The organism is Endozoicomonas numazuensis, from assembly GCF_000722635.1.
GTDB lineage: Bacteria > Pseudomonadota > Gammaproteobacteria > Pseudomonadales > Endozoicomonadaceae > Endozoicomonas_A > Endozoicomonas_A numazuensis.
Genome location: NZ_JOKH01000001.1, coordinates 1,131,544 through 1,246,886, shown reverse-complemented (window position 1 = coordinate 1,246,886; position 115,343 = coordinate 1,131,544). Strand labels below are relative to the sequence as shown.

90 protein-coding genes and 3 pseudogenes (2 of these 93 only partly in view) are annotated in these 115,343 nt (G+C 47.0%); 49 read left to right on the top strand and 44 right to left on the bottom strand.

The genetic code is table 11. The annotated features are described in order from the left end of the window. From GZ78_RS05475 to GZ78_RS05460, 4 genes are all read left to right on the top strand, one after another. Positions 1-429, top strand: the 3' portion of a protein-coding gene (locus tag GZ78_RS05475; RefSeq protein WP_034833354.1) for a cupin domain-containing protein. 222 nt of this gene lie to the left of the window's left edge; only the last 429 of its 651 coding nucleotides appear in the window; its start codon lies off the left edge, out of view; the stop codon is at positions 427-429. Between the two features lie 26 nt (positions 430-455). Then, positions 456-905 (top strand): DUF1249 domain-containing protein, encoded by a 450-nt coding sequence (locus GZ78_RS05470; RefSeq protein ID WP_034834250.1) that lies wholly within the window; start codon positions 456-458, stop codon positions 903-905. Between the two features lie 85 nt (positions 906-990). Further along, positions 991-1,785: a 3',5'-cyclic-AMP phosphodiesterase gene (gene cpdA / locus GZ78_RS05465; RefSeq protein WP_034833352.1), complete on the top strand. Its 795-nt coding sequence runs from the start codon at positions 991-993 to the stop codon at positions 1,783-1,785. A gap of 108 nt (positions 1,786-1,893) precedes the next feature. After that, a complete protein-coding gene (locus GZ78_RS05460; protein ID WP_034833350.1) occupies positions 1,894-2,130 on the top strand; it encodes a hypothetical protein in 237 nt (78 codons plus the stop codon). A 47-nt stretch (positions 2,131-2,177) separates the two neighbouring features. Here the strand turns inward: GZ78_RS05460 and GZ78_RS05455 are convergent, their stop codons facing one another. After that, positions 2,178-2,945, bottom strand: coding sequence for an alpha/beta fold hydrolase (locus GZ78_RS05455; protein ID WP_034834249.1), 768 nt, complete (start codon positions 2,943-2,945; stop codon positions 2,178-2,180). Between the two features lie 295 nt (positions 2,946-3,240). Here GZ78_RS05455 and GZ78_RS05450 point away from each other — a divergent pair, with 295 nt between their 5' ends. From GZ78_RS05450 to GZ78_RS29315, 3 genes are all read left to right on the top strand, one after another. After that, entirely contained in the window at positions 3,241-4,383 is a 1,143-nt protein-coding gene (locus tag GZ78_RS05450) for a M20 family metallopeptidase (RefSeq protein WP_034834247.1), read from the top strand. Positions 4,384-4,506: 123 nt separating this feature from the next. Beyond that, a complete protein-coding gene (locus GZ78_RS05445) occupies positions 4,507-5,397 on the top strand; it encodes a hypothetical protein (protein ID WP_034833349.1) in 891 nt (296 codons plus the stop codon). Between the two features lie 139 nt (positions 5,398-5,536). After that, on the top strand, positions 5,537-5,710 hold the full coding sequence (locus GZ78_RS29315) for a hypothetical protein (RefSeq protein WP_161787313.1): 174 nt from the start codon (positions 5,537-5,539) through the stop codon (positions 5,708-5,710). A gap of 76 nt (positions 5,711-5,786) precedes the next feature. Here GZ78_RS29315 and GZ78_RS05440 read toward each other — a convergent pair whose 3' ends face one another. From GZ78_RS05440 to GZ78_RS05430, 3 genes are all read right to left on the bottom strand, one after another. Next, entirely contained in the window at positions 5,787-6,620 is an 834-nt protein-coding gene (locus GZ78_RS05440) for a thymidylate synthase (protein WP_034833347.1), read from the bottom strand. Continuing rightward, positions 6,617-7,507, bottom strand: coding sequence for a prolipoprotein diacylglyceryl transferase (gene lgt / locus GZ78_RS05435; protein ID WP_081869684.1), 891 nt, complete (start codon positions 7,505-7,507; stop codon positions 6,617-6,619). The genes GZ78_RS05440 and lgt overlap by 4 nt, the downstream gene beginning before the upstream one ends. 154 nt (positions 7,508-7,661) lie before the next feature. Next, the gene (locus GZ78_RS05430) at positions 7,662-8,450 is read right to left on the bottom strand and encodes a sulfite exporter TauE/SafE family protein (protein ID WP_034833345.1); all 789 of its coding nucleotides are present in this window, start codon (positions 8,448-8,450) and stop codon (positions 7,662-7,664) included. Between the two features lie 370 nt (positions 8,451-8,820). On the opposite strand from GZ78_RS05430, the gene GZ78_RS27175 reads away from it, so the two are divergent. Beyond that, complete coding sequence (locus tag GZ78_RS27175; protein WP_051785843.1) at positions 8,821-9,705, top strand: lysophospholipid acyltransferase family protein; 885 nt, start codon at positions 8,821-8,823, stop codon at positions 9,703-9,705. A gap of 183 nt (positions 9,706-9,888) precedes the next feature. Here the strand turns inward: GZ78_RS27175 and GZ78_RS05420 are convergent, their stop codons facing one another. Beyond that, positions 9,889-10,200: a protein kinase family protein gene (locus GZ78_RS05420; protein ID WP_034833344.1), complete on the bottom strand. Its 312-nt coding sequence runs from the start codon at positions 10,198-10,200 to the stop codon at positions 9,889-9,891. Positions 10,201-10,408: 208 nt separating this feature from the next. Here GZ78_RS05420 and GZ78_RS05415 point away from each other — a divergent pair, with 208 nt between their 5' ends. The 5 genes from GZ78_RS05415 (at position 10,409) to GZ78_RS05395 (ending at position 16,718) form a co-directional block, all read left to right on the top strand. Continuing rightward, a complete protein-coding gene (locus tag GZ78_RS05415; protein WP_236631479.1) occupies positions 10,409-10,735 on the top strand; it encodes a type II toxin-antitoxin system HicA family toxin in 327 nt (108 codons plus the stop codon). Then, positions 10,732-11,064, top strand: coding sequence for a type II toxin-antitoxin system HicB family antitoxin (locus tag GZ78_RS05410; RefSeq protein ID WP_034833342.1), 333 nt, complete (start codon positions 10,732-10,734; stop codon positions 11,062-11,064). The genes GZ78_RS05415 and GZ78_RS05410 overlap by 4 nt, the downstream gene beginning before the upstream one ends. Positions 11,065-11,618: 554 nt before the next feature. After that, positions 11,619-13,541 carry a PrkA family serine protein kinase gene (locus GZ78_RS05405; protein ID WP_034833340.1) on the top strand — a complete coding sequence of 641 codons (1,923 nt, stop codon included), beginning with the start codon at positions 11,619-11,621 and terminating at the stop codon, positions 13,539-13,541. 278 nt (positions 13,542-13,819) lie between these two features. Beyond that, positions 13,820-15,103 carry a YeaH/YhbH family protein gene (locus GZ78_RS05400; protein WP_034833338.1) on the top strand — a complete coding sequence of 428 codons (1,284 nt, stop codon included), beginning with the start codon at positions 13,820-13,822 and terminating at the stop codon, positions 15,101-15,103. 76 nt (positions 15,104-15,179) lie between these two features. Further along, positions 15,180-16,718, top strand: coding sequence for a SpoVR family protein (locus GZ78_RS05395; protein ID WP_034834242.1), 1,539 nt, complete (start codon positions 15,180-15,182; stop codon positions 16,716-16,718). Positions 16,719-16,752: 34 nt separating this feature from the next. Here the strand turns inward: GZ78_RS05395 and GZ78_RS05390 are convergent, their stop codons facing one another. Further along, on the bottom strand, positions 16,753-18,069 hold the full coding sequence (locus tag GZ78_RS05390; protein WP_161787312.1) for an amino acid permease: 1,317 nt from the start codon (positions 18,067-18,069) through the stop codon (positions 16,753-16,755). A gap of 504 nt (positions 18,070-18,573) precedes the next feature. Here GZ78_RS05390 and GZ78_RS05385 point away from each other — a divergent pair. The 3 genes from GZ78_RS05385 to GZ78_RS05375 all read left to right on the top strand — a co-directional run bounded on the left by GZ78_RS05385 (position 18,574) and on the right by GZ78_RS05375 (position 21,243). Next, a complete protein-coding gene (locus GZ78_RS05385) occupies positions 18,574-19,719 on the top strand; it encodes an FAD-dependent oxidoreductase (RefSeq protein WP_034833335.1) in 1,146 nt (381 codons plus the stop codon). After that, positions 19,629-20,669 (top strand): sulfurtransferase, encoded by a 1,041-nt coding sequence (locus GZ78_RS05380; protein ID WP_081869682.1) that lies wholly within the window; start codon positions 19,629-19,631, stop codon positions 20,667-20,669. The genes GZ78_RS05385 and GZ78_RS05380 overlap by 91 nt, the downstream gene beginning before the upstream one ends. A gap of 277 nt (positions 20,670-20,946) precedes the next feature. After that, positions 20,947-21,243: a cold shock domain-containing protein gene (locus tag GZ78_RS05375; RefSeq protein WP_330217598.1), complete on the top strand. Its 297-nt coding sequence runs from the start codon at positions 20,947-20,949 to the stop codon at positions 21,241-21,243. 437 nt (positions 21,244-21,680) lie between these two features. Here GZ78_RS05375 and GZ78_RS05370 read toward each other — a convergent pair whose 3' ends face one another. From GZ78_RS05370 to GZ78_RS05335, 8 genes are all read right to left on the bottom strand, one after another. Then, positions 21,681-23,336: a GMC family oxidoreductase gene (locus GZ78_RS05370; RefSeq protein ID WP_034833334.1), complete on the bottom strand. Its 1,656-nt coding sequence runs from the start codon at positions 23,334-23,336 to the stop codon at positions 21,681-21,683. Positions 23,337-23,384: 48 nt separating this feature from the next. Then, positions 23,385-25,259 carry a PQQ-binding-like beta-propeller repeat protein gene (locus tag GZ78_RS05365; protein ID WP_051785841.1) on the bottom strand — a complete coding sequence of 625 codons (1,875 nt, stop codon included), beginning with the start codon at positions 25,257-25,259 and terminating at the stop codon, positions 23,385-23,387. A 62-nt stretch (positions 25,260-25,321) separates the two neighbouring features. After that, on the bottom strand, positions 25,322-26,680 hold the full coding sequence (locus GZ78_RS05360) for a DUF1329 domain-containing protein (RefSeq protein WP_034833332.1): 1,359 nt from the start codon (positions 26,678-26,680) through the stop codon (positions 25,322-25,324). A gap of 159 nt (positions 26,681-26,839) precedes the next feature. Then, on the bottom strand, positions 26,840-28,729 hold the full coding sequence (locus GZ78_RS05355; protein ID WP_161787310.1) for a DUF1302 domain-containing protein: 1,890 nt from the start codon (positions 28,727-28,729) through the stop codon (positions 26,840-26,842). 113 nt (positions 28,730-28,842) lie between these two features. Further along, positions 28,843-30,312 carry an alkyl sulfatase dimerization domain-containing protein gene (locus GZ78_RS05350; protein WP_081869680.1) on the bottom strand — a complete coding sequence of 490 codons (1,470 nt, stop codon included), beginning with the start codon at positions 30,310-30,312 and terminating at the stop codon, positions 28,843-28,845. A 33-nt stretch (positions 30,313-30,345) separates the two neighbouring features. Continuing rightward, positions 30,346-31,671, bottom strand: coding sequence for a group II intron reverse transcriptase/maturase (ltrA, locus tag GZ78_RS05345; RefSeq protein ID WP_201772652.1), 1,326 nt, complete (start codon positions 31,669-31,671; stop codon positions 30,346-30,348). 320 nt (positions 31,672-31,991) lie between these two features. Continuing rightward, complete coding sequence (tnpA, locus tag GZ78_RS05340; RefSeq protein WP_034834234.1) at positions 31,992-32,426, bottom strand: IS200/IS605 family transposase; 435 nt, start codon at positions 32,424-32,426, stop codon at positions 31,992-31,994. 61 nt (positions 32,427-32,487) lie between these two features. Further along, positions 32,488-32,883 carry an MBL fold metallo-hydrolase gene (locus GZ78_RS05335; RefSeq protein WP_152558560.1) on the bottom strand — a complete coding sequence of 132 codons (396 nt, stop codon included), beginning with the start codon at positions 32,881-32,883 and terminating at the stop codon, positions 32,488-32,490. Positions 32,884-32,988: 105 nt separating this feature from the next. Here GZ78_RS05335 and GZ78_RS05330 point away from each other — a divergent pair, with 105 nt between their 5' ends. The 3 genes from GZ78_RS05330 to GZ78_RS05320 all read left to right on the top strand — a co-directional run bounded on the left by GZ78_RS05330 (position 32,989) and on the right by GZ78_RS05320 (position 35,540). Next, positions 32,989-34,026: an AraC family transcriptional regulator gene (locus GZ78_RS05330; RefSeq protein ID WP_034833328.1), complete on the top strand. Its 1,038-nt coding sequence runs from the start codon at positions 32,989-32,991 to the stop codon at positions 34,024-34,026. Between the two features lie 222 nt (positions 34,027-34,248). Continuing rightward, positions 34,249-34,728: an amino acid permease gene (locus GZ78_RS05325; protein ID WP_034833327.1), complete on the top strand. Its 480-nt coding sequence runs from the start codon at positions 34,249-34,251 to the stop codon at positions 34,726-34,728. 179 nt (positions 34,729-34,907) lie between these two features. Beyond that, positions 34,908-35,540, top strand: a complete 633-nt coding sequence (locus GZ78_RS05320; RefSeq protein ID WP_034833326.1) for a DUF2726 domain-containing protein — start codon at positions 34,908-34,910, stop codon at positions 35,538-35,540. Positions 35,541-35,560: 20 nt separating this feature from the next. On the opposite strand, the gene glgB (GZ78_RS05315) is transcribed toward GZ78_RS05320, so the two are convergent. After that, positions 35,561-37,777 (bottom strand): 1,4-alpha-glucan branching protein GlgB, encoded by a 2,217-nt coding sequence (glgB, locus tag GZ78_RS05315; protein ID WP_051785838.1) that lies wholly within the window; start codon positions 37,775-37,777, stop codon positions 35,561-35,563. Positions 37,778-37,869: 92 nt separating this feature from the next. Continuing rightward, the gene (pgm, locus tag GZ78_RS05310; RefSeq protein WP_034833325.1) at positions 37,870-39,507 is read right to left on the bottom strand and encodes a phosphoglucomutase (alpha-D-glucose-1,6-bisphosphate-dependent); all 1,638 of its coding nucleotides are present in this window, start codon (positions 39,505-39,507) and stop codon (positions 37,870-37,872) included. A 177-nt stretch (positions 39,508-39,684) separates the two neighbouring features. On the opposite strand from pgm, the gene GZ78_RS30605 reads away from it, so the two are divergent. Then, positions 39,685-39,807, top strand: coding sequence for a hypothetical protein (locus GZ78_RS30605; protein ID WP_269078735.1), 123 nt, complete (start codon positions 39,685-39,687; stop codon positions 39,805-39,807). A gap of 767 nt (positions 39,808-40,574) precedes the next feature. Here GZ78_RS30605 and GZ78_RS05295 read toward each other — a convergent pair. Continuing rightward, a complete protein-coding gene (locus GZ78_RS05295; protein WP_152558559.1) occupies positions 40,575-41,009 on the bottom strand; it encodes a hypothetical protein in 435 nt (144 codons plus the stop codon). 130 nt (positions 41,010-41,139) lie between these two features. Here GZ78_RS05295 and GZ78_RS05290 point away from each other — a divergent pair, with 130 nt between their 5' ends. Next, entirely contained in the window at positions 41,140-42,429 is a 1,290-nt protein-coding gene (locus GZ78_RS05290; protein ID WP_034833319.1) for an MFS transporter, read from the top strand. Positions 42,430-42,439: 10 nt separating this feature from the next. Beyond that, positions 42,440-42,928: a hypothetical protein gene (locus GZ78_RS05285; protein WP_152558558.1), complete on the top strand. Its 489-nt coding sequence runs from the start codon at positions 42,440-42,442 to the stop codon at positions 42,926-42,928. Positions 42,929-43,340: 412 nt separating this feature from the next. Here the strand turns inward: GZ78_RS05285 and GZ78_RS05280 are convergent, their stop codons facing one another. The 5 genes from GZ78_RS05280 to GZ78_RS05260 form a co-directional block, all read right to left on the bottom strand. Then, complete coding sequence (locus tag GZ78_RS05280) at positions 43,341-44,648, bottom strand: DUF4785 domain-containing protein (protein ID WP_034833315.1); 1,308 nt, start codon at positions 44,646-44,648, stop codon at positions 43,341-43,343. Positions 44,649-44,652: 4 nt separating this feature from the next. After that, a complete protein-coding gene (locus GZ78_RS05275) occupies positions 44,653-45,519 on the bottom strand; it encodes a hypothetical protein (RefSeq protein ID WP_034833314.1) in 867 nt (288 codons plus the stop codon). Positions 45,520-45,760: 241 nt separating this feature from the next. After that, positions 45,761-47,935 (bottom strand): glycogen debranching protein GlgX, encoded by a 2,175-nt coding sequence (glgX, locus tag GZ78_RS05270; protein ID WP_051785837.1) that lies wholly within the window; start codon positions 47,933-47,935, stop codon positions 45,761-45,763. Between the two features lie 44 nt (positions 47,936-47,979). Continuing rightward, positions 47,980-50,187: a 1,4-alpha-glucan branching protein GlgB gene (gene glgB / locus GZ78_RS05265; protein ID WP_034833312.1), complete on the bottom strand. Its 2,208-nt coding sequence runs from the start codon at positions 50,185-50,187 to the stop codon at positions 47,980-47,982. Between the two features lie 141 nt (positions 50,188-50,328). After that, positions 50,329-52,791: a glycogen/starch/alpha-glucan phosphorylase gene (locus GZ78_RS05260; protein WP_034833310.1), complete on the bottom strand. Its 2,463-nt coding sequence runs from the start codon at positions 52,789-52,791 to the stop codon at positions 50,329-50,331. Positions 52,792-53,663: 872 nt separating this feature from the next. Here GZ78_RS05260 and GZ78_RS05255 point away from each other — a divergent pair. Beyond that, positions 53,664-54,563, top strand: coding sequence for an ROK family protein (locus GZ78_RS05255; protein WP_034833308.1), 900 nt, complete (start codon positions 53,664-53,666; stop codon positions 54,561-54,563). A 56-nt stretch (positions 54,564-54,619) separates the two neighbouring features. Here the strand turns inward: GZ78_RS05255 and GZ78_RS05250 are convergent, their stop codons facing one another. Then, positions 54,620-56,254: an IS1634 family transposase gene (locus GZ78_RS05250; protein ID WP_034833306.1), complete on the bottom strand. Its 1,635-nt coding sequence runs from the start codon at positions 56,252-56,254 to the stop codon at positions 54,620-54,622. Positions 56,255-56,331: 77 nt separating this feature from the next. On the opposite strand from GZ78_RS05250, the gene GZ78_RS05245 reads away from it, so the two are divergent. Next, positions 56,332-56,646 carry an NGG1p interacting factor 3 protein, NIF3 gene (locus GZ78_RS05245; RefSeq protein ID WP_034833304.1) on the top strand — a complete coding sequence of 105 codons (315 nt, stop codon included), beginning with the start codon at positions 56,332-56,334 and terminating at the stop codon, positions 56,644-56,646. A 546-nt stretch (positions 56,647-57,192) separates the two neighbouring features. Here the strand turns inward: GZ78_RS05245 and GZ78_RS05240 are convergent. Next, positions 57,193-60,516 (bottom strand): U-box domain-containing protein, encoded by a 3,324-nt coding sequence (locus tag GZ78_RS05240; protein ID WP_034833302.1) that lies wholly within the window; start codon positions 60,514-60,516, stop codon positions 57,193-57,195. 28 nt (positions 60,517-60,544) lie between these two features. Beyond that, positions 60,545-62,101: pseudogene (locus GZ78_RS31115) on the bottom strand (IS1634 family transposase). Between the two features lie 79 nt (positions 62,102-62,180). Between GZ78_RS31115 and tnpA (GZ78_RS05220) the strand changes: the two are divergent. Next, positions 62,181-62,402 (top strand): annotated as a pseudogene (tnpA, locus tag GZ78_RS05220) (IS200/IS605 family transposase); the annotation flags it as partial. Between the two features lie 51 nt (positions 62,403-62,453). Here the strand turns inward: tnpA (GZ78_RS05220) and GZ78_RS05215 are convergent. After that, a pseudogene (locus GZ78_RS05215) lies at positions 62,454-63,125 on the bottom strand (carbohydrate porin); the annotation flags it as partial. A 77-nt stretch (positions 63,126-63,202) separates the two neighbouring features. Between GZ78_RS05215 and GZ78_RS28130 the strand changes: the two are divergent. Beyond that, positions 63,203-63,484 carry a hypothetical protein gene (locus GZ78_RS28130; protein ID WP_201772651.1) on the top strand — a complete coding sequence of 94 codons (282 nt, stop codon included), beginning with the start codon at positions 63,203-63,205 and terminating at the stop codon, positions 63,482-63,484. Positions 63,485-63,490: 6 nt separating this feature from the next. On the opposite strand, the gene cfa is transcribed toward GZ78_RS28130, so the two are convergent. Continuing rightward, a complete protein-coding gene (cfa, locus tag GZ78_RS05210; protein ID WP_051785923.1) occupies positions 63,491-64,684 on the bottom strand; it encodes a cyclopropane fatty acyl phospholipid synthase in 1,194 nt (397 codons plus the stop codon). 214 nt (positions 64,685-64,898) lie between these two features. Between cfa and GZ78_RS28125 the strand changes: the two genes are divergently transcribed. The 6 genes from GZ78_RS28125 (at position 64,899) to malQ (ending at position 73,207) form a co-directional block, all read left to right on the top strand. After that, entirely contained in the window at positions 64,899-65,096 is a 198-nt protein-coding gene (locus GZ78_RS28125; RefSeq protein WP_081869677.1) for a transposase, read from the top strand. Between the two features lie 791 nt (positions 65,097-65,887). After that, a complete protein-coding gene (gene malE / locus GZ78_RS05205) occupies positions 65,888-67,111 on the top strand; it encodes a maltose/maltodextrin ABC transporter substrate-binding protein MalE (protein ID WP_034833296.1) in 1,224 nt (407 codons plus the stop codon). A gap of 232 nt (positions 67,112-67,343) precedes the next feature. Beyond that, positions 67,344-68,894: a maltose ABC transporter permease MalF gene (gene malF / locus GZ78_RS05200; protein WP_034833295.1), complete on the top strand. Its 1,551-nt coding sequence runs from the start codon at positions 67,344-67,346 to the stop codon at positions 68,892-68,894. Positions 68,895-68,900: 6 nt separating this feature from the next. Continuing rightward, on the top strand, positions 68,901-69,788 hold the full coding sequence (gene malG / locus GZ78_RS05195) for a maltose ABC transporter permease MalG (RefSeq protein WP_034833293.1): 888 nt from the start codon (positions 68,901-68,903) through the stop codon (positions 69,786-69,788). A 78-nt stretch (positions 69,789-69,866) separates the two neighbouring features. Beyond that, positions 69,867-71,003, top strand: coding sequence for a sn-glycerol-3-phosphate ABC transporter ATP-binding protein UgpC (ugpC, locus tag GZ78_RS05190; protein ID WP_034833291.1), 1,137 nt, complete (start codon positions 69,867-69,869; stop codon positions 71,001-71,003). A gap of 11 nt (positions 71,004-71,014) precedes the next feature. Next, positions 71,015-73,207, top strand: coding sequence for a 4-alpha-glucanotransferase (gene malQ / locus GZ78_RS05185; protein ID WP_051785834.1), 2,193 nt, complete (start codon positions 71,015-71,017; stop codon positions 73,205-73,207). A gap of 182 nt (positions 73,208-73,389) precedes the next feature. Here the strand turns inward: malQ and GZ78_RS05180 are convergent, their stop codons facing one another. Then, positions 73,390-74,550: a MalM family protein gene (locus tag GZ78_RS05180; RefSeq protein WP_236631478.1), complete on the bottom strand. Its 1,161-nt coding sequence runs from the start codon at positions 74,548-74,550 to the stop codon at positions 73,390-73,392. Between the two features lie 397 nt (positions 74,551-74,947). Here GZ78_RS05180 and GZ78_RS05175 point away from each other — a divergent pair, with 397 nt between their 5' ends. Continuing rightward, positions 74,948-76,378: a maltoporin gene (locus GZ78_RS05175; RefSeq protein ID WP_034833289.1), complete on the top strand. Its 1,431-nt coding sequence runs from the start codon at positions 74,948-74,950 to the stop codon at positions 76,376-76,378. A gap of 179 nt (positions 76,379-76,557) precedes the next feature. On the opposite strand, the gene glk is transcribed toward GZ78_RS05175, so the two are convergent. Further along, positions 76,558-77,532, bottom strand: coding sequence for a glucokinase (glk, locus tag GZ78_RS05170; protein ID WP_051785833.1), 975 nt, complete (start codon positions 77,530-77,532; stop codon positions 76,558-76,560). Positions 77,533-77,766: 234 nt separating this feature from the next. On the opposite strand from glk, the gene tcdA reads away from it, so the two are divergent. Beyond that, entirely contained in the window at positions 77,767-78,591 is an 825-nt protein-coding gene (tcdA, locus tag GZ78_RS05165; protein ID WP_034833287.1) for a tRNA cyclic N6-threonylcarbamoyladenosine(37) synthase TcdA, read from the top strand. A 109-nt stretch (positions 78,592-78,700) separates the two neighbouring features. Beyond that, positions 78,701-79,627, top strand: coding sequence for a bile acid:sodium symporter family protein (locus GZ78_RS05160; protein ID WP_201772650.1), 927 nt, complete (start codon positions 78,701-78,703; stop codon positions 79,625-79,627). A 41-nt stretch (positions 79,628-79,668) separates the two neighbouring features. Here the strand turns inward: GZ78_RS05160 and GZ78_RS05155 are convergent, their stop codons facing one another. Continuing rightward, positions 79,669-81,357, bottom strand: coding sequence for a SufS family cysteine desulfurase (locus GZ78_RS05155; RefSeq protein WP_034833285.1), 1,689 nt, complete (start codon positions 81,355-81,357; stop codon positions 79,669-79,671). Between the two features lie 149 nt (positions 81,358-81,506). Further along, entirely contained in the window at positions 81,507-81,854 is a 348-nt protein-coding gene (locus tag GZ78_RS28120) for a four helix bundle protein (protein WP_081869719.1), read from the bottom strand. Positions 81,855-82,083: 229 nt separating this feature from the next. On the opposite strand from GZ78_RS28120, the gene GZ78_RS05145 reads away from it, so the two are divergent. Further along, complete coding sequence (locus GZ78_RS05145) at positions 82,084-83,472, top strand: BamA/TamA family outer membrane protein (RefSeq protein WP_051785832.1); 1,389 nt, start codon at positions 82,084-82,086, stop codon at positions 83,470-83,472. A 52-nt stretch (positions 83,473-83,524) separates the two neighbouring features. On the opposite strand, the gene GZ78_RS05140 is transcribed toward GZ78_RS05145, so the two are convergent. Further along, positions 83,525-84,886 (bottom strand): Fic family protein, encoded by a 1,362-nt coding sequence (locus GZ78_RS05140; protein ID WP_201772649.1) that lies wholly within the window; start codon positions 84,884-84,886, stop codon positions 83,525-83,527. Between the two features lie 399 nt (positions 84,887-85,285). Between GZ78_RS05140 and GZ78_RS05135 the strand changes: the two genes are divergently transcribed. From GZ78_RS05135 to ilvM, 3 genes are read left to right on the top strand one after another with little or no spacing between them, the layout of a single operon-like run. After that, positions 85,286-85,498: a hypothetical protein gene (locus GZ78_RS05135; protein WP_034833280.1), complete on the top strand. Its 213-nt coding sequence runs from the start codon at positions 85,286-85,288 to the stop codon at positions 85,496-85,498. Further along, complete coding sequence (gene ilvG, locus GZ78_RS05130) at positions 85,485-87,131, top strand: acetolactate synthase 2 catalytic subunit (protein ID WP_034833277.1); 1,647 nt, start codon at positions 85,485-85,487, stop codon at positions 87,129-87,131. Before GZ78_RS05135 ends, ilvG begins: the two co-directional genes overlap by 14 nt. After that, positions 87,128-87,418 carry an acetolactate synthase 2 small subunit gene (gene ilvM / locus GZ78_RS05125; RefSeq protein WP_034833276.1) on the top strand — a complete coding sequence of 97 codons (291 nt, stop codon included), beginning with the start codon at positions 87,128-87,130 and terminating at the stop codon, positions 87,416-87,418. Before ilvG ends, ilvM begins: the two co-directional genes overlap by 4 nt. On the opposite strand, the gene GZ78_RS27165 is transcribed toward ilvM, so the two are convergent. Next, positions 87,415-88,392 carry a LysR family transcriptional regulator gene (locus GZ78_RS27165; RefSeq protein ID WP_051785831.1) on the bottom strand — a complete coding sequence of 326 codons (978 nt, stop codon included), beginning with the start codon at positions 88,390-88,392 and terminating at the stop codon, positions 87,415-87,417. The genes ilvM and GZ78_RS27165 overlap by 4 nt on opposite strands. A gap of 491 nt (positions 88,393-88,883) precedes the next feature. Between GZ78_RS27165 and GZ78_RS05115 the strand changes: the two genes are divergently transcribed. Further along, on the top strand, positions 88,884-89,342 hold the full coding sequence (locus GZ78_RS05115; protein WP_034833273.1) for a hypothetical protein: 459 nt from the start codon (positions 88,884-88,886) through the stop codon (positions 89,340-89,342). Positions 89,343-89,469: 127 nt separating this feature from the next. On the opposite strand, the gene GZ78_RS27160 is transcribed toward GZ78_RS05115, so the two are convergent. The 3 genes from GZ78_RS27160 to GZ78_RS05100 all read right to left on the bottom strand — a co-directional run bounded on the left by GZ78_RS27160 (position 89,470) and on the right by GZ78_RS05100 (position 94,273). After that, positions 89,470-90,282 carry a PTS sugar transporter subunit IIA gene (locus tag GZ78_RS27160; protein ID WP_051785830.1) on the bottom strand — a complete coding sequence of 271 codons (813 nt, stop codon included), beginning with the start codon at positions 90,280-90,282 and terminating at the stop codon, positions 89,470-89,472. A 560-nt stretch (positions 90,283-90,842) separates the two neighbouring features. Next, the gene (locus tag GZ78_RS05105; protein WP_034833271.1) at positions 90,843-93,974 is read right to left on the bottom strand and encodes a hypothetical protein; all 3,132 of its coding nucleotides are present in this window, start codon (positions 93,972-93,974) and stop codon (positions 90,843-90,845) included. Between the two features lie 50 nt (positions 93,975-94,024). Beyond that, positions 94,025-94,273, bottom strand: a complete 249-nt coding sequence (locus tag GZ78_RS05100) for a hypothetical protein (protein ID WP_152558557.1) — start codon at positions 94,271-94,273, stop codon at positions 94,025-94,027. Between the two features lie 311 nt (positions 94,274-94,584). On the opposite strand from GZ78_RS05100, the gene GZ78_RS05095 reads away from it, so the two are divergent. Then, the gene (locus GZ78_RS05095; RefSeq protein ID WP_034833266.1) at positions 94,585-95,574 is read left to right on the top strand and encodes a hypothetical protein; all 990 of its coding nucleotides are present in this window, start codon (positions 94,585-94,587) and stop codon (positions 95,572-95,574) included. A 483-nt stretch (positions 95,575-96,057) separates the two neighbouring features. After that, positions 96,058-97,986, top strand: coding sequence for a DUF1302 domain-containing protein (locus tag GZ78_RS05090; RefSeq protein WP_034833264.1), 1,929 nt, complete (start codon positions 96,058-96,060; stop codon positions 97,984-97,986). Positions 97,987-98,046: 60 nt separating this feature from the next. Here the strand turns inward: GZ78_RS05090 and GZ78_RS05085 are convergent, their stop codons facing one another. Further along, a complete protein-coding gene (locus GZ78_RS05085; RefSeq protein ID WP_034833261.1) occupies positions 98,047-98,286 on the bottom strand; it encodes a hypothetical protein in 240 nt (79 codons plus the stop codon). A 107-nt stretch (positions 98,287-98,393) separates the two neighbouring features. After that, positions 98,394-98,945, bottom strand: coding sequence for a hypothetical protein (locus GZ78_RS05080; RefSeq protein ID WP_034833257.1), 552 nt, complete (start codon positions 98,943-98,945; stop codon positions 98,394-98,396). Positions 98,946-99,570: 625 nt separating this feature from the next. On the opposite strand from GZ78_RS05080, the gene GZ78_RS05075 reads away from it, so the two are divergent. Then, positions 99,571-100,914 carry a WD40 repeat domain-containing protein gene (locus tag GZ78_RS05075; protein WP_034833254.1) on the top strand — a complete coding sequence of 448 codons (1,344 nt, stop codon included), beginning with the start codon at positions 99,571-99,573 and terminating at the stop codon, positions 100,912-100,914. 803 nt (positions 100,915-101,717) lie between these two features. Here GZ78_RS05075 and GZ78_RS30600 read toward each other — a convergent pair. Further along, the gene (locus tag GZ78_RS30600) at positions 101,718-102,440 is read right to left on the bottom strand and encodes an acyltransferase (RefSeq protein ID WP_034833249.1); all 723 of its coding nucleotides are present in this window, start codon (positions 102,438-102,440) and stop codon (positions 101,718-101,720) included. A gap of 103 nt (positions 102,441-102,543) precedes the next feature. On the opposite strand from GZ78_RS30600, the gene GZ78_RS05060 reads away from it, so the two are divergent. Beyond that, the gene (locus GZ78_RS05060) at positions 102,544-103,161 is read left to right on the top strand and encodes a class I SAM-dependent methyltransferase (RefSeq protein ID WP_034833246.1); all 618 of its coding nucleotides are present in this window, start codon (positions 102,544-102,546) and stop codon (positions 103,159-103,161) included. Here GZ78_RS05060 and GZ78_RS05055 read toward each other — a convergent pair. Genes GZ78_RS05055 through GZ78_RS05045 form a run of 3 tightly spaced genes read right to left on the bottom strand, consistent with a single transcriptional unit; the run spans position 103,158 to position 106,478 of the window. Further along, positions 103,158-104,249, bottom strand: coding sequence for a prenyltransferase/squalene oxidase repeat-containing protein (locus tag GZ78_RS05055; protein WP_034833243.1), 1,092 nt, complete (start codon positions 104,247-104,249; stop codon positions 103,158-103,160). The genes GZ78_RS05060 and GZ78_RS05055 overlap by 4 nt on opposite strands. Beyond that, on the bottom strand, positions 104,242-105,000 hold the full coding sequence (locus GZ78_RS05050) for a class I SAM-dependent methyltransferase (protein ID WP_034833240.1): 759 nt from the start codon (positions 104,998-105,000) through the stop codon (positions 104,242-104,244). The genes GZ78_RS05055 and GZ78_RS05050 overlap by 8 nt, the downstream gene beginning before the upstream one ends. 23 nt (positions 105,001-105,023) lie before the next feature. After that, positions 105,024-106,478, bottom strand: coding sequence for a glycosyltransferase family 4 protein (locus GZ78_RS05045; protein WP_081869718.1), 1,455 nt, complete (start codon positions 106,476-106,478; stop codon positions 105,024-105,026). A gap of 530 nt (positions 106,479-107,008) precedes the next feature. On the opposite strand from GZ78_RS05045, the gene GZ78_RS05040 reads away from it, so the two are divergent. Next, positions 107,009-107,677, top strand: a complete 669-nt coding sequence (locus tag GZ78_RS05040) for an NUDIX hydrolase (RefSeq protein WP_034833234.1) — start codon at positions 107,009-107,011, stop codon at positions 107,675-107,677. 370 nt (positions 107,678-108,047) lie between these two features. On the opposite strand, the gene GZ78_RS05035 is transcribed toward GZ78_RS05040, so the two are convergent. Beyond that, a complete protein-coding gene (locus GZ78_RS05035) occupies positions 108,048-109,136 on the bottom strand; it encodes a WYL domain-containing protein (RefSeq protein WP_236631476.1) in 1,089 nt (362 codons plus the stop codon). A 176-nt stretch (positions 109,137-109,312) separates the two neighbouring features. On the opposite strand from GZ78_RS05035, the gene GZ78_RS05030 reads away from it, so the two are divergent. From GZ78_RS05030 to GZ78_RS05015, 4 genes are all read left to right on the top strand, one after another. Beyond that, positions 109,313-110,119 (top strand): Wadjet anti-phage system protein JetD domain-containing protein, encoded by an 807-nt coding sequence (locus tag GZ78_RS05030; RefSeq protein WP_034833231.1) that lies wholly within the window; start codon positions 109,313-109,315, stop codon positions 110,117-110,119. Continuing rightward, positions 110,106-113,084, top strand: a complete 2,979-nt coding sequence (locus tag GZ78_RS05025; protein WP_034833229.1) for a coiled-coil domain-containing protein — start codon at positions 110,106-110,108, stop codon at positions 113,082-113,084. The genes GZ78_RS05030 and GZ78_RS05025 overlap by 14 nt, the downstream gene beginning before the upstream one ends. Positions 113,085-113,236: 152 nt before the next feature. Next, on the top strand, positions 113,237-114,526 hold the full coding sequence (locus tag GZ78_RS05020) for a hypothetical protein (RefSeq protein ID WP_152558556.1): 1,290 nt from the start codon (positions 113,237-113,239) through the stop codon (positions 114,524-114,526). Next, positions 114,527-115,075 (top strand): condensin complex protein MksE, encoded by a 549-nt coding sequence (locus GZ78_RS05015; protein ID WP_034833224.1) that lies wholly within the window; start codon positions 114,527-114,529, stop codon positions 115,073-115,075. A 215-nt stretch (positions 115,076-115,290) separates the two neighbouring features. Here GZ78_RS05015 and GZ78_RS05010 read toward each other — a convergent pair whose 3' ends face one another. After that, positions 115,291-115,343, bottom strand: the final stretch of a protein-coding gene (locus tag GZ78_RS05010; protein WP_034833223.1) for an ATP-binding protein. It continues 1,672 nt past the right edge of the window; only the last 53 of its 1,725 coding nucleotides appear in the window; the start codon falls outside the window, past its right edge — the gene reads right to left on this strand; its stop codon occupies positions 115,291-115,293.

The window sequence follows — 115,343 nt, the reverse complement described above, 5'->3', positions numbered from 1 at the left end:
GAAACGGGAGACTTTGGCTCGGGCACCTACATCAGAAACCCTCCAGGGAGTCATCATGCTCCGTTCAGCAAGGATGGTTGCATTATTTTTGTAAAGCTCTGTCAGTTTGATCCTGCAGACAGGCAAACCGTTCGAATCAATATTTTCGAATCTCTTGAAAAAGAAGCCTCAGATAAAATAACAGAAGTCTCTCTCCATCAATTTGAGAGTAAGAGAACCTCTCTTCTGAGCATTCCTGCGGGCGAAACTCCTTATCTTCGAAACAAACCAGGAGGTGTAGAACTCCTTATTGTTTCAGGAAAACTTTCAACCCATTCCGAAGATTGGCCTGTCAATACATGGATACGCACCCCCCACTGCGATTATGATCTGCAGCCAGTAAATGACGACACCATTCTTTTAATAAAGTCTGGCCATCTTCCTCTATGACAAGGCCATGCACTATGATTGAGATTATGGACTCTAAGACTGACAAGGCTCGCTATAAAGCCAACCTGATCAAACAACAGAGCTTGTGTGAAAGGAATTTTCACAAACTCATGCATCTGCTTCCCGATCTGGAGAGCAACGACAATGTTGCTCTATCATTTTATTTCGCTGGCCAGGAGGGTCGTGCATTGTTTCAGGTATTGGAACGTGCGCCTTTTACAACGGTTCTGCAAGTCGATCTGGATGCAGCCTGGGGTGAATGGCTGAAACTCCCCGAGTTCAGAATTCGGATCTATCTGGATGTTAGAATGGCTGAGATCATTAGCGTCAATCAAGACCGGCACTTCAAGGCTATCTACCCCTACCCTAATGAAAAAATGCTACTACCTGATGAAAAAGAGCAACTGAATCAGCTTTTCAGTGAATGGTTAAACTTTTGTCTCAGTCATGGTTTTAATCAAAACATCCAAGTATGAACCGGAAAACGTGCGAAGTTTCACTGTTTTATTCCCATCTCCCTGATAAAATCATGGAAAGCCTTCGCTGCATCAGTAACGAATTATGAGCCAGCTTATGACCGGAACACGTATCATCCAGTTAACAGATACTCATCTGTTCGGCTCTCGTGATGGCAGACTGATGGGAGCAGACACCAACCAGAGCCTTCAGGCTGTCTGGGAGCAGATTCAGTCTTCATCCTTTAACCCGGACGCTATCCTGGTTACCGGTGACCTTACCCAAGACGACAGCCTGGAATCCTATCAGAGCTTGAAAACACTTCTGGATACCAGTGATAAACCTTATCTCTGGACCTGTGGAAACCATGACGTTCTGACCCTGATGCATCAAGTCAGCCCTGAGGCCATGAACCCCTATCTGGATCTGGGCTCCTGGCAAATTATTATGATGAACTCCCAGATTCCAGGGCAGATCCCGGGTTTTTTGTCGAGCAAAGAGCTCCAGCTCTTGTCTCAGCATCTTTCCCAAAACCCTGACAAGCATACTCTGGTCGCCTTCCACCACCCAGCCTACTCTATTGAGAGCCAGTGGCTGGACAATATCAGCCTGAAGAATGCCGAACAGTTTATGAACGTGATCAAGCCATACCCTAATGTCCGAGTGGTACTGAATGGTCATATCCATCAGGAACGAGATCAATTCATTCAAAATGTCCGGTTTCTCTCAACCCCTTCCACCTGTGTTCAGTTCAAGCCTAAATGCGACAATTTCATGCTGGATGACCGCCGGCCTGGCTACAGAGAGCTTGAACTTATGCCTGACGGCAGTGTCAACACCCGGGTGATTCGTCTGGAAGGCTACTCCCTGGAACTGGACCTCGCCGCAAACGGCTATTGATACCCTCGTTCATATGAATATTTCTTATTAAAACCTTGGCTACTTTTTCCTAGATTGAGAGATAGGAGCAGTAAAAAAGGAAGTAAGGATATGTCCAGGGTAAGGTCAATGCAGTACGATGACCAGGATGAGTCTTTCTGGGATTCAGGCCAGGAATACAGGAAGAGACAAACCGCTAAGGAACGCTGCAAGGAAAGAAAAAACAAATCAATACGCCAGGGTATCAATGATTATTGGGATAAAAGATCCCTGCGCCATAATCTCGCCGGTTCCTATGATGACTTTGATGATGACGATGACACGGGTCAATTGGATGACGTTGAGAGTCAACAACCTCGACATTGAAATTAATGTGAAAGCCGCCCACTCAAGGCGGCTTTTTTCATTGAATCTCAGGACTCCAGAAAACGCATCAGAGTACGGGCAACCAGCTCTGGCTTTTCAGCATGCAGCCAATGACCGGTATCCGCTATTTCTCTCATAGACGCATTGGGAAAATGTTTAAGCACCTCTTCCCTGTGTTCTGCCAGAATGTAATCTGAGTGACCTCCTTTCAGGAACAGCACATCTCCCTCAAAAGAGCCTTTTGCAGAGGGCCCGGCAAGAATATTCAGATAATGATGATGAATAGCATCCAGATTCATTCGCCAGCTGTAGCTGCCCGCCTCATTTCGATAAAGGTTTTTTAGCAGAAATGATCGAACTGCCAGCTCCTCTACATGTTGGCGCAGAGCCTGGTCAGCGTCTCCTCTTTTTTGCATATTCTCCAGGTCCACCGCAAACAAACCGGAAAACACATCATCGTGGCGTCGTACTTTGTAATGAACCGGCGCTATATCCATGACCGCCAATCTCTCCACTCGATCGGGATACGCCAGCGCCACCTCCATCACTACTTTTCCGCCCATGGAATGCCCAAGCAAATGCGCTTTTTCAATCTGCTGTTCATCAAGGTACTCGACGATATCCTCCGCCATAACGGAATAGTCCATTGCAGCATCATGAGGAGAACGGCCATGATTTCGAACATCCAGACCATGAACCCTGAACTTCTCTGCCAATTGACGATTGATAGCGCCCAGATTCTCCTGCGATCCGAATAGTCCGTGCACACTGATCAGGTGCTCACCTTCCCCCTGCTGTCTGGCATACAACTTCATGAGTTCTTCTATCTCTCCTATTAACGTGCTCCGGTTCTGATATTGGCCGGCCCACATTATTAACATGTGAGTAATTTTACTGATTCGGCCTGTAATTATCAGGATATTTTTGCACGGCTGCAAAACATACTATTAAGAAGTTAAATAAATGCAATACCGAAGCACACTGTCGCTTTACCTTGCCAACCTGCTGACATCAGGTTCCTAGAACAGCCATAAGCGAAAAAATCATTTCTTGCCCTGTAGGAATGAAATGATTTTCAAAAACTCGTTTCTGCCTATGAGGCCAAAAGCCATGTCTAAAGAAACTTTCAGCCTTGATTCCTATCTGGAAGAATTGCAAGCACTGATCAATATTGACTGTGGAACCAACACGCCCTCTGGCGTCGCTGCCATCGCCGACATAATGACCGGCAAGTACGAAGCCATCGGCTGGCATGTTGCCAGACAATCCTTCGGTGAATCAGTAGGACCCGGACTTCAGGTAACCAATAAGCCAGATGCCCAGGAATACGACATCATGCTGGTTGGCCATATGGACACAGTATTTCCACAGGGTACTGTATCAGAATGGTCTTTCACCCGGGATACGGAAAAAGCCTATGGACCTGGTGTAGCCGATATGAAATCCGGCCTGCTGAACATTTTTCTAACCCTGAAAAACCTGCCTGAAGATATTCTGGACCGCCTGAGTATTTGTGTCTGCATGAACCCGGATGAAGAAACCGGCTCCACCTATTCTGCGGACTGGATCAAGAGTGTAGCCTTGAAAAGTCGCTGCGTTCTGGTTGCCGAAGCGGCTCGTGTAGATGGCTCTCTGGTAAAAGCCAGAAAAGGTCTGGCCGTTTATGACATTGAATTCCACGGTAAAGCGGCCCATGCTGGCAATGAACCTCAGAAAGGCATATCAGCCATTACCGAGTTTGCTCAATGGGTGAATCGTCTGAATCAGGAAACCAATTTTGAAACCGGCACAACCCTGAATTTCGGCACTATAGAAGGAGGCACCACCAGCAACGTAGTGCCAGACTTTGCCAAAGCTGTTCTGGATATCCGCTTCTGGAACAACGACGATTATGACGGTATTGAACAGCTGATCAATGAAATGGCTGAAAGGCCCTTTCTGGAAGGTATGAGGATTAAGCTCAATCGCATTGCCCACAAACCTGCTTTTACTCCCAACGAGAAAAGTGAAAAATTGATGGCTGTGATCGAAGAGAGCGGTGAACAAATGGGCCTGCCTGTTACCTGGATGGCTGTTGGCGGAGGCTCAGATGCCAACTACACAGGCGCACTGGGCATACCGACTGTTGATGGCCTTGGACCAATTGGTGCAGGTATGCACAGCCGAAACGAATTCCTTCAACTGGATTCTATTGAGCCTCGCCTGCAACTTCTACGCAACGTCATTATCAACCTGGCAGAAAAACCTATTTGATCATCTCCTGTCAGGAAAGCATTATGCTTTCCTGACTTGCTATCATTTCTACACCGCTGACGCTTCTCCAGACATACTGCTAATCTGAATCGTATAACTTCACTCTTTGGTAAGGACACCATTATGAAAGGGCCTCAATGGATCTTCGGCCTGCTGATCTCTGTTTTCTGTATATCTGTCTGGTCTGAGCCCGTTCCTCCTCTGCAACCTGAACTACCCTCTGCACAGGTACAATCTGACGAAGAAGGTTGGTGGGGCACCGGCTTTATGGTGGGAACCGTTTCTTCAAAAGGTTGGGAAAGCGGCTTTATCTGGGAATCGGGAGAGCTCGAAGTCCAACTTGGAGAGGGTGCCTACACTGCGAAAAGCTATCCTGCTGAAGCCTATGATGTTTCAGTTCAACCTGAATACCGCTACCTCTGGGACAAACTGAGGGTTTCAAGCACTCCTGTCGTCATCAAGTACAAATACCCTTTCTGGTATAACTCCATGGCTACTAATAGTCGCTACCGTGTTATTGAGGCCAGACCCGTTGAAAGCAGTTTTTCAAAAACCCCTTCATTCACTCAATTCCCAAATGGCATTGATTCAAATCCAGCCATAGAGAACTCAAAAATTTTTGGCCAATGGCAAACATTTGGATTAATTCTTCATGTGGCTCGCTGGGGACAAGTGATCCTTGATCACAAATGTACCGTCTACCTCCATCTTGGGGGCATGGCCCGAATTCAGAAACAAAGGCAAGTCTACAAACCCGCTCTGGAATACAATGTTTATCAGAATGATTATGAAGTCAAAACCGTTCTGACTTATGAAACTTACGAGGTAGAAGCTCCAAATGTTGTACAACTGTTCACGTACAATGAAGCCATCTGCCGCTATGCCGAAGATGCAGCGATATCACAATCAGAAGTTTATGTTGAATACACAGGTCTGAGAACCCAGGCAGATACTGAAACATACTCTATTCTGCATTCAATTCAGGTTGAATCTCCCTATGACGATGGAGAGTAACTTTCTGTCGTAGGCAGCAAAATTCAGAGCTATTCTGATTTTGTCCACACTTTTGAAAACACTCAGCTCTATCCCAATCATCTGTAGCAGGCAGAATAAAAGCTTAGGATTTGTCTTGAAATAACTTCCCGATTAAAACATGAACTCCGTTTACCCTGAGCCTGCCGAAGGGTGGTGGTCAAATAAGGAAGTTATTTACGGACTATTCCTTAGTCGTAAGCCGTTTCCATCAATTGTAGGTGTGACCGCATCAACAATTACTGTTGTAGCCATTATTGGTATTGTTGTATGTATCTACAAAAAACTGCCATGATCATGGCGAATTCCAATGAATTACTGAAGTTACGCAGCTGAGAACAAACAAAGATGCGTAACTTCAATAAACGGCCTTAAACAGAAACAGCCGCCTTGATATGAGGATGAGCCTGATAATCCACCAGCTCAAAATCATCAATGGTAAATTCAAACAAATCTTTGATCGCAGTATTCAGCTTCATGGTGGGTGAAGGGAACGGCTTTCGAGTCAATTGTTCTTCGGCCTGTTCCAGATGATTGGAGTAAAGATGCGCGTCACCAAAGGTGTGAACAAAATCTCCCAACTCCAGATCACACACCTGGGCAATCATCATGGTTAACAGTGCATAAGAAGCAATGTTAAAAGGCACACCCAGGAAAATATCCGCACTGCGCTGGTAAAGCTGGCAGGAAAGCTTGCCATCCAGAACATAGAACTGGAAAAGACAATGGCAGGGAGGCAAAGCCTGCTTACCCATAGCGGCATTCTCTTTAGGACTGAACTTCACATCGGGCAGCACACTCGGATTCCAGGCACTGATCACCAGTCTTCTGGAGTCGGGATTGGTTTTGATTTCATCCAGTAACCACTGAATCTGATCAAACGTTTCACCGTTCGCACCTTCCCAGCTACGCCACTGCTTACCGTAAACAGGACCCAGATCACCTTCGTCCGTTGCCCATTCGTCCCAGATTCTGACACCGTTTTCTTTCAGGTAGTCAATATTAGTGTCGCCCTTCAGGAACCAGAGTAGCTCGTGAATAATTGAGCGCAGGTGACACTTTTTAGTGGTCACCAATGGGAAACCTTCCGATAGATCAAAGCGCATCTGATAACCAAACACACTGTATGTACCAGTGCCTGTGCGATCAGATTTGAAAGTGCCCTGTTCTTTCACATGACGCAGGAGATCCAGATACTGTTTCATGACTTTGATCCTTTTTTGTTGCTGCTCATGGCGGTTTTCTTGCCAGGCTTGGGGGCATGCTTTTTCAGCCAGGACAGGTCATCCTGATTTAGTCCATTCACCAATGGACACTTTTTATAGGCTACCATCATAAGACCCAAACCCAGAAGAATCATGGGTACCGTCAATAACTGCCCCATTGTCAGCCAGTCAAAAGCAATAAAGCCCAGCTGTTCGTCAGGCTGCCTGACAAACTCCACACAGAACCGACCCACACCATAAATCAACAGGAATAATCCGGACACCGCCATACGGGGACGAGGCTTAGCTGAGAACCACCAAAGCACTCCAAACAGAATAATCCCCTCAATAACAAACTGGTAAAGCTGTGATGGATGCCTTGGCATTTGCGAGGGGTCGGTGGGGAAAACCATAGCCCATGGGACATCCGATACCCGTCCCCACAACTCGCCACCAATAAAGTTACCCAAACGCCCCATACCCAACCCCAGTGGTACAACCGGAGCGATAAAGTCCGTCATTTGGAAGAAATTCTTGTCGATCTTGCGGCCATAGAGGAAAACAGCCAGCAGCACTCCCAGCAGCCCACCATGAAAAGACATGCCTCCTTCCCAAATGCTGAACAGCCAGAGCGGATTTTGCAGGAAGTAGTCAAAGTTATAGAACAGCACATAGCCCATGCGCCCACCGACTATGACCCCGACAGCCACGTAGAACAAGAGGTCTCCGATCTGCTCGGGGTTCCACAAGCCATTGGATTTTTTAGCTCTCTGGACGGCCAGCCACCAGCCACCGGCAAAACCCACCAGATACATAAGACCGTACCAATGAACTTTGAGAGGACCAAGACTGATCGCAACGGGATCAATTAGAGGATATGGGATCACAGGAGGATTCCAGATTTTTCTCGAGGTTAACTAACACACACTGTTCTCATTGGTTACAAGAAAGTGCTCATGAATATTTGATAGATCAGTGTATCAGCAGGATACAGGAATGAGCCAGCTTCAATCAGAAGCTGGCTGGATTCTTTGCATTGCATTACATAGAAAAGAGAAACTCACAGCCTACAACCAAAAGCAGTAAGGCAAACAGTTTCTGCAGCTTCTCGGAGGAAAGTTTATGGGCCAGCTGCGCGCCAAAACGGGCAAATAACATACTGGTCAAGACAATGCCCAGAAAGGCAGGCCAGTAAACATAACCGGTACTCATTGCCGGCAACAGTTCATTCTCTCTGCCCAAAAACATATTGGCTGCAGCGCCCATAACCGCAATAGGCAAGCCACATGCGGCTGAAGTAGCCACAGCCTGACCCATTGAGAGGTTACATTTACGTAAAAAAGGAACCGACAGCGTTCCGCCGCCTATACCAAAAATACTGGAAGCCCAGCCTATCACTCCACCCGCCGCTATCAGCACGGGTCGGCCAGGTACCTTACTGCTCTCAGAAGGTTTGAAGCCAAACCACATTTTCGCAGCAACCGCCAGGGCAAAAATACCGATCGCTTTCTGCAACATTGGTCCAGACATTTGTATTGCCGTGTAAACCCCTAGCCAGGAGCCCAGCAAAATACCTACCGTCAAAACACTGAATACAGGCCACTGAACCGCCCCCTTGGAATGATGGGCACGAATGGAACTGAGTGAGGTAATAACAATAGTGGCAAGAGAGGTACCCACAGCCAGATGGGTCAGAATTTCAGGGGACAACCCCTGCAATTTAAAACTGAAAACCAGTACAGGGACAATGACCAGACCGCCACCAATCCCGAATAGACCAGCCAGTGTACCGGCAAGAGCACCGAGCAAAAGATAAGAAAGAAAAATCATTAAACAGCAATCCAGCTAAGCAGCCACAGACCGGAAATCCTGTCATGATTCTCCGTGCCTGAGTCCATCATATATAATCAGGGCAACACCTCCTGAAGAGATGAACACCAATCCTTATTTTAAATGAAATCAACAAGTTAATTGACCAAAAAATGCCTATTAAGTTCATCTCTTTCAGAAAACCCCTCTATCTGCCCTATCCTGGACTACTTTGAAGACCACATCGCAGCATCTTCCCTGAATCCAGATCGTTACACAATATCAAAAACTGAATACGAATATTGACCAATGGGTCTGCCAGTAGCCATTCCTTCTCCTATTCTTATCCTTTACAATTTTTTATATAACAATAATTAAAATGGCTATGATCATGAAGCTCAGCTGGAAGGACTCAGCCACAAACCTTTTAATCGGGCTGTTCACTCGACTACCCTTGGCTGTCTATTCAGCTATTGGCTTGATACTTTCTTATGGCTTGCGAGTCAAAAAAAGTCATATAGCCAGAGCATCACTGCAGCAAGCTATTCATCCTGTATCCGAAAAAAGACTGCAAGAGATCTTACGCCAGTCTGCCCGCCATACTGTTAATTATGTACTCACTCTCCCGGTACTGAATAAAGTGGCCTACCAGCTGCATCATCAGAATGTTCTTGATCAGGCTTTTTCTGAAGACAAGGGTATTGTCATCATATCACTCCATATGGGACCACCCGACCTGGGAACGATGGCACTCTCACAGCTCGGTTTGCCCGCCACCACCCTGATTGGTTCAGGAAAACATTCCCCCCTGGTTCACAGCCTTGGTAAAGGGCTCCTTCAACAGGCCGGCATTGACCCCATCGTAAAAGGAGATCCTACTGCCGTCCTTCAGGCACTGAAGCAAAAGAAAGCCGTATTCTTATACAGCGACCTCCGCTCAAGAGAAATGCCAGTGACATTTTTTGGCCAGGAAACCCGAGCACCTGCCAGTGGCATCATGACGGCCCATTTATTGAAAGCACCGGTCCTCTTTCACTATTGCACTCTGGAAGATAACCAATGGCAATTGCATTTTGAGCCAGTACCACTGACCCACTCAGGGAATAAGAAACAAGATGCCCAGCACGACCTGCAACAGCTGATGCATAGAATGGAGCAGGTAATCAGGGAAAATCCGGAGCTGTGGATCTGGCATTACGATCGGTTCAAGTTGAAAAACCAAGTGTCCCGAAGCAAGGGCTTCTCGCTGTTCCAATCAAAACCCGATGTGTCATAAAAGCGTCCGGGGCAGGTAAAGATTAATTAAGACTAGGCTACTGAACGACAGTGTTCACTCTCTGTTCAGGTTCTGCAAACTAGACTGCATGCGAGTCAGTTAACTTCTGATTCGGCGAGCATAACCATTACGGCGGCCCCCCCTATAGTCCGCCATTTTTTTATCTTTGATAAACGTTCTTATTCATTCTATTGATGGACTTTGTCGAACAGACCTCAATCTCTCGACCACCTTCGAAGCTTCTGGCCTTTTGCCTGGATCAGGATGCGTACAGTCATTAATAATCTCAACAATTGACTTAAGCATGACGCTTTCAGATTGAGAGTGCTGTACTGATTGATAAGCAGGAGCATCGGCTTTTAAATGCCTGAAATAGCGTGACAGTGGCACCTGATCCCACTGTTTATCTTTCTCCGCAATCTCTCCAAGTGGTATAGAACGATCCCATTCAAAGAACGTCCATAAAGGTTGCCCCACCCGACTGCTCAAAACCATTTCGTGGCCTTCAGGAGTGAGATAAAACGCTTCAGCCAGCAGCAGCCAACCACTCAGTGAGGTACGCCCCCTCCTTTTTTAGCGCCACTACTCCTTCTTGCCTTTGTTGAGGACTCTATATCATTGATAAGCGCTCTGTAAAACTTCTGCATAGAGCAACAACTCGCACAGTATCATCAAATCTAAATACATGCTTTCAGGCTCACTTTTGCGTGATTATCCCAATAAAGCAGTCTTTGGAGTGATACCAACATATGATATCATCTATTACAATATCATATATGAACGCAAAACACCGGAAAACGCTTGTAGCAATATTCAACGATCAGTTCCAAAACAGCTGGAATGGAAGGCTATAGAAGCACTTTTGACCGCTGTAGGAGCTGAAATTATAGAGGGACGAGGTTCTCGTGTCAGGTTTCACAAACATGGGGGAATTGGCACTTTCCACAGACCCCATCCCAAAAAAGAGGCAAAGCCGTATCAGGTGAAAGATGCAAGAGACTTTCTGATAAGGATTGGAGTTAAACCATGAATACGATGATTTATAAAGGCTACGCAGCCAGCATTGAGTACAGTGATGATGACGAATGCTTCATCGGACATATCGCCGGTATAAAAGACCGAATTGGCTTTCATGGTGAGTCTGTTGCCGATTTAAAAAATGCTTTTCATGAAGCAGTAGATGACTACCTCGAAACCTGTTCAGCTATCGGAAAAGAGCCTCAGAAGCCTTACTCTGGCAAGTTGATGCTACGCATCCCACCCGAGCTGCATGCTTCAATCGCAATTGCTGCTCAGGTTAGTGGACAAAGTATTAATCAGTGGATTTCAAAAGCTTTATCACAGGCATCAAGAATTTAGGTTGGTTTTCGAGATACATGTAAGTAAAAGTCAATTACTGTATTTCTACTCTGAATAATTTTTCAGTTTATAAAGAAATAATCCAATAGCTAATAGGACAGATATCACCTGAACTACTGGATATATATCAAACCTCCCACATATTAATTTAATACCACCCGAGCAAATTAAAGCAATAGAATTAAAAATATAACTTAATACCCCCAGTATCAGAGAAGAAAGCAACTCTCATGTCTAGCTAAGTCAACGTTCAAAATTTTTCACTGGTGACTGTCTTAAAACCTCTTTAAGATGGGTAGATTAACCTTTCCAAAAATATCATTTTTTCCTTTTATATCAATAAGTTAATCATACCTTCCTATTTAATAAAAAGTCCTGAAAGCTGTAGACATTTATACGGATAATCTCTATAACGTTAATTGTGACGAACACAAACAGAGCACCTGTACACTAACAGTGTCGTGTTATTCGCAGCTACAACAATACAGTGCCCAGATAAACAAAAATATTAGTACGCCAATGATCATGGAGGTCATGGCGAGGGGGAGCCTGATATGTCTATTTTTTCTCATTACCAGGAAAGGTACGAATCGACTCAACAAGAGGAGATGAGCCTGCAGGAGTACCTGGATCTTTGCAAAACCGACCCTGGTGCCTATGCCAATGCGGCAGAGAGAATGCTGTCAGCCATTGGCGAACCAGAAATTATTGATACGTCCCGTGATCCACGACAGAGCCGTATCTTTTCCAATAAGCTGATCAAGCGTTATCCTGCATTTGAAGAATTCTATGGCATGGAAGAAGCGATCGAACAGATTGTTTCTTACTTCAAGCATGCTGCCCAGGGTCTGGAAGAAAAGAAACAGATCTTGTATCTGCTGGGTCCGGTAGGTGGCGGTAAGTCATCTCTGGCTGAGCGCCTGAAAGCCCTGATGGAAGTTAAACCTTTTTACGCTATCAAGGGATCACCGGTCTTTGAATCTCCACTGGGATTATTTAACCCAGAAGAAGATGGAAAAATCCTGACTGAGGAATACAAAATTCCCGGTCGTTATCTGAAATACATCATGTCACCCTGGGCAGTTAAACGCCTGCATGAATTCGGTGGTGATATTTCGAAATTCCGTGTTGTTAAAGTCTACCCAAGTCGTTTAAATCAGGTGGCAATTGCCAAGACTGAGCCGGGTGATGAAAACAACCAGGATATTTCCAGCCTGGTAGGCAAGGTCGACATTCGTCAGCTGGAAGAGTTCTCCCAGGATGATCCGGATGCTTACAGCTTCTCCGGTGCTCTGTGCCGCGCCAACCAAGGTGTGATGGAGTTTGTAGAGATGTTCAAAGCCCCTGTGAAGGTGCTGCACCCTCTGCTGACAGCCACACAGGAAGGTAATTACAACTCTACTGAAGGTATGGGTGCCATTCCTTTTGAGGGCATCCTGCTCGCTCACTCCAACGAATCCGAGTGGCAGACCTTCCGTAACAACAAAACCAACGAAGCGTTCATTGACCGTGTCAACATCGTTAAGGTGCCTTACTGCACACGTATCAATGAAGAAGTAGGGATCTACGAAAAACTGCTGGAACACAGTTCTTTGAAAAATGCGCCTTGCGCACCAGACACCCTGAAAATGCTGGCCCAGTTCTCCGTTCTGTCCCGCATCAAAGAGCCAGATAACTCTTCTGTTTTCTCCAAAATGCGTGTCTACAACGGTGAAAACCTGAAAGATACCGATCCCAATGCCAAGCCTTTGCAGGAATATAAAGATGCTGCAGGCGTTGATGAAGGCATGGACGGTCTTTCTACCCGTTTCGCATTCAAGATTCTGTCCAAGGTCTTCAACTTCGATTCTACCGAAGTTGCCGCTAACCCAGTTCACCTGATGTACGTACTGGAACAACAGATTGAACAGCAGCAGTTCCCGGATGAAGTGACCGACCGCTACATGCGCTTCATCAAGGAATACCTGACACCTAAATATGTTGAGTTCCTGGGCAAGGAAATTCAGACCGCGTACCTTGAGTCTTACTCCGATTACGGTCAGAACATCTTTGACCGTTACATCACTTACGCAGATTTCTGGATTCAGGATCAGGAGTTCCGTGATCCTGACACAGGTCACATTCTGGATCGGGGCGCCCTGAATGATGAGCTGGAGAAAATCGAAAAGCCTGCTGGCATCGCTAACCCGAAAGACTTCCGTAACGAAGTGGTTAACTTTGTATTGCGTGCCCGTGCTAACCACGAAGGTAAAAACCCAAGCTGGTTGAGCTATGAGAAAATGCGTGCAGTGATCGAGAAGAAGATGTTCTCGAACACCGAAGACCTGCTGCCAGTGATCTCCTTCAACGCAAAAGGTTCGAACGAAGATCAACGCAAGCATGCTGACTTTGTTAAGCGCATGGTTGAGTACGGATACACCGAAAAACAGGTTCGTCTGCTTTCCGAATGGTACATCCGGGTTCGTAAGTCTCAGTAAAGCCTTTAGCTGCTTATAAAGACACTGATGAGAAACGTCGCCAACTCTTACAGTTTGGCGGCGATTTATGATCAACCACCACGGCGCCTTTGCGGGCGCTTCTGCATCTTGTTTTATCTGACAAGCCACCATTGTAGAAGTATGTCGTTTATTAGAAAAAATATTTATTTTCAAACAAACGACATTGCCATGGCAGTAGCAAAACAACCCTGAGCTAATAGTAGTCCTGGATATAACAATCACCAGGCCTATGGAACAGTACCCAAGGAGAGCGTCCTATGAGCATAATAATTGACCGACGCCTCAACGCGAAAAAGAAAAGCACGGTCAACCGTCAGCGTTTCCTGAGGCGCTATAAAGGTCTGGTAAAAGAGGCAGTACAGGATGCTGTTGATCAACGTTCCATTACCGACGTTGATAGTGGCAGTGATATCAGCATTCCCAAGAAAGATTTGTCAGAGCCGGTTTTTCACCACGGTCAGGGTGGCCGGGTAGAACAGGTTCATCCGGGCAATAAAGAATTCACTACCGGTGACCGTTTCCAGCGTCCGGAAGGTGGCGGTGGTCAGGGTAGCGGTGAAGGCGAAGCCAGTAACAGTGGTTCTGGTGAAGATGATTTCATTTTCTCCATCAATCGCGAAGAGTTTCTGGAATACCTTTTTGAAGATCTGGAACTACCCAACCTGCTTCGCAAAGAGCTAAAGGATTCTACCGACTTTAAACTGAAAAGAGCCGGTTACACGACTGCAGGCTCTCCTGACAGGCTGAACGTAGTTCGCTCTTTGAAAGCCGCCCATGCCCGTCGGATTGCTCTTTCTGGCAAGGAAAGAAAAGAGATTCGCGCATTAAAGCGACAGCTGCGTGAAATGGAAGTGAGCCCCGAAACCAACGATGAAACGTTAAGACAAGCACTCAAGGATCAGATTGCGACACTGAACAAAAAACTCAAGCGACTGCCGTTTATTGACGAATTTGATCTTAAATTCAATAACATGGTAAAAGTGCCGCAGCCTTCCAGCAAGGCCGTCATGTTCTGTGTCATGGATGTTTCGGGTTCCATGACCCGGGAAATCAAGGACATTGCCAAACGCTTTTTCCTGTTGCTTTATCTGTTTCTGGAGCGCAACTACGAAAAGATCGAAGTCGTATTCATTCGTCATCACAGTGAAGCCCGTGAGTGCAACGAACACGACTTTTTCTATGCCAGAGAAACCGGCGGCACCGTTGTATCATCTGCTCTGACACTGACTGATGACATCATTACAGAAAGGTATTCACCAAACGAGTGGAACATCTATGTAGCCCAGGCATCCGATGGTGATAACTGGGAAGCAGACTCCACCAAATGTCGCAATATTATTATCGACAAACTGCTGCCGCTGACTCAGTACTACTCCTATGTAGAAATCACTGATCGTCACCATCAGAACCTGTGGCATGAATACAAAATGATCGAAAAGAATCACGCTGGTCACTTTGCTATGCAGCAGATTCGAAATGCGGGAGAGATCTTCCCGGTCTTCCGCAAACTGTTCGAAAAGAAGGAGGGTCAAAATGCCTGATATGGAACGCCATGAACAGGAAGCCCATCAGCATAAAGCAGGGCCTTCTCCCGAATCACAGATCCACACCGACGAGATGGAAAAACCTTCCAGCCGTCGTGCAGAGCCTATATCCAAAGGCTCCGAGTGGACCTTTGAACTTCTTCAGGAATACGACAGAGAACTGGCAAAGCTGGCAGATCGCTACAAGCTGGACACTTATCCTAACCAGATAGAGGTTATCAGTTCTGAACAAATGCTGGATGCCTATGCTTCAGTCGGCATGCCTCTGATGTACAACCACTGGAGCTTCGGTAAACAGTTTCTGAGTAATCAGAAAAGTTATCAGCGCGGTCAGATGGGTCTTGCCTATGAGATAGTGATTAATTCCAATCCCTGTATTGCTTATCTGATGGAAGAAAACACCATGCCTATGCAGGCACTGGTTATTGCTCACGCTTGCTACGGCCACAACTCTTTCTTCAAAGGTAACTACCTGTTCAAGCAGTGGACTGATGCAGATTCCATTATCGATTATCTGTTATTCGCCAAGAACTACATTGCTCAGTGCGAAGAAAAGTACGGTGTTGATGCCGTTGAAGAGCTGCTGGACGCGGCCCATGCCCTGATGAATCAGGGAGTGAATCGCTATGAGCGACCTCGCCCTATTTCTCCGGAAGAGGAACAAGCCCGGGCCAAGGAGCGCGAAGAGTACATCCAACGCAATTTGAACGACTTGTGGCGGACCATTCCTCTTCGTGAAGAGAGTGAGGTCAAACAGACTGAACGCTACCCAAGAGATCCAGAAGAAAATATTCTCTACTTCATAGAGAAAAACGCGCCTCTGCTGGATACCTGGCAGCGCGAACTGATTCGGATCGTTCGCAAAGTGGCCCAGTATTTCTATCCACAGCGTCAAACCCAGGTCATGAACGAAGGTTGGGCTACCTTCTGGCACTACCACCTGATGCACGAGATGTACAACGAAGGTCATATTACTGAAGGCTTCATCATGGAGTTCTTGCACTCACACTCCAATGTGGTATTCCAGCCCGATTTTGATGATCCCCGATACAGCGGCATAAACCCATACGCTCTGGGCTTTGCCATGTTCCAGGATATTCGTCGCATTTGTGAAAACCCAACGGAAGAAGATCACCGCTGGTTTCCGGATCTGGCCGGCTCAGACTGGTTGGAAGCCGTGCATTTTGCTATGCAGAACTTCAAAGATGAAAGTTTCATCATGCAATATCTTTCACCCAAGGTGATGAGAGACCTGAAACTGTTCTGCATCGACGATAATCAAAACAACCCTTTCCTGGAAGTAAGTGCTATCCATGATGACACAGGATACCGAAAGGTCAGAGAATCGTTAGCCGCTCAATACAACCTGGGCAATCGTGAGCCTAATATTCAGGTTTACAGTGTGAACACCCGAGGTGATCGCTCCATTACGTTGCGTCATTTCATGCACCAGGATCGCCCACTGGAATCTGACAGTACTCGTGAAATCATCAAACATATCCACAGATTGTGGGGTTTTGATGTCCATATGGAGTCTGTTGATCAGTGGGGTGGAGTCAAAACTATTTACGGTTTACCCAAGCAGGAAACAGAAGAGACGGAAGCCGCTTGATAAGCATAATGCAGTGAGCTTCCGACTATCGTTTTTAACCATGAGCCGGGTCCTTCAGGGGATCCGGCTTTTTATTGCCCCGATGCTGGTACCAGTAGATTGAGCTCCCAAGAATGAGCAGCACAGTACCATAGAAGAACACCGTATATCCCGCACCATTAATACCCAGAAGACAATAACAGGCCGATACCAGAATAACCATGAACCAGCCTGCCGAAAGCCCCCCGGGTTTTCTTCGCTGAATCTGAAAACAAGACAAACAGGCGCAAAAATAGGCCAACAACATAATATAAACAGCAATGAATACAATAAACTCAAAATGCTTTTGTATTGTGGGTTCGACTGTAAGCAAAATTAATGCTGACATTAAAATGCCTGTAATCAACAGTCCTTTCCAGGGTGAGCCATAACGATTCAAGACCCCGAAAGCTCTGGGTAATAATCCGTCTGAAGACGCCGCCCGAGCGACCTGAGAATGCATGAGAATCCAGCCATTCAAACTGCCGAAACAGGCAATGACGGCCATGACACTGACCATTTCACCAGCCCAGTCCCCCAGAAGATAACGGGCAGTTACAGAGAAAGGAGCAGCGCTGCTTTGCAAGACTTCATTAGGTACGACACCCATCATAGCGGTCGTACTGAGTATGTAGAAAAGTGCAGCGAGTAATGTCCCTAACAACGTGGCACAGGGCACATCCCATCTTGGATTTCTGGCATGTCCGGCAAGGTTACAGGCCGACTCCAAACCAATGAAGGACCACAAAGTTAATGTGACTGATTCAGACAGCACATGACGACTTGGCTGCCCGGTAACATTAAAAGCACGGGTGATATTATCAGCCTCAAACTGACTCCAGCCCAAAGTACTAACTATGACAACGGGAACCAGCATGCAACAAGTCGTCACGATCTGGAGCCGACCAATAAGACGGATATCCGTTAGATTAATAAGACTGAGGATCCAGATCACACCAATGGCAGCAAATGTAGTTTCCCAGGGACCATTGAGTACCGGAAAAAAATAGCTGAGGTACCCCACCCCACTGAGTGCTACTGCGATGTTGCCAATCCAGGTAGCGGCCCAGTAACCATAAACAACCTGCGAACCTACATAACGTCCCAGTCCCGCTTGAGTAAATGCATAGAGACCAGCCCCCTGCTTGCAGTCAGCTCCCAGACGAACAAAAACCAGGGATAAAAACACAGAGCCGATAACCGTAACAATCCAGCCCAGAAGAGTGATCGAACCATAACTGGCCAGAGATGATGGCAACAGAAAGATACCGGCACCCATCATATTTCCAGTTACCAGCATGGTCAGCGGTAACAGGGATAACTTTCCAGACACCAAAGGCACACCCTCTGTCATAACAGCTATGAGCTAAGAAAATATTTTGCATCAACCTCTACTATGAACATGAGCAAAGCTAAAAATTTTTCCATAGTAGAGAGTCATGCCAATGAAAAGTTTTTTGTTTTTATCTCGAAACAGCACTGTTATTCCTTCGATTAGCTGGGTATCTATTCCTTAATATTGCAAATTTAACCGTGCTCTAAAGTTATGACAGTTTAGACTATGACATCTTCCTAAAGATTTTACGGATGTTAATAAATGTCCGTATTTTTAAAGCTCCGTCGGAGTAGCTAACGATAAAATAAATTATTGATTGCTAACCTGAATACAGGAGAATAAACAGATCAAACGTTTGTTCTTTTTTAAAGAGTTAGAATGATCCGCATGTATGCGCAAACTCATCGAATATAACAATGGCATAAGCTTAGAATTTTTTACGGTTTAATATTTCAAGATCTGATGGTTTTAAAACGGTAACCCCATGATTGAGACACTGTTATGAGCAACAAGATTCAGCCCACGGTCGTATTAGCGGGAGGTGGTCACACTCATGCACTGTTTTTGAAAAAACTTCAGCAGGCAAAAGTACCTCCCGCTCATTTCATATTGGTTTCGGCCAGTCGTTACACACCTTATTCAGGCATGCTTCCAGGTGTTATTTCGGGTCAATATACGGCCGAGCAATCTCATATTGATCTGGAGTCCCTGGCAAAACAATCAAAATGCACATTCATTAAAGCAACTCTGTCCAATGTGGATACGGATGCGAATGAGCTGGTGTTTGAGAATGGCGACCGGCTCCATTATGACATTCTCTCTATTAATACGGGTTCAACCCAGTCACGGGTGATTGAGGCAACAGACTGTATCAGTATAAAACCTATCCGACCTTTTCTATCCTGGTTGAATCAACCATTGCCTGAGCAGATAAAAAGGAACGATCGTTTCAATCTATTCATTATTGGCGCCGGAGCAGCAGGTGTTGAAGTTGCCATGGCTCTCCATCACCGTTTTCGGTGCTTTCCCCAACTGAAAGTACATATTGTCACTGCTCGCGGCATTCTGGCTGGCCACCCTGTCGAAGTTCAGAAAATGGCGGCAGAGGAAATTGAACGAAAAAAAATAGCCATCCACAATAATTTTCGGGTTAACGCCGTTAAAGATAACACCCTATTCAGCGACCAGAACGAAAGCCTGCACTATGATGCCCTGATACTTGCCACACCGGCCACTCCAGCCACCTGGCCCTCTGAAAGCCAACTGGCCACCAGTCCACAGGGCTTTATCCAGGTAAATCCAATGCTGCAATCTATCAGCCATGACAATGTTTTCGCCTGTGGAGATATCGCCGAGCTCACTCACTCCAGGCTGGCTAAATCCGGAGTGTATGCGGTACGACAGGCTCCAGCCCTGTTTAGAAATATCAATCTCATGCTGGAAGAAAAACCGTTAGAACCCTTCTGCCCCCAAAGCAGATTTCTTTCTCTGCTAAGCTGTGCGGGTGATCAGGCAATTGCATCAAGAGGCTGGTTCAGAGCCAGGGGACGTTTGGTATGGCTGTGGAAAGACTGGATCGATCGACGCTTTATGGCACAGTTTCCTCTGCCAGAACCGGGTTCTATAAAACTCAATGGAACCGACTAAAACCGTACTTTTTCGGGATGTGTTCAGCTCAGAAGAAAGCACTGTCTCTTTTACTTATACTGTTGTCTGTTTTAATGTCAGGCTCAGTACACTCCAGTGCTCTGGTCAGCATTAATGACCTTGAAAACAGAATCCGGCACCCTGCCAACCTGCTAATTCTGGATGTACGTCCCAGGGTTAGTTATATGCTGGGGCACGTACCGGGTGCTCATAACGTCTGGCGCCCTGCTTTTCAGGCCGATGAAAATGATTACCCATACTCTGGAATGAGAGCCAGCGAACAGAAGCTGTCTCGACTATTAAGCCGACTGGGCGCTACCTCGACAACTGAGATAATCCTTTATGATGACCAACAGGGTATGGATGCAGCCCGTCTCTGGTGGTTACTCAAGCTCTATGGTCATGATCAGGTCTCTATCCTGAATGGTGGTTTGACGGCCTGGGAAAAGCAGAAGAAAAAACTTAACTTTAAATCCCCCAACCCCCCCAAACGTTCTAATTACCAGTTTACCGGTGAACCCCATCCACAATGGCTTGCTGAGCTGGAGCAGGTCAAGTCCATACAGAAAAAAGAAAATGCCATTCTTGTCGATGTCAGAGACCTGAATGAATACTCCGGACTCACCAGAAAATCAGGAGCTCATCGTCGTGGACGAATACCCGGCAGTCTCTGGTTTGAATACAAACTGACCGTTAATGCCAATGGATTTCTCGACAGAGAGCAATTAAGTCGTTTGTTTCACACAGCGGGTATCACTCCTGATAAAGAAATTATTCTGTATTGTCAGTCAGGCGTCCGTTCAGCCCACACCTTATTTGTTCTTACAGAAATACTTGGATACAAAAAGATAAGAAATTACGACGGTTCCTGGATTGAATGGTCCTGGATCAAAGAGTTACCCACTATAAAAGGCCCTCCTGAAAAACCCAATAAACCCCAGAAATCGTGAGCAATAAAATTAATTCACAAAAATAGTGTGGTAACTATTCCCGAAAATAAAAATAGGCTGTTATCTCGCGGCAAGATGGTCTTATAATAGGTTTAGCTCTATATGGAAATGTAGGCTGTACTATTGGCATGAGAACTTTCAAGCCGAGAAGACATCACCAAGAAAGAGCTCTGTGACACGGACGACACAGAATAAAAAATGTGACTAAAAATAAAACAACAAGGGTTGCAGTTTCCCGGCAGTTCCTTCAATGTAAACAATGTAGGAATCGCGCTGTATGGAAGCGACCAAGAAGGAAATGGAAGCTATGCTGGAAGGTACAGTGAAGTGGTTTAACAATCCCAAGGGATATGGGTTCATCCAAGCCCAAGAAGCCACTGAAAATCAAGACGTACTCATACATTACTCCGTTATTGAAATGGACGGTTTCAAAACCCTAAAAGCCGGACAGCTTGTGCAATTTGAAATTGGCCAGGGACCCAAAGGGCTAATAGCCACTCGTGTCATTCCTGGTGGTGGAGAAGGCGCAGGCCAAAGCACACAAACCTCCCAGGAAGAATCCCTGCCAGCCTGACAGTTAATGTCAGTCTAGTGTCTGAGCTAAGGGATAATGTCACCCGACTTTGCCTTGTCAAAGAAAACGGGTGACATACGTCTGATAATGGTTTGGAACGGGATGCGTCTTTTTAATTAAAGCCGCAGATACTGGGGGCCGGAAAGTCTCTCCTTTTTAGGGTCTGACTTTTTTAAACCCGTATTGCTTCTTATTTGGGTATAAGCAGCCATGAGCTGGAAATGCGGCTAATCCTGACACATGAAAATGGCTACAGGATCTGATACCGCTGTATTTTATAATAAATAAAACCGTTCAATTTACGATCTACTAATCAAATTGACAGGGAAGAAAAATGCTGTGTTTTGATAAGTGCCATCCGTGTCACTCATCAAAATGCATTGTTTTTCCTTATGCACCAGACATAGAGTCTGGAGTATAAGGTATTGATTGAAATCTCAGACAGCAATCTCTTCTGTCATAAAAACGGCTGAATCTTGAACTTTTTTTAGCCCTTGGTCAGCAAGAATCATATCAGCGGCTTTCTCAGCAATCATAATCGCCGGCGCATTAGTGTTTCCACTAATCAGGGTTGGCATGATAGAAGCGTCCACCACTCTCAACCCATCCAGCCCATGCACTCTCAGTCGTGTGTCGACCACCGCTAACTCTCCCACGCCCATCTTGCAGGTGCCAACTGGGTGATAGATGTGATTGGCATTATTTCTTATATAAGACTCAAGACTGTCATCCCCCTCGACATTTGCTCCTGGCAGGTACTCCTCTCCTGCATATCGAGATAGTTCAGACGACTGGATAATCTTCCTTACTTTCTTTACCCCCCGGATCAGGCAGTCCATATCAGCCTGTTTTGCCAGAAGGTTCAGTTCAATACCGGGATCATCCGTGGGCAATGCACTTTGCAGAAATACACGACCACGGCTCTCAGGTCGCAGGACACAGACATGAATCGTAAACCCGTACTGGAGATTTCTTGAGAGCTTCCGACCATGATCTTCCATGGCCGCAGGAATGAAATGAAGTTGCAGATCAGGTCTTTCCACTTCCGGTGAGGATTTTATAAATCCTCCGGACTCTGCAAGACTGCTGGTCAGAAAGCCTTCTTTTTTACACATGTATTTCACAACATCCCTGATACCTCTGGCCACTCCAAGAGGTCTGGCAAAAGCCACTGATGACGCTGTTTTATCATTGGCGACCACCAGAACATCTGGGTGCTCCTGAAGATTTTCGCCCACTCCAGACAGTTCATGTAAACATTCAATCTTGTGAGGTTCCAGTTTATCCCTGGCACCAATACCAGAAAGCAGCATAACCTGGGGAGAACCGAAAGCGCCGGCAGAAAGGATGACCTCTTTTCGGGCGAAGAGCTTTCTTCGGGCTACACCCCGAACAATTTCAATCCCAATTGCCTTTTTACCGTTCAAAAGAACCCTGGCAGTATGACTGCCCGTCATGACCGTCAGATTAGGCCTATCCATAACAGGGTGCAGATAAGCAGCCGCTGAGCTACACCTCTGACCTCCTTTTTGAGTGACCTGATACCAGCCAACGCCTTCTTGCTCAGCACCGTTAAAATCTGGGTTCTCTTTTTCACCGGTTTCCACAGCCCCTTTGATAAAAGCCTCACTTAAACAGTGCTGACTTCTGGGATCAGCAACATTCAGCGGACCACCCACACCATGAAAATCCGAGGCCCCTCTTTCCTGATTCTGTGCTTTGCGAAAATAGGGCAACACTTCATCAAAAGACCAGCCTTCATTACCCAGATCTGCCCATTGATCATAATCCTGCTTTTGGCCCCGGATATAGAGCATGGCATTGATGGAACTACTGCCCCCCAAGGTTTTACCCCGGGGACAATAAATATCCCGGTTATTCATAGTGGACTGAGCCAGGGCGTTTAGCTGCCAGTTATGCATGCCATGAGGTACAGTGATTGCCGATCCGGCAGGCGTGTAAATCAATGGAGACTTGTCACTGCCTCCTGCTTCTACCAGGCAGACATTATGTTCAGGATTCTCAGACAGGCGGTTGGCCAGGACGCAGCCCGCAGAGCCACCTCCCACAATGATGTAGTCGAACTCTGTCATATAAGTCACTTTGTTATTTTTATATTTATTCAGCTCATAGCTGTTATGTCAGGTACTGCAAGACGCTCTTAAGTGATCTGCAACAGCCTTCAGTTGATGTTTCTGATCTGGTAACTGACCATCAAAGAGCTCTTGCAACTCTTCTAATACCAGAGATTCATCCATTTTCATAGCTTGTCTGAGCAAAACACGGGTATGTTTCAAGTCTTCCCTTGCCGAGTCCGGCGCTTCTTCCAGATACTTTATGGCATTATCAGTACGCAATGCGGCTGAACACAGAATCTCTCGACCAAATTTATATTTATCAACAGGTTTATAACGTGCAATACCGCCAATAAGTTCATCGACAGCAGGTCCTAACAAAGCCCTTGTCACAGCTCTTCGAACTGGAGAGTGAGCCACATAAAAGCTGCCATCAGGGCCTGTGATCGTTGTTGCCACTGACTCCTCCACACCACGGGTATACCCTTTCACTTCTCCAGTCTCCCGATCCAGCAGACCCACACCCGAGGTCAATGGCATAGGCTGCCCTTTTTCTGTCAGGAAGCCATTGCCAGCCATCATGGCGATGCCGTTCGCTGCAATAGTTGCTGTAAGCAAGTTGAGATTCTGACTGCCAAAAGCTTCAGGATACATATCAAGACTGGCTGACCAACCTGCTTCAGCAAAACGACCACAATCGTATACTTTGTGAAGACTGCTGGCTGTACTGACAAACAACTCATTATTTTCTGATGCAACTGATATAGAAGCGATGATCTGCTCTCCAACCGGATGCTTCCAAATTAAATTCAGATCCCGGTCATAAGCCAGAATGTTTCCCTTCTCATCCGAGGTATACATTTTCTGGCCGTCAGCACTCAGCGCTGGAGTAGACCCCGTCCCGCCATCAAAATAGGCCTTAGCTGCGATCTCCACCTGCCAGCTACCACCGTCATTAACAGTATCCAGAGCATAAACTGCTCCATTCTCAGAGAAACCGTCCTGATGACCGTCTTCAGAGTCAGGGGCTGTGGCAGCAATAAACATTCTTCCTGTAGCTGGATCGATGGAAAAATAATTTGCCACTATCACCCCGCCACCCGAAACAATATCTGCCACCCGGCTAAACCGACCTCCGTGTTCAGGATCTTCACCCACCTTCTCAGCCAGAGCTTTATCTGCCCTGTTCTTGATCCAGTCAGGCAAATTCAGTGCCTCAGCAGACTTGGCAGGAGCCCCTGGAACCGTAAACGACTCCTTCAAAATGTTTTGACCCGTTTCTCGATCCAGCATCATTAAAGCACCGTCCATGACCACACTGACAATAGCGTCTGCCTGGGGTAAGTAACTGGCGCCAAAGTTATGACTGTTCTCATAACCTGTCACTGAATCAACGGTTTTCTTAAAACCCGTGCTGACATCCCAAATCACCTCACCTGTCGTTTTGACAGCCAAAGCTCTTTCATACAGTGTCAGATAGATGATCTGCTCACCCGGTCGATCGGGGTCTTCCAGTACCAACGGTGTTCCACCTCCCTGGCTGTAACCATCAATTGCCCAACGTCGTTCACCGGTCTGGCCATCCAGCGAAACCAACACGACCTCTTCACCAATAGGAGTGACAGGGCTGAAATAAAGGTTGCCCTGCCGATCAATAGAAGGACCTTCTGTGATGAACATGTTTTCCTCAACCAACCAATCCAGCTCAACCTCTGGAGAGACAGCAGTCAGTACCTCATCCGAGTTTCGTGTTGAACCGTGTAATGATCGAAAAGTGTCGTTAATGCCCAGCACTGGATGTTCAGGAACAACCTTTCGAGGACCATCCGGCTTCCAACTGTTTGCAGTAACTTCCTGATATTGTCTGGGACTTTTCATCAGAGTTAATGTCCCAACACCTACTATCCCCAAAGCCAACCCCGTCAGCAGCAGTTTTTTCATACGCCTATCTCTTTATCGAGTCTTGTTTAAACAACAAACGTTACAACCAAAACCATTCCGGCTTATCGTCCCCAGCGACGAATGGCTGGCGGGGTAAAATCAGCTTTACTGGAAGCCAGATTAAAACGAACAGGCTCACTGAAACTATTGGTTAAACCGGATGCTACATAGCGACCGGAAATCAGGTCATAGATAGAATCACCGGCTACCCAGGGCACACTGTCAGGGTTGTACTGCAAGTGATAGGACTGAGAAAGACGCCAAAACTCACCGCGATTGTCATAAAGATCCGCGACTGAAATCTGCCAGGTGTCTTCATCGATATAGAAAGTGCGCTTGGCATAAACGTGTCTTTGCCCTTCTTTCAGGGTTGCTTCTACAACCCAGACACGATGCAGCTCATAACGAATCCTATCAGGGTTGAGATGACCCGGTGTTGCAATGTCTTTTATAGAGGCAGACTTGTCATAGAGACGATAGCTGTTGTAGGGAATGTAGATGGCTTTCTTGCCAATGAGCTTCCACTCATAACGATCCATGGCTCCATTGAACATATCCAAATCATCAGCGGTCCTGCCATTATCAGAGTTCCGACCGGGATTATCATAAGCAACAATAGGAGCCCTTCTTACACGGCGCTGTCCAGGTAGATATTTCCATGCCTTTCTGGGTTCAGCCACCTGGTCCAGAGACTCATGAACCAGTAAAACTTCTCCTGCCTGACGGCTTGGAGACATTACTTTCGATTTGTACAAGTACAGAATATTGTCTTCTGCATGAAATTCTTTAATCCCCTGGGCATAAACCAACTCGGTATCATTGGTGACTTCCATGAACTGCCCACCCGGTCTTACCATGACCTGGCTGGATTTAATCGCCACACCGGAACTGCGATATCGGGTGATATGATTCCAGATCACTTCCTTACCATTGTGTGGAATCGGAAAAGGCACCCCAAAACGGTAGTGGCTCAGTCCATTCCCTCCTGAGGCACTTTCAACCTGAGTTGCATTGGCTATAGTTTCCCGATAAACGTCTTGTGGATAAGCAGCTGTTCTTCGGGTGGGGTAAATCACCATTTTATAAGTGTCCGGATACCGTTTCAGAGTCGCCAGCTGCCCCTTGCTCAATCGATCCTTGTACTGCTCTGCATTTTGATGAGTGATCGTCAGTACTGGTTTATCGGTGGTAAATGGATCTTCAATCTCTCCTTTCTTGTTCATCACACCCTGGTCAACGGGCAGACCTCCTGTCCACTCAGGAATCAGACCATTACTGCTGGCATTTTTCTCTGCACCAATGGGTGTAAGACTTTTCCCCAGTTGAGCGGCTGTTTGTAGATCCACCTTGGCCAGTAAAACTGGGCTGACCATAAGCAGTCCCAGGGCTACGGCTTTTATGTTACGAATTTCTTTTATCATTTTTTTTCCGTAATCATTTTGACAACAACGACAGATCAGGCCTCTGTCGTACGAAGCGGTTAAGCTATTTATTATGAAATGCAGCTCTATCAGCCCCTGTAGCCATTTTCATGTTTCAGGGTGAGCCGCATTTCCCGCTCATGGCTGTATATTGTTCAATCAGAAGCTGCTGCTGATACTCAATGACAGAAAATCCCGGTCATTGATGATGCTGTATTTGTCATCCCCGAAATTATTGGTGTAAGCCACTGTGGCCTCGAACTTGTCCAAATAGCGGGCTTTCAATGAAGCACTAACAGACATCTGACCTTCTGAGAGGCTGGTCACAGGCTGCGGTCCATAGCCACTGACGTCATGCCTGAAGGACAGACCAGGATGTAGAGTTACTACCGGAAAGATATTGCTGTAAGAGAGTGCGGCAGCTAGCCGGTAGCCCCAACTGTTTCGGGTGGTAAAGCCCTCATTGGTACAAAACTTTTCTGTAACTTGTGGCAATGCAGAGCACTCTCCACCACTCACGGGTGTTCCGGGGCCCAACGCAGCGATGCGTCCGTAGCGGATATCATCCTTACTCTCCAGATCCGCTACATGAACCCAGGCAGCTTCGCCCACTACCATCAACTCTGAAGCACCCAAAACCTGTGGAAAAGAATTGGTCAATGTTAACTGCGCCTGAGTCACCGGCTTACGCACGTAGCCTTGCAGCTCCTTGCCGTAATCCTCTGGTCCCAAACCATTAAGAACGGATTGTTCATATGGGCTTGTTCCCTGCCCTAGAGAAGTGGTCAGAATGTCGTTAACATTGATTTGGATAGGCAGATTAGGGCGATGGGAAATCTCTCCACTCATGGACCAGCCACTGTCAAAACTGGTATTGAAGCTGATGCCATACAAGCGGATATCTTCCGGGTAAACCGCACTGTACTGAGCACCTTCAATAAACACAGACCCAAAGGTCGGATGAACCTGACCCGTAAAGAAGTCGGCAGAGTCGGTGGGTGAACCAAAAGCCCTGTTAGCAGGATTAGCCGCGATCGCATTCAGATAGGGCAAACGACTGTGGTAATTCATGAAGTAAAAACCAAACTCAGTACTGTTCAGGTTTTCTGCAAAATACTTCAGAGATACACCCCATTGCCCACTATCACCTGGCACTTGGTCCGCTGCTCGCTGGATTGTGGTGTGAGATCCTGCCGGTATAACTCCACCGCCATGCAGCTGATTGTTTTCAGGAAGAACGGGAGAGGTATAAATGGGACTACAACCAGGCTGGATAGCATCCGTGGTGGCAAAGAAAGTTCCACAACCGTCCATGACCGTAGGACGCCACTTGAACTGATAAAAAGCTTCCAGCGTCAGATTGTTGCTGACCCCCAAACTTCCGTATACCAGTTCAACGGGAAGAAGACCTTCTTTTAGCTCAACCCCGGGTCGATTAAAAGCAGCAGCATCCAGCGGATTTATGGCATTAATGCCGTTCTGCATAAAGGTGCTTTCACCCCAGTTCAGAACTTGCTTGCCCACTCTGACATCGAGAGGTTTTTCTGCCACATCCAGCTCTGCCCAACCATAAGCTTCCAGTAATTCTATTCCCTTGAACTTGGCCAGATCATGGAAACCGTCGTCATCAAAGTTAGTGTAACGACCATTTTTAGTTTCCAGAATATGGTCGTACCAGTACTTCACACTGCCTTTGAAGCCCACATTCTGATACTCCAGTGACAATTCGGTCAGCCCTTTATAGGGGTTGGAAATCACATCACCTTTTTTAAAATTGAGGCGACCATTGTCCGCATTGGGACCCGCTCCTGACCCCGCCTTGCCCTGTGGATCTGAGCCAGCATTATAGGAATACAGATGACTGTCAGCATTGGCTGTGCTGATACTCACTCCGGCACTGACAGTCGTATTGATTGAACCGGTCACCTCACCATCGAACCACTCAAATAATTTGGCCTGAGTGATACCTGATGACAGACAGGAGATGGAAAGAACGGACACAGACAAAGCAAGCCTGTTCACTTTGAAGTCAGGAAATAATCTATTCACACGAATCCCGCTTATTCTAGTTATTGTTTTCTGGGTGATTCTTCTTCACATTGTCCAAGCAAAGGTGATGACCTTTGCCCTCGCTCTCAGACTCGGTTTCTCTCCCGAAATCGTTATTTCACCGGATCAAACATCGACAGAAAGCCAATCAGTGACGGCAGGCTGGTGACTCCTCCCTCCACAGACAAGTCGCCTTTTGCCAGAGATCCAGCAAAGCCTTTCTTACCAGTGACCAGCTCTATCCAGTCACCTTTGGTGACAGCAATGCGAATCTCTGCATCAGGATCATCTTCCTGTTTGAACTCGGCGATACTATTGCGAACATGCAGGGTGAACTGTTCATTCACATCGGTGAAATCAAACGACAATCGTTTATCAATACCCTGACTTTTCTCGGTATCCAGAGCCACGGTCATAGCTTCTACAAAGTTGGAAGCAGGAAAGGTTTTCAGGAGTTCCAAAGTCGCTTCATCCAGCTCTTTTACTTCTGGTGAACTCCCTTCAAGCTCCTGAGCCTGGGAAAGGTAATAGTTCCGACCATTTGGGTTGATGGTGGCATGGGCAATGTTGCGCATCGCCTCTGCTTTCAAAGCTTTTGCCTCTGTATGATCGGGCTCAACAAACAGCTGATAGTTGACCAGTTCCAGCGCCCAGCGATTCTGATCTCTGTCTATCGCTTCACGGGCAGCACTCAACAACTTTTCCTCTCCCAGAAGATCCAGCATTCCCTTACCTCTCTCTTCTTCTGTTGCTCTGGAAAGGGTCGCTGCATCTCCGTCAAACCAACCAAGATAGCCATTGAATATGCTGCGGACAGACCACTCAACGGACCCGTAAAACTCCTGAAGATAAGGATGCTCAACCAGCTGTTCTGGCAGTTTCACAGACTCCACCAGCTGATCTTCAGTCATGCCCTTGTTCATCCCCCTGAGTGTCTGGTCATGAACGAACTGAATGGCATCCCGGTAAGCAGTTAAAACACCAGCCACTTCATTACGTCCCGAGATAGGACGGGTATGACTGGGTACCAGGTATTGAGGATTGAGGTCGCGCATCTTATCCAGACTTTTAGCCCAGGCGACCGGATCTCGATAAAGTGTGCCGCGAATAGTGTAGAGGTTGGGAAAAGCCTTGTAGATGTTGTCTCCGGGCATAACAACCTGCTTATCCGGAAGATAGACAAACAGCTGGTCGTTGGTTTCCCCAGGAGCATGGATCAAACGGATCTTAACGCCTGAGACAGTCACTTTCAGGGTTTCAGAAAAAGTTTTGTTGGGACGAATCAGGGTTGGTGTCCCACCACCATGTCCGGCATTCAGCACAGGGCCGATACCGGCATTAACAAGACCCAGATCCCCTTTAACCAGCTGGTTGCCAAACATACGACTGCTTCTGTCTGTGATGATGGGGCGCAGCTTATTGATCACACGGTTGATGTAGCTGTCGGTGCTTTCATGGGCATAAACATCAATATCCCCATCAGGCACAAAACCTCTTCCACCAAGAATATGATCGGCATGGTTATGGGTATAAAAATCGGGATAGGGCGTAGCCTCACGGCTACGCTCCTCCCACAACACCACAGCATACGGGTCCGTACTGGGCGTTTCGGCCAGTTAAGCGGCCAACAATCTGATTAAACCTAACTTATCAAACCAACTATTGGGTAGCGCCATGTGTAACGCAGGACTCCGGCTCACTCGCCAATGTCCTTTTCCTGAAGCTACCGTTTGCCTTGTCAGTTTGTCACTGATTCCCTGCTTTCGCAGTTCCTTGTACCGCTTTGGGCTTCTCTTCCATTGATACCAGAGCAGACTTCGCAACCGCCTTCTTATCCAACAGTCAAAGTGTTCAAACTCTGTGCGGGTTTCTACTTCTCGGAAGTAGTTCTTCCATCCCTGCAAGTACCTGTTGAGTCCTTCCAGCCTCTGCTCAAGGGATCGACCTCCCTTTCGGGTTAGCTGTCTGATTTTATCCTTGAAGCGCTTGCCACTCTTTGTCGCAAGGGTTTTCCTGCCGTCTCGGGTAAAACTGTACCCCAGAAAGGGGCGCTTCCATGCCCGATCAACCGCGCTCTTTGTGTGATTGACTTTCAGTTTCATTTTACCCTCGATCAGCTTGACCAGACTGGCCATCACCCTTTCCCCTGCCTTCTTACTTTTAACAAACACACGACAGTCGTCAGCGTACCGAACAAATCGCAGACCTCGATTTTCGAGCGTTCTGTCAAGTTCGTCCAATACTATGTTTGAAAGTACAGGAGACAGGGGACCTCCCTGTGGCACACCCTCCGCTTGCGGTTTTACCAGCCCGTTTTCCATCACTCCGGACTTCAGGAATCGACGAATCAAACGCAATACATCCTTGTCCTCTATATGCTCTGCCAACTTTGCCATCAGTCGATCATGGTTGACCCGGTCGAAAAACTTCGACAAATCAATATCCACCACCCAGTTGTAACCATCCTTCATATACAACTGAGCCTGACTGATAGCCTGATGTGCAGACCTATAGGGCCCAAATCCGTAGCTGTAAGCCGAGAACCTTGGCTCCCACTCTGCCTGCAATACTTGTTGTATTGCCTGCTGCACCATTCGATCAAGAGCTGTTGGTATACCCAACTTTCGCTCTCCTCCGTCCGGCTTGGGAATCAGAACTCTTCTTACTGGAGTGGGTTTCCACAACCCTCTGCTCAAACACTGCCTCAGTTGACGACCATGCCCTTGTAAATACGTGAACAGGTCTTCCACTGTCATGCGGTCAATGCCTGCCGCTCCTTTGTTGCGTTTTACTCGCTGAAAGGCTTTCTTCAGATTATTGGGGTGGGCGATACGTGCCATCAAGCCTGTATCGCTTGCCGGGCTTTCGTAATCCTGTGATGCCGACACAACCTCAGCCCTCATAACGTCGCAGCCTCCGGTTCCGCCGTGACCACTTGGCATGAGTTCCAGTGTTTGCTGGATTTGTCTGCGTCCGGTGTATCGAATAACAGAAACTATTCACCACTCTGTACCGTTCAGGCCTTCACTGACATTCGCCAGCTACTATNAGCCTGCACCTCACGATACAAACCTTGTGCTTCGCTAGTCCTTCGCCCTCATCTGGCTGGACAGGGGACTTTCACCCCCAAGCTGTGTGACATGCTCGGCACACGTAAATGATCCACGTTCATAGAACGTGGTTTTGCTTTATGCCCCCTAAAAGGGGGCTAATACCGCCAGCCTTCAGAGAAGGCTGGTGAGAGTTGTCCCAAGATTGAAAATTATTTCCTGAAATCTATCTCCTGCTGGAGACGCTCTCTTTTCTCCTGATACTTCACATATTTGCGTATCATTTCTGCATCAACACCAACGGTATCAACACAATATCCCTTAGCCCAAAAGTGATTGCCCCAATATGGCCTCTTCTTCAAATACGGGAATTTCGAAAACAGCCTCAGAGCCGTACGACCCTTCACCGTTCCCAAAAGCGTTGAAATCGAAACCTTCGGAGGTACCTTCACCAGCAAATGTACATGGTCATTTTGGATGTTCAGCTCAACTACCGTACAACCAAGCTGACTACAAAATACCTGAATGCTGTTGTGAACATCAGCTTTTACAGCTCCGATTAAGACACGAAACCGATACTTTGGTACCCAAACTATGTGGTATTGGCAATGCCAGATGACATGCGTTAACTTCTCAAATCTACTCATGTTACTTCCTATCTCTAGTAGTTGTGGGGACAACTCAGAGATAAGGAGTAGCATGGGTAGTTCATGGCAGGCGGAGCCAACCATTCATGACCACGTCCATAGGACGTGGATTTTCACGATGCATTAAAGCCTTGACTGGTTTGTCGGTGATTTTTCTGAACTCTGCCATCACCTTCTCAGCCGCTTCCTTGCTCTCCATAACATCAACAATAATAATGCCATCATCACCCTCTATCATGATGGAGTTAGCCAGACCGTACCCAACGGCTACATGAACACCGTCAGTTACCTCATAAACTTTTCGCTCAAACTCATAGGAGTGTGCTTTCAGCTCAGGGTGAACACTGGCGGTTGCTTGTATTGAGGGAGTTTGTTCTTTCTCTTTCGGGATAGCGCTGCATCCCGCCAGAGCTGCTGTCAGTGCCAGAACGTAAATACTGCTTGCTGCCTTGGCCATTCGTTTCCTCACGAGTTTCTTATTGTGTTCTTTTTCGTGTGAACTCATGATATAGCCAGCAACCAAGACATTACCGGACTTAAACTGCCAACAAATTGACCTGAAATGACAATCGTTGAGAGAAGGGACAGCGCCTCTACCCTGAGCAGTTGGGCACTACCCCTGGTGGAAACACTGCGAAAACAAGGCTGCCCTGTAGAAGCCATGCTGGAAGAAGCAGGTATCGATTCTGATCTGCTGAAACTTGCTGGCAGCCGAATTCCGGTCGACAGTATGACGCTTCTCTGGAAAGCGGCTGTCCGGGAAACAGGCAATCCAGCTATCGGCCTTTCCGTCATGGATCATGTCAACACCAGCCATCTGTTTGCTTTCAGTTATGTCGTTCAAACCAGTGCAAACATTCGCGAAGCCCTGGAGTTTATTGCCCGTTATTCTGCTGTGATCAGTACAGCGGTTACCGTAGAAATGCAGGAAACTGATCACTCTGTTGAACTGCTCTATCGCGTGCCGGATCATCTCCCCGCTCCCAGTCATGAAGCCATGGATGCTTTTGCCGGTGTAACCCTGATGCGCATGACCAAAAATCTGAACGTTTCCCTGTCTCAGGTGCATTACGTGGCTTTACCCAGACCCACTCCGGAAGATCCAACACCCTGGACCAGCAAACTATCCTGCCCGATCCGTTTTGACTCTGATTTTCTTCGACTGAGCTTTCACCGGGAAATTCTTGAATACACAATCCCTACAGCCAGTGCTGATATTGCCAATGCCAATAAGGAAATCCTCAGCCGTTATCTGGAAGGAATGAGTCGGGACTTTTTACCCAGGGTCAGAGGGCACATCACACACATGCTGATTGCTGGTGAGCCAACCCTGGAAGCTGTGGCCCAGTTACTTAATATGAGTCCGCGCAATCTTCATAGAAAACTTCAGGCAGAAAACACCTCTTTCAGAGAATTGCTGGACGAGACACGAATGAAAAGGGCATTGTCCGAAATCAGTCAACCTGACAAACCTTTAACGCGAATTGCCCTCGAACTGGGCTTCCATGATTCCAGCAGCTTTAGCAGAGCCTTCAAGCGATGGACGGGAGAAACCCCAAAAAAGTATCGGGAGGGGCAACTTCTACAAAAACAGAAATAGTTATTTTTTAATATTCCTGCACACCTTTTTATCCTTTCCTATCCTTACCCGAGCCTGATCTGAGTGGAGTTTTATATTTGCAGCAGCGTCTCGGCCCCTGGCACCTCACACTGTTCACAGTCTGTGCCATAACAACTCTGGATACCCTGACAGCAGTGGCTGCCATCGGCCCTACCTCGCTATTCTGGTGGCCTGTGATATTAGTGGGATTCGTTCTGCCCTATGGCCAGAGCTGCAGCTGAGAAAGGAGAACTAGCGGCCTTATTAGCTCGCAGCAATCATAACGAGGCACCGGTAGGCGCTAACTGTATTTCAGGCTTTCTGGCGACACTCATCGTAGCCATCTATGCCCTGACAACTTCTTCCAGCGATGAGTTGTTCTGGGAGGTTTTTTCTTTCAGTGTTCTGATCATGATGCTCCCCTATATCCCCATGTTTCTGGCCTTTCTGAAACTAAGAGCCACTGAACCTCAACAGCCCAGACCCTTTCATATTCCGGGTCCAGTCTGGTTTCTCTATCTCCTGACTGGCTGCGGCATTCTCTTTCTCCTCTGGGCTATGAGTATTCTGCTGATGCCCAATGGCCGACTGGATGACCTGCTAAGACCTGCAGGGCTCATGACTCTGACAGGTTCACTGATCATGATGCTGATCATTGAAAGTCTACTAAGAGGTAACTTTCAAAGCAGAACCAATACCTGACTGCAATTTTCACTGGCAGACTGCCATAACTGTGTCACAATACGCGTCCAGTGAAACTAACAAGTAAAGCCGAGCTCAGTCTTCAATCTATGCTTATTTAGCTTATAGCTGGTACCTGACAGCCCATTGATTGAAGTGCAAATAGTCAGCTTTTCGAAGAACAAGTATAAGGTGGAGCAGTGAGCCTGGATCATCCTCTGTTTATTCCCGCAGCCATATCTCTTCTGGTGATCATACTGGTCCTGTTACTCTGGCTCAGAATGAGAAGCCAGAACCTGGAATGCAGGGACCCTCTATTCTCTCCGGAATATCGTGCGTTTCTGGGGCAACTCGATATGGCGGTTCGTAGCCATCTGAGCGTCTTTCCAAGGATGCCGGTCAATGAAGTGCTGCAGGGCTCAGGCAGTCTGAAGAAGTTCAAAAACCAGTGCTTTGATTTTGTGATCTGTCATCGCCGGGAGATGGACGTACTCTGTGTGGTTCTGCTGGATCTCCCCAACAGAAAAGGTCAGGCTAATGACCCGCTCAGAGAGCTCTGCAACAAGGCTGGAATATCTGTACTGGAGTACGATAAAAAACCCTATCGCGATGTCCCCAGCCTGAAAAAAGAGATTTTCTCAGCTTGTGGCATCAATGACTTCGAACCACCTGTTCAAGAACAACAAAGCCAGATCAGTGAATCTGACGACCCCAGCTGCCCTAAATGCCACTCAGAAATGAAACTCACTCATGTTAAAAAAGGCCAGCATGCGGGCAGAGATTGCTGGGTTTGCATCAATTACCCCCAATGCAAGGGTGCAAAGCTGGTCTAACTTTGCACCATTTAAGAGCATTAAACAGGCTTAAGCACCAAAGAAGCTAATGGCGGCAGAGTCAAAGAAAGGCTCTGCTCAAATCCGTGATTGGTTTTATGAACTGTTTCAATTCCTTTACCCGGTGCTACACCACTACCCCCAAACTCTTTTGTATCCGAATTCAGCAACAGCTTGTACTTTCCTGCTACTGGAACGCCGAATGTATAGCCATGCCTGACGTTTGTCGTCATATTATGAATGACGACTAAAGAGTGCCCTTCTGAATCAAACCGCACATAAGCCAGTACACTCTGATCCCGGTCATCTGAAACCAGCCATTGAAAGCCCGACTCTGAACAATCCAGCTCATAAAGTTCCGGACAAGTCTGATAAAGCTTGTTCAGTTTGCGAGTGAGCTTCTGAATACCTGCATTGAGAGACTGACTGTCTTCCACCAGCTCCCAGTCCAGTCCCTTATCGTGATTCCATTCATGCCAGCTGCCGAACTCTCCCCCCATGAACAGCAACTTTTTGCCGGGGTGGGTATACATAAAGGTAAGATAAGTTCGAAGGTTGGCAAACTTTTGCCAGTCATCACCCGGCATACGGGTCAGCAAGGTACCTTTGCCATAAACCACTTCATCGTGTGACAGAGATAAAACAAAGTTCTCACTCCAGGCATAGACGGTACTGAATGTAATCTTGTCATGATGGTACTTTCTGTTAATGGTTTCCTCTTTCATATACTCAAGAGAGTCATGCATCCACCCCATATTCCACTTATAACCAAACCCTAATCCATTGTCGTACACAGGTCGGGACACCCCTGGAAAACTGGTGGATTCTTCAGCAATCGTCATGGCCGTTGGAAAACGCTCATAAAGGGTCTGATTCAACCTTTTCAGGAATGAAATAGCTTCAAGGTTTTCATTGCCACCCTGGATATTGGGTTCCCACTCACCATCATTTCTTGAGTAATCCAGGTAAAGCATCGAGGCGACCGCATCGACCCTCAGCCCATCAATATGGAACTCATCCAGCCAGTAAAGAGCACTGCTGATCAGGAAGTCCTGAACCCAGGGACGGCCAAAGTCATAAATGCAGGTTTTCCAATCCGGATGCCAGCCCCTTCTGGAGTCGGGATGTTCGTAAAGCGCAGTGCCATCAAACTTTGCCAGACCATGATCGTCATTCGGGAAATGAGCCGGCACCCAATCCAGAATGATACCAATGCCCGCCTGGTGGCATCGATCCACAAAGTATTTGAAATCGTCGGGACTGCCGTAACGACTGGTAGGGGCAAACATGCCAATGGTCTGATATCCCCAGGATTCATAAAGAGGATGCTCTGCAACCGGCATCAGTTCGATATGAGTGAAACCCATCTTTTTGACATAGGGAATCAGCTTTTTCGCCAACGCTCTATAGTCCAGTGGTTCACTCTCTGGTGATCTCTGCCAGGAACCCGGATGCACCTCATAAATAGACATAGGTTTGTCGTATAACTGACCTCTGGTGTCCAGCCAGCCTTTATCCTGCCATTGATATTTCTTCTCATCATGAACAATAGAAGCCAACCCTGGCCATTGCTCTGAAAAACGGCCAAAGGGGTCTGCTTTCAGTGGTAAACAGTTACCCTGGGCATCATGAATTTCATATTTATAAAGCGCTCCTTCATCCAGTTCAGGAATAAACAGTCGCCAGATTCCATCATCCGCACTGGCCATTGGATGCAGACGGCCATCCCACTGATTAAAGTCACCGACCACACTGACTGAACGGGCATTGGGCGCATAGACCCTGAATAACACTCCCTGAACATGGCGTCGGGCGTTGAAACTATGCTGCTGAAGCTGAGCTCCTTGATGACGGTAAAGAGCATCAAAGTCTATGCCTTCTTCCTTCAGAACATATTCACCAAATTGGTAGGGGTCATAGATTTTTTGATGCCCCCCCCCTTCCAAATAAACAGACAACTGATAATTAAAATGCTTTCGACGACGAGGAAAAGATAACTCAAACCCCCCTGAGTCAGACTTCCTCATCGAACCCATTAGCTTACCCGTAGGATATTCTGAAACATCCACTCTAAAGGCATCTGGACGCCAGACTCTTAAAACCAAACCTTTACCGGATGGGTGGCCATGCAAGCCCAGGAAACTGAAAGGAATGGCGCAATGCGTATGCAGCAGCTCTTGCTCACGATCAAACTCAAACCCTGATCTAACAGATGATGGTTGAACAGCTATAGTCATAGATATCAGATTCTAGATTTATTGAAGCAGGTGACACCTCCCTTCCCTCCATAGATGAAAGAAAGGGGATGAGGGAACAGCATGGAAAATGCTTAGCCGTCAGCAAAAACTTCAGAAACCATTGCTTTCGCTTCTTCCTGAATCTGCCTAAGGTGATCGAGACTCACAAAGCTTTCAGTATAGATCTTATAAACAGCTTCAGTGCCGGACGGTCTGGCTGCAAACCAGCCTTTATCCGTGACGACTTTAAGGCCACCAATGGCAGCACCGTTTGCCGGAGCATGGGTTAACTTGGCGGTAATGGGATCCCCCGCCAGAGTATCGGCTTTAACCATGGAAGGATTCATGGCTGACAGCACTTTCTTCTGTTCATCCGAAGCCGGCGCCTGCAGTCGTTCATAAACCGGAGCACCATATTTTTCGGTCAGCTCCTGGTAATGCTCACCCGGATCTTTGCCAGTAACAGCTATGATCTCAGCGGCAAGAAGAGCCAGAATGAAACCATCCTTGTCTGTACACCAGGTGGTGCCATCTCGACGAAGGAATGCAGCACCTGCACTTTCTTCACCACCAAAGGCGAGTTCTCCAGTCGCCAGACCATCAACAAACCATTTGAATCCGACAGGCACTTCTGCAACTTCTCTGCCCAGCCCTTTCGCAACATGATCAATCATGGCACTGGACACCAGAGTCTTGCCTATTTTGGCATCCGATGGCCAACTCTCGCGATGGCTATAGAGGTAATTAATCGCTACTGCCAGATAATGATTGGGATTCAGCAGTCCATGCTCACGAGTCACAATACCATGACGGTCAAAGTCAGGATCGTTACCAAAGGCAATATCAAAGCGGTCTTTCAATTCAATCAGACCCGCCATGGCATAGGCTGAAGAACAATCCATACGAATCTTGCCGTCTTTATCGACGTGCATAAAAGAGAAAGTAGGATCAATCCTCTTGCTAACCAGCTCAATATCCAACCCATAACGCTTGGCAATGGGTTCCCAATAATGCAAGCCTGAACCACCGAGCGGGTCCACTCCAATCTTGATACCCGCCTTACGAATAGCCTCCATATCAATCACATTTTCCAGATCATCAACATAAGGCGTAATGTAGTCGTATTCAGAGATAAACCGGGATGCCATCGCCTCATTAAGCGACCACTGTTTAACGCCTTCCAGCCCCTGACCAATCAATTCATTGGCGCGATCCTGAACCCAGTTAGTCACCTCGGTACCTGCCGGACCACCGTGGGGAGGGTTGTACTTGAAGCCGCCGTCTTCAGGTGGATTATGAGAAGGCGTGATGACGACGCCGTCTGCCTTGTCCTGATGATCCCGATTATAAGAAACGATAGCGTGAGAAATCACCGGAGTCGGTGTATAGCCTCTGCCTTCCTGTATTCGAACATTAATACCGTTCGCCGCCAGAACCTGAATGGCACTGATCAATGCAGGTTCAGACAGGGCGTGGGTATCCATACCGACGAACATAGGTCCGGTAATATTGTGCTCAAGTCGGTATTCACAAATAGACTGAGTAATGGCAACAATGTGAGCTTCGTTAAAGGTGGCCTTGAAAGATGAACCCCTATGCCCTGAAGTACCAAACTGGACTCGCTGAGAAGACACGGAAGGGTCTGGCTGAATAGCGTAATAGTCGCTGACCAGACGGGGAATATTGGTCAGCATGTCGTCTGTAGCGACTTTACCGGCTTGAGGATGCATGCAGAATTCCTGAGTAAGTGACCCTGAAGCATAAAGCAAAAATCGCTCCAGATCAGAAAACAGTAAGGCTTACGTTACCCGCCCTTATATAAAAAGGCAGTGTCGGAATACCACTATTATATCCTCATGCAGACGTCCCAGAAATGCTTTGTCTGTCATTCCATAAACGATTCCTTCATGAAAAGCTTTATAGAGAGTGGTTTCAGGAATACAGGTCGCCCTGTTCAAGAGTCGCTTTGTCTTGAACAGGCTCAGACTCTGGCCAGGCAGGCTTTTCCTTTCTCTCCCAAGCTTCATTGACTGCCTAGAGCCACTCAGCTCTGGATTCAGCGGATAATAACCCAAATTTGGCGCTAAGATTCAGTCCTGTATTCTGCTATTTTTTTCTTTTCCCCGCCCCGGTCAGCCGCTCTCTACAAAGCATATCCTCAGGTGCGTAATCACTGGCCACCTGTCTGATAATGTCCTTATCAGACAGATGCTTCTCCAACAAATCTTTTAAGTATTGGTCAATGGGTTGCTGATAATAAACTTTCAGGTAAGAACAGCAGGTTTCGAGGCTACTGAAACTTTCTTACAAGGCTCTTTTTCTGCTGCTATCTGGACCTTTTCAATCGTTGAAATGAGCTTGGATCTGACCTTTCCAGCCAGCTTTTCCTGCTCACTTTGATAGACAACACTGCCAGTATTTTTCTTCGTGAAAAGCCTGCAGCATTCATCACCCAAGTGATCACAATTTTCCGAGAGGTAAACTTTTGAGAGCAAATCTGAGCAAAGCAGCCGTGCCAGCTTTGACTTACCTTTAACAATCATCTCGTCTCTAACTTTGCTCTGCTCCCCCCCATCGTAACAACACCAGCAAGTCTGGCGCTGATTCCAGTTCTGATAGTCTCCGATCAAGATAACTGTCCTGCTGCACCCTCTCTAATCCTTCCGGAATATCCAGCTCTTACTCCAGTGCTTGCCTGAATTGTATTCTGGCAGGACAGAAGTTCACTTCAGAAAGCCACTCTTTCATCTGCGACTTAATCGCTGCTGGCTGCACAAAACGCAATGCATTCTCAGACTCAATATCCTGCTCGACGGTTGGGCAAGCTGGCCGCCCTATTCATGCTTTCTCTGAGGACGGGAGCAAAGCCTTCCTCACCCTGATCCACATAACGATGATAAGCATCAGCAAGACGCAAGTTATTCAAAGCTTCCACAACCTGGAGAGCACTAATATCGCTTGTTTGCTCACAACCTGCCTCAACGGAAAAAATTGTCTGTAAATGGTGGGAAAGTTCTGCGGTATTGGAACTGCAAATCACTTTGTCTCTCAGGGAAATCTCAGCCTTAGCCAGACTGTCGATCATCTGCTGGGTGGACAGACGTGAGGGGATTTTTCTAAATGCTCTGGAGCCAAACGACAAACGAGCTGTTTTATTTGCCTTGGGTTGCCCTGCACCCGATACACACTTTAAAGATGAAGGCTTCTGAAGGGGATAAGATACTGAGTCCATACGGGCCTCCTGCTCATTCGCGATACTTCGAAGTTCCATCCATTTTTGACGTTCCGCCGCTTAATTAGTGCCTGACTGCAATGCAATATGAACTAACCTTTCGGTCGTAGTCAGATTTTGGCAGAGTCTCATGCAGCCCAAGCCAGCAGAACCATTAAATCTTAAATTGATCTCCATTGTCAGTCTGGGAAGTGCTCTGGAAGTCTATGACTTTATGATCTATGCCCTGATGACGCCATACATCAGTCAGCTTTTCTTTCCTGAGCAGGCATTGAATGAAAGCCTCATGCTGACTTTCGCTACCTTTGCCATTGGTTATGTTTCAAGGCCACTGGGAGGCGTTCTGTTCGGGCACCAGGGTGATAGAGAAGGCAGAAAAAAACCCTTTACCTTCACCATCCTGCTCATGGCCCTTTCCACACTGCTGATTGGTTTTTTACCTACCTATGACCAGATTGGCTATTTTGCCCCACTTCTTCTGATGTTATTACGACTGATCCAGGGGGTCTCCATGGGAGGCGAAACTGGAGGGGCCCTGACCTACATCAGCGAGCATTTTCCCGAGAGAATTGGCATAGCCAATGCGTCTGTCATTTCAGGTATGTGCGCAGGACTACTATTGGGATACTGTGTTCATGGCTTATTGATGCTAATACTTGGCCACGATGGCTTATTGCAGTACGGCTGGAGAATTGCATTCTGGCTGGGTGCCTTCCTGGGCATTCTTGGCTATTTGATTCGTCGCCACTTTCAGGAAACTCTGCTGTTTCAGAAAATACAGGCCTCAAAACAACTTTCCAGCATGCCGCTACTGACCGTTTTAAAGCACTATAAAAGACAAGTTGTATGTGGTGCTGTGGCCATTATTACTCACAGCACAACCATCATACTCTTACAGGTGTTTTTACCTTCCTGGTTGCAACTTCATTATCAGTCATCAACCATGGCATTTCACTCCACCATTATGGCCGCACTGATTGTCATTACCGTTCTGATATTTGGCCTGCTTTATGATCGCAGTCATCCTAAAACCATGCTGAAAGCGGCGATATGCTGTCATTTATTCATAGGACTTCCCTGGTACTGGCTGGTGATCCGCTATCCCGACCTGAATGCATGGACACTTCCTATGTTTTCTTTGCTGGTTGGATTAATGTCAGCTACGCAGATTCCTATTGTTTCTGAACTTTTTCCAACCCGTGTCCGGTATACCGGCATAGCTCTAAGCTACAACATGGGCTTTATCGCAGGTGGCATAACCCCCTTAATCTCTACCTGGCTTATCGAGATATCCAACAAAAACTGGATGCCTGGCATTCTGCTCACTCTGGGTGGATTGGGCGGTCTGGTTGTACTGAGACTTTATACTTCAACACCTCATCACAATCAGGACTCAATCACCTTAACAGCTACGGAATAAAGGTACAGAAATGACTATCCTTAAGCTAAGGGACATGCAAGCCTGGATAGATACAGTGGTTGAAAACCCGAAAGCCCACTACAACCTGCAAGCAAAACTCTTGGATACTGCGGTCGAAGTATTGGACAGCCAGCTTCAAAAGACCCGAATCGCCGAAGCTATGCTGGATGTCAGAGATCAGTTCGAGAAGATGCTGCAAGACTCTCCCCTTCCTATAGAAGAGACACTTCCTGTTTTTCAGGATGCCTGCCAACGGGTGGATCAATACAAGGAAGAACCCTCGGATGACTGGAATCAACGACTGTCAGAACTCAACAAAGATCATGGCAGTCTTCTGTCGTTTGCCAGTTTGGTGCAATTAACTTCTGAAGCGACGTCTCAATACAACCAACTGGAAACATTCCTGGATGAGAAAGTGACCGCCTTCAATCAGCTGCAATCGGTTCGTGAAGAAATGTCGGAAAGAGATGAGCCTGACTTTACTTCCCGTCAGGCCTAGGAGGCTGACCGAGAATAGACAGCCCGGCCTAAAATCCAGAAAGAACGGCCATCTTTTCCACTGAATTTGCTTAAATAGGTCAACTATTCGCACAAATTCAGTGAAAAAGCTGACTCGTTCTACTGAATTTTATGCTCGGACGCTATTCTCGGTCAGCCTCCTAGCCCGGAAATTTCATAAAGTGTCGAGCTTCTCGCTCTGCTATTTTTTCGGCTGACACATTTTTCCAACATATTCATGCTTATTGCATGGATCTGTTGGAAAAATGCTGTCATGGCGGGAAAAGAGCTAGCGAAAAGCCGACGAGCGATGTTCGTTTCTTTTCGTATACATCAGAAAGCGAACATCTCAGTATTTCAGCAGTCTTTTCCCTGATTAGAGCGGCTTTATGAATTTTCCGGGCTAGTACTGATCAGATTTCAGACTGACGGTGAAGAACACCCAGCTGACTCTGATCAATCAACTCAAAAGACTTCAGGGCGAACGGCGCACTCAAGCCACTGTTCTCAAAAATCTTCTGATCCAGCTTCAAAGCCACCTGTTGCAAACCAGGTGTTAACCAGTAAGCAGAGTGACTTCTCATAATAGAGCGCATCTCTCCATTTTCGTCGGTGCCATAAAGCGTAGCTCGCAGCTCATAACGACCTTCGGAAGCCACATTGATCATGCTGTCAGCCAGTGTGTCATCTTCCATCACCAGCTTGATATCTTCCAGCTGAGCGGTAGGTGTTGCGACAGAGAAAGCAATTTTACCACTCCGTCTGAGCTGATTGTTTCCTTCAGGAGCATAGGCATCAATATACAACTCATGTAACTCTCCAGGTCTTGTGTGACCGAATCTGGAAGGCATATCAACCTGCCACTGTCCTTTTTTACCCTCTCTCAGTTTTACCCAGCTGGTTTCTCCATCAGGGCTGACGACATAGGCCTGATAGTCTGCGCCGGATAACACCCGATGACGATCTTTCATCTGGGCGCCAAAGGTGATGGCTTCGCCGGACAACAGAGACAATCTGGGAGCAGACATGTGAAGCTTCTTCTGACTGCCTTTTTCCTTGATATTGATCAGGTACTGATCCGAATCACGGAGACTCTGACGGGTTCTCATTTTGAAGCGGCCGGTACCGATCGAAGCATTAAGCTTCATAGCTCCGGATCGTTGGAAAATACTGTCTGATGCCAGTTGGGTTTCATTAATCATGTTGAGCTTGGCAGCATTCATGGGCTGTACCTCGCCCTCTCTGAAAATCTCCAGCTGATCAGGATTGATGGCATTGGCTCGGCGACTGCCCTGTGGTCGTGGAATTTCAGACAGTCCGGGCTGCTTGCTCACCAGTCCTGGCTGAATAGAAGGTAACCCTGTCTGATTACCGCCAAGGCTTTGCCTTGCATCGGGTAGAGTCAAGGATGAAAACCGGACCAGTGGTTCTGGCTCACTGATATCCAAATCAATCCCAGACTTCAGTTCTGCCCCGGAAATCTGGAACCAGTACTCATTACTTTCCAACGCCACTTCAGCGGATTGATTGTTCTGCCAGACTTCACCGCTTTCGGCAAAACTGAAATGAATGTCTTTCTGTTCACGAGTGATACTTTCTATGCCCCGCTGTTGCATGGGTACCGAAAGACTGTTCAATTCGAATTCATTGGCCGACACACTGCCAACCGCCATAAGACTGACGCTGGCTACGATCAGGCTCGCTATCATTATAGTTTTCATGATATTACCCCTGAATTTCGCTACGCAGAATGGTGTCGAGTTTGAAGCAGTTACGTCTGCTCTGATGATGACTCAGCGGCTCTCGGCCTTTTGTTCGGCTCTTGTCGTAGAAAAGAACGGAACCGGCACCCGCCTGGGAAGTGCACTCCAGAAATCCATCAGAACAGTCATCCAGCCAGTTCTGAGTGGTTTCTAAAGACACCTGATACTGATAACCACCGCAATAGCTGTCACTGTCCCAGATGGCAGAATCCACATCACTCCCTATTACCGTTTCAAAAGGCTTTGGGAGAGAGGGTCTGCCCTGAGTGCCATAGAGATATTGAGCGTTATAGTTCGCCATCCAGCTGACTTGCTGCTGCTTTACCGCATCTGAGCCATAACCCAGAATCCATCCTAACGTTTGCTCGAAGACATTGCCCTGATTGACAGCATCTGCCAAAGGCGTCCCTAAACTGGAAGGAGCCAGTGCTATAACTCTGCTGAGGGTGTTGATAATATTGGGAAAGCGCGAGTCTGATGTAGGGTTAGACATAATCCAGCGAACTACATTCCCGCCATTAGAGTGCGTAATGGCGACCAGATCGGTAATCCCTTCGTTATTGATAAAGTTAGTCAGCTGACCAGAAAGGCAGCCTGCAGCATCCTGATGCCACATAAACTGATCAAAGTCACAATTGATCACCACGTACTTACTGCTATCAGGAATACCCTGTCGTACAGAATTTACAAAATTACCCGTCCAATAGTTGTCGTAAGCATTGGTCTGCTTACCCGTGCCATGAATAAAAGCTACGCCCTTTGAGGCCATAGCGCCTGTTGCAAACAGCCAGAGACTGAGAGCTATTAAAGTCCGGTGTGTTTTCATCATATTATTTTTATTGTTTGATTAGTTCAGGTGCAGGTCATTCACAGAGACATAAAACAACTGTTTGAAAGACCTGTTTGTATAATATCTGAGCAGGATTAACACTCGATACCCCAAAATGCACCAAACAGGTGAATATATGACTTTGATCATAAAACGGGCATCTGACGGATGCACAGATGCCCTGTTTTAAGATAGGCATTATTTAGACAAGCGCCTTATACAAGGCGCAAGAATGATTGTGTCAGAGGTGTTCTTCAATGACTGCCAGTGAGCAGGCTTCCAGCTCATACCAGCCACGTGTCAGAAGAGTTTCTCTTGAAAAAGACGACTCAGAACTCGTATCCAGCAAGCGAGTCCACCATCTGTCTTTAGTGGTAGCTGAGCCATGATTGGACTCAATCTGAGGCAAGGATACTTTTCTGGCCTGATCTTCATTGTTGATCAAAATATACAGACACTGGACTTCGGTATCCGACAATGGCGACGTTATTTTTAAACAGAGGCATCCCCCTCCCAGCTCTCCTAACTGAGCTTCAGTCAGCAGGCTGCCGTCCGGGTCATACCAGGTTATCCCGTTTCGACCTCCAGAACCTCCCAGTAAAGGATGGTTTTTGCGAAGAGCAGTCAGCTGCTGCACAAAGGATTGCAACATGGCTCCCTCGCAACGGCTGTCTCGCATCCAGCTCCAATCCTGCCAGGATAAAGGCCCGTCCTGACAATATGCATTGTTATTACCCTGTTGGCTGTTACTAAATTCATCACCTGATAACAGCATGGGGATGCCACGAGACAGCATCAATGTGGCCAGCATATTTTTTCTGACTCTCAGTCTGTGAGAGAGCACTCCACGATCATCCGTCTCACCCTCTACTCCATAGTTTCGTGAGAAGTTATGCTGATCACCGTCCCGGTTATCTTCGCCATTAGCATGATTACGACGTTCTTCGTAGGCACACAAATCATTCAGAGTAAAACCGTCATGACTGCACAGGTAGTTAATACTGGCTAATGGACGACGTTTACCAAATAAATCCTCAGAACCAGATATTCTCCAGCCCATTTCAGCCAGACGCCCACTATCACCCCGCCAATAGGCTCGGCTACTGTCCCTGAAACGATCACTCCACTCCTGCCATTCACCAGGAAAACCAGACAACCGATAACCTTCTGGGCCAATATCCCAAGGCTCTGCGATCAGCCGGGTACGGGAAATCACCGGGTCCTGATGGACAGCACGAAAGAACGCACTATCGTATCGGTACTCGCGATGCTGCCGCGCCATAGTAGGCGCAAGATCAAACCGGAAACCATCGATCTGGTATTCTTCTGTCCACAGACGTAATGCATCCATAGTCAGCTTCAAAGTCTGGGGGCTGTCAAAGTTCAGAGTATTGCCACAGCCGGTATAGTTGACGGCAGATAGACGACCATTATGATCATCCATCAGATAGTAATCCCTTTCTGCCAAACCTCGCATACTCAGACTTGGGCCACCATACCCGGATTCGCAGGTGTGGTTATAGACAACATCCATGATGACTTCGATACCGGCCCGATGCAGCTCACGTACCATTGTCTTCATTTCCGTGACTGGATCCTCAATCGCCAGTGAAGGCTCAGGTGCCATCATGCAGAGAGGGTTATAGCCCCAGTAATTTCTGAGCCCCATATTTTCCAGGCGCTCTTCATTGACCAGCGACGTCACAGGCAACAACTCAACGGCGGTGACACCCAACCCTTTCAGGTACTCGATCACACTGGGGTGACAGAGCCCCAGGTAAGTCCCTCTCAGCGCTTCCGGCACATCTGGATGCTGCTGCGTAAATCCTTTTACGTGCACTTCGTAAATAATGCTGTCTGCACTGGAGGTACCCGGCTTTTTTACAGACTGCCAGTCGAAAGAATGCTCCCTTACCACACTGCGAGGCATAAAAGCAGCACTGTCCTGCTCGCTCTTCAACCACTGTTCAGCACTGTCTGCAGAAGAAAAATTCTTTACTTTATAAGCACTGTCATCTGACTGCGAGTACCACTGGTAGTCGAACAAGGCGTCAGACCATTGGACACGGCCTCGTACTTCACGGGCATAAGGATCCATCAACAACTTTTGACTGTTAAATCTAGGAGAAATAGAGGGTGACCAGGCGCCATCCGCACGAAAACCATAGCACTGACCGGCACCTATACCTTTAACCAGAAGATGCCAGACTCCCTGATCGGAAGGCATCATTTCCAACCGTTCTTCTTCATCATTCTGATTAAACAGGCAAAGATAAAGTTGGCTGGCATCTGGTGCATAGACTGCAAAATTAACACCTACAGCTTTATTATCAGCTGTCGGTATAAAATCTTCATTAACTCTTGTTGCCCCTTGCAGCTCGGGGCACCCCGCTGAAACAGAAATATCAGTGATCACAATAACTTTTTTCGCTTAAGGCTGTTTTCATTCAAATTGTTGATTTATATGGCGCAAGAATCCGGAACCAGAAACAATGTCGCCAGAGGGGGAAGCGTCACCACCAGCGAGCAGTCATAACCATGGGTATGGTAATGCTCGGTATACAATGACTTGCTGTTAGCAACACCACTGCCACCAAAACACTGTCCATCGGAATTCAATACTTCTTTCCAGACTCCCTTGACAGGCACGCCGACCCGGTAATCCTGTCTTACTTCCGGTGTCATATTAGCGATCACCAGAACCGGAGAACCTGAAAAGCTTTTTCGTATAAATGCAAATACACTCTGTTGCTGATCGTCTGCGACGACCCAGGCAAAACCATTTTGATCATAGTCCGACTTGTACAGAGCAGGATAAGACTTATACAGGTGATTTAACTCTTTAACCAGCTGACTAAGCCCTTGACTGTAATTATTTTTATTAAGTAACTCCCAATCCAGCTGCCCCTCATGATCCCACTCTCTGACACTGCCGATCTCTGCCCCCATGAATAGGAGTTTTTTCCCGGGGTGTCCAAACATAAAGCCCAGATAAGCTCTCAGGTTGGCGTATTTTTGCCACTCATCTCCCGGCATTTTCCCCAGAAGACTGCCCTTGCCATGCACCACCTCGTCATGCGACAAAGCGAGAATAAAATGCTCGCTGTAGTGATAGGTCATGCTCTGCATTATTTCCCAGTGATTATGAGCACGATGGATCGGGTCTCGAGTCATATAGTCCAGAGTGTCGTGCATCCACCCCATATTCCATTTGTAACCAAAACCCAACCCGCCATCATAGGTAGGCATGGAGACCTTGGGCCAACTGGTAGACTCTTCAGCAATAGAAACCTGATCCGGATAATGCAGATACAGCGTTTCATTCAACTCCTTGAGAAATTGCACGGCTTCAATGTGTTCATTGCCCCCCAGTTGGTTTGGCTCCCACTCGCCTTCACTTCTGGAATAATCGAGATAGAGCATAGAAGCGACTGCATCAACCCGAACTCCATCAAGATGAAAACGATCCAGCCAGTACATGGCATTACTGATCAGAAATTCCTTAACTTCAGGCTTTCCATAGTCATAAATGTGGGTTTGCCAATCTGGATGCCAGCCTCTTTTAGGGTCAGCATATTCATACAGGGCAGCGCCATCAAAACGGCCAAGACCGTGAGAATCTGATGGAAAGTGGGCCGGCACCCAGTCAAGAATGACGCCAATACCTGCCTGATGACAGCTATCAATAAATGCCTTGAAGTCATCCGGATTACCAAAGCGACTGGTTGGCGCAAACAGACCAACCGGTTGATAACCCCATGACCCTGTGAATGGATGCTCCATGGGTGGCATCAGTTCAATGTGTGTAAAACCCATGTCGACAACATAAGGAATTAACTGCTCTGCCAGTGTTTTATACGTCAGGTTCTTGCCCTGCTCTTTACGCCAGGACCCCAGGTGCACTTCATAAATACTAACCGGTCTGTCGAGGCAAGCATGATGCTTCCAACGACTGTCTTCCCACTCATAATCAAGATGATCGTAAACAATGGAAGCATTACCCGGTGGTTGCTCGGCATAATAGCCGTAGGGGTCAGCTTTGTGAGGCAGCAAATCCCCCTGCTGGCTGCGAATCTCATACTTGTAGAGATCGCCGGCTTTTACCCCTGGAATGAACAGACGCCAGATACCATCGTCTGAGCTCGCCATAGGATGCATTCGACCATCCCAGCCATTAAAGCTACCCACCAGACTGACGCTACGGGCATTGGGAGCATACACCCTGAAAATCACCCCATCGATAGTCACCTTGGGCTCAGGATGCAACGAAACCAGATGCGCTCCCATATAACGATAGTTTCGGTAAGGTTCACGATGAAAATGACTCAGAGAATAAGACTGAAACTGGTAGGGGTCGACTAATGTATACGACTGGTGATCTTTATTGGTCACTACCAGTTGATACAGAAAGACAGAGCAGCACTCTGATAGTAAGAGTTCAAATAAACCAGGAGCAACCTGAACCATCTCACCAATGGCTTCACCCGATGTAAAGGTAATAACGCTGACATTGCTGGCATCAGGCCTCCAGACTCTCAGTAGTAGACCACTATTTCCAGTGCGCTCATGGCTGCCTTCAGGACGCTCATGAAACCCCAGGAGATTAAATGGTTCAGCACAACGGCAATCCAGCAGATGGCCGATCAGCGGTTCGACAGAATTAGGCATACAGGGAATGGCTTCTGTTTACTCAGTCTGAGGTAGTATAGGAGTCTGTTCAAAAATCGACAGACTCCCTGCCTGGAATCCATTGAAAGCAATGAACCACTCATGAGTAGTGATTCAGGCTTTACATTATTCCGCTAACGATCAACTCATATTCCAGATGGCCTTACCGTAGTCCTGTATAGAACGATCGGAAGAGAACTTACCCATTGAGGCAGAATTGGTAATGGCCATCTTCCACCAGAGTTCAGGCTTCTTCCAGGTTTCTGCAATCCTCTCATGAGCATCACTGTAGGCTTGATAGTCTGCCATTGTCAGAAAGTAATCACCCTGATCCAGCAGGGCTTCAACCAATGGTCTGAAGGCTTCCGGCTCTTCTGGGCATAGATCTCCAGAATCCAGCCAGTCAATAACACTGCGTAACTCTTCAGAACGGTTATAAATATCCCTTGGGTTGTAACCACGATGACGAAGCTCTGACACCTGCTCAACGGTGAGACCGAAGATAAAAATGTTATCGTCGCCTACTTCTTCCGCTATCTCGACATTGGCACCGTCCAGCGTACCTACTGTCAGGGCTCCGTTCAGAGCAAATTTCATGTTGCCGGTACCGGAAGCTTCAAAGCCCGCTGTAGAAATCTGTTCAGAGACATCCGCAGCAGGAATAATTTTCTCCGCCAGACTGACACGATAATTAGGCAGGAAAACCACTTTCAGCTTGTCTTTGATACGACGATCGTTATTGACCCGCTCAGCCACCCGGTTGATGGCATGAATAATGGTTTTCGCTACTTTGTAACCAGGAGCCGCCTTGGCACCAAAAATAAAGACCCGAGGAGGAACATCCAGATCAGGGTTATCTAATAATCGACGATACAGCGCCATGATGTGCAGCAAATTCATCTGCTGACGCTTGTACTCATGGAGTCGTTTGATCTGCACATCAAAAATGGCATCAGGACTCACGTCTACATCACAAAGTTCTTTGATGACGGCGGCCAGATGTTTTTTATTATCATGTTTGATGGCAGCAAACCGTTTCTGGAAGGCGGGATCATCAGCATAAGCCTTCATGGCACCCAGCTTGTAAAGGTCCTTGCGCCAATCTCCTTCAATCGTTTCATCGATCAGTGCGGCCAGTTCCGGGTTGCAGTAATCCAGCCAGCGCCTGGGGGTTACTCCATTGGTGACATTAATGATTTTCTCAGGCCACATATGATGAAACTCAGGAAACAGTTTTTCCTGAACCAGTCGTGAGTGCAGGGCTGCTACACCATTGACCTTATGACTGCCAACCACCGACAGGAACGCCATGCGAACCATTTGATCATCTCCAGGGCGATCCGGCTCTTCAATAATGGACAGGCGGCGTTTCATATGGTCATCACCCGGCCAGACAGCTTCTACCTCGGAATGCAGAAAGTGATAGTTGATCATATGAATGATCTGCATATGACGAGGTAACACTTTGGTGATCAGTTGCTGTGGCCATTCTTCCAGAGCTTCGGGTAACAAGGTATGATTGGTGTAGGCAAAAACCTCACGAGTCACTTCCAGAGCTCTGCTAAAAACAACGTTTTCTTCATCCATAAGCACGCGCATGAATTCGGCAACAGCAATGGCCGGGTGGGTATCATTCAGCTGAATGGCTACCTTATCTGCAATGTTTTTAAGACTCTCACTGTTTTCACGCTTGTAGCGCTCGATCAGGTCAGCCAGTGAGCAGGCAACAAAGAAGTATTGCTGAATCAGACGCAGCTCTTTACCTGCCGGATGGTTATCATTGGGATAGAGAACCTGACTGATGTTTTCTGCGCTGATTTCCTGGGAACGGGAATCCTGATAACGACCCGCATCAAAACTGTTGAGATCAAACCCGTGAGCAGCACGACTTTCCCAGAGGCGTAATGTATTCACAGTCCCGGTGCCATAACCGGTGACAGGAACATCCCAGGGCATTCCAAGAACTTCCTGAGTATCTTCCCAGACAGCTTTGCCAGCATGCTCTCTCACTAAACCGTACAGCTTAACGTGTTGTTTACGCTTGGCTCGCTCTATACCCCAGGGGAAACTGTCTTCACGCCAGCCATCCGGTGTTTCGACCTGTTTGCCACCGGCAAAGCTCTGGCGAAAGAGACCAAAACGATAGTTAATGCCATACCCCATGGCAGGCATATCCAGAGTTGTCATCGAGTCCATAAAGCAGGCTGCCAGTCTTCCCAGCCCCCCATTCCCCAGTGAAGGATCAGACTCATTTTCAAGAATATCTACCAGAGGCGTACCCAGTTTGGCCATGGCTTTTTCAGTTTCTTTGAAGATACCCAGATTGTGAAGATTATTCCCTAGCAGACGCCCCACCAGAAACTCGAGAGAGAGGTAATAAATACGACGGGCTTTGCCTTCACGCTCTTTCTTGCGAGTGGCACGAATACGTTGCAAATCAATCTCACGGACGACCAGACTGAGGGCTTCCCAATACTCTGCAGGTCCAGCTTCATCGAGCTCAACTCCCAGTGATTGCTGAAGATGCCTGACGACACTCTGAGCAATGTCCTCACTGTCCACAACGGGCATTGTATCGTTTTGTCCAGCCTTGTTTACGCTCATGTTTTCCACCTGCATTATTTACCATGAAAAATTTCTCGCCCTTCGAGGCAATAAATTATTTCAACCACTCATGGCTGTTTGGGTACCTATAGGGCACCTCATAAAAATGTCGCCATGACAGGTGCTTGCCATTCAATGGTGTAGCCTGGTTGGCACAACTTGTGTCTCAAGAAGAGCTGCAACAAATTGGCATTTTCCGCTCATGGCTGCTTGTTAACCAAACGTGACGGCATGACCCTTGGATAATTATACTTCTGATTTCCAGTCATTCCGGTTTAGTTGCAAATTATTCTTGGTCAGTCGCTCTATGAAAAGGAATTGTGACCTGTAAACGATTTCAAGGCTTATACGACACTATACGCTGGACAAGTGATAACCAAACACACGTGCATTGTATTTTTCAGACTACGCACCGCAAGAGAATCACTGAACAATCAAGCCTTAATAAAATTTTCCTTTCCAGCCCTTTCTTTTTTGAATGGTTCCTGCCCATTGAATAAAGCTAAAGTACGGCAAGGAGTCCTATGTGGACCTGCCGTCAGCCCAATGAAAGCCGGGATACACCTCAACATTTAATAATGACAAAACTCTGCCGTTTACTGACCACCCCCTGGCCATCGGGACCTGGACGAACAACAAAAACCGGTTCAATGACTACCTGATGAAGACCGATGAATTCCAGCTTGGATTCTTTGATTAAGTACCGATACACATGGAATCGAATATTTCTGGCAAATCACCAGGCTTCAGGGCAAGCCAGAGCTCATTCCTGAAGTCAAAGATCTGGAAAAAGGGACCTGCACCCTGCAATAATGATTCAGTCATATTAAAAAAGTACGACAAATAAACCGAGCAACCTTCGAGGTATTTCTGTGCGACTGGGGATAGATGTAGGCGGTACTAAAACAGAAATTGTCGTATTGTCCAACGACGGAGAAATCATTCACCGTAAACGGCAGCCAACACCAGGCAACTACCCTGATTTTATTGATAGCATTGAAGGGTTAATCAACACGGTTCAAACACACTATGGCCTAGCCAGTCATATTGGCCTATGCCTGCCGGGTGCCGTCAGCCCTGATACCGGCCGAATGAAAAATGCCAACACCCTGTATCTGAATGACCAGACAGTTTCCGAAGACCTTGAGCATCGACTGGGCATAACCGTCAAACTGGCTAACGATGCTGACGCCTTTACCTTATCGGAAGCCACCGATGGCGCTGCGGCCGGTGCCAGAAGCTGCTTTGGTGTCATTATCGGAACGGGCTGCGGCGGAGGACTGGTGTACAATGGCCAGCTGATTCAAGGGCCCAATGCCATTGCCGGTGAGTGGGGACACAATGTCTTGCCCTATTACCATGAAAACACCGATGGTCCGAACCAACCCTGTTACTGTGGTCGCCAAAACTGTATCGAAACCTTTACATCGGGCACGGGCATGACCAGGCGATTCCGTGAAAACTATGGTTATAGCACCAAAGAAATACCGGATGCACAGTCCGTCATGGCTAAAGTGGAAGAAGGGAACGAACAGGCCATCAACCATTTCAATCATTATGTTGATGCTTTGGCGCGTGCTCTTGCAGGTGTCATCAATATTTTTGATCCCGAAGTTATTGTCCTGGGAGGCGGCATGTCGAATATCCAGGTACTTTATTCTGAACTTCCAAACGCAGTTGCCAAGTATGTTTTCTCAGACCAACTCAACACTCGGATTGTACAGGCTCAACATGGGGACTCATCCGGTGTCAGGGGTGCCGCCTGGCTTTGAAAAAGCGGGATTAAAATGCTCGATATAAATAATAAAACCGTCATTCACCACCCCATTCAGGAATAAATCTCTTGGTACGTTGAGCCCAAAATAAAAATGATCGTCGACTGCCTCTCCGTGATGCCAATCACATGCTTCTCCATCCCATTAATCGTCAGTATATGGATACCATCAAAGCAGAAGAACACCCATCTACCCGTTGGGTTCTGGGCTGGCTTTTTCTTCATGTCCGGGAACGTTCGGCTCTGCTTTTTCAGTTCATAGCGGATTCGATGCTGAATAGCAGCATAGACCATCAAGCATAAAGTCATCACCATTAACAGGGCTTCAATCCGTTCCGGCTTCTTGAGATACAGTGAAGATACCAAAAAATCCGGACTCTTCAGGAAACGAAAGCCTCTTTCAACCTGTTGCTGTGATTTATACGTCTTCAGTAGTTCAGCTGCGTCTAGCCGAGCTGTATCCATATCGTTAGTGGCTAAGATAAAACAACCCAGCGATGCTTCAGCATCCCGGCGTGATTGCACAGTAACTGAGCAGAAGCCGGTCACATAATACTCATAGTGGTCGGGAGCTGTCCCTTCAGCGGGACGGCCTTTGGTTTTGTAGCAGGGGGTCTTGATGAGCCGAGATTCAGCCTGACAGAGTTCGGACTGTTTTTCCCATTTCCTGAAGGCCTCCATGGCGTCAGCTTCACACCGGAACGGCTTCTTGCTCAACTTTTCCAGCTCCTTGAATTCCTTCAGGGACTTTTTCTGCATACGCCTTGTCAGTGTCTTCTGTTCAGTTTTCTGGCTCTGCTTGTTTCGAAACAGAACCCAGCGTTGCACGACACCAGCGTAGTCAGACAGCGTCTCTACAGATTCGTAATATTCAAAGCCTTCGACGGCTTCCATGGAACGCGATGGCGCGCCCTGCACCAGCTCTTTGGCGGCACCAATGTTGAGAGGAACCCGGGTGATAAACCACTGGTTCTGCTCGTTGAGCTCCTGAATTGTGTCGGCCACGTACAATGCCGCATCACCTACAAAATAACGGGCGTTCAGTGCCGCTTTAAAGCTCTTCACATGCTGAGAAACGATTTTATTGAAACTGGTCTTATCCGTCACATTGCCGCTGGCCGCTTTCATAAATAGCGGGATACCTGCACGGTTTTCGGTGAGCAGGAGTAGTATGGCCTGATTCAAATCCGGTCGGTGATCCCGACTGTAACCTTTGCAAAGTCTGATGCAGTTAAGATCTTCGTCGTCCACTTCGTCACCACAGTTATAACGACCATCGACGTGGAAACCGGTGCCATCAAGGTTTAGTGCATCACAGGGTAGTTTGAGGTGCGTCACCACCTTGATAGCCAGCTCAAAAGAGACTTTACTGACATCCAGATCAAAGAGTTCATCCAGTGCTCTTCCCAGAACCTTGTCGTTTAAATGCTCTGGTTTAATCTCTTCCCTGATCAGTTTGTCGAGGGGCTTATTGTCGAAGAACTGGGGAAACATATGGAGGGATTGCCCTGTAAACCCAAGGCCGTTGATGATCATGGCGACAACAGCCTCGCCATGAGACACGTTCCATTCGTCGGACACCTTTGGGGCGCGCCTGTCTATATGCTCGGCGATCCCCAGCTCTTTACACATACCCGCCACCAAACCGAGGTGATCCATGACCTGAGTGCTGTACTGAATAGGAGGCATAATACGGCTTCCTGAAGTTGGCTTATCTGATAAATAGCAGATATAGGGAAAATATCAGGTTAGGTGGTGAATGTCGGATGTATAAAATTTCAGTTTTTATTCCGGAAAGCCATCTTGAAGCGGTAAAAACAGCCATGTTTGAAGCCGGGGCGGGACGCTACGACGGTTGTTATGACTGTTGCTGCTGGCAAACTGCCGGTACGGGGCAGTTTCGTCCGTTGCAGGACAGCACACCCTTTTTGGGACAACAGGGGTGTATTGAGCAGGTTAAAGAGTTCAGGGTTGAAATGATCTGTAAGCCTCAATTTCTCAAGGCTACCATTGCCGCCCTGAAGAAATCACACCCCTATGAAGTGCCTGCCTTTGAATACTGGCAAATAAATATTCAATAGCAGGTTTGGTTTCATCTAAGCCAGGTAGGTTGGGACGAGCGCAGCGAATCCCAACTTACTATGCCCCACAATAAATACAGAAGCATTTTCCTTGAATCGGGTGCAATTAAAAGTGTTCCTGATGCATTAATTCTATGATATTTCGTTTTTTTGCACTGAACATTTATGCGGGGTGGGAGCTTTGGAAATTGGAATTCCCACCTTGTTGGGAACACTTTTAATTGCACCCAAGCCATAGGGAGACGTTGTTAAGTTCGTCATAAATCGTATGATCCCTGAAGGGCAAATCCGGACTACACTTCTGAGTGCGTTTTTTGCGCATTTTAAAGCCCTTTGCTTTTCAGTTTTCCTACAGAATTCGACCTTTAGGAAATATAAACGCAGAAAAGCAGTAGGGCTTTATTGCTTTCTGTACCTGAAGCTCAGAGTGTGCGGTTGATTACGTTCTTGGATGAGAACTAGCTAAAGTCGATAGGCTCTGCAAAACACGGGGAGGTTGAGTCTGCATCTGTGGCACCCACACAGAGTGCAGGTGCCAGATAAGCATCATTGACTATAAAGCCAGCCATTAATTTCAGCCTGCATTTCTGGTGCTTCCTGCACGTCACTGCGCCAGTTGACAGGCTGTCGGCTCAGGGGATTGGTGCCATGTTGTTTCACCCAAGTGAGCAAGGCCTCTTTTTCAAAATATTGCCAATGATCACCCATTTCTACCTTGACAGGTTCCTTCATCAAATCATGTGTAATGGGGCAGAGATATGCGTTGGGTACATCTAGTATTGATAGTGCGATTAGTTTTAAGTTTTCTTTGCGCTGGTTTTCTCTCGCCATGGTTCCAGCAGCTACTGTACCAGCTGCATCGTAGAGTTGAGGTTTAAGATGGTTAAGTTGTAATGTAGACAGGAGATAAATAAGCCGATCAATCAAGTCTGCATTACTGGCGGCACGACTCTCTTTATACATTTCGAACAAATTGAAAATCACTTTGCGGGAGTCATGATGGTGATATGAGTTCAAACTCAAAAAAGTGCCCTCATCGATCTGAAGAGCCTCGGCAACTTGCTTGGCATGATTTTCGGCGCTGATAATGAAGGTGATAAAGGCTCTGTTGGCTTCAGCATGGTTTGAAAGAGTTTCGAGTGGCCAGTTTGGCGAACAGTTCCAGTGAAGGGGGAGAGTTCTAATAGCCACCTGATCGTTAAGGAATTGGAGGGCTTCATACAGGTGGGCTGTTTCATATCCCAATGAAATCAGCGTGTTGAGAAAAGAGAAATACTTATCGCCAATAAATAGGTTGTTCTGAAAAATTGATTTCATCGTATCATATGACACTCCAAGTGCCAGCCCAACCCAATACCAATTATGAGAAAGCTCCACCCCTTTCATGTTTTTAAGGCTGAGAGGCTCTGAATGTAAAGGAATACTGGTTTGCTGTATTGCTGCGTCGGTCAAATAAAGGGGGGCATGCTCAGGTAATGGCACACCTCTGATGTTTTGTAGCCATTCTATATTATTGACCAAATGACCGTTCCCACTTTGCTCTAACGCATAAACCAAGTTCTCCGGCGTTGCACGAAGATGACAGAAGGCATTCTCAAGAATTGTTTTAAGAGGTGAATAGCTTTTGAGCCATTCAGGGATTAGCGGTTTTGGAAGTCCTAAAGCTATTGCAAAAGCTTCCAGGTTATCTACATACCCAAGCTTATGTATGTTCACTTCTCTGTTATCAGGAACTGGCGCGCCAGTGAGCTGGCTGAAAAGTTTATGAGCATTATTAAGTTGAGATAAATTGGGGTTTGATAAAAGCTGGACAACTTCGTTGGCGGTAATGGTTTGCCTCTCTCTCAAGCAGTCTAATAGCAATCCCCGAAATTGGTCGGAGTTTTCACAAATATTACTAGCTAAAGCTGGGCATTTAAAGTGCATGGCAATGGCGCTAGGAGGGATGAAACCGGGAATGAAATAAACCAGATCTCTCAAGGTCATGGTCTGGGATAGGGCCAGGTGTCGATCATTTATGCACTCGAAGTCTGGCCCAGCGACAGAGATGTCTGAAGGTTGTAAATAGGGTTCTATCTCCTCTATGTTACGTCTCCACTTAAACCTTTCCAATGAGCCGATCAAACGCTTGTATGTCAGCCCGTTATTTTCCGCATGCCACAAGGAGTGCATCATGCTGTATCCACAATCGTTTCGATGGCTCCTTCTCAAATCCTGAAGTTCATCAAGGGATAAACCCAATTCAATAGCTATCTTGAAGTAGTCGGCTGAGTGGTCATAAAGTACTAAATAGGCGTCTCTGGCTGATATTTTATCATCTGGATTGGGTCTCATGGAGTAGAAGTCAGGCTGAGGGGGCTTGTATTGGATGCGCAGTTGCGAGGCTATACCCTTTGCCTGGACGGGGGATTGCAAAACTGCTACGGCCATAACCAAACGTTCTTTAGTCAAAAGCCCTAAATTAAGAGCTCTAGTGTACACCTCTATGGCAGACGACTGCTGATTAACAAAGTGAAAAGAGAGGCCCAGTAAAAAGCCTATCTCTCGGTAGATGTATTCTAGCGAAGTCAGAGCCAATACCTGTTCTACATTAAGCAGATGGTCCGTTTGAATATGAGGCGGCAGTCTTTTTGACTGGCAATCTACACAATCACAACGATAAGGGGCGCAGTCAGGATGTGGGCAGGATGGCCCGTCATGGCAGTGGTATGGCTGTGCTGGGTTTTGAGGTGAGCCATCATCCTGAGCAGTGAGTCTGTATGATAAAGGAAGGGTATATTGGTGTGATGCCTGCTGTGTACTGGATGAGTCTCTTCCATTGGTGGTTTGGGGGGCTGTATTTCCTTCTTCTCTTCTTTTTCTTTTTCCCAGAGGTGCCTGATAACCGGGTGCTGCTACTGGATTATTCCAGCCAAAAACGCCTGCCAGAGTTCGTGCCAGTTGATCTTCTGCAATAAAATCTCCATTTCCTTTGGTTATGTGTGAATCAGCTAACCAGTCTTGAGTGATTTCTGCCATGGATGCCAGAATGTTTCTCGTTCGCACCATGGCTGAGTGCTTACGCTGCTGTTTTTCGTATTGAAACCAGTTTGCCAGAGAGCCACCCAGCCAGAGGGTGTTGTCAAGCCTTTGTGCCAGCTGTTCCAGAAAATTATCATCATGGAGATGCTGTATCAGCCACTGCAAATCATCCCGATACAGGGCAACAGGCTCATCATTGCTGTCAATATCAACATAAACTAATGGGGTTTCCATGTTGCCAGAAAAAGGCAGCTGCCATTGCACCATTATCAAAAGGGCCATCAAGGTGTAAGTTAAACCCTGAGATTTTGATGATTGACCGGGTAATCCCGGAAAAGGTGGGTGGGGAGGGTGGGGTGGGAAAAGCATCGCTGCTCCCCCAAGTGCCAGTAAGGCCGGTATTGTTGGTGTTTGTCCCAGTCCATCCAGAGGCGGCATAAAAGCCTGGTGCCGGGAAGGAGGCGTTTTTTTTGTGCGTTCTTTTTGAGAAAGCCTCAGCATAATGGCTGAATGGCTGCCTGCCGCTATTCTGCCTGTCAGATAGCCATCTTCGGTGTTTAAAGCTAGATGATAAAGCCCTGTTTGACTGCGTATTCCTGAGCAGTCGGTACGTTCATATCTGGATGCCTGTAAAACGGCTGTGCCTGCTTGCTTGGTGGTTGCTTCCCAAACACCGGATGCCGTTTTTTGCCAGTTCAGCTCAGCCCCTTTTAATGTCACCGGAGCAGGCTTATCGCATACTCGAAGATGGTCGCCTGCTGTCCATTGAGCCAATATATAAGTGTTTTCAGCTAAGGCCGGTGCTAGTGGGGCCAACAATAATAGTGCGCCCAAAAAATAACGATGCATAATGACTACCCGTCATTCACCACCCCATTCAGGAATAAATCTCTTGGTACGTTGAGCCCAAAATAAAAATGATCGTCGACTGCCTCTCCGTGATGCCAATCACATGCTTCTCCATCCCATTAATCGTCAGTATATGGATACCATCAAAGCAGAAGAACACCCATCTACCCGTTGGGTTCTGGGCTGGCTTTTTCTTCATGTCCGGGAACGTTCGGCTCTGCTTTTTCAGTTCATAGCGGATTCGATGCTGAATAGCAGCATAGACCATCAAGCATAAAGTCATCACCATTAACAGGGCTTCAATCCGTTCCGGCTTCTTGAGATACAGTGAAGATACCAAAAAATCCGGACTCTTCAGGAAACGAAAGCCTCTTTCAACCTGTTGCTGTGATTTATACGTCTTCAGTAGTTCAGCTGCGTCTAGCCGAGCTGTATCCATATCGTTAGTGGCTAAGATAAAACAACCCAGCGATGCTTCAGCATCCCGGCGTGATTGCACAGTAACTGAGCAGAAGCCGGTCACATAATACTCAGAGTGGTCGGGAGCTGTCCCTTCAGCGGGACGGCCTTTGGTTTTGTAGCAGGGGGGTCTTGATGAGCCGAGATTCAGCCTGACAGAGTTCGGACTGTTTTTCCCATTTCCTGAAGGCCTCCATGGCGTCAGCTTCACACCGGAACGGCTTCTTGCTCAACTTTTCCAGCTCCTTGAATTCCTTCAGGGACTTTTTCTGCATACGCCTTGTCAGTGTCTTCTGTTCAGTTTTCTGGCTCTGCTTGTTTCGAAACAGAACCCAGCGTTGCACGACACCAGCGTAGTCAGACAGCGTCTCTACAGATTCGTAATATTCAAAGCCTTCGACGGCTTCCATGGAACGCGATGGCGCGCCCTGCACCAGCTCTTTGGCGGCACCAATGTTGAGAGGAACCCGGGTGATAAACCACTGGTTCTGCTCGTTGAGCTCCTGAATTGTGTCGGCCACGTACAATGCCGCATCACCTACAAAATAACGGGCGTTCAGTGCCGCTTTAAAGCTCTTCACATGCTGAGAAACGATTTTATTGAAACTGGTCTTATCCGTCACATTGCCGCTGGCCGCTTTCATAAATAGCGGGATACCTGCACGGTTTTCGGTGAGCAGGAGTAGTATGGCCTGATTCAAATCCGGTCGGTGATCCCGACTGTAACNGTGCCATCAAGGTTTAGTGCATCACAGGGTAGTTTGAGGTGCGTCACCACCTTGATAGCCAGCTCAAAAGAGACTTTACTGACATCCAGATCAAAGAGTTCATCCAGTGCTCTTCCCAGAACCTTGTCGTTTAAATGCTCTGGTTTAATCTCTTCCCTGATCAGTTTGTCGAGGGGCTTATTGTCGAAGAACTGGGGAAACATATGGAGGGATTGCCCTGTAAACCCAAGGCCGTTGATGATCATGGCGACAACAGCCTCGCCATGAGACACGTTCCATTCGTCGGACACCTTTGGGGCGCGCCTGTCTATATGCTCGGCGATCCCCAGCTCTTTACACATACCCGCCACCAAACCGAGGTGATCCATGACCTGAGTGCTGTACTGAATAGGAGGCATAATACGGCTTCCTGAAGTTGGCTTATCTGATAAATAGCAGATATAGGGAAAATATCAGGTTAGGTGGTGAATGTCGGATGTGCATTTGCTGGTTGAGTTTACGCCCAAAACCCCGTCTATTTCCAAACTGATAAACAGTTTAAAAGCTGTTTCGTCCAGAAGACTAAGGCAAGAGTTTTGTGATATTGCGGGTGCTTATCGAAAGCCTGTCTTATGGTCGAGATCATATTTTGCCGGAAGCTGCGGGGGCGCACCATTGGATGTAATTAAGGAGTATATCGAGAACCAAGATCAGCCCTGACGGGCTGACGAAATTCACCTCCCTGCTAGGTCGCAGGGAGCACTCTTTCGATTACAGGTAGACTGGGCGCACGCCTGCACTGTACCAGGTCATATCTTTTTTACTGGATTCATCAAATGAAGGCTTATTGTATGAAGTAAGGTACTGCATTTCGATGTTTTCACCGAGACTGATCACACCCTGATTCATGACTCTCACGAAAGCATTGCCATCCACATTGTTCGAATCAATTGCGGAGATACCCTGACCACTGGACCCCAAACCCGATGCTGTCATCGCGTCCGTTGCATATTGAACCGTAAACTTGTTGAAACCGCCAAAGAACTCCGACTGCGTATGTTCTGCAGTCAACATGTAGCCCTTGTCATCCAGATCACCTGTGGTGAACTTATTACCATTTTTGTCATAACCTTTGAAATCCTCAAAAGGATTACCCTGGCCATAATCCAGGCCTAGCGTCAAAGCTCCATTCTGATTGACTTTGATGTTTTCCAAACGAAAATCAAGAATATTCTGGTTTAGCGTCTGCTTTTTCAGATTGTCTTCAGTTCCTGCATCAGCAGCGGTATCATAATACTCAAACTCAGCACTGCTCTTGACCCAGGCCACACTGAAGTCAGCAAAACCAACATCAATATTCTCAATACCAGCACCGGGTCCAGAAATATTCCAATAGTAGAAATCAGTTATGTGGACATCTGGACGTTTATAATATCGTTTGCCTGCCCATAGGTTGCTTCAGGTGCAAAGCCCAGCACACCTTTCCCCTGAATATTAAACTCCCGGAAAGCTGGTTCGGTTTGCTCATAATCATTTGCCTGGTCAACACTGAAAGCAACGTTACTATCCACAATATCGCTATCCAAACCAAGAAGGCCTTCATTCCTCCCAGCTCGGCTCTGGCCGCCAAAGGTATGGGGCTGGGTGCAGTGACGGCCTTGATCATTGGTAGCGCTGGCGCCAGTCTTACGGAAGTGATCTTGCTGAAATCATTGTTCAAGAACAAAATGATCATTGCCTTCCTGGTCGTCATTCTGTCCATGACTGTAGGCGCGGGTTTCCTTTACCAGGCGATCTTCTAATCTCGTTTACCGAGGAGCATCGTAACGATCCACTGCTATTCCCCGAGGCCTCAATACCAATTGCCAGAGCTGCAATGCTCTGGCACGAAATGCCCCGGCACACTGCAAAAGATAATAGTTCCACATACGATAAAAGGTTTCGTCATACTGTTTCTCTGGGTAATTCTTCAATAACTCAGGCCATTTCTGTACAAAGTTTTCGTGCCAGACCATAAGGGTCTTATCATAATCAGGCCCCAGATTTTGCCAGTCCTCCATCACCCAGAAACCTTCCATTGCGTGGGTAATTTGTGTCTGTGAAGGGATTTTCCCGTTAGGAAATATGTATTTCTGAATCCAGGGGTCCGTGTCACAGCTGGTAATATTCGTACCAATGGTGTGCAGTAAAAACAGTCCGTTCCTGTTTAACAACCTGTGAGCCTGTTTCATATAAGTCCGATAATTTTTCAAACCAACATGCTCAAACATGCCTACCGAAACCATACGGTCAAACTTACCTATTAAGGATCGATAATCCTGAAGCAGAATGGTGACGGGCAAACCTGCACATCGCTCCTGCGCCAGCTGCTGTTGCTCTTTTGAGATAGTTAGCCCTGTTACCTCAACACCGTAATTTTTTGCGGCGTATCGTGCCAGCCCCCCCCAGCCACAACCAATGTCGAGTAATGTTTGACCAGGCTCAAACTGCAACTTGCGACAAATCAGGTCCAGTTTATTTTCCTGAGCCTGCGCCAGATTTTCAGCGCCTTTCCAATAGGCACAACTGTATTGCATATGAGGGTCCAGTATCCGCTCAAACAGCTCATTGCCCGTATCATAATGCTGTTTTCCGACCTGAAAGGCCCTGGTTCTGGATTGCTGGTTGAGGACATGACTCACTATCCAGTTCATGATGTGCTGACCGGCAGTGATCGACTCATGATTCTGCTCTTTGAGCAATAATCGAAAAAACAGTTCATCCAGCGCCAGGCAATCCCACCAATTCTCCATATAACTTTCACCCAGACCCAGGGAGCGCTCTCGCCTGACTCTCGATACCAGCTTCGGATTATGTACTCGTATATCCCATGGCCTGTCTCCGTTTAGCCGGATGTCTGCCTTTTGCAGCCAGGCCTCAATAATGCCCATACGATGTTCGGGCTGGGAAAGATTGTTTTCAAGAGTGTCATCTGAGGATGAAGTGCCGATGTCCACAGGCATAGTGTTAACCTCGGAATTACCGGTAAAGGGCTCTATGAAAAAAAGCAGCAAATTTGATCCCCGGCAAGTCTTTATGACTGTAATCGTTTACATCGATGACAAACCATCAATTCTCAAGGGACCTAGGTAGAATTATAAAATCAGCACTATTCAACACGCTGAATGGCCTTAAACCTCAGCCATAGCGGGATGAGACAGTAGAAAGCAACACTCCCTGAAACGTCTGGCTCGCAAACAGCGAGCATTGAGCCGCAAAACGAAAGGCAGCAACCGTCGTGCGAAAGCCAAGCAAGCGGTTGCCAAACTTCACTATCGCATCAGCAACCAACGTCTGGCCATTCTGCATGAGGTCAGTGATTATCTGACGACAAACTTCAGCGTTATCGCTATTGAAGACCTTTGTAATCCCTGAGAAGTCTCAGCCCGGCATCTCCCCAGAAACACAATCGGTTTCTGACACTTATATGAAGTTGGTGAAAACCGCCATAGAGCAAAACGATATTAAAACCGCACTGGCTTTGAGGGAAAATGCTCGTCAATTACACGACCACCTGCAAAGCTTGATAATGCTTCTCTCACTGCCTTATTGAACAACCACTTCGAATATCAGCTGGTTTCGATAATGAAACGAGATGATACTCGGGCAGCTCTGACTATCATCGACAGAGCTGGGCACCTGTCTCGCGATGACGATTTTTTCTAAAAATCACATTTAAAGCGGCTCCAACCGACTCATTACAATAATAGTTGGGGCCTTGATAATATTTGAATTCAGAATAAAAACACCTTATTTCATTTTCTTCATTGATTTTCAATCGTCGTTTATTCAGTGATTTATTTAACTATCATATAAACCTGATTTTTTAGAACATTATGAGAAAAGCACACTCTTGATAAAAATTGTTGCTCACATCATTATGACCTCCCATTCTGCCGCTATTATTGAATAAGTTTTTTCGTTTCTGCTTGGCTAAAAGCAGACTAAAGTTTCTCTTTTAGACAGGCAGTCATAACCCTTGTTGTCTGTAAACACTAAAACTTCATTCATGACCGCTCATTAAACACAGGTAAGGGAATCATCAGGAGACTAAACGGAAGAGTCTTATGTCCGGTTGCGAATGAAACCTGTCCTTCAGAAAGCGCATGAGGATTATTCCCAACGCTTTTACCTGAACAGCCAAATTGATCGGGAGCCGTTGACTGATGATCAAATTACTGGGTACAACACTTGGCAAAGCCGTAGTTGCTGCGGCTATCATTCTGGCCGCCTGCAGTCCGCTTCAAGTCTTTGCCTTTCAGGATGATGAACTGGTGATCTGGGTAGGCGGTGACAAGGCCTACAACGGTATCCGGGAAGTGGCCAAGGAATTTCAGGATGACACAGGGATCAAGGTCAAGGTCGAAATTCCGGAAAACCTGACCGACCGCTTTCAGCAAGCGGCTGCGTCAGGCAGTGGTCCCGACATTCTTTTCTGGGCGCATGACCGTTACGGTGAATGGGTAAAAAGCGGGCTGATTTCACCGGTTAACCCAACCCCCGACTTCAAAAGCAAGGTTGATAATCTGGGCTGGGAAGCCATGACGGTCAATGGCAAGACCTATGGTTACCCCATTTCCATGGAAGCCATCAGCTTGATCTATAACAAAGATATTCTGCCTGCCCCTCCCAGCTCCTTTGAAGAGATGTTTCCGCTCAAAGACAAGCTGGCCGAACGCAAGGAAGGAAAAGTGACCACTATTATGTGGGACCAGATCCAACCCTACTTCACCATGCCCATGCTGGCAGCTGACGGTGGCTATGTTTTCAAGAAAACGCCCACCGGCTACGACGTCAAGGATACCGGCGTCAATGATGCAGGTGCCATGGCAGGCGGGAAAATGCTGACAGAACTGATAGATAAAGGCGTTCTGCCCAGAGGGGTAGACTACGGAGTCATGGAATCCAGTTTTAATAACGGCAAGTCTGCCATGATGATAACAGGTCCCTGGGCCTGGTCTAATCTCGACAAAGGCAAGATTAACGGCAAAAAATTAAACTACGGTGTTGCACCACTCCCCAGCATCAATGGTCAGCAATCCAAAGCCTTTGTGGGTGTATGGGGCGCAACCCTCAACAGCGCCAGTCCAAATAAGTCTCTATCCCAGGAGTTTCTTGAAAACTACCTGTTGACTGAAAACGGTCTGCGTACCATGAACGGTGACGTTCCCCTGGGTGCTGTGGCTAACAAGGCCTACATGAAAGAACTGGAAAAAGATCCTCGTATCAAGGCCACCTATGACAATGCTATCAACGGTCTGCTGATGCCTAATGTACCGGAAATGGGTAAGTTCTGGTCAGCAATGGAATCAGCACTGCTGAACATCACATCGGGAAGACAAGATTACAAGAGCGCGCTTAATGACGCAGCCAGGCGGATTGTAAACTAGGCTATTTAGCGTTGAAAACACAACCCGACAGGGCATGCCGTCGACTCTATTTCAATAGAAGGTTTCGTGCCCACTTAATGATTGCAATGGCTGATCCCGGCAGGACTAAAAAAAGAGACCTGTCGTTGTCAGCCTTTCGACAGAACCCAGCATAAAAGCCACCAACGATGACGATTGAGCCCAGCTCTCTGCATCCGTAAACGTGAACAACACCTGCCCGGGAGGCACATTTATGGAGGCTGTTCAGAAAGTCCAAAGCCCGATGACCTGGCTGGCATGGGGATTAGTTGGCCTGATTGACCTGATATTGCTCTATGGCGTGACCTTGATGTACGCCCAGGAAGAAATAGCCTTTGCCCTAACCATTCTTTTGATCGTCTGCACAGGCACCTGGGTCTTCATCAGTAACAAGGGTTACAATTATCGTTATGTCTTCCCTGCGCTCCTGGGCGTTTCCATTTTTATCGTTTTCCCTCTCATCTACACGGTCAATGTCGCCTTTACGAATTACAGTTCCAGTCATCTGTTACCTCTGGAGCGAGTCAAAAAACACCACCTGAATAAAACCTACAAAACCGAAGGTGAGTCCTACAACTTCAAGGTGTATCAGCAAGGTGATGACTACCGGTTACTGTTTATCAGTAACAAGGAAACTAACAAGCATCTGATCAGTTCCCCTTTTAACGAATTATCGATTCCTGCCCCTTTGAAAGCTGACTTTTCACCGGATCTTCCGGATGGCAAGGAACTTCCATTCAGGGACACGATCAAGCTGCGACAAACTCTGAAAAAGCTGATTGTACAGCTGCCTGATAACAGCGAACTGTCTTTGACCAGCCTGAGAAAATTTGGGCCCATGTCGAAACTTTATCGGGATATCGGTCATGATACGCTGGAAGATGTCAGAAGCGGTCACCTGCTAAAACCAGATTATGCTACGGGTTTCTATATAGAAGTGTCTGAAGGTCAGCCGATCTCAGCAGGCAAGCAGATGGGGCCGGGATTTGTCATTTATAACGGCTGGAGCAACTTCGTTCGAGTACTAAAAGACCCCGGCATTCAGGGGCCTTTTTTACAAATTTTTACCTGGACTCTTATATTTGCAGGACTCTCGGTATTTTTTACGTTGGTTATCGGCTTACTGATGGCCTGTCTGGTTCAATGGGAACCCTTGAAAGGCAACGGTGCTTACCGCTTGCTGTTGATACTTCCCTACGCAGTACCCGCCTTCATCTCTATTTTGATTTTCAGAGGTCTGTTTAACCAGAACTTCGGCGAAATCAACATGCTGCTTAACCTGCTCTTTGGTGCACAGCCCGAATGGTTCAGCAATGAGTTTCTGGCAAAAACCATGGTGGTGCTCGTCAATACCTGGCTGGGCTATCCCTACATGATGATTCTCAGTATTGGTTTGCTGAAATCAATTCCTGATGATCTGTACGAGGCCTCAGCCATAGATGGTGCGTCTCCTGTGCAGAACTTCTTGAGCATCACCCTGCCCATGATCATCAAACCTTTAACGCCACTGTTGATCGCCAGTTTTGCCTTTAACTTCAATAACCTTGTACTGATTGCCCTCCTGACTGACGGCGCACCCAACATTATTGGAGCCACTACACCGGCAGGTGCAACGGACATACTGGTGAGCTATACCTTCCGGATCGCATTTGGTCAGTATGGCCAGGATTACGGACTGGCTTCTGCCATTGCGACCTTTATATTCATTATGGTGGGCGTCATAGCCTGGGTGAACTTGAAAGCGACCAAACGGGTACTGGAGTAAACGACTATGATGGTACAATCTAGAAACCTGAGATACCGGGTATGGATGGCCAGAATCTTCATGATCCTGTTCCTTTGCCTGATTATATTCCCTTTTCTGATGATCATTTCGGTGTCTTTTCGTTCTGGGAATTTCGCCACCGGTGACTTGATTCCCAGCAATCCCAGTCTGGAACACTGGTATCTGGCGTTTGGTATTCCCTGGGAAAACGCCGATGGTTCCTTTACCCAACCTCCTTTTCCGGTTCTTTTATGGTTATGGAACTCCATCAAGGTAGCCTTTATTTCCACAGTATTGATCTTACTGCTCTCAACAACTGGGGCCTATGCATTTGCCAGGCTGAGATTTCGCTTCAAGGAATCCATGCTGACCGCCATGATGATTCTGCAAATGTTCCCAGCCGTGCTGGCACTGGTAGCCATTTACTCCCTGTTTGATCAAATAGGCGGCTATGTTCCCTGGTTGGGATTAGACAGCCTGGGGTCGGTCACTGTTGCCTATCTCGGTGGACTTGCCCTGCATATCTGGTTGATCAAAGGGTACTTTGAAACCATTGATCAATCCCTTGAAGAAGCCGCTGCGATTGATGGTGCCACGCCCTGGCAGGCCTTTCGCTTTGTATTACTTCCCCTTTCTACACCGATTCTGGCAGTGGTGTTTATCCTGGCCTTCATTTCCAGCATTGCCGAGTATCCTGTGGCTTCAGTGCTTTTACAAAGCATGGATAACCTGACACTGGCTGTGGGCTCCAGACAGTATCTGAATCCCCAGAACTACCTTTGGGGAGATTTTGCCGCAGCCGCTGTACTGTCTGGCCTCCCGATTTCTCTTATTTTCCTGCTGTGCCAACGTTGGATTGTTGGTGGCCTGACATCAGGCGGAGTGAAAGGGTAGTTGCTCAATGATGTATAGCTGTTAACCCACCCTGGGCTGTATTGCTCGCAAAATAGCGAATGAAAAACGGAAAACTCTATGGCTGAAGTTAAGCTGGTTAATGTTTCCAAAAGCTACGACCAGGGAAAAACCTGGACTCTGAAGAACATCAACCTGAACATTGCAGAAGGTGATTTTATTGCTTTTATTGGGCCTTCCGGCTGCGGTAAATCAACTCTGCTTCGTATGGTGTGTGGTCTGGAAGATATCACTGAAGGCGATATGTACATTGCCGGAGAGAAAATAAACGATTGGCCGCCCAACGAGCGTCGGGTCGGAATGGTCTTTCAATCTTATGCTCTATACCCGCATATGTCCGTTGCTGAAAACATGGCTTTTGGCCTGAAACTGGCCAAGGCAGACAAGTCACTGATCAACAGCCGGGTAGAAGAAGCTGCCCGCATTCTTCAGCTCGAAGCTTTACTGGAGAGAAAGCCCAAAGCCATGTCCGGTGGTCAACGACAAAGGGTGGCTATTGGGCGCTCTATTGTACAACAGCCAAGAGTGTTTCTGTTTGACGAACCCTTGTCCAATCTGGACGTAGCCCTCAGGGTTCAGATGCGTCAGGAAATAGCCAGGCTTCATAACAGTCTACAAACCACTTCTATCTACGTCACTCATGATCAGGTAGAGGCTATGACTCTGGCAGATCATATTGTCGTTCTCAGCCCTCTGGCCCCTGATGCTGAAAGTAACCTGGAGCAAGTAGGCAAGCCTCTGGAACTCTATCATCACCCTGCCAACCTGTTCGTTGCCGGTTTTATTGGCTCACCAAAAATGAATTTCTTTGATGGGTTTATTGAACAAACCGATAGCAACGAAACACAGGTTAAGTTGACCACTGGAGAAGTTCTCAAGGCTAACGTTGATAGCCAGGCTGCCAACCAAGGAGACCGGGTCGTACTGGGCATTCGCCCTGAAGATGCCCTTGCAGAAACCGACAACGGCAATGCAGTAGAAGGCAAGGTTGAAACAATCGAGCGACTGGGTGCTGAGTCATACATCTACATGAGTCACGACACCATTCGAGAGAATTTTATTGTCCGGGTGGAAGACTCACGAAAGCGGGAAGCCAGCAGCAAAATGAAAATTGAGCTCCCGACCCGGTTTTGTCACCTGTTCAATGCTGAAGGCAAAGCTTTTCATCGTACCCAGGCTCCCGCCTACGACTTATAAGAGAACCCGTTATGTCTGATTCCAATCTGATTGAGCAGCTGGCCGGGCACTGCGGCGTCTCAGGTGAATACAGTGACTGGTCAGGCCAGCCTGTCAGCGTTCCGACTGAATACAAGTTGCCGATTCTTGAAGCCATGGGGCTGAATGTTGAATCTGACGATACCATTAAACAGGCGATTCAAGACAGCGAGCAGCAACGATGGCAACAATTACTGCACCCTGTATTCGTTTACACACAGGGACAAGCTTGCCTGGTCAGTCTGCACCTTGAAGATCAGCAACTCGGTCATTTGTTCAAAGGAGAAATTACGCTTGAAACCGGAAGTCAGCACTTACTGACCCTGGATACCGGAGCAATGACCGTGGAGGCCAGCCGAACGTTTGAAGGAAGCACTTATCATCATCTGATGTTCAAATTGCCCGATGACCTACCTCTTGGCTACCATCAACTCTCCCTTAAAAGTGACAAGACGGAAGGGCGCTCACTGATTATTATTGCGCCTGAAACCTGCTACGAGCCTGAACAGCTTGGAAGTAGTAACAAGATCTGGGGCAGTGCCATTCAACTGTATACCCTCAGAACAAATCATGACTGGGGCATGGGGGACTTCTCAAGCCTCCGCCAGTTAGCCACTGAGCTTGCAGAACAAGGCGCCGACATTATTGGACTGAATCCTATTCATGCCCTTTACCCCGCAAACCCTCTTCACTCCAGTCCTTACAGTCCCTCAAGCCGGACGTTTATTAATCCATTGTACATTGATGTCACCGCCGTCCCGGACTTTAGTGAATGCGAAGAAGCACAGAAGCGCTTTGAAGAACCAGAATTCAAGCGGCAACTGCATCAGGCAAGAGATGAGGAATATGTCGACTACAGCCTGGTGGCATGGCTGAAGTTTGGTTTTCTAAATACGCTGTTCGATCACTTCTATCATCAGCACCTGATGAGTGAAAGCACTCGCGGCAAAACCTTTCTCAATTTCTGCAGAAATCGTGGAAATGCTCTGGAGCGGCATGCACTCTACGAAACTATTTATGAGCATTACAAAAGCCTGGATATTAATAATTGGGGATGGCCCTGCTGGGAGTCACCGTTTAAGGATCCAGAATCCAATGCAGTCAAAGAGTTTGCTCGTCATAATCAGAAACGTATCCAGTACTACATGTATCTGCAATGGCTTGCTGAAGATCAGTTAACCAAAGCTCAGGAAGCGGCCATTGAAGCCGGTATGCTGGTAGGGATCTACCGAGATCTGGCCGTAGGTGTCGACAGTGGCAGTTCAGACGTCTGGAGCAATCGCAAGTTATACTGCCTGGACGCAGGTGTAGGTGCACCACCCGATGGTGTTGCTCCTCAAGGACAAAACTGGGGGCTGCCTCCCTTTAACCCTCAAGTACTCAGAGAACAGCAATACCAGCCTTTTATTGAAATGGTCCAGGCGAACATGAGCCACTGCGGTGCATTAAGGATCGATCATGTCATGGGTTTATTAAGGCTCTGGTGGTGCCCTAAAGGAAAGACCGCAGACTATGGGGCTTATGTTTATTATCCTCTGGACGACTTTCTTGGCATTATTAAACTGGAAAGCCACCGTCGTCAGTGTTTAGTCTTCGGTGAAGATCTCGGAACGATTCCCCCCGAAATAGAAGCATCGTTGCCACCTGCCCTCTTTTATTCCAATGAAGTGGTACTGTTTGAATGTCTGGGTGATCATTTTACCCAGCCTCAGGATTACAAGCCGATGGCACTCACCTGCATCAGCAACCACGATATCCCTCCACTTAAAGCCTGGTGGAATTGCATAGACCTGGACTTGCGCCTCCAACTGGGCATTTACGATCACAACCGGGCGCAACAGGAAAAAGAGGAAAGACATCAGCAAAAGCTGGCTTTACTGAAAACACTGTCGAGTATCCACGAGTTCCCAGAAGGCATGGATCCGGATGACTTATCAACACTGGGTTATTCAAGAGAATTAATGGAAAAAGCCCACTATTACCTCGCCAGAACTGCGTCGAAGATTACGGTGATTCAACTGGAAGAGGTTTTACAGATAGAGTCCCCGGTGAATATTCCAGGCACCAGCGACGAGTACCCAAACTGGCGCAGGAAGTTGACCGATACGGTGGAGACTATATTTTCAAATCAAGCCAACCAATCTTTCTTCAAAAATGTAGGCGTGATCAGGAGACATCGCTCATAACATAGCAGCCGTTACCTCAAAAAGGTTCAGCCACTAGGCCAATCAAAAAACTCTGGTTCCCATACTCCTGCTTGGGAACCTATATGCTCTGATAGAGCTCAGAATCCAATGATATGCGAAGCATGCACTCCCACCAAGAGCCATGGGAGTGCATGTCTGGAAACTGCTCCAGCCTTTCATGACTACTTGTTAAACAGCTGATCCACCTCTTCCTGAATGCTCTTGACTTGATCCACAGTTTGCAAGGCAGCAGCGCCCTGCCCTGACTTCAAATGGTCAGCTATCTGCATCTGATAGTGATACAACACCTTTCCTGCATAACCGGCTTTGTTATCCGGTGCTTTAGGTGCACTTAATTGTTCAGCCGACTTGCCATATTGACTGACAAAGTAGCCCTCTGTTGCTCTGACAATATTCCTTAATTCAGATCTTGCATCCAGAGCATGAGAAATACTTCCAGACTTCAAACTTTTATTCACGGCATCAACATAGTGCTGTTTAACTTCTTTGGAAAAACTGTCCTCGACTGCAGGCGGTAAGTCCGCTGTCAGAGCGGTCATCGAAGTAGCAACAGGTAAAGGCACCACTTCCGAAGTGAAAGCACCTGAGCTTTTCATCGTTATGCCCAAGTGCCCCTGAATACCATGTAAAGCAACCGGGTCAGGTACCGGAGGGGGGACCACTCCTCTTGCTTTGGCAAACGCCACTTGCTCATTGATCAGGGTGGTCTTGCCCTGCCTTAATGCATCGGTGGTATAGATCAGCATACAAGTGGCACGCTCCGCTGAAGGAATACGATTGTCCACAACAAACTGTGCTTCAATACCTTCCGGTGTCGTAAACCCTGGCTTTCTGTATTTGACCTGACTTTTCGGAACGCGGCCAACAATGGAACCCTTTTTGTCTAACAGAACAATCTCTGGATAAAAAAGCGCTTCCTGATCGCCCTCTTTAATGACATAGCTATCTATGATGACTTTATGTACACCGGTCTCTGGTAATTTAAAAGCCAGAAACGGTGTTTCCCCTGAGGGTTGTTTCAAGCGTGACGTGAATTCGTTCACTACCACTCTGGCTCTGCTCTTCCCTTCAGGAAACTTCAGTGACTGGCACTTTATACCCTTAATTGAATCATAAAGTTTCCCCTCACTTTCCACCTGCTCAGGTGTTTCTTCCTGAAACGTATCGTGAATGTCCAGATAGGAACAACCTGTCAAAAATACGAAAGGTGCTAACATCCATAAACGCTTGTAGCAACGTCTTGCTCCTGACCTGCCTGCTTTCCCCGTAGTGAAAAGTGTTGTAAGAGCAGACATTCTTTTGAGAGGGACCAAAACGGTCATTGCTTTATACAACCTTTGGAACCTCCAGACCTTCTCCCACCTATTCATAGAAATTACACCTTTATTCACCAACAAGAGAAAAAATGCAGCAATGCATCACTTAACGTAACAAACGCTATAGCTCACGTATTCCAACGCCTGTAAGACAACATAGTCTGAAAATACATTCTGAGATCAAAAATCCCGCGTTTCATAAGTCGATTTACTCATAGTTTTTTTGCTGATTATTAATCTCTGGTCTAGATTTTTGTACGGGTATACCGAAGCACATAAGGGAAGCATCCAAAGGGAACATCAAAATACAAGCGTGCCAAATCGTTCACCCACTTCGCCGGAATGTTACCTGCCAACCGTAGCTTCTGGTTTATACGACGTTTACCACACAAGGTAGATCACAATGATTCAGCAACCTATCAGCCTGTCAATGCTATGCCGCAACATTTTTTTGATTTCTGCAACATCATTGTCGTCCGTTGCAATGGCAGTAGAAAATATTGATTTTCATGGCTATGGACGCTCAGGAGTTGGGCGCACAGCCAAAGGGGGCGATCAGCTATGCTTCAAAGCAGCTCAGGCACCTGTCAAGTACAGGCTGGGTAATGAGTGCGAAACCTATGCGGAGCTGAAACTGGGTTCAATGCTCTATGAAGAAAATGATGTCAGCTTTTATCTGGATACCAATGTCGCCTATAGCTCAGACCAGATAGAGAGCTATGAATCGATCAATATTTTCCTCACGGAGTTCAATGTTCAGGCAACGGGAGTCTTTCCAGCGTTACCCGGTGCAACACTGTGGGCTGGCAAACGTTTCTACCAGCGTCATGATGTCCATATGACTGACTGGTACTACTGGGATATATCCGGCCCTGGTGCCGGTATTGAGAACATCGATCTGGGTATGGGGAAACTGCATGTTGCCTGGCTCAGACATGAGGCCAACATGACTTATGTCGAAAATAACAAGCTAAAATCCGCCAATGTCGCTACGGATGTAGCAGACCTGCGCTGGAGCGGCATTCCCCTGATGGAAAACCTGACTCTGGAGCTGGGGTTTGAATTCGGCAAGGGCAACCCACCAGACAAGGCTGAGTTCAAGGACTATACCGATAAAGACGGTTATATGCTTACGGCTGAACTGACATTGGCTGAATTCATGAACGGCTACAACAAGACTTTTGTACAATATGCTACCGACTCCATGGCCGGACCGGGTATTGGACTGTCTGGCCGATATACAACCAGCTCAAATCTGTATAAGGGCAATAAAATGATGCGCGTTGGAAACCATGGGAAGGTCTCATTAACTGATCGGCTGGATATGCTCTATCTGGTCGCCTGGACCAAGGTTGATTTTGACAGTTCATTCTATGAAGATGCGGAAGGAACAATGCTCACTACAACACCCGACAACCGCACCTGGGTCACCGCCGGTGTTCGTCCCATCTGGAAATGGACCGAACTAACCAGTACTGCCATTGAGCTGGGTTGGGATAAAGTCGAAAACGCCTCCTATGTAAAAGAGTTAAACGGCTCGTCCAAAGGCTACGACAGTCAGCTGTACAAATTCACAATAGCCCAACAGTTCCATCCCAAGTTTGGAGCCTTGGTCAGACCGGTCATACGAGTTTTTGCAACCTACGCCACATGGGACAAACTTGGAGATTGCCCAAGCGGCAGTAAAGATGCTTGCAGTGTTGCAGGTATAGTCGATAAGCCCTTTAGTGAAGATGGCAGCAGCTTCAATGATACCGGAAAAAAGTATGCTGACACCTTTGGCAAGGACACCAGTGGCTGGACATACGGTGTCCAGTTTGAAGCCTGGTGGTAAACCATTACCGTTGATATGTCGTGTACAAAGGGGCCATTTTTAACGGCCCCTTTTTATTGATCAAAATTCAACCAACCTTTGCTGAATTGTCATTTTACTGAAGTATGAGCAACCACCCCAAGGTTAATACCAGACTTATCCACAGCCTTTGGGGATATGTTTTAACCTTCTTAACCAACTCAATAACTCCCTGAACAATTTAAATAAGCGGCGGCACCGGTCAAGCCCGGATGCTCTGACAGTATCAACGAAGTAGGTATCCCGGACATGTAGCTTTTCATCTTGTCTCTTCGTTCAAACGCTTTCCTGAATGTACCTTTAGCCACCAGCTTGCTCACTCGAGGAATGATACCTCCGGCAATATAGACACCTCCCCTTGCTCCCATAATCAACGCCGCATTCCCTGCGGTATTACCCAATATCTCAAAAAAGTGATCCAGCACCTCATAGGCCAAAGAATCATGCGCCTCCAGAGCCTGTCCGGTAATGTCTGCTGCCTGCAGTCTATCCAACCGGCCATCGAGACTGGAGTGCGCTTCATAGAGCAACTCAAGACCCGAACCCGAGAGGATTCTCTCTACGCCGAGTAAGCCCCCAACTTCTTTACGAATAAATCGCCAGACACTGATGTCTCTTTCTGAAGCGGGAGCAAAATCTGCATTCCCTCCTTCCCCAGGCAGAGCTTTCCAGCCCAGAGGGGTTTCAATCAGTCCACAGACGCCCAAGCCTGTACCTGGGCCTATGACCAGTTTGACCGCATCCGGGTCCACCTCCAGCTCTGGACCTATCGTCATTAATTCATCTGGAGGGAGATGTGGCACCGCTAATGCCTGAGCAGCAAAGTCATTAATCAATTCCATCACTTCAAGGTCAAAATCTTGCCTGAACCGCTGTTGATCAATCTGCCAATGACTGTTTGTAAAACGAACCTTTCCATCCAGAACCGGACCAGCCACGGCCAGACAGGCTCTGGCGATCGTCTCAACCCCCTGATTTTTCAGATAGGCTCTGACAGCCTCTTCAAGGTCGGGATAATCAATACTGGACATTCTCTGAATACCCTCCAGCACCAGGCTGTGAGGGTTCACCAGGGCAAACCGGGCATTGGTACCACCAATATCACCCACCAGAGATCGCAACGCTGTAGTCATCATATACACCCAAGTTAAGAGAAAACCCGGTAGCCTGACTTCGAATAGCACTCGAGCGAAAAGTTCAGTCGATCGAGCTATCTATTCTCGGTCAGCCTCCTATTGGCTTCATGACAAGTGCGGATGTCAGTATTATAATCCCGCGCCCAGAATCGTGACCTGAAATGAGCGATTGAAAGAACCTTTCTTCGCTTCGGCAGAGAAAGTTTATCCTAATAAAGCGTTTGGACCCCTTCTATGACAGTTGCTTCAGAAAACGTTCCCAATGGCTCGTTATCCACTAAAGGTTTTGAGGACCGTTTTGGAGGGAGCCGCCGCCTCTATGGAAGCGATGCCGTAGACAAACTGCGACAATCTCATGTTTGCGTTATAGGCATCGGGGGGGTCGGCTCCTGGGCAGCAGAAGCTTTGGCCAGAACCGGTGTGGGCACCATTACCCTGATCGACCTGGATGATGTCTGTGTCACCAACATCAATCGTCAGCTTCATGCCACAACAGAAACCATTGGCCAGTCCAAATGTGAGGTCATGACCAGCCGAGTCCTCTCTATTAACCCTGAGTGCCAGTGTCATGTTATTGAAGACTTTATAACGGTGGATAACCTGTCAGAACTGATCACTCAGGACTTTGATTATGTACTGGATGCTATCGACAGTTTCAGGGTCAAGGCAGCCCTGATCAATCACTGTAAAAGGAACAAGATTCCCATCATTACTACAGGGGGAGCAGGTGGTCAGATGGACCCGACCCAGATTCAGATTACCGATCTCACCAAAACCTGGCATGACCCTTTGGCAAGAAAAGTCAAAAGCCACCTGAGAGATTTCCATGGTTTTACTAAAAACAGTAAACGAAAGTTTGGGGTGGACTGTGTATTCTCTTCAGAGCAAGCCGTATACCCTCAACCGGATGGTACGGTGTGTCAGCAAAAACCCTCTGACCTGAGCACCACCAAAATGGATTGTGCCAGTGGCTTTGGTGCAGCAACAGTGGTCACTGCAACGTTTGGATTTGTGGCGGTTTCTCGCATTATTAAAAAGCTCACCGAAAAGAAAGCATGATCACTGGAAAACGGAACGACTTTTAAACGGCTCTGAACAAGATAGATTCTATAAATGTTCAGAGCACTGAAGAACTTTCAATAACAAAGAAACTGAAAAATAATCTTTTATGCTGTTAAACACGATTACACGACTGTTTCCTTTGTGGGCTGTTATCTTTTCAGCCCTCGCTTATTCTTTTCCTGACGGATTCAATCACCTTGGCTACCTTATTGCGCCCGGGCTCAGTTTGATCATGCTGTTTATGGGTCTGACGTTATCTCTTAACGATTTCGCTAGTATCAAAAATCGTCTGCCTGCATTATCAATCGGAGTAGTAGTTCAATTTGGCATCATGCCTTTTGCCGGATTATTGATTGCACAACTTCTTAACCTGCCCGTCGACCTGACAGTAGGAATGATTCTGGCAGGCAGTGTTGCTGGCGGAACAGCCTCAAATGTACTGTGTTACCTGGCCAAAGGCGATGTTGCGTTATCTATTTCAATGACCGCTGTATCCACTTTAATTGGCGCTTTTGCTACCCCTTTGTTAATCAGCCTTCTGGCCCACCAGTATATTGAAGTGGACCCTTTGGCAATGATGTGGGGTCTGGCAAAAATTGTTGTTTTTCCAGTAGCACTGGGAGTGTTGACCAATCACTTCTGCCATCGATTCGTGCAGCAGCTGAACCCGGTATTTCCGCTCTGCTCTATGGCGACCATCATTCTGGTGATTGCTGTTGTCGTTGCCTCCAATGCTCAGGATCTGCCAGAAATTGGATTGATTACTGTTCTGGCTGTGGCATTGCACAATGGCGCTGGGCTGAGTCTGGGTTATCTGGCCGCTCATCTGCTGGGCTTTGGCCGTAAAACGTGCAAGACCGTAGCCATAGAAGTGGGTATGCAGAATTCCGGCCTGGCCGTGGTACTGGCCACCCAGTTCTTTACACCTGCAGCGGCTTTACCTGCGACGTTCTTCAGTATCTGGCACAACATGACTGGTTCAGCCCTCGCCACCTGGTGGGCTCGAAAGGATTCTGAGGTCTGTAAGCCTTAAGTTTATGAGTATAAAGTCAGGGAAGAGCAGCAAACGCCTATTTACTCAAACCTGTGAGCAAGAGACCGGATCTCTTCAATGATAGCCCTGAGTCCATTACCCCGTGATGGGCTCAGATGGTTATAGAGATCCAGTTTGGTAAACCAGTCATCTATATCAAAACGACTTATGTCTTGTGCTGTCCGACCATTAAAGACAGAGAGCACCAATGCAATCAGTCCCCTGATGACACGCGCATCTGAATCAACAGCAAAATACAGTTTCATGGTCTGCTCATCATAAAAATGATGCAACCAGACCGTACTTTCACAGCCATGCAGCCGAGACTCTTCCGTCCTCATCACTTCAGGTAATGAAGGTAACTTTTTCCCTAATAGCATGATGTGTCGGTATTTATCCTGCCAGCTTCGAGAAGAAGTGATCTTTTGGAAGATCTGGTCTTGAGAAAACCCAGAAGCGTGTTCACCTTCCAGTTGATTGAAGAACACAGAATGCCCTTTCGCTTCTTCCCCCGCTTGTGAAGCACCCAGTTCTCCTTTCAGAATTCGGGAAAGAGCCGCCAAGAATACATCGACATCTTCCAGAGTGTTGTAGACAGAAAAAGAAGCTCTGACAGTTCCAGACAAACCCAAATGCTCCATTAAAGGCATAGTGCAATGGTGCCCGGTTCTTACGGCAATACCCTGCTGATCCAGCAAAAGACCAATATCCTGATTATGGATACCTTCCACCACAAACGAAACGACAGATACCTTGTGTCTGGCCTCACCTACCAGAGTCACTCCAGGCAGATTTTTCAGGCCTTCTTCCGCTCTCACTCTCAACCTGTTTTCATGTTCGACCACCTGTTTCATATCCAGCGCTCTCACAAATCGAACCGCTTCCCTGAGCCCAATCACGCCTGAAACATTGGGGGTACCGGCTTCAAATTTGAAAGGAAGTTCATTAAACGTGGTACCTTTGAAACTAACCTCCCGAATCATTTCTCCTCCGGCCTGCCAGGGAGGCATAGCTTCCAACAGTGCTTTTTTCCCGTATAAAACCCCTATACCGGTGGGGCCAAATACTTTATGCCCGGAAAAAACATAGAAATCACAATTCAGCTTTTGTACGTCAATAGACGCATGAGATACAGCCTGTGCACCATCGAGCAATACCACTGCACCTTTGGCCTTAGCCTCAAAGGCCAGAGTTTCAACAGGGTTTACAGTCCCTATAGCATTAGACACATGAGCAATTGCAAGAATCCGGGTTTTATCGGTCAGTAGCTCACGAAAGCTGTTGAGATCAAGCTCCCCCTGCTCTGTAACGTTAATCACTTTGATCAAGGCCCCGGTTTGTTCCGCTACCAGCTGCCAGGGCACAATATTGGCATGATGCTCCATAGCCGATAGTAGAATTTCGTCTCCCGGCTGCAACTGACTTCTTCCCCAGCTTTGAGCTACCAGATTCAGGGCTTCTGTGGCTCCACGAGTCCAGATAATTTCATCAGAGCCAGCGGCATTCAGAAAATGCCTTACTTCTTCTCTGGCTTCTTCAAATGCATGAGTAGAACGGGCACTGAGGTAATGTGACGCACGGTGTACGTTAGCATTGGCTTCCCGGTAAAAACGATCAATGGCTTCTATAACCGGTAAAGGCTTTTGTGTCGTAGCTGCATTGTCCAGATACACCAGCGGGTGGCCATGGGCATGTTGTTCCAGAATGGGGAACTGCTTTTTCAGGTTCATGAGAGCCTATCCTGATCCGATTCAGGCATTGTACTGAGAACCCACTGGAGTTAAAGAATTTTGACGGGCTGGAAGGCTGGAAGGCTGGAAGGCTGGAAGGCTGGAAGGCTGGAAGGCTGGAAGGCTGGAAGGCTGGAAAGATTATCCCGCTATAGCGGGTTGTCCAGTGTTTTTATTAAGCCGGTAAGCATTGCAGCTATCAGCCTGGTTTCATTTAACCAGACATTTCCATGGTCTTTGCTGATGTAGCCTATCTTGATACCTATATAGATTTGGGTCCTTAATTCTGCGCATGACCCCTTGGCTATTGAAAGAAAATGTCGCTTTTGGCCAGTACTATTCATAGACAAACCTTCAGCTATATTGCTCGGTATCGATAAGCCAGACCGGGTAACCTGGTCTTTAAAACCATAATCACGTAAATTTCGAAAGTATTTATAAAGTGCAACGCTAAGACGAGCTGACTTTTTCCAAACGATCAAATTCTCGAAATTCATAAACATCCCCCAAAAGACATTCAGACCTCATCTCAGCCCAAGAGTTCATCTTTCAGCCTTCAAGCTTTAATGCCTTCCAGCATTCAAGCTTTCAAAATGGCTAGACCCACCACCTAAACCAACCGACTTAGAAAAAGTTCAGCAGGTCAATAGGAATAACCTCTTATACCAGAACGTTGGAACCCAATAGAAAATAGCGCGTTAACATAAATCCTGCTGAACACACATAATGCTCAAAAATGCCCATAACGGACAAAAAATAAAGCGCGCTGCAGCGTTCATGCTCCTGGCTTGTGGACTTCAAAATGTTCTGGCTGATGAACCATCAGCCAACAAAGAGCCTTCAGCCAACAAAGAGCCTTCAGCTAAGAAAGAGCCTTCAGCTAAGAAAGAGCCTTCAGCTAAGAAAGAGCCTTCAGCTAAGAAAAGCCCAGCTGAAAAACATGATGTTGCTGGCGTGCCCTTTCTGTTCAGCTCTGAAGACTGGGGCACTGCTTTTGGTGGTGCCGGAATCATCAAGGGTATTGGACAGCCACAGGCCTCACTGTTCGGAACGGTTATTGCCTCCAGTAACGGTTCTGCTCTGGTATATACCGGCCTTCATAACATCATTCTTCCCGGATTGGATCAGATGCTCGTGAGCGTCAATGCTCTCTATGGCGATTACACCCAATCCAGCTACTACTTGCCAGGTAATCCCAATTTCGGGAATGAACAGTCTGGCAGTAATGACTCCAGCAAGGATAACTTCATAACGACCAGCAGTGTTGAACAACGCTACGCAGCCCGTTTTAAATATATTCTGCCTATTGCTGATGGGCGAAACGGGGCGCTTGTCAGCTTGAAACAGGATGCATTGGGTCATTCTTCGGCAGGTAACGTTTGGAATCCGTTGACATCTGGTGTCAGCTCTTTCGAAGTTCAGCCGTTCTATGAAAGCCAGGAGCTTGAGGACTTTTCACCAGATTCTGCAGACAAGGCAGCAGGCATCAAGTTTATTCTGGATTACGATAACCGTAACTCCAGCCAGCTTCCTACTCGAGGCAGTCATACCACTTTCACCTACACCAAAGACTGGGGCAGTGAAGACCGGGCTGACTGGGCTACCTGGGAGTTTGAGTTCAGTAAATTCATCAATCTCGGCAGCAATGAATACCTCGATCAACAGGTTATCGCATTCAATGCCTGGATTGCTGACACCCCCACCTGGAACGACACGACCCGTGTCAATGGTGTAGAAGAGTACAAGCGCCCCCCTTCCTTTGCTGGCGTTTCGCTGGGAGGGTGGGACAAGCTGAGAGGATACAATACCGACCGTTTTTATGGCCGGTCTGCTGTTTCTTACAGTCTGGAATTCAGGGCAATCCCACATTGGCAACCCCTTGAAGACCTGCCTGTTATCGGCCCCCTTTACGATATTCCCTGGTGGCAATGGACTCTGTTCATCGATGCCGGCAGAGTGGCTGACGATTTCGACCTGAAAGAACTCCACAGCGATATGAAATACAGCGTGGGTGGTGGTATCCGTTTCAAAGTGGAAGGTGTCACCGTAAGAACTGAGATCGCCAGCAGTAAAGAAGACAACCAGCTGCGTATCTTTATCAACCAGCCGTTCTAAGAAGAGCATTGAGGGGCAATAGCCCCTCTGAAGATATTTATAAAAAACCAACTTAATCTGCAGGACCATCAAGAATATCTTTTCTACTCTTAACTCGGAAAATCCACTTATTTCCCTCTTTAAACTTGTCTAGCAAACCCATATGGCATAGTCCATTAAGCTCTTTTAATGCAGTATTTTGAGATATATTCAACAACTTCGAAGTCGACTTCGCTGTCAACAAACCAGCTTGCTTGTGGCTCGATGAGAAATAAACCATTCTTTGCCTGGTTGTCATCTTCGCATAGCTACCACTCCTGACGAGCCAGACCATGAAGTCCTTTTCTTCAGTCATTGCAGCCTTATACCTATCCATAAAATTATTTATGGCTCTAACAACAACTTTAACTTGATACTCAATAAAATAAGTTAAATCCATCTCATCTGATTCTGTATGGACGTAAGACATACCATATTGAACTGCTGCAGCTTTGAGTAACACACTAATTGAAATATACCTAAAACCCTCAAAACTATTCTTAAACATAAACCAATAAAACAGAGACCTGGCAACCCTGCCATTCCCATCTCTAAATGGATGTTCATAACCTATAGCAAAATGGATTGCGATAGCCTTTAATAGTGGATGAATATGTATTTCTTCAGATTCATGGTCAGCATTAACCCAACGACACAGGTCAGACAACCTTTCTTCAAGTTTTTCTGCGGATGGGGGCTTATGCACTACCTCACCCTCTGCGCCCACCACAAATATGTCATCAGTGTGACGGAAGGTCCCTGGTGTATATTCTTCATCATCAATACCTTCAACACCTATTTTGTGCATCTCTTTGATCAAATCAGGGGTGAGGGACTTTAATCGATTTTCCCAAGCAAAATTCATCATTCTAAAATTACCCAGAATCATTTTTTCATCCGCTGTTCTGGGCTTTCTTTCAGTAGCCAGCATAGCCTTAGCTACCTTTGTTGTAGTAGCAGCACCTTCCAGCTGACTACTGCTAATTGCTTCATCTTCAATTAAATCCTCTAAGAGATAGCCGATACCCTCCGATTCTCCCAACTCTCTAATCAAATACTTTATATGAGATGTAGTAGTATGCCGGTCAACCATGGACATCGCTCTGTAGATAGCAGGCGTATAGTTGTAGAAGCAAAACTCACCCTCTCCAACTTTAAACATACATAAAGAGGTTTTGTTCCTAGCCTCCTTAGTGAAACGCCAGGCTAGGTCAGTATCAATACCCTTGCTAACTCGGAACCGAAAATCATTGAAAGGTAAGTATCTGCCTTTTGAATCAGTAGCCCCCATAAAGTCGAGATAGTCCAGAATCGCACCACCTGAAGGGTTTACTTCCTTTAACTGCTCAATAGCAGTCTTATCATAATCAATTAACGGTGGCTTTTTATACACCACAACCTCTCAAGAATAACCATTATTGAGAAAGATAATAGCATTCCAAAAGCAATCTACTCAATTTATACGCATTTTGAGAATAATTGCCTGGCTATTTTTATTAGATACCCTCAAACGATCTGAAAAGAAATTCTGGCACATATTGCCTTCGTGTGTTATATCTAAAAATTCATTGATCAACCCAATGTGTATTTGTCAGTCATGAAACTTACCCCCCTCAGCAACATTATTATGCTACTAGTCGTGGTGATTAACATCATCGCGCGGGGGTCTGTTGGCTGACAGATCAGAGTTTCCAGGAAACCCCCGCACCGAAAGGTCCGGGGGTTTTTTCATATTTGGGGTCTGTAAAACCCGGGAGCAAAAAAGAGTCTTGCTCCGAACAGAAAGGATAGAGCCATGCTAAACGTAAACAACACACTGATCATTGCTGTTCTAAGCCTGGTCATTGTCGCTGTCGTCAGTTTTCCTGAACTGTTACTGATTATCCTCCCTGTTGCCGCGTTTTTCTCTCTGCAGCAGTGGTTTGAACACAACACTCAAAAGCCGGCACGTATCAAGGCAGAAGTTCATCCCCAGCAGAAGAGAGAACAGCCCCATGAACGGCGCTAATGCACTGGTAAAGAACCTCTCTCAACGTGGTATCCAGCACGTTTTTGGATATCCCGGTGGTACCATTATGCCGGTGTATGACGCCCTTCTGGGATCCAATGTTGAACATCTGCTTTGCAGGCATGAGCAGGGGGCCGCTTTTGCCGCTATCGGCTATGCCAGAGCCAGTGGTAAAACCGGAGTCTGTATTGCCACCTCAGGTCCCGGTGCCACCAATCTGATCACAGCGTTATCTGACGCCATGCTGGATTCTATTCCACTGGTTGCCATCACTGGTCAGGTACCCACCGCCATGATGGGCACCGATGCCTTTCAGGAAATCGATATTTTAGGAATGACTCTGAGCTGCACAAAACACAGCTTTCTGGTGACAGATCCGAACGATATCTGCGAAACACTCAACAAAGCTTTTGCTCTGGCTCAGTCTGGCCGCCCTGGTCCTGTGCTGGTTGATCTGCCAAAAGATGTTCAACAGGCAGAGGCCCACTATGCACCACCTCTTGATGTGATTGAGGAAAGAGCTTCTGACAGTTTTGACAAAATCAACCAGGCCATCACCTTACTCCAGAAGAGCAGCCAACCGGTTGCCTATATCGGTGGAGGCGTGGGAATGGCCAATGCAGTGGGAGAGCTTCGGGCATTTTTGGCAGGAACCGGCATCCCCAGCGTTTGCACCTTGAAAGGCATTGGCGCCGTTCGTCCTGACGACCATGCCTATCTTGGCATGTTAGGTATGCATGGAACCCGGGCTGCCAATCTGGCAGTTCAGGAATGCGATCTGTTAGTGGCTATCGGAGCGCGTTTTGATGATCGGGTAACGGGCAAACTTGAGCGTTTTGCTCCCAACGCTAAAGTTGTTCACCTCGATATCGACCCAGCAGAATTTGGAAAACGTCGCCTTGCTGACGTCAGCCTGAGCGGCTGCCTGAAAAAAAACCTCAACAGTCTGACTATTGCACTCGAAAAAAATCACTGGTTACAGCACTGCAAAACCAGCCGTGCCTCCAGCCAATGGTGCTACGACAAACCCGGTGAAGATATCTTTGCACCATTGCTTCTGAAACAGTTATCCGAAGCCACCAGCGAAAACACAGTGATCAGTTGTGACGTGGGCCAGCACCAGATGTGGGTAGCCCAACACATGAGCTTTTATCATCCCTCCAACCACCTCTCCAGCGCAGGCCTGGGAACAATGGGGTTTGGTCTCCCAGCAGCCATAGGTGCAGCTATTTCAAGACCAGAAGACGACGTAATACTGGTCTCAGGGGATGGTTCTTTCATGATGAATGTTCAGGAACTGGCTTCTATCAAACGAAAACAACTTCCCGTCAAAATTGTCTTACTCGACAACCAGCGTCTTGGCATGGTTAAGCAATGGCAAGAGCTCTTCTTTGACCAGCGTTATAGTGAAACCGATCTTTCGGACAATCCCGACTTTGTAACACTGGCCAAGGCATTTGGCATTGAAGGCAGAATGATCACCAAAAGACAGGAAGTGCTTCCGGCTCTGAATGAAATGCTCCAGACACCGGGTGCAAGAATTCTTCATGTCTGCATTGATGAACGAGAAAATGTTTGGCCCCTGGTGCCACCTGGTTCCGCTAACCACGAAATGATGGAGGCAAGCGCATGAGCTCTTCCCAACAATCACCGAAAACAAACTATTCACTGACCATTCAGTGCCATAAAAAACCAGAGGTGATGGAACGGCTCCTGCGCGTAGTCAGACACAGGGGGTTTGATCTTGAGAGCTGCTCCATGAGCAGCTCTGAGTGTGGAAAAATGGTGTCTGCAGATCTGGATGTCTGCAGTGAGCGCCCTATTGAAATGCTCACCAGCCAGATTGAGAAACTTTATGACGTCCTCTATGTTCGCCAGCCCATGGCGGCTAATACCATGACTCAGGAAAGTATCTTCTAAGGAGATTCCGGGTCAGGAAGGGAAACATTTTCTTCTTCCTGACCCCGCTCAGATTCACTCATGAACATATCCAGCTCTTTACTCTGGATATGTTCCAGCAGCTCGTCTCTAACAAACTCTCTCATCCATCGATGGGCTCTGTTCAGCTCCCAGTATTCAGGCCAGACAATATTAAAGCTCACGTCCGGGATGCTTTGTGGGCACTCCCTGATGACAAAGCCTGAAAGATCTTCCATAAACATCGACAGGGAGGCAGGAGCAAGAAAAACACAATCGGTTCTCTTGATCAGTGCCAGACTGACAGAAAGACTGGGAGACCAGGTTTTCACCTGCACGGTACGGAGAAAACTGTTAATTTCTCCCTGCTGATGCAGGTTCATATTGTCCCGCTGGACAACAAAGGAGAACGACTTTAACGCCTCCTCTGAAAAAGACTCATGAGCCAGAGGGTGGTTGTCACAAAGAATCAGGCACATCCGGTCTTTCATCAATGAAAAACTGGACAACCCCTCTCCCTGAAGACCCATATAACCTATGGACAAATCAAGCTTGCCCGCCGCGACATCCACAGCAGGGTTTATCGCCTGTAACTCAAAGGTCAGCCCAGGTGCCACAGCCCAGATTTTTTGCAACACTTCTGGCAGAATCCGCTCCAGAACTGTGTGTCCTGAAGCGATCCGAAAATGTCTTTGGGTCGTTGCTATATCAAACTGCTGGTTTTCAAAGATGCTGCTGGCTTCCGAGACCACCCTGTTCACATCTTCGTGCAGAGACACCGCTTTCTCGGACAAAAAGATTCGATTGCCCTTTCTGATCAGAATCGGGTCATTCAATGCTTCCCGAAGCTGAGCCAACGTTCGGCTCATGGCAGACTGGGTAACACACATCATCTGCGCGGCTTTGGAAACACTCTGAGTGTCCAGCAGGGCTTTCAGGCCGGGCAGCAGGTTAAGGTTCAGTCTGGAAAGATTCATAAATGCCCATAGCGAAAGAGAAGTAGCAGAGGGGAGTGTAGAAAATGAAAGTATGGCTAAACAGCCCTACATTATGAATAAAAACTTCCACAATGAATAAAAACTTCCACAATGAATAAAAACTTCCACAATGAATAAAAACTTCCACAATGAATAAAAACTTCCACAAAACTTTTTTGAAAGAATCATTGCGCTTAAAAAATCATTCCGCTTAAAAGTACCATTGAAAGCACCCCGTTAGAAGAGCCCCACCACACCTTTCCGTAACACCCGAAACACGACAAAGTACAAATACCTATTTAAACTTTCATTTGATTCGTAATCAGGTACACTGGAGATGTGCGCTCGTTTACAGGTACTGTCCAGCAGTCCGGAAGCCATAGCGGGTTGTGCTGTGATATACGGCCCGACTGCCCCCGGGAGATTGTCTGAGCTACCTCCCGGGTCAAACCTGTTTACAGGCATTACTGAAAGCGCAGTAAGGAGGGTCCATGAGCCATAACAAGTACAAAGAACTGCAGGATCTGGTGGACAACTACCTGGACTCGGGGTTATCGGCCAGGGAATATGTTGAAGCCTGTGTTGATTCAGGTGATATCAGTGCTGCCGAAGCCCTGAAACTGCTGTCTGTTCTCAGGGAAGCCCAGTCAGTCACATTCAAACTGGCCGAAGTAGCGGACTATGAGCACCCCGGCCTTCAAATGACGCTCATGCGTAAAGGAGAGGAGTACGAAAATGACAATCCTCTCTTCAATATCAATTTTGATGAAAGTCTCGATCCTGACAGGGAGGAAGTCATCGATCTATTACAGAGTTTTGCCAAGGATCTGGCAGTGCTGGCAACCCGGGAGGAATTGAATGAAGCCGAAGCAGTGGACTCTATTGATGAGTGCCCTGAAGACTGGCTTGATCACCCAAACATTATGCCAGCCAGTGAAACCCGTCATTAAGGGTTGCCTCAACTTTCATCACTCAGGTAGATGAAACATATGACTTTCTGGAGACCTGAGCTCCAGTCAGCGTTAGCCAAAGCGCCCATTTAAGGGCGCTTGCCTTTTTGGCATCGTATAAAGAGTGTTATATCGAAGCGAACTCTTCTGAAAGAAGCTTATCCAGACGCTTTAACGCAGCCGTTGCATGCTGCCCTGAAAGTCGGACCCCCAGAACTTCACCACAGACCAGCTCAAGCCCCAGCAACTTAACCAGACTTCGCCCATTCACATACTCACCATTTTTACTGACATTTCTCACATCAACCCGCATATCGTAATCCGTGAGAGCTGAAATAAAGGCACTGCCACACCGGGCATGCAAACCATTGCAGTTGTGAATCACATACTCTCTGGACAACTCTCTGGCTTTGCTGCGTGAACGGCTGACCCAGCCTCTTTCGCAGGTTTCTCTCTGGCTCTGGTTTAAGTAGGCCTTTTGCCACTCAGACAAACTACCAAGCCCAGGAAGTGGTTTTCCTTCCAGAGCATCAACAATTCTGTCAGGCTCACGGGTACGAGCCAGATAACTGCATAAAGGACGATTATCCAGAACACGAGTGAGGCCACTCAAAATCCTGAGATGCTCATTGCATTGTGCAGCAATGCCAAAAGCCAGAAAGACGTGCTGATCCAGCCCCCACTCCACGCCTTCAGGAAACTGAATGACAACGATGCCCGTTTTCTTGATGGCGTGCCTGTGCTCCGGCATGCCATGGGGAATCGCTATACCATGATCCAGAAAAGTAGAGGCAAGCGTCTCCCTGGTATGAATACCGGGAAGATAGTCAGCCGAAACCAGACCGGTCTCCAGCATTTTTTTACCTGCCAACTGCAAAGCTTCCTGCTTGCTTTTTGCTTCCTGCTGTAAAAATATCTGTGCTTTTTCGAGTTTTAACATCAATGAACAAACCGCGCTAATACGTTCCAGCCATCAAAATATAGCCAAAACGCAAGAAGGCCTTTATAGCCAGTTATCCTTCAGGGAAGTGTTTTTATAGTTAACCCCACCCACAAAAGTAGACCGGGCTGGGACAGAAGTCATCTATCTGAAAGCAGATCGTGATTTCACAGGAATCAGAAGATAACGAATATACCCATTACCATTGGAAATATGAGGAGGCAATAAGCTAGGAGGCTGACCGAGAATAGCGTCCGAGCATAAAATTCAGTAGAACGAGTCAGCTTTTTCACTGGATTTGTGCGAATAGTTGACCTATTTAAGCAAATCCAGTGGAAAAGATGGCCGTTCTTTCTGGATTTTAGGCCGGACTGTCTATTCTCGGTCAGCCTCCTAGGAGCCTGTGATCGGAGTGAGCGACAACTGCAAGGATGCAGAAGGTAGAGCAACACAAGAGCAGTTGCCGAATATCCTCACCTATTCAAGGGAGATGGGCTATTAAAACTCAGGCTGTCACTCTGCTTCAGGCCGACTCCACTCTGACAAATTCGAACCTAAGCTTACGATGCTTCAACACACTGCAAACTCAATGTCTTCTGCTCTGCTCTGATACCCAGCTCCAAAGTCAGCGGCCTTTTCTTCAACTGTCTCTGTAACCAGTAATTTGCCAGCAAACTTCGCCACCCCAGAAAACCGGACTTTTTCACAGATATTCTGGGCTTGCCGAGCTCCAGAACACCGCCCTCGGTTTCACTGGAAACAGCCAGAGAAGCCTTTTCGCCTCCCAGCAACCAGCGAATAAAGACGTTCACTTTACCGAACAGTTTTCCGACGTCCGTCTCCATATCAAAACTGACGACAGGTTCACCAGACGCCTCATCATCCACCGCAGGGTTCGTAATCCCTTCACAATGCTGAAGCTCTGCCAGGGTAATCTGGTGCAGTACAGGCGTTTCTTGAAACGCTTCTACGACAGAACTTTGAGGAATGGAATCTTCCAGACTGTCCTGACGAACAGGGGTAAACGTTACAGGTCCTGTTGACCCTATGGATAAAAGTTCTCCACTCTCTTCAAGACGATTGCTCTCACCTGTGCGGGGAGCCGGTGTTTCAACAATGGGTTCGTCAGAAAGCACTTCTACTGTCGGGCTCACCTCATCAGACTCGTTAACTTCATCCAGATGCTCAATATGAGTGAGAGGTGGGGGTGTGACTGACTCCGTTTTATCTTCCAGATTTTCAACGAGTGGTTCAGGAGACGATGAAACTGAAGAGTGAATCGCGGCAGGACTGAGCTCCAAATCAGTGTCATCTTCTACAACAGCAGCCAGACTGTCGGGCTTCTCAGAAACAGGAACCGTTCGTTCTGGATTAACATCAACATTTTCTTCTACTCGCTCCGGGTGCTCTACCTCCAGCGGCTCAGAAGTGACCGATAACTGAGGATCAAACCTTTGCCCTGCCGTCAGCCCTTCTTCGTCAAGCGCCATCCTTGGGATCACAGGATCAGGATCAGGCACAGACAAGTGAACAGGTTCCGGCTCAGGGCCCAACAACCCCAGCGAAAGCACATTCAATACTTTGACTGCATGCTCCCCTCTGAGACCAAGCTCTTTTTCCAGAACCGTTCCCAGTTTCTGAGGCGACATGGGACTGGCCAACAGATCGGACATTTTTTCAGTCAGTTGATTGAGGTCTGACCGGACTCTGTCATCACACTCCACGGCTGACGTTCCATCTTTAAAGAAAACGTGGCCGATACTGATGTCCAGATGCTCACCAATGGCTTTTGGGCTCAACCCACCACTGCCCGGGTCTCTGTAAGCTGATGTCTGCTGAGTGAATGACCGGATGAGCCGTTCAACTTTTTCAATATCAATAGGGAAACGGGTATTCAATGCTCCCAATACCAGAGGAGCAATGGTCGGATGGAGATGTATTTTTACATCTCTGAAAGCAACAGGCACAGACTCTTCTTTTTTACTGGCGCTGTTGTGTAAGGCCACCTTTGATTCCAACTGAGGAATGGTGATATCAACAGAGCCGTCTTCATTTGTGACCAGATCCTGAAGATGCATGTTCAGATCATATAATCGGAGATGGCCTGCACCTGTGATGTCCACCTGTTGCTCAGGCATTGTGATGTGTACAGGCTTTTGTTCCACATGGCCCAAAAGCCGGGCTCTTAAACCAAAGAACATGTGCAGCAGGTTCTGATAATTGTTCAGAGCCTGTCTGGCGGGTGCTGACCGCCCTTCCAGAGATTGGATAGATTTCTCCCTGGCTGACAGATGCCTCTGATTAAACACATGACTGCCATGGGCATTCCTGATTTGCTGCTGAGTTCGCTCAAGCTGCTCTTTTAATACTTGCTTTCCCTCAGGGTCAACCAGCTTGGGCTGCATAGCCTGAAGCCCACTCTCCATTTTTCTCAGAGCATCCAGCTTGGCCTGAAAACGGTCACACTGATTCCGGTCAAACCCTGCCAATGATCGTGCTGACTCCAGCCCACTCTTGTTCTTGGCGTTCTGCCACCCTGTCAGCATAGGGTTCAGCAACGTCGCCATGGCTGAGGCAACAGGATGAGTTAAAACACTGTGTTCTTTTTTACCTTCCAGCTGATCAAAATGACGGATCTCCACCTTAATTGCATCACTGAAAAGCGCTGTGCTATCTGGTTTGGCAATTTGTTTGCTGAACTGAGTGAACACCTTGGACAGGGCATCCAACTTGTCAGTTATTCTCAGCTTTCTACAGGTCAGTATTTCTTTCAGAGGCTCACTCAGTGGAGGTGAAATAACCACGCGACCCCCTACAGAGAGTTTCATTCGCTCGCCGGTTCCTTTAATCCAGCCTTGAATAGCAGGAATATTAAGCGTTAAAACAGGCCCTGGCGATTCACTGAATTCATCAATGTAGATCTTCAGGTCTTCAATGGACAGTGGAGGGGCTCCTGGCTCTGAATAAACCATATTACCCGCCGAAATCTCATAGGTTTTCTTGCCAGATTTGTCCGACTTTTTCTTTTCGAAAACGCTCCTCAAACCCAATAAAATTTTCAGCCCGGGCTCAAGATTATCCGACGTCATTTTAGCGGTGAGCTCTACCTGACCGGGTTGTTCCTTGATTTCTGCAGCTTTTCTAGCAATTTTGGCTTTTTTATCCGCAATCTTTGCGTTCTTTTCAGCAATGTCCGCTTCATTGTCCGCCACTGCCCTGAGGGTCAAGGTATAGATTTTGACATCGTCGGCCGTCATCGTAGCCGGATCTCTTTCTGTTTGATCAAGCTCCGTCTGATACTTTTGGGCTGTCTGCCGTGCTGTTACCACTTCGCCCTCAAGCCCGGCTATCTCACCTTTAAGGACATCAATGGATTTTTTTAACTTCTTAACCTGATCGTCAGCAGCACTCTGGATAGAACCTCTTACGAAAGCCATAACCGGCGCTTTCAGGAAACCCACCAGTCCAGCCAACCAGCTCCCTACCGAAGTAATCTTCCTCATTGACAGGGGAACAAAAGTATCTGGGGAACCACCTGCCTCCAAATGCCTCTGAGACTGAACGTTTTTTTTACTGTTGACCGTTCTCTGGTTATGCAACACACTACTACTGCTGCTGGTCGGAGTCTGGGGAACAGACCCGGCTGTAATCCCCCCCGGTCTTCTGGATCGCCCGCTGCCACTGGTTTCCATTAGCATTCCCTGCCGAATAAACGCAATTTATCCTGTATAAATATCCGCACTTATCCGGAGAGCTTGATAGCATCAGGCAGAGGGCTAATCAAAAGCTTGTGCAAAAGACTCAAACGCTTCTGTTTCTCGACATGATCCAACTCCAGTTGATACTGAAGCTTCCTGAGCCTGCAATTGAGCACATAAGTCGTCAACCAGACAGCCGGGTTGTATAAAGCCTGTTTCTTTAATGGAATAGAAGATGACTGCAATTGCAACTCCGAGCTTTTTCGGGCGATGGGCAAAACCACAGACCACATGAACAGCCACCGCTTCCTTGCCAAAGAAAAGGCTCACCTGTCAGTTTCCCTAACCATATCGTTACCCACGTTGTTGAACCAACAGTAACGAGCAAACTCAAAATACTATATCTATTAGATCTTATAACCAAGGTATAGAAAGAGATGGACACATAGATCTTATAACCAAGGTATAGAAAGAGATGGACACAACATCACCATCGACATCACCATCGACATCACCATCGACATCACCATCGATATCACCATCGATATCATCAGCCCCTGCATCTTTAACTAATAAAGGTGATTCCGTATATTCGGGGCCTGTTATGAAAATAAAAAAATTCAATCCAAGCCCGGTACTGCTCAACAATCAAGATAGTCTATCTGTTAAAGGCAAGCATATCGCTCATAGAAATATTGACTCGTGGCTATATTATGGTGATGAAGATATATGGAACCGCGAGATAGAAAACACCATAATAAAGTCGGTTGAATATTTAAAATCAAAACGGTTAACTTCCAAAACTTTAATTCGTCACCTTGAGACAGCAAGGCATGACATTGCAGTCAAACGTAATGAACTTAACCATGAACACTTTGGTTTACGTCGCAACACCGAAAGAGCTCGCGAAATCAGTCAAGGATTCACTTACCATACCCCAATAGAAGGCAATCACAGAGCCTATGGATATGTACTACCAAGAGCTATTAATATCCCCTACGAAAAAGGCCACTATGAAGACGCATGCAATCTGGAGACGATCGGTTGGACTTTTAGAAACACAGAGTTCACTGCAGCTCGTTTCGGGTTGGTTCAGGGGTATATGGGTAATATTAAAGTCCCATTAACTCAGACTGTATTTATCCCAATACTAAATGTAACCAAAAAGACTGAAGCTACCTTTGGTAAATACCCAGAAAGCTATCAGGGAGACCACTTAGAATCTGCAATTTGGATTCACACATATCACAGACAAATAAAAATAGTGATACCATACATTGAACAGCTGATTCAAAAAGCAATAGAGGGTGATTTAACGGTAATACCAAAAATACATTGGTGGTATGCTCACTTGGCACCCACTATACGAGGTTCCGGTGCAATTGCCGAATTGATTACAAAAACACTTTGCAGACTACACGATATTGATTTACCTCCCTATAAGAATGGCATTGCTACGGCAATAGAAGCACTACTTGAACCCCATGAAGAAAGGTTTTGCAAAAACTACCATACGTTATTCGCCGCCGATCAACTAAGGCTCGAAAAAAAATTTAAAGGCATCACGACTACTCGATTAGATATTGAAAGTTAGACAAAAGAACACGAAGCCACCTCGACGCCAACTGCAGTCATTGTCATGACACCAAAGGACCTGGTAACACCAGCGGCTTATTCCTGAGTATGGATACACCTCCCAATACACCTCCCAATACACGCCCCAATACACGTCCGTAGATATATAAACAACCGATTACGGCAGGCCGGGGCCGTGGTGGTTTTGCCGTAGACATTAAACCGGGTAATGCCGATAAATCCATTTTGACCTACAAGATGCACAGCAAAGATTCTGGTGAAAAGATGCCGGAACTGGCGAAGGCTTTGGTACACAAGGAAGGCCTGAAAACAGTACGACAGCGGATAAATAAAATAGAGTCAGAATGCTGAAAAAACAGACAAAAATCATCAAAAGAACTTGAAACGTTCGTTTGAATAGGTAAAGATACCTACGCCACCGTAATAATAATAAAAAAACACGACCATTAAAAAAATAATAATAATGGCAAGGACAGCAACCATGACGGACGAACCTTCCGTAGTTGCCCGCACATCTGTGCGGGCGCTACAGCTCGCCCCTAAAGCTGCCGGCTTTCTGCTGACCGGCTCAATCGCACTGACATCTGCACACGCTTACGAATTTGATTTCGCAGACGGAGACATTCAGGGCTCTCTGAACACCACCATTAGTATTGGCGCAAAGTACGACCTGAAAGGGTATGAAACCCCTGAAGATCACAATACAGGGGCTTTGACGCACGACGAAAACATAAACGACGGCCTTCGCTCATTTGACGGTGATTTTGTCAGTAAGGTTTTCAGGGCTTCTTCTGAATTAGAACTAAAAAAAGAAAATTACGGACTGTTTGTTCGCGGCACAGCATTCTACGACGACGTACTTATGAATGGTAACAACAAATGGGTAGATAATAATGCTGATGACGTTGCCAAAGGGCTCCCTGATGAAACCGGCACATTTAACGGCTGGAGCGATAAAGTTAAAGACAACCAGGGCCGTGGAGCAAAATTCCAACAAGCCTATGTTTATGGTAGCTGGGCATTTGAGGGTGACAAAAAGCTGAAAATAAGTCTCGGAGATCAAGTCCACAACTGGGGAGAAACTATCTTCTACGGTGGTGGATTGATGGACTTGAATGCCTATGATGGAGCTCTTGCCAGCATGCCAGGATCAACAGACGATCTTAAACTTGCACAAGGCATGCTGAAAGTTGACTTTGACTTCAATGATCAGGTCAGCCTTGCCACTTTCATTCAGTATGACTGGGAAGCTTCTATACTCCCGGGTCGAGGCACCTTCGGTCAGGATACAGACCTTTTTGTTCCCGGTTCTGAATACGGTTACTATACCATTGAGTCGGTTTTTGCTCCGCTAGGATTTAAACCCACAGCGGATCAACTGAATGCAATTCTGGGTGCAGGAGCTGCCACCAGTGACTATATAAAAGTTGCCGATGTATCAGCTACAAAAGATGCCCGTAATGATGGACAGTGGGGAGCCCGACTTAGTTTCACACCTGAATCATTACCGGATACAGAAATAGCTTTATACTACGCTAACTACCACTCCAGTATTCCTACAATAGACATTCAGGCCAACTCAAAAGTACTGGCAGAAACCCAGGGATTAGCAGCTTCAGGGCTAGGTGCTTTTGCTCCAGCCAATCTATTGGCAAACAATGTCAATGCTCGGGCAAGCTATGTAGAAGATATTGAAATCTGGGCAGCCAGCTTTAATACAAAAGTGTTTGGGTATACTCAAATTGCCGGAGAACTCTCTTACCGCCCTGACGCTCCCATTTGGATAGATCACCCCGATGATATTCTCACTTATGGTTATGCCGGAGCTGCTCGTTTATTAACAAGCGGTGACGGCATTCTGGCCGGCGAAGATATTCCAATATCTGTTGCAGATCCTGCAAGAACCATTTCTGCAAATAATCAGTGGTATCAAAACTATACAAAAGTAGACCTTTGGGACGGCTCCTTATCGGTCATTCAACCTTTTGGCGCTGTTCTTGGTACTGACTTGATGTATGTCGTCACAGAAGCAGCGTTTCAATTAGTTGGCGGTCTGGATGACTACGACCGATACGTAGCCAAAGGTTCAAATGCGTACGCTAAAGAAAACCCATCATTAAATGCTGATGAGCGTCTTGATCGATTAAGCTGGGGCTACAATGTTATGCTCGGCGCAAATTGGAATAATGTTTTGACTGAGGGCTTTGATATCGAAAGTACCCTTCGGTTTACTCATGATGTAAGCGGTAATTCTCATAGAACTGGCCGATTTGAAGAAGGTGAGAAAAAACTGACTCTGGGGGTTACAGGCAAGTATGACGATATTATTGCCAAACTATCCTGGGAGGGTGATGCAAGTACCATGCTGAGAAAAGGTGTTCTGGTTGGATCTATAGGCTACACCTTCTAACCTGCTACTAAATAATAAAGCCCGGCAGACATAAGTCTCCGGGCTTTATGACTATTCAGATCAAGCGTTTGGATCAATAATCACATGCGCGCCCTTCTCAGCAGCCATTTTACGGCAAGCCTTGTAATCTGCTTCACTGGTCACATAGAACTTGGGAGAAATAGACGGAGCCCTTCCAGACTGTTCAACATGCACCTGAGCCAGAGGTTTGCATACCGGTTTATGGCTCTCAGCTTTTTCACTCGCCAGGGCACTTCCAGACAGCACCGCAGCGACGAAAGATACGACGAGTACTTTCATCTCGAATTATTCCTGTTAATAAACGGAGCAGGAGTTATCGGCTATGCACTGGTGAAATAAAGAGCACACCTGCCGCTGAAAATATAGACAGCGACAGGAGGATAAAATCAGTGAACAAATGGCAGGTCAGTCAGAAGATAGCGAGTATCAGCACTGCGTGAAGCCAGCCGATTGAGTGTCTCTTCATTTAAAAAAGAATTAAGACAGACGCCTGTAACAGTAAATCCAGACCGACGACACCATGTCGAGATCGCTTCATCTGCTTCAATACCGCTGCTAAGACAACCTGCTGCCATCGACTTATCAGCGCCTAAATATACTGCAGAATGCACATTCTGGAAGGGCACATAAGCAATCAAATATAATTGCTGACTTTTCAGAGCCTCCTGCGCCCAGACAGGCAACAAATCCGTTTCGTTGACCCAGCTCTTTTTGACGGGATAAAAATCAATAAAACGGAGCTTGTATCGCCATCTCAATTGCTCTAATTGCTCAGGCCAGGTTCCAAAATTCCCTGAAGAGGACTTCCTGACAGAACTGCCTATCGATAATGCAAACTTTTGAATAGCGAGCTTTAAATACAACAGATGTTGTTCAAAAGCAGGAAAACCTGAAGCGTGAATATCTTCAGAAAGATTATTTTTCTTAGTATTACTCATGAAAATCAGCCTCTTTGTTTATTTTTATTATTTTTAAATTTACGGCTGTCTTTTTATTTTTACTGCTTTTACCTACAAGATGCAAAATTAGAGTAACTGCTCAAAATTCGAAGGCAGGGATACCCAGAAGCTGAGCAGATGTTTCCCGCACCAGGTCATTTCGACCGAGAGTACTCCGAGTTCCACCATTGATCTTTCGCCGTTTTACATACTCACTGATCTGTCGCTCACTCAGGTTGTTATACCAATCAAACTTTCAAACCCCGTTATGAGCAAGCCATTTGAGCCCAATAGGCAATACCCACAGGGCATAAAGGCGGGGTGAGGAGTCATAGCCGTAGCTATGGCGACGATCCCCAACGCAGAATATTGGACTCAAATGGCTGCACAATAGGGGATTTTGAAAGTGCGATTGGTATTAAGTCTTATGCGCCAAACGCTTGCTGAAATCTTTTGGTGAAAGTGTTCACTGTTCCTGAAAAAAGTGATATTCCCACGGAGGTGGGACTCCACCACGAACAGTGCCTTCCCATGGATTTATCACCGCATTTGAATCATGACCCTGCCTTGTGAACTTGAACTACAATCACCATCCCGGTTTATAAAATTCCATTGGTGAACTTTCATGGGTGAACTTCCACAGGTAAACATTGTGCTGAAAAGAAATCGAGCATTAACCATGATCAGCAAACTGGCCGGGCTGATGCTGGGCGTTCTGGCCAGCATCAGCCACGGGATAACCGAAGGCAGTGGCAAGCCTGAAGACGTAAGGTTTATTCCCGGCCCGGCGATAAAGTTCAACTCCACTGAGTTGATGGAGCTGGATGAAGAAGGCAGAGCCTATGGGTCGCCAGTTTGGGTGACAGCGCTCCGCTTTAAACCGGACGGTTCTGAATTGGTGATGACAGGGTCCACAGTAATTGGCATTCAACAAACGTTTGTTCAGCGTTTCAATACCAGTGCTCTCACCCCTGCCCAGAAAAACATTCATCGGCTTAGACATCAACATTTGACATCAGCTACGTTACGGAAGGCAAGTATCTGTTCGGGGGGGGGCTGTATAGCAACTGGTAGACGAGATTATTTATACTCCTTTCTGGCCTCAACCGATGAGGGCGATTTAATGGAGCAATACGTTGTAAATTTTGCAGATTCAACAAATATTCGCGCTCACACCTACATTCTGGATGATACCTGGTTGGCATACGGTCGCGAAGGCCAGCTATCACTGATAAACCCGGCGAACCAAACGGTCAGTATACCCTTGCCGGGCGCATTCCCCAGTGACGTGTATGCACTGGACAGCCAAGGGCCATGGCTGGCTTCGGGTGACGGGGATGGCGAGATCCGGGTGCATAACCTCACCCACCTCAGTGACATCAGCTACGTTAATATAACGGCGCACAATGATATCGTGCAGGATCTCAGCTTTAGCCCCGATGGCACCCGGCTGCTTTCTGGCGGTGACGATGAACGGGCACGCCTCTGGCTCAGGGAGGCTGAGGGTCATTTTACCCTGATTCAAAACATGACATTTGATGCGGACGCCCGCGTTGTCTTGTACCACCCCGGTGGCGAACATTATGTGGTGGCCGAAGGCCCCAGGGTTCACCTGTATGAGGCCACAAACCAGACCCAGCTCGATACCCTGACAATGGCAAACAATATGAGTGAGGTGTATTCTCTCGCCTTTCACCCCAATGGCACCTGGCTGGCGGTAGGCAACAGGCAAAGCGACCTTGAGCTCTATTCTCTGGAAGGACTGCCTGAACTTTCTTTAACCGAACAGCCAACCTTGCAGCCAACTTCGACGGTAACGATGGTGGTGGTTAGCTCTTCTGTCGCTATAGACGACAACCAGCCCACTTCACCGAGCCCTNGGTTTGGCCATCAGGTGGAAAGGCTTTTTCATACTACAGCTGCCTTGGGTGAAAGGTTGTTCTTGTTTTGGGTTCTGGACATGTCTTAAGGACTTGTGATCTACAGGTCTATTGTCAGAAGACATGACGCTCATGACCGATGGTCATGAGTCAGGTGTTGTAAGTCGCACGACTTAAAGTGTTTGCGGTAAATATCAACACCAAGGCATTTTCATACGTGTTTTTTAGGTGCAAGTACTTATCTTTTGTGTCGAAAGGTTAAGATCTTGATCAGGGAAGGTGTGAGTCAGTCCTGTGGTGCTCTGGCCTGCCAGGGGAATTTAGAATCAAGCCAGTCTTTTACAGACATGTTCTTTTGCGGGCAGGCATGGAGCAGGTTTATACAGCCACTGCCCAATGGTGTATGAATACGGCAGATTATGCTCAAAAGAAGACGCTTCCCGCAGCTACAAGAGCTGCGATTGAGAACGGTTTGATGCAAGTGGGCCAGTACCTGGAAAGTATTAACAGTCTAAGATTGCCACCAAACGCTATTCATAAAGCTCTGAGGTTAATAACTTCAAGGAATGAGCGGAGAGAGGTAGCCTAACTCTTTAACAGCCTATCTACCACCACTCCTGCTATGCCCATCTGGCCCTGGTGACCAACCTGGTAGCGCCTCGTGATGCTTTTTTCAACATCAGGGGTCTGTTAGGACTACCCGTGAATATGACTTATACCAATCAAATTTTCAAACCCCGTTATGAGCAAGCCATTTGAGTCCAATAGGCAATACCCACAGGGCATAAAGGCGGGGTGAGGAGTCATAGCCGTAGCTATGGCGACGATCCCCAACGCAGAATATTGGACTCAAATGGCTGCACAATAGGGGATTTTGAAAGTGCGATTGGTATTAATCACCCTTTCTTGGAAAAAACTTGTGGCGAATCCAGCCACGCAAAGTATTGCCTCCGGAAACGTAACGCTCCAGGTCTACCTGCATCTGCAGGAAACGATCACTGTCTTTAAACAGGAATTCCCGCTTTAACATTCGGCGATTGGGGTTTAATTTTTTTATCTCTTTGGCCGGGTTGCCACCTACAACAGTATTGGGTGGCACATCTTTCACTACTACTGAGCCAGCTGCAACGACGCTGTTTCTGCCTATGGTGACGCCCTTACCGACTTTGGCACCGTGCCCGAGCCAGACATTGTCTTCCAGAACAATAGGCTTACTGCAGCGAAAAGGCCGCAGACGGTTATAGAGACCATGCCAGTCGCTGTCGGAGATATAGCAGTCGGCTGCAAACATGCAGTTATCACCAATAGAGATGCGATCTGCTGAGGAGATACTGGTGCCGGGAGAAATCAGGCAGTAACTGCCAATATCCACGTTACCCTGAATACCCCGCCCACTCCAGGTCGTGATGCTGACCGGATTATGACGGGTACTCAGCATATACAGAGAGTCGCCAATGGTAATATTGGCACCGTTGACATCCACCGTATGCGGATGAACGACCATGGCATTTTTACCAAGACGATCAAAATGTTTGCTGAAGTAATGACGGATATAAAAGCGGTCCCAGCTCTGAATCAGCTGCTTCAGCCAAAAGGGTTGATGATTTTTACGCACTGCTCAAGCCTGATTTGTTATTATGCAGAAGTACCTGGACAGGTACTTAGAGCCAGTCACTGACTGAGCTACTTCTGACTTATTAAAATGAAAAAACGAAACTATGCCTGTACAACTGCCACTCAATATCGATTCTGTTAAAGGCTTTCTGGCACCAGAAGAAGGCGAAGCGCTTTACCAGTATGCTCTGGAAGCCAGTCAATTAGGCCCCTGTCTGGAAATTGGCAGCTACTGTGGCAAGTCTACGGTTTACCTGGGCGTTGCCTGCCAGCAAAATAACAGCGTGCTGTATGCCGTTGACCATCACCGGGGCTCAGAAGAGCATCAGTTGGGCGAAGAGTATCATGACAGCGACCTCTACGATGACAGCATTCAGTTGATGGACAGTTTTAAAGTCTTCCGAACCACAATGCGTGAAGCCAGACTGGACGATACTATTGTCCCCATTGTTGCCCCTTCAGCCGTTGCCTCTCGTCATTGGGCCACCCCTTTGGGTATGGTATTTATTGACGGTGGTCACAGTGAAGAAGCCGCCCAGACAGACTTTCGCAGCTGGGTCAGCTTTATCAAGCCCGGTGGTATTCTGGCAATACACGACATCTTTCCCAATCCGGAAGAAGGTGGGCAGGCTCCTTACAATATCTGGAAGCTGGCTAAAGCTTCCGGACTGTTTGAAGAACTGCCCATGGTCAACACCCTGGGATTGTTCCGTCGCCGTTAATTGTTGACCGCTGCCAGAGCCTCTTCGGTTTCTGGCAGTTCCACTTCTGGCCTTATGTTCAGACTGGACTCCAGGAACAGACGTGAAGCAGCGGTGTGTTCGGTCAGAGCATCCGCTGCCAGCAAAATAGCACCGGCTGTCCAGGCGGTTTTCTCTTCTGGCCAGATAACGTCTTCAGCATATTGGTAACCAGTCCAGTATCCGCCATCACTGTCGCGCCAATTGTGCAGCCAGCTGTAGAGTTGTGTGGCTTTCTTTTTTTCTCCGGCAGCCAGCAGAGCCATGGTCAGTTCGCAGGACTCGGCAATAGTAACCCAGGGCTGATCGCTGACACAGACACAGCCCATATCCTTGCGGACAAATTTGTCCCAGAACTTCTGCAGTCGGTCACGGGCTTCCTGACCTCGGAATACACCGGCCAGAATCGGGTAGAACCAGTCCATGGAGAATCGGTCTTTGCTTTCCCAGGTGCGATCAAAGTTTTCAGGATGATATTTCAGTGCCTGCCCCAGCTGTTGCCAGGCTTCGTGCCAAGGCTCAACGTTCTTATTCAGCGCTTCGGCGATCAGAATGGCACACTCAAGGCTTTTGAGAACAGAAGAACAGCCCGTGATCAGAGCGTCTTTCTCTGGCTGACCCTGTTCCATTACTGCCCAGTAGATTTCGCCGGTAGGTGATTGCTGTCTGAGTACAAACTGGATGGCACTGTTGACCATTGACCAGTTTTTTTCCAGAAAGGCGGTATCTTGAGTGATCAGGTAATGATGCCAGACGCCGGTCGCTACATAGGCGACAAAGTTTGTTTCTCTTTTATCACTGTAGAGCGGCTTACCGTCCTGATAGTTTGCAAACCAGCTGCCATCTTCCAGCTGTTGCTGTCGCAGCCAGTCATAAGCTTTTTCAGCCTCTGGATAATGGCCGGTAATGCTCAGCCCCATAGCGGCTTCGGTATGATCCCAAGGGTCCAGTTTACCGTCGGTAAACCAGGGAATGCTGCCGTCTTCCAGCTGAACAGAGAGAATATAGTCAGCGGTTTTATTGAGAAAGTCTCTTGGGAATATGCCTTTGGTCAGCAACAGGCTATCCATGACAAACCTCCTTGTTTGTAGCGTTGGATTGACCTTTGCCAGGCTCCGCCTCGAAATACATCACCACACTTTTGCCCAGAACCGGGTCGAGCAGCTTCTCTGTAATTCGAGTTACCTTGGGCTTCTCCATCAAGTCCCACACCAGCAGTTTGTGATATTGATCGACCAGCCTGGAGGGCTGCTCCCATTTCCAGCATTTCAGCCACCAATAGGGAGAGTGCAGGGCATGAGCCCAGTGTCGTGAGTAACGGCGCCAGCCTAGCGACTCAATATCGTGACGAAGGTGAGTGGAGTTGAAGATTCGGATATGACCGCCTTCAACCTCATGGTAGGCCTTACTGAGGCGCCAGCAGATTTCTTCTGGCCAGGCTCTTGGTACACTGACGGCTAACAGCCCATCGGGCTTCAGAACGCGCTTGATTTCAGCCAGAACACCCTGGTAATCCGGAATATGTTCCAGCACCTCGGAGCACATGATTTTGTCAAAGGTATTGTCTTCAAAAGGCAGCTCAAGCGCATTGCCCTGAATAAACTGGATACTTCGGCCCTCTTGCGAGCCTTGCAGATAATCGACCGCTTCCTGTTGTTTATTGCGGGCAGTCTGCAGATCTTTCTCGCACAGATCCAGGCCTGTGACGTCCACTTTGGCTTCCAGCCAGGCTGCAATGGAATGACGGCCCTCACCGCAACCCACGTCCAGCACTTTATCGCCATTGCGCAACTTCAGACGATTAAAATCTATGGTTTGCATCTTGTTTCACTTATCCTCGGGCATCATCCGCTGACAGATGTAGTCTGTTGGCTCAGGGCTGTCTGTTGGCTCAGGGCTGTCTGTTGGCTCAGGGCTGTCTGTTGGCTCAGGGCTGTCTGGTTGAGATCTGCATCGGCATTGTCTGTGTCTTCTAACGCTACTGGCTGTTGTTCAGTATCCAGCAAGTTCAGGTAATACTGGCTGAACTGTCTGGCAGCTACCTTCCAGCAGAAGGTGTCCAAAATTCTTTGGCGACCCAGCTGCCCGTATTCGGCCCGCTTTTCAGGGCTTTCCAGCAGTGTTTGCAACGCTTTTGCCAGCGCTTCGCTATTGCCAGCCTTAACGATCAGGCCTGCATCACCTACGACTTCTGGCAGGGCGCCACCGTCTGAGGAAATAACAGCACAGCCGCAGGACATGGCTTCACCGGCTGGCAGGCCAAAACCTTCATAGAGTGAAGGTGATACAGCGATTGCTGCTTCAGAGTAATGCTCCACCATTTGTTCGGTGGAAATCCCCGACACAAACTTTACGGCGGATCCCAGGTTAAGTTGCTTGAGCTGCAGTTCTGTCTGACCGCCTTCTTTTAGCTTACCTACGACCAGAAGCTCCAGCTCCGGATAATCGGATTTCAATAGAGCCATGGCTTCGAGCAGGTATTTCAAACCTTTGAGAGGCTGGTCCGCAGAGGCCGTTGTCATGATTCTGAATGGCTTTCGCTCAATATGAGGCTGGGGAGAGAAAGTATCAGTGTCTATACCGTTGTATATCAGGCTGATGTCGTCAGCTGAACGACTGAATGCCTCCGCTATATCACCGCGAGATTGCTCTGAAACAGTGACAATGTGCTTCAATCCACGAACGACTTTACCTTGCATACCCAGGAAGGAGTACCAGCGACGAGTTAGCAGGCGATGTTTCCAGTCAGGGGCGGCATCCAGAGCCAGTTGTCGGTCACGGGTTATTGGGTGATGGACCGTAGCGACTACAGGAATGCCCTGTTTTTGCAGGTCCAGCAGACCATAACCGAGGCTCTGGTTGTCGTGAATAATGTCGTAGTTGTGACCATTTTTACGCAGATATTTCACTACACGACGGGTGAAGGTATAAGGCTCGGCAAAGCCTCCGGTCAGCATGGCCCACCATTCAAAGAAATCAGACCAGGACTTAAGGTGTCTGGGTCTCAGTGCGGTCACATGGCTTTCAACACTGAACAAGTCCAGGCTGGGGATCTCAACCAGGCCAACCCTCGGGTCCAGGTCAGGGTAGGGAGGGCCAGAAATAACGTCTACTTTATGGCCTGCTTCTACCAGAGCTTTACTCAGATATTTCAGGTAAATGCCCTGGCCGCCCACAAAAGGGTGGCTGCGATAACCCAGCAGACAGATATTCAGAGATCTGGCGGGTTTTTTGGGTAACTCAGACGACAGGGTGCTGGCTGTCGTCAGTGTGTTGGGTAGTTGTTCTTGTATGGTCATTGGATAACCTGTCACCAGACTGGGTTCTGGGGTCAGAAACAGCGTAGTTTGCCGGGTGTGACGGGACAAAGGCCACATGTTTTCTGCCCGTATCGTTTATGCTGGTGAGTCCTTTCTGTCAGATTCGGACAGGGTACAGTTAAGATTGTTGCTTTAAAGCGTCCAGATGAACTAGAAGGCTGACTGAGAATAGTGCTTGCACATAAAATTCAGTAGAACAATCAGGCTGTTCTTTCTGGATTTTTGGCCGAGTTGCCTATTCCCGGTCAGGCTCCTGAAAATAACCGCTGGATTTCGGAGTACTGTATCGATCCCTGTAGTTCACTCTGCACATGCTTTCCTAAGCAAAGCATGAGCAGGTGTTATAGGTTCCCCGTTGGTGGGTTGTTACTGACCACCGGAGTTGGGGCAAAATAACATAAACTGAAGCAGGCGTGAAATGACAGCTCTATATAGATAGTCGTGTAACGGGCGCCAGTTTGAGGTTAAATAACACCATAAAGAATAATAACAATCAGGATGTTGAAAGAATGAGCAATGCCCAAGCCCCTGCCAGACAGGCTGCCACTGTCGTAATCCTGCGGGATGGCCCCAAAGGACTTGAAACTCTGATTATGCGTAAAAACAGCCGGGCAAATTTTCTGGGCGGGTTCTGGGTTTTTCCCGGTGGCTCGGTAGAAGAGCAGGATCAGGCTGAATCAGAACAGCAAACATTAAAAAACGCAGCTGCAAGAGAAACACTGGAAGAAGCCGCTCTGACCATCAACCCCGATGAACTGGTGTATATCTCCCGCTGGATCACTCCGGAAACTGCACCCAAACGATTTGATACCCACTTTTTCCTGGCACCAGCCAACTCCAGTGAGGTCATTGTTGATGGAGGAGAGATTGTCGATTCTGACTGGGTAACTCCGACAGAAGCCATCTCAAGGCAGGAAGAAAAAGACATAGAAATGATGCCACCCACTCTGGTGACCTTTCATTGGTTACAACAATGCGCATCTGTGGCTGAAGCTATACAACACTTTCAAGATAAAGAGCCATTGACATTCTTACCCAAAGCCAACTTTGCCGATGAGCAGCTAGTAATGCTTTATCCCGGTGATGCGGGTTATGAGTCGGGTGATCCTGATGTGGCTGGTGCCCGGCATCGTTGTTTGTTGGTTGATGGGTGTTGGCGGTATGTTCATTCGAGTTGAATAGAGTTCTCTTTACTGCTTGAGCATTTATAGCTGAACACAGTAAAGAGAGCTTAATATCAAGGGAGGGTAATTTGATGGAAACACCATAAGCTGGTAAGAAATCTTCTTTAACCTATTGATATTAGGTTCTAATTTTCACCATAAGCTGGTATGTATTTTAACCATATGCTGGTAAATTACATCGCTTTAACACCATAAGCTGGTAGTTTCCTGCAAGCCATAATATAAAACTATTGATCGTAGACTCTGAACTTTGGTCCTATCATAGAATGCCTATCCGCAATTCAAATAAGACCTTTGAGGAAATCGATATCTGTAAAAATTCATCTCCACATCGAGAGCAAATTTTTTTAACCACAAAAAAACGTTACTGGAAAATGACTTTCAACTGATTTAAGCCGCAACTGGATAACTTCTTCAACACTGAACCAATCGCCTGATCCAAACTAAGGTGCGTTCTTCTGAGTCTCAAAGAAACAGCACCATCTGTTTCACACAGCAGCCCATCACTGCAGCCTGACTCATAGATAGTTTTTTCTAAGTCATTGGTGATTTTTTCAACACTACTTATGACAACAGTAAAACTGTAATCAGAGACTTGAAACCCTGGTGCAATCTCTAAAGAATTTACTTCTTCCAGCTCCTGCCTATTGGCTAATGTGAACGGGTACTGAATAGGATCCAGAAAGCCTGCACCAGAACAGTCTACACGCCACTCTGCAAGTAAATATCCTGCAAAACCCGCAGTCACAGAATAATTTTTGATCCCGTCACGAGGTAAACCATAATCTCGTTCAATGCTCTCTTTTGATGGATGATAGGGATGGGCTCCAATCGATAAGATAACCTGCCTTGACCATTCCTCATCGACTGGAATAGTAATTCGTTGACTTTGAGTATCCAAACTTGAGGATATAACTCTAGTTAGTTTCAGAGTTATAAATCGCTGTCGGTTGATCTCATACACACGGACATATCGAAACCCGCTGGCTACGAAAAGGGCAATGGGCACGACTAAGCGCTCTAATCCATTGTTACCTGAAGTCTGATATAGGAGTTGGACAGGTTTCTGCGCAACTAATGCACACGTAATGGGAGCAATAACCTCAGCTTCAAGCGATTTGTAACTTAAAGGTTGGTTATGCCCATAGTTGGGTTTATCAACCCAATGCTTCACCAAGGAGCTGGTCATTAAATCCAATGCTACTTCAGGGTTATGATTGAATTTTGGCTTGTAATTTTCTCTGGCCCAGTAGCCTTCCCTACCACGACTTATTACACAGTCGGGCTCTTTCAAGCTACTTGTGAAGGCTGAAATATCTCGGCTAGCAGTGGCTACTCCTACGCCAAAAACAGAAACAAGGTCGCTGCGAGACAGTCGGCCGGTAAAATAAAGCATTTGGTCAATGAATACATGCCTTGGGCATGCCTGAGCTGAATCCATTAATTTAATCACTAACTCCAGAGGTTAATCAGACATAGCTTTCATAGAGACAAGTCTCAAAGATAGCATTAAATGGTTAAAAAATAAAAATTTGATTCGTTTTTTTGACGTTTATCGTATCATTTGATACGATAGGGTGGTTGTTGATACCTTGGTAATCGAGACACATGAGTCAGAAAATTGCATCCATGCTGGATCTGATTGCAAACGGAGAGCCCATCAAGTGGAATGTATTAGTAAGAGCTTTTGTTAAGGAAGGCTTTAATCCACCCGAGATAGAAAGGATTCTTGTGCCTGCTGTGGGGAAGGGACTAGCTCTTGTAAGCATAATTGATCACAAAGAATTTATAGCCTTGCGCCGGCGTTATCCATCGAGAAACCTGAGATCTAAAGCGACGGCTGCTTTGTCGGGTCATAGTCACGATGCTAAGAATCGTGCCTCTTTGCTGAATATATCGATTCCGTATTCTGAACACCCTGTATGTGCAACCGCTTTAAGTGAAAAGGGCTGGATTTACCCTTTTAGAGAAGAAGAGTTCGGGCATGATGCGGTAATAGTTGAAAACCTAGAAAATTTTCTCCACAGTGACAAAACTCGCCGCTTTATAATTGAGACCTTTTCTCTGAATGCATCTGATCCACTTGTCTTGATTTGGGGGGGAGGCAAGGCCGCTGAAAAAAAACAACACATTGAATTTTTCCAGAGATTTAAACGCATTCATGTGCTTCCTGACTTGGACTATGAAGGACTAGCCATTGCGGCACGTTTAGCAAAGAAACTGAACAACTTCGGTGAATTTCTTGTACCAACTGATATAGGTGTTTACCTATCTATATCATCTCGCCACATGTCTCCCGAAGAATCCGAAAAGCTCCAAGAATTAGCCACAAAAGAACCAAAACTATCAACTGTCATCGGTAAGCTTGTTAATGCAGAGCTTACCCTTGAGCAAGAAATTTATTTACTGGAGCCAGGGGATTATGGCCACACTTGATGCTTTTGCAGATGCCAAAGAATATCGCTTCAACAAAATTGTGCTTGTTCATTCAGCCAGTGCTGCGTACATAGAGCTCCCCGTCGATGTTTCTCTTGCTATCTTGGGTGGGAACAACAATGGCAAAACAAGTTTACTTCATGTGTTTCTGCTCTTTCTGCTGCCAGAAGTAAACTTCAAGGAGTGCAGTTCCAAATTTGGATTTCAGTCCAACGGAAATGAACACTCTGGCATAGACTCATTTAATTATTATTTTCCCTCCCCAGACAGTTACATCATCCTGGAAGCCGTTAACCCAAAGCATACATTCTGTGTTGTATTGCACCAGAGCAGAGAGCAATTAGGCTATGGACGCATTGCAGTACCTAAGCCTTATGCAGATATTGAACACCTTTTTTGGGACAAGCGAAGCCCTGTAAATAATGGTGCAGGAGCCCCTCGTTTTGATATTGGGTTCACTGATATTCAGAAGGCTCTATTAGATTTTGGGGGCTCAAAACAGACCCAGCGCACTCAGCTGAAAGAACAGCTTTATAACCGAGTACAGGTTGGTCGTAGTGACACCCAATACTGTCTTGTTCCTCTCGGTAATGCATCTGATTCATCTATTGCCGCTCTTAAGACATTATTACAGCTATCCGCTGGCCTACTTCCCAAAGGTAATGGTCTGGCCAAAGCAGTTGCAAGCGTTATAAGCAGCTCCATGAGTTCATCCAGAGACAAGTCTGAAATTGATTTTGAGAAAATACAGGAGGAACGGGCAGAGCTGAGAGGGAAGCAGGATCACATACAGCGGCTTAAAAATAACAAATGTACTTGGGATGCTCTCACTGAGCAACGCCGTCAATATGCGTCACTGAAAACCCAAGTGACCAAGGATTTGTGTTCTTTGTACCAGAAGGCATTAGATCAGCAGACCTATCATTCAGAAGTGGTCACTGAAAACGTTGAACAGCTTCAAGATATAGGCAATGAGATTGAGATGTTAAGGGAGCAAAAGAAGCTACTTGCTGATCAGTTAAAGAAGGTTGAGATTTCTCTCGGAGTAGCCTCAGAAGCAGTGAGTAACAGTCAGAAGAAAGTTGATCGAGCGCTGAACGCCATCCGTTCCAACATGCCTGTAGTACAGAGCAGTGATCACCATGACATCATCAATTATCTGACAGAGTGTAAACGAGAGTATGAGCAGAGGCTTGATGCGCTTCGGGATATCGATAGTGCCCAGACTCGTCTAAAGGCTAACATTGCCCGGCAAAATAAAGTCCATAAAGAAATAGAAAATCTGGACACTCTTCTAAGCTCTGACAGAGGGCTTCTTGACGAACTAGACAGCCAGACAGGGTCTCTAATTTATTCCGTTAACTCCAGTTTCAGTCATGTTCGAGCACTTGATGACCCAAGTGTTATTGATGCCTGCCGCCATTTTGCCAGCTCACTGGGGCAAGATGGCAAACAGTTGACTATTGGTGGCGTTGCAATACCGAATGTACTCTTTACCGAGCACAGTGCAGAAACTATTCGCTCTGAGCAAAAGATGAGGAAGCAATCGCTGGTGTCGGAAAGTGTCGAGCTGGATCTTAAGATATCCAAAGACAATAAGTTCCTGCAGGGGAGTGAGATAGAACAAGCTGATGAGCGGAAAGAGCTAAAAAAACAGATTGATGAAATTACTGCAGAAATTGCAAGTATTTTTGGACTCAATGAAAACGAAGAAAATCTAGAGGTCAGCTCAGAAAAGGTAGAGCTGGAAACTCAGAGAAAAAATGATTTGGCTGCCCAGATCATGGGTTTGAATGAAAAAATCAGCACCCAGAAGAATTTGCACAGCAATACCAAGCAAAAGGCTGAAATTTCAAGACAGGCAAACTCACAGCTTAAAAATAGCCTTGCCACACTTGAGCGTAATTGTCATCAGCTCATCAATGGTGCCTTTGAGCACACGGCTGTTCCAGCACCCGCGACAGTAAAGGATGCGGAAGCTATCGACGAAGAGTCGAAGAGTCAGGATAAGATCATTAGTGTTGACCTGGCATCTGGTCGGAATCATTGTATTCGCTTGCTTCAGGAGTTGGTTAAAACTGAGATTGTTTCAGGTATCGAAGACGCGGCTTATACGGTTGATCTGAGTAGTGCAAATTTTGAACAGGCATGCAATCGTTTACACACTGAATTTCACAATCTAGATATGTACGAACAGGAGCTTTCAGACAGAATTAAAACGCATAATGCGAATACTTCTCGAGAGATCAGCCTGCTTGAGCAGATTAATGGCGGAATTGGAGCATTCACCAATGAGATTAATCAGTCATTTTCTGGTGTTCAGGTATCAAACCTGGAATCCGTCGAGCTAAGGATCCAAAAACATCAAGGTTTTACGACCCTGATTGATGATGTTTCGCATTTCCGTACAGATATGGACTCACTGGCCTCCGACTCATTCTATGAGCGCCTAAGAAACTTCAGCGATACCTATCTGCAAAAGGGGCGAAAAAAAGGACTCCTGGATATTGAGAGCATTGTTACAGGTGTTGAGTACATTTACGGATTTAAAGGACGACAGGAAAAGACTCAGCAAAGCAATGGTACGACCATAATGGTCAACACTGTTGTATTGAGCATACTGCTGGATAAGCTGACGTCTGGTGATCTCAAAATGAGAATGCCAGTGATCTTCGATGAGGCTGCTGCCATAGATGAGAATAATCTGCCCGCGTTGCACGATATTGTGCAACGTGTTGGGCTTACATTGTTGGCAGCCACACCTCACTTCCAGATGCATATTAGCAAAACGCTTGGTGAGTGGTGCTATCTCTTTGATCAAAAAGTAACTGATACTGAGCAGGTCGGCGCGAAGTGTACGACGATATACCACAGTAATGGGGAATACCTCAGGCGCATTGAAGGAGACAGCCAGCCCCAGAAGTCTTCGGAAGATCCACTGATGGCAGAGAGTGAGACTGAATGAGCACAGCTACACATCTCACCATTGCCACTATTTTTGAAAACAAACGCTTGTTCTTTGAACTTATGGATCGCCACAGTTCAGGCAGTCATGCCAGTGGCTTTTTGTTCTTGATATCTGAATACGATCATGCTTTGACTGTGGCCAGCAGTAGCATGGATGCCGCAGCCAGATACAAGTTCATTGATGCTCTTTCTCTCGACAATCTGAAATACAATGATTTGCTTGAAACCCTTGATTATAACGAAGGGCGCTTTTCTCTTAATGCTCATGTTGAAGGGCTGCTCCGTCAGCTCGAGGCCAAGCGAATTCGCGAGCTTTCTGATTACGATCTCAACCTACTCGTTAGCCAGATTGATGGAGCTTATGCAATGGCGATGAATGTAGGTCACCATCACAGTATCGATTTGAGCTATCAAGAAATGTTCGAAGCAGTCAGGGATACCTTCTACAGTGTCGCTGCAAAGCTGAGGGTCAATGTTAAATCGCTAAAGGGGCATGCCGAGCAACTGAGCAAAATTGTCGACTCGGTTGATTTTTCTGTTGACGGTCAGTATTTGCAGTACCGAGAAACCATGGATCGGATTTCGCAGTTATACCAACGTAACGTGTTGCCAACCCTTTTGTTTCTGGATCCCTCCCTAGATATCAAGCGTACTCCAAGTAACAGTGCAATTGTCACCATTCATCGTGAATCAAACAAGGCTCCAATGAAGGTGATGAAAAACATTGTTGATCATTTTGATCTGTTCAAAGCACACGAGCAGTCCCTGATTCTTAACCGGTTGCTGTTAGATATTAAGAGTTTAGGTCGTGATATAGTCCTAGTGGCTGAACAATTGAGCCGCTATCTGAAAATGGATGAAGAAGATCGCCACTTCTACAACGTGGCAGAGGAACGCTTCAACCGCCTGAAAGATGTAGTTCGCGAAAACCAGCGCGGACAGCAGAGGGGCTACTTGCTGCAACCGACAGATCTAGTTTTTAAAGACGCAAAGATTCTTGGCTTACTCAAGGCCTATGGCCACCGGAATTCTCAGCCTGTCAACTGGGTCAAAGAGTCGGCATTAGAGAGTTATCAGGAGTTTTTACGTGTCAGACTTGAATCTATAGCGGAGAAGGCCAAACGGGTTAAACCAGATGCAAAAGCTCATCTCACTTCAATTGATACCCGAAAATCTGAACGCCTGATGATCACTCTGGAGGAACTGAAATTACCTAACAATACTGGCGATATTCATTTGTTCCTGCATCAACATCTAGTAAACGAGATTGAAGATTACGATTTATCTTGGCTTGGCGAAGCTGTTGAGTATATTAGCAGTAAAGGTAAGACTCAGAACTCTCTAAGCTATGAATCAGAGCCACAGAAAATAGAACACAAAGGTTTTGAGCTTGGATACCGACCTAAGGTTTTTCATGCTTACGCTAAAAAGGCTGTGTAGATGGACAACATCAAAAGCAAAGAGATATACGACACCTTCATGCAGGGCGCTTTTATCAATAAAAGCAACGCGCAAGGTGATCGACTAGTACCTAACCCTTTATTTGATGAATTAGCTAACGAGTTTACACGGCAGCAGTATAGTGCTCTTTATCTAGCCATTGGATATGAGTTGAACCAGATGGGTAACAGTTTCTTCGTTAATCGAATAGGGGAATCTGGTCAGCCCGGTGAAGTAGCTATGAAGATAATGGTACTTTTTGACTTGTTACATCGAGCTATGACTTATATGTCATGTCGATATTCCCAAATTACAGAATATTCTCTTGGCATTGACTGGCCTACACTCCAGCAGTACAACCAGAACGAAGAGTTTCAGAAGATCCTTCAGGCTGTAGGCCTGAAAGATAGCTTTACTCGAGAAATAGAAAAGGTTCTATTTGCGAGGCAACTTGCTTTTAAGAACCATCGTGAACGGTTGGTTCTCACTGATGCAGGAATCGCTTTGTCTGCAGATTTCTTGAATGATACAGAAAGTGCAATAAGTTAAGCTGTAGCATCCAGACCTGATCTGACAGTTACTGGTTTCGTAGAAGGTGTCTGTCAGGTCAAGCTACGCTAAATAACGTTCTCTTCCAGATTAGTCATCAAGTAATGCCTCCATCGGAATTCTCCTTACCGTTGATGAAATTGTGAAAGAAGCCAAGCTTATGGTGTAGCACGCAGATAGGTTGGCAACACCAGCTTCTGGTGTTGCCAAAGGCCCTAATTCGTGGCCCTCCAGTATTTCCCGTATTGAGCACTATGAGATTCCGGGG

What these genes read in the sequence shown, in the direction of transcription:
- GZ78_RS05275 (WP_034833314.1), bottom strand. Translation starts at nt 45,519, where the DNA reads ATGATGAAAACACACCGGACTTTAATAGCTCTCAGTCTCTGGCTGTTT.
- GZ78_RS05370 (WP_034833334.1), bottom strand. Translation starts at nt 23,336, where the DNA reads ATGACAGAGTTCGACTACATCATTGTGGGAGGTGGCTCTGCGGGCTGC.
- GZ78_RS05290 (WP_034833319.1), top strand. Translation starts at nt 41,140, where the DNA reads ATGCAGCCCAAGCCAGCAGAACCATTAAATCTTAAATTGATCTCCATT.
- GZ78_RS27160 (WP_051785830.1), bottom strand. Translation starts at nt 90,282, where the DNA reads ATGTTAAAACTCGAAAAAGCACAGATATTTTTACAGCAGGAAGCAAAA.
- ilvG (WP_034833277.1), top strand. Translation starts at nt 85,485, where the DNA reads ATGAACGGCGCTAATGCACTGGTAAAGAACCTCTCTCAACGTGGTATC.
- glgB (WP_034833312.1), bottom strand. Translation starts at nt 50,187, where the DNA reads ATGCCTAATTCTGTCGAACCGCTGATCGGCCATCTGCTGGATTGCCGT.
- GZ78_RS05460 (WP_034833350.1), top strand. Translation starts at nt 1,894, where the DNA reads ATGCAGTACGATGACCAGGATGAGTCTTTCTGGGATTCAGGCCAGGAA.
- tcdA (WP_034833287.1), top strand. Translation starts at nt 77,767, where the DNA reads ATGACAGTTGCTTCAGAAAACGTTCCCAATGGCTCGTTATCCACTAAA.
- GZ78_RS05440 (WP_034833347.1), bottom strand. Translation starts at nt 6,620, where the DNA reads ATGAAACAGTATCTGGATCTCCTGCGTCATGTGAAAGAACAGGGCACT.
- GZ78_RS05285 (WP_152558558.1), top strand. Translation starts at nt 42,440, where the DNA reads ATGACTATCCTTAAGCTAAGGGACATGCAAGCCTGGATAGATACAGTG.
- GZ78_RS05155 (WP_034833285.1), bottom strand. Translation starts at nt 81,357, where the DNA reads ATGAACCTGAAAAAGCAGTTCCCCATTCTGGAACAACATGCCCATGGC.
- GZ78_RS05450 (WP_034834247.1), top strand. Translation starts at nt 3,241, where the DNA reads ATGTCTAAAGAAACTTTCAGCCTTGATTCCTATCTGGAAGAATTGCAA.
- GZ78_RS27175 (WP_051785843.1), top strand. Translation starts at nt 8,821, where the DNA reads ATGAAGCTCAGCTGGAAGGACTCAGCCACAAACCTTTTAATCGGGCTG.
- GZ78_RS05240 (WP_034833302.1), bottom strand. Translation starts at nt 60,516, where the DNA reads ATGCATCGTTATTTTTTGGGCGCACTATTATTGTTGGCCCCACTAGCA.
- GZ78_RS27165 (WP_051785831.1), bottom strand. Translation starts at nt 88,392, where the DNA reads ATGAATCTTTCCAGACTGAACCTTAACCTGCTGCCCGGCCTGAAAGCC.
- malF (WP_034833295.1), top strand. Translation starts at nt 67,344, where the DNA reads ATGGAGGCTGTTCAGAAAGTCCAAAGCCCGATGACCTGGCTGGCATGG.
- GZ78_RS05080 (WP_034833257.1), bottom strand. Translation starts at nt 98,945, where the DNA reads ATGAGTAATACTAAGAAAAATAATCTTTCTGAAGATATTCACGCTTCA.
- GZ78_RS05245 (WP_034833304.1), top strand. Translation starts at nt 56,332, where the DNA reads ATGTATAAAATTTCAGTTTTTATTCCGGAAAGCCATCTTGAAGCGGTA.
- GZ78_RS05095 (WP_034833266.1), top strand. Translation starts at nt 94,585, where the DNA reads ATGAAAATAAAAAAATTCAATCCAAGCCCGGTACTGCTCAACAATCAA.
- GZ78_RS05040 (WP_034833234.1), top strand. Translation starts at nt 107,009, where the DNA reads ATGAGCAATGCCCAAGCCCCTGCCAGACAGGCTGCCACTGTCGTAATC.
- GZ78_RS05160 (WP_201772650.1), top strand. Translation starts at nt 78,701, where the DNA reads ATGCTGTTAAACACGATTACACGACTGTTTCCTTTGTGGGCTGTTATC.
- GZ78_RS05100 (WP_152558557.1), bottom strand. Translation starts at nt 94,273, where the DNA reads ATGTGGTCTGTGGTTTTGCCCATCGCCCGAAAAAGCTCGGAGTTGCAA.
- GZ78_RS05360 (WP_034833332.1), bottom strand. Translation starts at nt 26,680, where the DNA reads ATGATAAAAGAAATTCGTAACATAAAAGCCGTAGCCCTGGGACTGCTT.
- GZ78_RS05145 (WP_051785832.1), top strand. Translation starts at nt 82,084, where the DNA reads ATGCTCAAAAATGCCCATAACGGACAAAAAATAAAGCGCGCTGCAGCG.
- GZ78_RS05405 (WP_034833340.1), top strand. Translation starts at nt 11,619, where the DNA reads ATGTCTATTTTTTCTCATTACCAGGAAAGGTACGAATCGACTCAACAA.
- GZ78_RS05400 (WP_034833338.1), top strand. Translation starts at nt 13,820, where the DNA reads ATGAGCATAATAATTGACCGACGCCTCAACGCGAAAAAGAAAAGCACG.
- GZ78_RS05445 (WP_034833349.1), top strand. Translation starts at nt 4,507, where the DNA reads ATGAAAGGGCCTCAATGGATCTTCGGCCTGCTGATCTCTGTTTTCTGT.
- GZ78_RS05175 (WP_034833289.1), top strand. Translation starts at nt 74,948, where the DNA reads ATGATTCAGCAACCTATCAGCCTGTCAATGCTATGCCGCAACATTTTT.
- GZ78_RS05060 (WP_034833246.1), top strand. Translation starts at nt 102,544, where the DNA reads ATGCCTGTACAACTGCCACTCAATATCGATTCTGTTAAAGGCTTTCTG.
- GZ78_RS05260 (WP_034833310.1), bottom strand. Translation starts at nt 52,791, where the DNA reads ATGAGCGTAAACAAGGCTGGACAAAACGATACAATGCCCGTTGTGGAC.
- glgB (WP_051785838.1), bottom strand. Translation starts at nt 37,777, where the DNA reads ATGACTATAGCTGTTCAACCATCATCTGTTAGATCAGGGTTTGAGTTT.
- GZ78_RS30605 (WP_269078735.1), top strand. Translation starts at nt 39,685, where the DNA reads ATGAAAAGCTTTATAGAGAGTGGTTTCAGGAATACAGGTCGCCCTGTT.
- GZ78_RS05250 (WP_034833306.1), bottom strand. Translation starts at nt 56,254, where the DNA reads ATGCCTCCTATTCAGTACAGCACTCAGGTCATGGATCACCTCGGTTTG.
- ltrA (WP_201772652.1), bottom strand. Translation starts at nt 31,671, where the DNA reads ATGCCAAGTGGTCACGGCGGAACCGGAGGCTGCGACGTTATGAGGGCT.
- GZ78_RS05280 (WP_034833315.1), bottom strand. Translation starts at nt 44,648, where the DNA reads ATGAAAACTATAATGATAGCGAGCCTGATCGTAGCCAGCGTCAGTCTT.
- GZ78_RS29315 (WP_161787313.1), top strand. Translation starts at nt 5,537, where the DNA reads ATGAACTCCGTTTACCCTGAGCCTGCCGAAGGGTGGTGGTCAAATAAG.
- GZ78_RS05055 (WP_034833243.1), bottom strand. Translation starts at nt 104,249, where the DNA reads ATGGATAGCCTGTTGCTGACCAAAGGCATATTCCCAAGAGACTTTCTC.
- GZ78_RS05295 (WP_152558559.1), bottom strand. Translation starts at nt 41,009, where the DNA reads ATGGACTCAGTATCTTATCCCCTTCAGAAGCCTTCATCTTTAAAGTGT.
- malG (WP_034833293.1), top strand. Translation starts at nt 68,901, where the DNA reads ATGATGGTACAATCTAGAAACCTGAGATACCGGGTATGGATGGCCAGA.
- cpdA (WP_034833352.1), top strand. Translation starts at nt 991, where the DNA reads ATGAGCCAGCTTATGACCGGAACACGTATCATCCAGTTAACAGATACT.
- GZ78_RS05090 (WP_034833264.1), top strand. Translation starts at nt 96,058, where the DNA reads ATGACGGACGAACCTTCCGTAGTTGCCCGCACATCTGTGCGGGCGCTA.
- glk (WP_051785833.1), bottom strand. Translation starts at nt 77,532, where the DNA reads ATGATGACTACAGCGTTGCGATCTCTGGTGGGTGATATTGGTGGTACC.
- GZ78_RS05105 (WP_034833271.1), bottom strand. Translation starts at nt 93,974, where the DNA reads ATGGAAACCAGTGGCAGCGGGCGATCCAGAAGACCGGGGGGGATTACA.
- GZ78_RS05395 (WP_034834242.1), top strand. Translation starts at nt 15,180, where the DNA reads ATGGAAAAACCTTCCAGCCGTCGTGCAGAGCCTATATCCAAAGGCTCC.
- GZ78_RS05180 (WP_236631478.1), bottom strand. Translation starts at nt 74,550, where the DNA reads ATGACCGTTTTGGTCCCTCTCAAAAGAATGTCTGCTCTTACAACACTT.
- GZ78_RS05115 (WP_034833273.1), top strand. Translation starts at nt 88,884, where the DNA reads ATGAGCCATAACAAGTACAAAGAACTGCAGGATCTGGTGGACAACTAC.
- pgm (WP_034833325.1), bottom strand. Translation starts at nt 39,507, where the DNA reads ATGCATCCTCAAGCCGGTAAAGTCGCTACAGACGACATGCTGACCAAT.
- GZ78_RS05050 (WP_034833240.1), bottom strand. Translation starts at nt 105,000, where the DNA reads ATGCAAACCATAGATTTTAATCGTCTGAAGTTGCGCAATGGCGATAAA.
- GZ78_RS05430 (WP_034833345.1), bottom strand. Translation starts at nt 8,450, where the DNA reads ATGATTTTTCTTTCTTATCTTTTGCTCGGTGCTCTTGCCGGTACACTG.
- GZ78_RS05455 (WP_034834249.1), bottom strand. Translation starts at nt 2,945, where the DNA reads ATGAAGTTGTATGCCAGACAGCAGGGGGAAGGTGAGCACCTGATCAGT.
- GZ78_RS05025 (WP_034833229.1), top strand. Translation starts at nt 110,106, where the DNA reads ATGGCCACACTTGATGCTTTTGCAGATGCCAAAGAATATCGCTTCAAC.
- GZ78_RS28120 (WP_081869719.1), bottom strand. Translation starts at nt 81,854, where the DNA reads ATGAATTTCGAGAATTTGATCGTTTGGAAAAAGTCAGCTCGTCTTAGC.
- malQ (WP_051785834.1), top strand. Translation starts at nt 71,015, where the DNA reads ATGTCTGATTCCAATCTGATTGAGCAGCTGGCCGGGCACTGCGGCGTC.
- ugpC (WP_034833291.1), top strand. Translation starts at nt 69,867, where the DNA reads ATGGCTGAAGTTAAGCTGGTTAATGTTTCCAAAAGCTACGACCAGGGA.
- GZ78_RS05335 (WP_152558560.1), bottom strand. Translation starts at nt 32,883, where the DNA reads ATGGCCAAGGCAGCAAGCAGTATTTACGTTCTGGCACTGACAGCAGCT.
- malE (WP_034833296.1), top strand. Translation starts at nt 65,888, where the DNA reads ATGATCAAATTACTGGGTACAACACTTGGCAAAGCCGTAGTTGCTGCG.
- tnpA (WP_034834234.1), bottom strand. Translation starts at nt 32,426, where the DNA reads ATGAGTAGATTTGAGAAGTTAACGCATGTCATCTGGCATTGCCAATAC.
- GZ78_RS05385 (WP_034833335.1), top strand. Translation starts at nt 18,574, where the DNA reads ATGAGCAACAAGATTCAGCCCACGGTCGTATTAGCGGGAGGTGGTCAC.
- GZ78_RS05365 (WP_051785841.1), bottom strand. Translation starts at nt 25,259, where the DNA reads ATGAAAAAACTGCTGCTGACGGGGTTGGCTTTGGGGATAGTAGGTGTT.
- GZ78_RS05380 (WP_081869682.1), top strand. Translation starts at nt 19,629, where the DNA reads ATGGCTGTGGAAAGACTGGATCGATCGACGCTTTATGGCACAGTTTCC.
- GZ78_RS05420 (WP_034833344.1), bottom strand. Translation starts at nt 10,200, where the DNA reads ATGGTTTTGAGCAGTCGGGTGGGGCAACCTTTATGGACGTTCTTTGAA.
- GZ78_RS05410 (WP_034833342.1), top strand. Translation starts at nt 10,732, where the DNA reads ATGAATACGATGATTTATAAAGGCTACGCAGCCAGCATTGAGTACAGT.
- GZ78_RS05045 (WP_081869718.1), bottom strand. Translation starts at nt 106,478, where the DNA reads ATGACCATACAAGAACAACTACCCAACACACTGACGACAGCCAGCACC.
- GZ78_RS05085 (WP_034833261.1), bottom strand. Translation starts at nt 98,286, where the DNA reads ATGAAAGTACTCGTCGTATCTTTCGTCGCTGCGGTGCTGTCTGGAAGT.
- GZ78_RS05375 (WP_330217598.1), top strand. Translation starts at nt 20,947, where the DNA reads ATGGAAGCGACCAAGAAGGAAATGGAAGCTATGCTGGAAGGTACAGTG.
- GZ78_RS05135 (WP_034833280.1), top strand. Translation starts at nt 85,286, where the DNA reads ATGCTAAACGTAAACAACACACTGATCATTGCTGTTCTAAGCCTGGTC.
- GZ78_RS05015 (WP_034833224.1), top strand. Translation starts at nt 114,527, where the DNA reads ATGGACAACATCAAAAGCAAAGAGATATACGACACCTTCATGCAGGGC.
- GZ78_RS05470 (WP_034834250.1), top strand. Translation starts at nt 456, where the DNA reads ATGGACTCTAAGACTGACAAGGCTCGCTATAAAGCCAACCTGATCAAA.
- ilvM (WP_034833276.1), top strand. Translation starts at nt 87,128, where the DNA reads ATGAGCTCTTCCCAACAATCACCGAAAACAAACTATTCACTGACCATT.
- GZ78_RS05020 (WP_152558556.1), top strand. Translation starts at nt 113,237, where the DNA reads ATGGATGCCGCAGCCAGATACAAGTTCATTGATGCTCTTTCTCTCGAC.
- GZ78_RS05325 (WP_034833327.1), top strand. Translation starts at nt 34,249, where the DNA reads ATGGCCAGAGCTGCAGCTGAGAAAGGAGAACTAGCGGCCTTATTAGCT.
- cfa (WP_051785923.1), bottom strand. Translation starts at nt 64,684, where the DNA reads ATGCCTGTGGACATCGGCACTTCATCCTCAGATGACACTCTTGAAAAC.
- GZ78_RS05330 (WP_034833328.1), top strand. Translation starts at nt 32,989, where the DNA reads ATGACAATCGTTGAGAGAAGGGACAGCGCCTCTACCCTGAGCAGTTGG.
- GZ78_RS05030 (WP_034833231.1), top strand. Translation starts at nt 109,313, where the DNA reads ATGCTGGATCTGATTGCAAACGGAGAGCCCATCAAGTGGAATGTATTA.